The organism is Oceanobacillus sp. NCCP-135 (assembly GCF_059698015.1).
Genome location: NZ_BAAKSZ010000003.1, coordinates 115,343 through 213,124 on the forward strand (window position 1 = coordinate 115,343; position 97,782 = coordinate 213,124).

Annotated in this window: 93 protein-coding genes, 2 tRNA genes and 3 other annotated features (1 of these 98 running past the window's edge); of the genes, 86 read left to right on the forward strand and 9 right to left on the reverse strand. The window is 36.1% G+C overall.

The features are described 5' to 3' along the window. The 18 genes from pheS to uvrC form a co-directional block, all read left to right on the forward strand. Positions 1-687, forward strand: partial view of a phenylalanine--tRNA ligase subunit alpha gene (gene pheS / locus AC6HVZ_RS03385; protein WP_497556726.1) — the 3' portion only. The gene continues 348 nt to the left of window position 1, outside the view; 687 of the gene's 1,035 nt are visible here — the last part of the coding sequence; its start codon lies off the left edge, out of view; it ends in the stop codon at positions 685-687. Between the two features lie 29 nt (positions 688-716). Continuing rightward, on the forward strand, positions 717-3,143 hold the full coding sequence (gene pheT / locus AC6HVZ_RS03390; protein WP_497556727.1) for a phenylalanine--tRNA ligase subunit beta: 2,427 nt from the start codon (positions 717-719) through the stop codon (positions 3,141-3,143). Between the two features lie 554 nt (positions 3,144-3,697). Further along, complete coding sequence (locus AC6HVZ_RS03395; protein WP_497556728.1) at positions 3,698-4,036, forward strand: hypothetical protein; 339 nt, start codon at positions 3,698-3,700, stop codon at positions 4,034-4,036. 75 nt (positions 4,037-4,111) lie between these two features. Then, on the forward strand, positions 4,112-4,672 hold the full coding sequence (locus AC6HVZ_RS03400; protein ID WP_497556729.1) for a VanZ family protein: 561 nt from the start codon (positions 4,112-4,114) through the stop codon (positions 4,670-4,672). A gap of 34 nt (positions 4,673-4,706) precedes the next feature. Further along, on the forward strand, positions 4,707-5,369 hold the full coding sequence (locus AC6HVZ_RS03405) for an ABC transporter ATP-binding protein (protein ID WP_497556730.1): 663 nt from the start codon (positions 4,707-4,709) through the stop codon (positions 5,367-5,369). Next, a complete protein-coding gene (locus tag AC6HVZ_RS03410; protein WP_497556731.1) occupies positions 5,362-7,806 on the forward strand; it encodes an ABC transporter permease in 2,445 nt (814 codons plus the stop codon). The genes AC6HVZ_RS03405 and AC6HVZ_RS03410 overlap by 8 nt, the downstream gene beginning before the upstream one ends. Before the next feature lie 513 nt (positions 7,807-8,319). Further along, the gene (gene zapA, locus AC6HVZ_RS03415; RefSeq protein WP_497556732.1) at positions 8,320-8,583 is read left to right on the forward strand and encodes a cell division protein ZapA; all 264 of its coding nucleotides are present in this window, start codon (positions 8,320-8,322) and stop codon (positions 8,581-8,583) included. A 3-nt stretch (positions 8,584-8,586) separates the two neighbouring features. After that, a complete protein-coding gene (locus AC6HVZ_RS03420) occupies positions 8,587-9,141 on the forward strand; it encodes a CvpA family protein (RefSeq protein WP_497556733.1) in 555 nt (184 codons plus the stop codon). Positions 9,142-9,584: 443 nt separating this feature from the next. Further along, positions 9,585-11,303, forward strand: coding sequence for a DNA polymerase/3'-5' exonuclease PolX (polX, locus tag AC6HVZ_RS03425; RefSeq protein ID WP_497556734.1), 1,719 nt, complete (start codon positions 9,585-9,587; stop codon positions 11,301-11,303). A gap of 86 nt (positions 11,304-11,389) precedes the next feature. After that, complete coding sequence (locus AC6HVZ_RS03430; RefSeq protein WP_497556735.1) at positions 11,390-13,732, forward strand: endonuclease MutS2; 2,343 nt, start codon at positions 11,390-11,392, stop codon at positions 13,730-13,732. A gap of 28 nt (positions 13,733-13,760) precedes the next feature. Beyond that, the gene (locus AC6HVZ_RS03435) at positions 13,761-14,168 is read left to right on the forward strand and encodes a DUF350 domain-containing protein (protein ID WP_497556736.1); all 408 of its coding nucleotides are present in this window, start codon (positions 13,761-13,763) and stop codon (positions 14,166-14,168) included. 310 nt (positions 14,169-14,478) lie between these two features. Continuing rightward, positions 14,479-16,176 carry a long-chain-fatty-acid--CoA ligase gene (locus AC6HVZ_RS03440; RefSeq protein WP_497556737.1) on the forward strand — a complete coding sequence of 566 codons (1,698 nt, stop codon included), beginning with the start codon at positions 14,479-14,481 and terminating at the stop codon, positions 16,174-16,176. A gap of 127 nt (positions 16,177-16,303) precedes the next feature. Then, positions 16,304-16,888 (forward strand): fatty acid metabolism transcriptional regulator FadR, encoded by a 585-nt coding sequence (fadR, locus tag AC6HVZ_RS03445; protein ID WP_497556738.1) that lies wholly within the window; start codon positions 16,304-16,306, stop codon positions 16,886-16,888. A gap of 84 nt (positions 16,889-16,972) precedes the next feature. Beyond that, entirely contained in the window at positions 16,973-17,746 is a 774-nt protein-coding gene (locus tag AC6HVZ_RS03450) for an enoyl-CoA hydratase (RefSeq protein ID WP_497556739.1), read from the forward strand. 175 nt (positions 17,747-17,921) lie between these two features. Next, complete coding sequence (locus AC6HVZ_RS03455; RefSeq protein WP_497556740.1) at positions 17,922-18,695, forward strand: electron transfer flavoprotein subunit beta/FixA family protein; 774 nt, start codon at positions 17,922-17,924, stop codon at positions 18,693-18,695. Between the two features lie 27 nt (positions 18,696-18,722). Beyond that, positions 18,723-19,697 carry an electron transfer flavoprotein subunit alpha/FixB family protein gene (locus AC6HVZ_RS03460; protein ID WP_497556741.1) on the forward strand — a complete coding sequence of 325 codons (975 nt, stop codon included), beginning with the start codon at positions 18,723-18,725 and terminating at the stop codon, positions 19,695-19,697. Between the two features lie 302 nt (positions 19,698-19,999). Continuing rightward, the gene (gene trxA / locus AC6HVZ_RS03465) at positions 20,000-20,314 is read left to right on the forward strand and encodes a thioredoxin (RefSeq protein ID WP_497556742.1); all 315 of its coding nucleotides are present in this window, start codon (positions 20,000-20,002) and stop codon (positions 20,312-20,314) included. A gap of 88 nt (positions 20,315-20,402) precedes the next feature. Beyond that, entirely contained in the window at positions 20,403-22,187 is a 1,785-nt protein-coding gene (uvrC, locus tag AC6HVZ_RS03470; protein WP_497556743.1) for an excinuclease ABC subunit UvrC, read from the forward strand. Positions 22,188-22,234: 47 nt separating this feature from the next. On the opposite strand, the gene AC6HVZ_RS03475 is transcribed toward uvrC, so the two are convergent. Further along, positions 22,235-22,672: a YslB family protein gene (locus tag AC6HVZ_RS03475; protein ID WP_497556744.1), complete on the reverse strand. Its 438-nt coding sequence runs from the start codon at positions 22,670-22,672 to the stop codon at positions 22,235-22,237. Positions 22,673-22,989: 317 nt separating this feature from the next. On the opposite strand from AC6HVZ_RS03475, the gene AC6HVZ_RS03480 reads away from it, so the two are divergent. The 5 genes from AC6HVZ_RS03480 (at position 22,990) to AC6HVZ_RS03500 (ending at position 27,075) form a co-directional block, all read left to right on the forward strand. Beyond that, positions 22,990-23,610: a succinate dehydrogenase cytochrome b558 subunit gene (locus AC6HVZ_RS03480; protein ID WP_497556745.1), complete on the forward strand. Its 621-nt coding sequence runs from the start codon at positions 22,990-22,992 to the stop codon at positions 23,608-23,610. A 31-nt stretch (positions 23,611-23,641) separates the two neighbouring features. After that, the gene (gene sdhA / locus AC6HVZ_RS03485) at positions 23,642-25,393 is read left to right on the forward strand and encodes a succinate dehydrogenase flavoprotein subunit (RefSeq protein ID WP_497556746.1); all 1,752 of its coding nucleotides are present in this window, start codon (positions 23,642-23,644) and stop codon (positions 25,391-25,393) included. A gap of 17 nt (positions 25,394-25,410) precedes the next feature. Further along, complete coding sequence (gene sdhB / locus AC6HVZ_RS03490) at positions 25,411-26,175, forward strand: succinate dehydrogenase iron-sulfur subunit (RefSeq protein WP_497556747.1); 765 nt, start codon at positions 25,411-25,413, stop codon at positions 26,173-26,175. A gap of 83 nt (positions 26,176-26,258) precedes the next feature. Beyond that, complete coding sequence (locus tag AC6HVZ_RS03495; protein WP_497556748.1) at positions 26,259-26,702, forward strand: acyl-CoA thioesterase; 444 nt, start codon at positions 26,259-26,261, stop codon at positions 26,700-26,702. Between the two features lie 58 nt (positions 26,703-26,760). After that, positions 26,761-27,075, forward strand: coding sequence for a hypothetical protein (locus tag AC6HVZ_RS03500; RefSeq protein WP_497556749.1), 315 nt, complete (start codon positions 26,761-26,763; stop codon positions 27,073-27,075). A gap of 36 nt (positions 27,076-27,111) precedes the next feature. Here AC6HVZ_RS03500 and AC6HVZ_RS03505 read toward each other — a convergent pair whose 3' ends face one another. Next, complete coding sequence (locus AC6HVZ_RS03505) at positions 27,112-27,336, reverse strand: helix-turn-helix domain-containing protein (protein ID WP_497556750.1); 225 nt, start codon at positions 27,334-27,336, stop codon at positions 27,112-27,114. Between the two features lie 286 nt (positions 27,337-27,622). Here AC6HVZ_RS03505 and AC6HVZ_RS03510 point away from each other — a divergent pair, with 286 nt between their 5' ends. The 16 genes from AC6HVZ_RS03510 (at position 27,623) to AC6HVZ_RS03585 (ending at position 42,830) form a co-directional block, all read left to right on the forward strand. After that, positions 27,623-28,075: a MarR family winged helix-turn-helix transcriptional regulator gene (locus AC6HVZ_RS03510; protein ID WP_497556751.1), complete on the forward strand. Its 453-nt coding sequence runs from the start codon at positions 27,623-27,625 to the stop codon at positions 28,073-28,075. Beyond that, positions 28,065-28,919: a glutamate racemase gene (racE, locus tag AC6HVZ_RS03515; protein WP_497556752.1), complete on the forward strand. Its 855-nt coding sequence runs from the start codon at positions 28,065-28,067 to the stop codon at positions 28,917-28,919. Before AC6HVZ_RS03510 ends, racE begins: the two co-directional genes overlap by 11 nt. A 105-nt stretch (positions 28,920-29,024) precedes the next feature. Further along, positions 29,025-30,110, forward strand: coding sequence for a GerMN domain-containing protein (locus tag AC6HVZ_RS03520; RefSeq protein WP_497556753.1), 1,086 nt, complete (start codon positions 29,025-29,027; stop codon positions 30,108-30,110). A gap of 262 nt (positions 30,111-30,372) precedes the next feature. Beyond that, the gene (rph, locus tag AC6HVZ_RS03525) at positions 30,373-31,122 is read left to right on the forward strand and encodes a ribonuclease PH (RefSeq protein ID WP_497556754.1); all 750 of its coding nucleotides are present in this window, start codon (positions 30,373-30,375) and stop codon (positions 31,120-31,122) included. An 11-nt stretch (positions 31,123-31,133) separates the two neighbouring features. After that, the gene (locus AC6HVZ_RS03530) at positions 31,134-31,727 is read left to right on the forward strand and encodes an XTP/dITP diphosphatase (protein WP_497556755.1); all 594 of its coding nucleotides are present in this window, start codon (positions 31,134-31,136) and stop codon (positions 31,725-31,727) included. A 16-nt stretch (positions 31,728-31,743) separates the two neighbouring features. Next, positions 31,744-32,253 carry a metallophosphoesterase family protein gene (locus AC6HVZ_RS03535; RefSeq protein WP_497556756.1) on the forward strand — a complete coding sequence of 170 codons (510 nt, stop codon included), beginning with the start codon at positions 31,744-31,746 and terminating at the stop codon, positions 32,251-32,253. A gap of 226 nt (positions 32,254-32,479) precedes the next feature. After that, positions 32,480-32,553, forward strand: a tRNA-Gly gene (locus AC6HVZ_RS03540). Positions 32,554-32,561: 8 nt separating this feature from the next. After that, positions 32,562-32,635: transfer RNA gene (locus AC6HVZ_RS03545), tRNA-Arg, on the forward strand. 152 nt (positions 32,636-32,787) lie between these two features. After that, positions 32,788-33,768: a tetratricopeptide repeat protein gene (locus tag AC6HVZ_RS03550; RefSeq protein ID WP_497556757.1), complete on the forward strand. Its 981-nt coding sequence runs from the start codon at positions 32,788-32,790 to the stop codon at positions 33,766-33,768. A gap of 131 nt (positions 33,769-33,899) precedes the next feature. Then, the gene (gene tig / locus AC6HVZ_RS03555; protein ID WP_497556758.1) at positions 33,900-35,186 is read left to right on the forward strand and encodes a trigger factor; all 1,287 of its coding nucleotides are present in this window, start codon (positions 33,900-33,902) and stop codon (positions 35,184-35,186) included. 413 nt (positions 35,187-35,599) lie between these two features. Next, on the forward strand, positions 35,600-36,880 hold the full coding sequence (clpX, locus tag AC6HVZ_RS03560; protein ID WP_497556759.1) for an ATP-dependent protease ATP-binding subunit ClpX: 1,281 nt from the start codon (positions 35,600-35,602) through the stop codon (positions 36,878-36,880). Between the two features lie 231 nt (positions 36,881-37,111). Continuing rightward, a complete protein-coding gene (gene lon, locus AC6HVZ_RS03565; protein ID WP_497556760.1) occupies positions 37,112-39,442 on the forward strand; it encodes an endopeptidase La in 2,331 nt (776 codons plus the stop codon). Then, a complete protein-coding gene (gene yihA / locus AC6HVZ_RS03570) occupies positions 39,429-40,010 on the forward strand; it encodes a ribosome biogenesis GTP-binding protein YihA/YsxC (RefSeq protein ID WP_497556761.1) in 582 nt (193 codons plus the stop codon). Before lon ends, yihA begins: the two co-directional genes overlap by 14 nt. A 469-nt stretch (positions 40,011-40,479) precedes the next feature. After that, positions 40,480-41,301, forward strand: a complete 822-nt coding sequence (locus AC6HVZ_RS03575) for a transporter substrate-binding domain-containing protein (protein ID WP_497556762.1) — start codon at positions 40,480-40,482, stop codon at positions 41,299-41,301. Between the two features lie 33 nt (positions 41,302-41,334). Continuing rightward, positions 41,335-42,033, forward strand: a complete 699-nt coding sequence (locus AC6HVZ_RS03580) for an amino acid ABC transporter permease (protein ID WP_497556763.1) — start codon at positions 41,335-41,337, stop codon at positions 42,031-42,033. 56 nt (positions 42,034-42,089) lie between these two features. Further along, complete coding sequence (locus AC6HVZ_RS03585; protein WP_497556764.1) at positions 42,090-42,830, forward strand: amino acid ABC transporter ATP-binding protein; 741 nt, start codon at positions 42,090-42,092, stop codon at positions 42,828-42,830. A gap of 26 nt (positions 42,831-42,856) precedes the next feature. Here AC6HVZ_RS03585 and AC6HVZ_RS03590 read toward each other — a convergent pair whose 3' ends face one another. After that, positions 42,857-43,339, reverse strand: coding sequence for a LiaI-LiaF-like domain-containing protein (locus tag AC6HVZ_RS03590; protein ID WP_497556765.1), 483 nt, complete (start codon positions 43,337-43,339; stop codon positions 42,857-42,859). Between the two features lie 225 nt (positions 43,340-43,564). Here AC6HVZ_RS03590 and hemA point away from each other — a divergent pair, with 225 nt between their 5' ends. The 8 genes from hemA (at position 43,565) to AC6HVZ_RS03630 (ending at position 52,395) form a co-directional block, all read left to right on the forward strand. Continuing rightward, positions 43,565-44,938, forward strand: a complete 1,374-nt coding sequence (hemA, locus tag AC6HVZ_RS03595; RefSeq protein ID WP_497556766.1) for a glutamyl-tRNA reductase — start codon at positions 43,565-43,567, stop codon at positions 44,936-44,938. Positions 44,939-45,025: 87 nt separating this feature from the next. Continuing rightward, complete coding sequence (locus AC6HVZ_RS03600; protein ID WP_497556767.1) at positions 45,026-45,844, forward strand: cytochrome C assembly family protein; 819 nt, start codon at positions 45,026-45,028, stop codon at positions 45,842-45,844. A 12-nt stretch (positions 45,845-45,856) separates the two neighbouring features. Beyond that, positions 45,857-46,786, forward strand: a complete 930-nt coding sequence (gene hemC / locus AC6HVZ_RS03605) for a hydroxymethylbilane synthase (protein WP_497556768.1) — start codon at positions 45,857-45,859, stop codon at positions 46,784-46,786. Further along, positions 46,786-47,568, forward strand: coding sequence for a uroporphyrinogen-III synthase (locus AC6HVZ_RS03610; protein ID WP_497556769.1), 783 nt, complete (start codon positions 46,786-46,788; stop codon positions 47,566-47,568). The genes hemC and AC6HVZ_RS03610 overlap by 1 nt, the downstream gene beginning before the upstream one ends. Beyond that, positions 47,558-48,538, forward strand: coding sequence for a porphobilinogen synthase (gene hemB, locus AC6HVZ_RS03615; RefSeq protein WP_497556770.1), 981 nt, complete (start codon positions 47,558-47,560; stop codon positions 48,536-48,538). The genes AC6HVZ_RS03610 and hemB overlap by 11 nt, the downstream gene beginning before the upstream one ends. 22 nt (positions 48,539-48,560) lie before the next feature. Continuing rightward, positions 48,561-49,850, forward strand: coding sequence for a glutamate-1-semialdehyde 2,1-aminomutase (hemL, locus tag AC6HVZ_RS03620; protein WP_497556771.1), 1,290 nt, complete (start codon positions 48,561-48,563; stop codon positions 49,848-49,850). A gap of 431 nt (positions 49,851-50,281) precedes the next feature. Continuing rightward, positions 50,282-51,319 (forward strand): stage VI sporulation protein D, encoded by a 1,038-nt coding sequence (spoVID, locus tag AC6HVZ_RS03625; protein ID WP_497556772.1) that lies wholly within the window; start codon positions 50,282-50,284, stop codon positions 51,317-51,319. A gap of 62 nt (positions 51,320-51,381) precedes the next feature. Next, entirely contained in the window at positions 51,382-52,395 is a 1,014-nt protein-coding gene (locus tag AC6HVZ_RS03630) for a hypothetical protein (RefSeq protein ID WP_497556773.1), read from the forward strand. Here AC6HVZ_RS03630 and AC6HVZ_RS03635 read toward each other — a convergent pair. Then, positions 52,392-52,580: a YszA family small membrane protein gene (locus AC6HVZ_RS03635; protein ID WP_497556774.1), complete on the reverse strand. Its 189-nt coding sequence runs from the start codon at positions 52,578-52,580 to the stop codon at positions 52,392-52,394. The genes AC6HVZ_RS03630 and AC6HVZ_RS03635 overlap by 4 nt on opposite strands. A 146-nt stretch (positions 52,581-52,726) precedes the next feature. After that, positions 52,727-52,959, forward strand: a binding site (T-box leader). 241 nt (positions 52,960-53,200) lie between these two features. On the opposite strand from AC6HVZ_RS03635, the gene AC6HVZ_RS03640 reads away from it, so the two are divergent. Beyond that, positions 53,201-55,855 carry a valine--tRNA ligase gene (locus AC6HVZ_RS03640; protein ID WP_497556775.1) on the forward strand — a complete coding sequence of 885 codons (2,655 nt, stop codon included), beginning with the start codon at positions 53,201-53,203 and terminating at the stop codon, positions 55,853-55,855. A gap of 49 nt (positions 55,856-55,904) precedes the next feature. Here AC6HVZ_RS03640 and AC6HVZ_RS03645 read toward each other — a convergent pair whose 3' ends face one another. Both AC6HVZ_RS03645 and AC6HVZ_RS03650 read right to left on the reverse strand, forming a co-directional pair. After that, complete coding sequence (locus AC6HVZ_RS03645) at positions 55,905-56,774, reverse strand: ATP-grasp domain-containing protein (protein WP_497556776.1); 870 nt, start codon at positions 56,772-56,774, stop codon at positions 55,905-55,907. Next, positions 56,758-57,660, reverse strand: a complete 903-nt coding sequence (locus AC6HVZ_RS03650) for an ATP-grasp domain-containing protein (RefSeq protein WP_497556777.1) — start codon at positions 57,658-57,660, stop codon at positions 56,758-56,760. The genes AC6HVZ_RS03645 and AC6HVZ_RS03650 overlap by 17 nt, the downstream gene beginning before the upstream one ends. Positions 57,661-57,862: 202 nt before the next feature. On the opposite strand from AC6HVZ_RS03650, the gene AC6HVZ_RS03655 reads away from it, so the two are divergent. The 27 genes from AC6HVZ_RS03655 to yajC all read left to right on the forward strand — a co-directional run bounded on the left by AC6HVZ_RS03655 (position 57,863) and on the right by yajC (position 80,082). Further along, on the forward strand, positions 57,863-59,146 hold the full coding sequence (locus AC6HVZ_RS03655; RefSeq protein ID WP_497556778.1) for a bifunctional folylpolyglutamate synthase/dihydrofolate synthase: 1,284 nt from the start codon (positions 57,863-57,865) through the stop codon (positions 59,144-59,146). Positions 59,147-59,249: 103 nt separating this feature from the next. Then, complete coding sequence (locus AC6HVZ_RS03660; RefSeq protein ID WP_497556779.1) at positions 59,250-60,161, forward strand: hypothetical protein; 912 nt, start codon at positions 59,250-59,252, stop codon at positions 60,159-60,161. A 192-nt stretch (positions 60,162-60,353) separates the two neighbouring features. Further along, positions 60,354-61,043 carry a RadC family protein gene (gene radC, locus AC6HVZ_RS03665; RefSeq protein ID WP_497556780.1) on the forward strand — a complete coding sequence of 230 codons (690 nt, stop codon included), beginning with the start codon at positions 60,354-60,356 and terminating at the stop codon, positions 61,041-61,043. A 241-nt stretch (positions 61,044-61,284) separates the two neighbouring features. Then, positions 61,285-62,325 carry a rod shape-determining protein gene (locus AC6HVZ_RS03670; RefSeq protein ID WP_497556781.1) on the forward strand — a complete coding sequence of 347 codons (1,041 nt, stop codon included), beginning with the start codon at positions 61,285-61,287 and terminating at the stop codon, positions 62,323-62,325. A gap of 12 nt (positions 62,326-62,337) precedes the next feature. Beyond that, positions 62,338-63,222: a rod shape-determining protein MreC gene (gene mreC / locus AC6HVZ_RS03675; protein ID WP_497556782.1), complete on the forward strand. Its 885-nt coding sequence runs from the start codon at positions 62,338-62,340 to the stop codon at positions 63,220-63,222. Further along, a complete protein-coding gene (mreD, locus tag AC6HVZ_RS03680; protein WP_497556783.1) occupies positions 63,222-63,761 on the forward strand; it encodes a rod shape-determining protein MreD in 540 nt (179 codons plus the stop codon). Before mreC ends, mreD begins: the two co-directional genes overlap by 1 nt. A 34-nt stretch (positions 63,762-63,795) precedes the next feature. Beyond that, positions 63,796-64,482: a septum site-determining protein MinC gene (minC, locus tag AC6HVZ_RS03685; RefSeq protein ID WP_497556784.1), complete on the forward strand. Its 687-nt coding sequence runs from the start codon at positions 63,796-63,798 to the stop codon at positions 64,480-64,482. Beyond that, entirely contained in the window at positions 64,475-65,272 is a 798-nt protein-coding gene (gene minD, locus AC6HVZ_RS03690) for a septum site-determining protein MinD (RefSeq protein ID WP_497556785.1), read from the forward strand. The genes minC and minD overlap by 8 nt, the downstream gene beginning before the upstream one ends. Before the next feature lie 127 nt (positions 65,273-65,399). After that, on the forward strand, positions 65,400-66,167 hold the full coding sequence (locus tag AC6HVZ_RS03695; RefSeq protein WP_497556786.1) for a peptidoglycan DD-metalloendopeptidase family protein: 768 nt from the start codon (positions 65,400-65,402) through the stop codon (positions 66,165-66,167). Next, positions 66,154-67,017 (forward strand): M50 family metallopeptidase, encoded by an 864-nt coding sequence (locus tag AC6HVZ_RS03700; RefSeq protein ID WP_497556787.1) that lies wholly within the window; start codon positions 66,154-66,156, stop codon positions 67,015-67,017. Before AC6HVZ_RS03695 ends, AC6HVZ_RS03700 begins: the two co-directional genes overlap by 14 nt. A gap of 83 nt (positions 67,018-67,100) precedes the next feature. Next, positions 67,101-67,178, forward strand: a sequence feature (ribosomal protein L21 leader region). A gap of 14 nt (positions 67,179-67,192) precedes the next feature. Continuing rightward, the gene (rplU, locus tag AC6HVZ_RS03705; protein WP_497556788.1) at positions 67,193-67,501 is read left to right on the forward strand and encodes a 50S ribosomal protein L21; all 309 of its coding nucleotides are present in this window, start codon (positions 67,193-67,195) and stop codon (positions 67,499-67,501) included. A gap of 12 nt (positions 67,502-67,513) precedes the next feature. After that, a complete protein-coding gene (locus AC6HVZ_RS03710; RefSeq protein WP_497556789.1) occupies positions 67,514-67,858 on the forward strand; it encodes a ribosomal-processing cysteine protease Prp in 345 nt (114 codons plus the stop codon). Then, the gene (gene rpmA / locus AC6HVZ_RS03715) at positions 67,855-68,145 is read left to right on the forward strand and encodes a 50S ribosomal protein L27 (protein ID WP_497556790.1); all 291 of its coding nucleotides are present in this window, start codon (positions 67,855-67,857) and stop codon (positions 68,143-68,145) included. The genes AC6HVZ_RS03710 and rpmA overlap by 4 nt, the downstream gene beginning before the upstream one ends. Positions 68,146-68,268: 123 nt before the next feature. After that, the gene (locus tag AC6HVZ_RS03720; protein WP_497556791.1) at positions 68,269-68,748 is read left to right on the forward strand and encodes a Spo0B domain-containing protein; all 480 of its coding nucleotides are present in this window, start codon (positions 68,269-68,271) and stop codon (positions 68,746-68,748) included. Positions 68,749-68,802: 54 nt separating this feature from the next. After that, complete coding sequence (obgE, locus tag AC6HVZ_RS03725) at positions 68,803-70,083, forward strand: GTPase ObgE (RefSeq protein ID WP_497556792.1); 1,281 nt, start codon at positions 68,803-68,805, stop codon at positions 70,081-70,083. Positions 70,084-70,111: 28 nt separating this feature from the next. Continuing rightward, positions 70,112-70,966 (forward strand): prephenate dehydratase, encoded by an 855-nt coding sequence (gene pheA, locus AC6HVZ_RS03730; RefSeq protein ID WP_497556793.1) that lies wholly within the window; start codon positions 70,112-70,114, stop codon positions 70,964-70,966. A 571-nt stretch (positions 70,967-71,537) separates the two neighbouring features. After that, the gene (safA, locus tag AC6HVZ_RS03735; protein ID WP_497556794.1) at positions 71,538-72,500 is read left to right on the forward strand and encodes a SafA/ExsA family spore coat assembly protein; all 963 of its coding nucleotides are present in this window, start codon (positions 71,538-71,540) and stop codon (positions 72,498-72,500) included. Further along, entirely contained in the window at positions 72,493-73,452 is a 960-nt protein-coding gene (locus AC6HVZ_RS03740; RefSeq protein WP_497556795.1) for a phosphotransferase, read from the forward strand. Before safA ends, AC6HVZ_RS03740 begins: the two co-directional genes overlap by 8 nt. Before the next feature lie 31 nt (positions 73,453-73,483). After that, positions 73,484-74,227, forward strand: a complete 744-nt coding sequence (gene nadE, locus AC6HVZ_RS03745) for an NAD(+) synthase (RefSeq protein WP_497556796.1) — start codon at positions 73,484-73,486, stop codon at positions 74,225-74,227. 65 nt (positions 74,228-74,292) lie between these two features. Then, complete coding sequence (locus AC6HVZ_RS03750) at positions 74,293-74,844, forward strand: YhcN/YlaJ family sporulation lipoprotein (protein WP_497556797.1); 552 nt, start codon at positions 74,293-74,295, stop codon at positions 74,842-74,844. An 88-nt stretch (positions 74,845-74,932) separates the two neighbouring features. After that, a complete protein-coding gene (locus tag AC6HVZ_RS03755) occupies positions 74,933-75,661 on the forward strand; it encodes a YebC/PmpR family DNA-binding transcriptional regulator (RefSeq protein ID WP_497556798.1) in 729 nt (242 codons plus the stop codon). A 100-nt stretch (positions 75,662-75,761) separates the two neighbouring features. Then, positions 75,762-76,367 carry a Holliday junction branch migration protein RuvA gene (gene ruvA, locus AC6HVZ_RS03760; RefSeq protein WP_497556799.1) on the forward strand — a complete coding sequence of 202 codons (606 nt, stop codon included), beginning with the start codon at positions 75,762-75,764 and terminating at the stop codon, positions 76,365-76,367. Between the two features lie 15 nt (positions 76,368-76,382). Beyond that, on the forward strand, positions 76,383-77,387 hold the full coding sequence (gene ruvB, locus AC6HVZ_RS03765) for a Holliday junction branch migration DNA helicase RuvB (RefSeq protein WP_497556800.1): 1,005 nt from the start codon (positions 76,383-76,385) through the stop codon (positions 77,385-77,387). Next, complete coding sequence (locus AC6HVZ_RS03770) at positions 77,384-77,581, forward strand: DUF2905 domain-containing protein (protein ID WP_497556801.1); 198 nt, start codon at positions 77,384-77,386, stop codon at positions 77,579-77,581. The genes ruvB and AC6HVZ_RS03770 overlap by 4 nt, the downstream gene beginning before the upstream one ends. A gap of 22 nt (positions 77,582-77,603) precedes the next feature. Continuing rightward, a complete protein-coding gene (gene queA / locus AC6HVZ_RS03775; protein WP_497556802.1) occupies positions 77,604-78,632 on the forward strand; it encodes a tRNA preQ1(34) S-adenosylmethionine ribosyltransferase-isomerase QueA in 1,029 nt (342 codons plus the stop codon). 17 nt (positions 78,633-78,649) lie between these two features. Next, positions 78,650-79,789 carry a tRNA guanosine(34) transglycosylase Tgt gene (gene tgt, locus AC6HVZ_RS03780; protein ID WP_497556803.1) on the forward strand — a complete coding sequence of 380 codons (1,140 nt, stop codon included), beginning with the start codon at positions 78,650-78,652 and terminating at the stop codon, positions 79,787-79,789. A 32-nt stretch (positions 79,790-79,821) separates the two neighbouring features. Beyond that, a complete protein-coding gene (yajC, locus tag AC6HVZ_RS03785) occupies positions 79,822-80,082 on the forward strand; it encodes a preprotein translocase subunit YajC (protein ID WP_497556804.1) in 261 nt (86 codons plus the stop codon). 380 nt (positions 80,083-80,462) lie between these two features. Here yajC and AC6HVZ_RS03790 read toward each other — a convergent pair whose 3' ends face one another. Then, positions 80,463-80,843, reverse strand: coding sequence for a TIGR04086 family membrane protein (locus tag AC6HVZ_RS03790; RefSeq protein ID WP_497556805.1), 381 nt, complete (start codon positions 80,841-80,843; stop codon positions 80,463-80,465). Between the two features lie 128 nt (positions 80,844-80,971). Between AC6HVZ_RS03790 and AC6HVZ_RS03795 the strand changes: the two genes are divergently transcribed. Beyond that, positions 80,972-82,270 carry an ArsB/NhaD family transporter gene (locus AC6HVZ_RS03795; RefSeq protein WP_497556806.1) on the forward strand — a complete coding sequence of 433 codons (1,299 nt, stop codon included), beginning with the start codon at positions 80,972-80,974 and terminating at the stop codon, positions 82,268-82,270. Between the two features lie 31 nt (positions 82,271-82,301). On the opposite strand, the gene spoVB is transcribed toward AC6HVZ_RS03795, so the two are convergent. Continuing rightward, positions 82,302-83,852 carry a stage V sporulation protein B gene (gene spoVB, locus AC6HVZ_RS03800; RefSeq protein ID WP_497556807.1) on the reverse strand — a complete coding sequence of 517 codons (1,551 nt, stop codon included), beginning with the start codon at positions 83,850-83,852 and terminating at the stop codon, positions 82,302-82,304. A gap of 115 nt (positions 83,853-83,967) precedes the next feature. On the opposite strand from spoVB, the gene AC6HVZ_RS03805 reads away from it, so the two are divergent. The 7 genes from AC6HVZ_RS03805 to dtd all read left to right on the forward strand — a co-directional run bounded on the left by AC6HVZ_RS03805 (position 83,968) and on the right by dtd (position 92,958). After that, a complete protein-coding gene (locus tag AC6HVZ_RS03805; RefSeq protein WP_497556808.1) occupies positions 83,968-84,267 on the forward strand; it encodes a post-transcriptional regulator in 300 nt (99 codons plus the stop codon). 54 nt (positions 84,268-84,321) lie between these two features. Next, entirely contained in the window at positions 84,322-86,580 is a 2,259-nt protein-coding gene (secDF, locus tag AC6HVZ_RS03810) for a protein translocase subunit SecDF (protein WP_497556809.1), read from the forward strand. A gap of 111 nt (positions 86,581-86,691) precedes the next feature. After that, the gene (locus tag AC6HVZ_RS03815; RefSeq protein ID WP_497556810.1) at positions 86,692-87,027 is read left to right on the forward strand and encodes a LapA family protein; all 336 of its coding nucleotides are present in this window, start codon (positions 86,692-86,694) and stop codon (positions 87,025-87,027) included. Between the two features lie 63 nt (positions 87,028-87,090). Further along, positions 87,091-89,397 (forward strand): single-stranded-DNA-specific exonuclease RecJ, encoded by a 2,307-nt coding sequence (recJ, locus tag AC6HVZ_RS03820; RefSeq protein WP_497556811.1) that lies wholly within the window; start codon positions 87,091-87,093, stop codon positions 89,395-89,397. Positions 89,398-89,492: 95 nt separating this feature from the next. After that, entirely contained in the window at positions 89,493-90,005 is a 513-nt protein-coding gene (locus tag AC6HVZ_RS03825; protein ID WP_497556812.1) for an adenine phosphoribosyltransferase, read from the forward strand. Between the two features lie 255 nt (positions 90,006-90,260). Beyond that, positions 90,261-92,462: a RelA/SpoT family protein gene (locus AC6HVZ_RS03830; protein ID WP_497556813.1), complete on the forward strand. Its 2,202-nt coding sequence runs from the start codon at positions 90,261-90,263 to the stop codon at positions 92,460-92,462. Positions 92,463-92,511: 49 nt separating this feature from the next. Continuing rightward, positions 92,512-92,958, forward strand: a complete 447-nt coding sequence (dtd, locus tag AC6HVZ_RS03835) for a D-aminoacyl-tRNA deacylase (protein ID WP_497556814.1) — start codon at positions 92,512-92,514, stop codon at positions 92,956-92,958. Positions 92,959-92,983: 25 nt separating this feature from the next. On the opposite strand, the gene AC6HVZ_RS03840 is transcribed toward dtd, so the two are convergent. Further along, positions 92,984-94,018, reverse strand: coding sequence for an N-acetylmuramoyl-L-alanine amidase family protein (locus tag AC6HVZ_RS03840; RefSeq protein ID WP_497556815.1), 1,035 nt, complete (start codon positions 94,016-94,018; stop codon positions 92,984-92,986). Between the two features lie 99 nt (positions 94,019-94,117). Between AC6HVZ_RS03840 and AC6HVZ_RS03845 the strand changes: the two genes are divergently transcribed. From AC6HVZ_RS03845 to aspS, 3 genes are all read left to right on the forward strand, one after another. Further along, on the forward strand, positions 94,118-94,291 hold the full coding sequence (locus tag AC6HVZ_RS03845) for a hypothetical protein (RefSeq protein ID WP_497556816.1): 174 nt from the start codon (positions 94,118-94,120) through the stop codon (positions 94,289-94,291). Between the two features lie 63 nt (positions 94,292-94,354). Further along, positions 94,355-94,580 (forward strand) — a binding site (T-box leader). A 56-nt stretch (positions 94,581-94,636) separates the two neighbouring features. After that, positions 94,637-95,926, forward strand: a complete 1,290-nt coding sequence (gene hisS, locus AC6HVZ_RS03850; protein WP_497556817.1) for a histidine--tRNA ligase — start codon at positions 94,637-94,639, stop codon at positions 95,924-95,926. Next, positions 95,919-97,688: an aspartate--tRNA ligase gene (gene aspS / locus AC6HVZ_RS03855; RefSeq protein ID WP_497556818.1), complete on the forward strand. Its 1,770-nt coding sequence runs from the start codon at positions 95,919-95,921 to the stop codon at positions 97,686-97,688. The genes hisS and aspS overlap by 8 nt, the downstream gene beginning before the upstream one ends. The last annotated feature ends 94 nt before the right edge of the window (positions 97,689-97,782 follow it).

A 97,782-nucleotide genomic window follows, 5' to 3' on the forward strand; every position in this document is an offset into this window, starting at 1 on the left:
ATTGAAAATTTATTTATTGGGATGGGATTTGAAGTTCGCGAAGGTCCAGAAGTAGAAACAGATTACTTTAACTTTGAGGCTTTAAATTTACCAAAAGGTCATCCAGCAAGAGATATGCAGGATACATTTTACATTACCAATGAACTTCTAATGAGAACACATACTTCCCCGGTTCAGGCACGAACCATGAGGGAGTATAAGGGAGAAAAGCCGGTAAAAATGATTTGTCCTGGTAAAGTATACCGACGTGATACGGATGATGCGACTCACTCCCACCAATTCACACAAATTGAAGGACTTTTCGTGGATAAAAATGTTCGTATGAGTGATCTGAAAGGAATTCTTGATACATTTGCCAAAAAAATGTTTGGCCAGGAGCGTGAAATACGCTTACGTCCAAGCTATTTTCCATTCACCGAGCCTTCTGTTGAAATGGATATTTCCTGTAAAGTATGTAACGGCAGTGGTTGTTCGGTATGTAAGAGGACTGGCTGGATTGAAATTTTAGGTGCGGGCATGGTTCATCCAAATGTTCTGGAAATGGCCGGATACGATCCCGCTATTTACAATGGTTTTGCATTTGGGATGGGTCCAGATAGAATAGCCATGCTGAAATATGGTGTAAATGACATCAGACAATTTTACACAAATGATATACGGTTTTTAAAGCAATTCCATAATGCTTAAGGAATAGGAGTAAGGAGGGAACTTAAAAGATGTTAGTATCATTAAACTGGTTAAAAAATTATGTGGATATCGGAATGATCAGTCCCGAAGAACTCGCAGAAAAAATTACAAAATCTGGGATTGAAGTGGATGGCATTGAATATATCGCTGAAAAAAGTGAAAATGTTGTAGTCGGCTATGTGGAAGCCTGTGAAAAGCATCCAAATGCAGATAAATTAAATCTTTGTCAGGTAGATGTAGGTGAAGAGAAGCTGCAAATCATCTGTGGTGCACCAAATATTACCCAGGGTCAAAAAGTAGCTGTAGCAAAACCAGGTGCTGTATTACCTGGTAATTTTAAAATTAAAAAAGTTAAACTACGTGGTGTGGAATCAAATGGTATGATTTGTTCCTTACAGGAGTTAGGAATAGAGGAAAAATATGTACCAAAGGAAGCTGCAGATGGAATTTTTGTCTTCCCGGATAATGTAACAATCGGGGAAAATGTTGAGCTCTTGCTGAATTTAAACGATGCTGTACTGGAATTTGATTTAACTCCAAATCGAGCCGATGCTTTATCCATGCTTGGTGTTGCTTATGAGGTTGCAGCTATTTTAGATCAGCCAATCCAATTACCTGACGAGGGGGTAGAAATAAGCGATGAAGATGTAAATAATTATATTTCCGTAGAGGTAGAGGATAAGGATTTAAATCCTTATTATGGTGCATCTATTATTAAAGATCTTGAAATAAAACCATCTCCCTTATGGATGAGAAACTATTTAATGGCTGCTGGAATCCGTCCAATTAATAATGTAGTAGATATTACGAACTTCGTATTACTTGAATATGGTCAACCATTACATGCATTTGATTACGGGCGTCTGCAGTCTGATAAAATTGTTGTTCGCCGGGCCAAGCAAGGGGAGAAATTGATTACATTAGATGATCAGGAAAGAACGTTATCAGAAGATCATCTCGTCATCACAAATGGAAAAGAACCTGTTGCACTGGCAGGGGTTATGGGTGGAGCAGGTACAGAGGTAAATGAAAAGACGACGACTGTTCTGCTGGAAGCAGCATACTTTGCTCCATTATCTGTTCGGAAAACAGTAAAAGACACTGGTTTACGCAGTGAATCCAGTACACGATTTGAAAAGGGAATTGATCCAAATCGTGTGAAGAAGGCAGGACTTAGAGCATGTCAGCTTCTGCAGCAATATGCAGGTGGGAAAGTCCTTGCGAATGTGGTTGAATTTGATAAGTTAGATCGCTCAGAAAAAGTAGTTGAGATCAATACAACAGAGATTAATAAACGGCTTGGAACTGAAATTACAACAGACGAAATTGCTCACATCTTAAATAAGCTGCGATTTAATTTTGAGCAAAATAACGAAGATTTCACTGTATATGCCCCAACCCGACGTGGTGATATCACTATTTTTGAAGATATGCTTGAAGAAGTAGCACGGATTTATGGCTATGATAATCTCCCATTCACATTACCAGAGGGTGAAACACAAGCCGGAGCATTAACTGAAAGACAGCAATTAAAACGAGAAATTAAAAATTATTTGCAGAGCGCAGGATTAATGGAGACGATCACGTATTCACTTACCGATGAAGAAAATATCGGTAAGCTAATCAGTCCGGAGGTTCAAGAACAGAATCCGGAACCTGTAGAGCTGGCAATGCCAATGACGGAAGATCATAAATATTTACGATTAAGCTTATTGCCTGAGCTTTTGGAAACATTAGGCTATAACCAAGCAAGAAGCCAGCCCGATTTGGCCTATTATGAGCTCGGCAAGATATTTATGTCACATGAAAAAACGGTGACTAAGCAGCCTGATGAACGTTTACGTCTTGCAGGGGCGTTAACAGGAAAATGGTTGGAGCAGCCATGGCAGCAGGAGAAAAAAGAAGTAGATTTCTATCTGGTTAAAGGTATCATGGAAGGACTTTTTGATTTCTTAGAGCTCCCTGTTTCCTTTAAACAGGCTAAACTTCCAGATATGCATCCAGGTCGATGTGCTTCACTGGTACTCCATAATAAAGTTGTTGGATTTATTGGACAGCTGCATCCAAGGCTGGGGAAAAATATGGATCTGAAGGAAACATTTGTATTTGATGTAAACATAGAAGAGGTCTTTGCAGCCTACTCAAGTGTTCCGGCATATAGCCAAATCCCGAAATATCCATCTATTACACGTGACATTGCCTTTATTCTTGATGAGGAAATACTGGCAGGAGAAGTGAAAACAGCAATAGAAGAAGCTGGTGCACCACTTGTAAAGAATGTAGAAATTTTCGATGTATATCAAGGGGAAAATGTAGCTGAAGGCAAGAAGTCAATTGCCTACAGTCTGCTTTATCAGCACGCAGAAAAAACGTTAAAGGATGATGAAATAGAAGAATCCTTTAATGAAATAATTGAGATGGTGAATAAGAAGTTTAATTCATATGTGAGGTCATAAAGAACAAAATACGACCTATGCCTAATCCAATCCCAAGTGAGAATACTCACTTGGGATTTTGCTTACTTATAGTATAGTAATGCTATTATGTATTTTTACTTCTTTTCTTTTATTTAACCCACACTTACTTCACTGATACTAAGTTATGTCATGAAAAACCTCAGTCCAAACCTAACGATTGAGTAATACAATAATCACATTAGTATAATATGGATGATGAGCTGTTATCCAACTAGAATTAGGTAAAAAAGATTCGATGCAAAAAGCAATTTTAATAACATATGTGATGCTAGTATGAGTTTTATATTTTACTAACCTACGAAAATTAGGAATTTTTGTCTAAAATGGTAATTATTGTGAATTTTATGTTATAGTATAAAAGAAGGGGGGAATTGTGTCTGATAAATATTAACCATGAAGGTGAGATGCTAAATATACCTAAAGAATAGCCTCGCATAAAATGTTCGAATATTAGGGGGATTTAAAATGGTAACAAAAAGAAATTTGGAAAAAGGTTAATTATTTCGGCGCTTATTTTATTTCTGATCTTTCCATTGGTTGGGGCGGCTTATAGCAAGTCGTATGAGTTTGACATTTCACATGCAGTCACAGGTTCAACCAAACACGCTTTAGCGAATAAAAGTACAACTGCTACTGGTAGTGGTGACACTTATTGGGCAAGTGGCAAAATAAAACCAACTAAATCAACATTTAGAGTAGGCGTAACTAGATTTTTGAAAACCTATAGTTCTAGCAATATCAATGCAAATGGAAAAAGTTTCTCTAAAAGTTTAGGGAAAGTCACTAAAAATGATTACAAAGTGAAAGTAACTAAAATAAAAGCAGGAGACTATGGTGATCGAGTAATAGGTAGCGGGCACATTGAACAATAGTACAACTGACAGGCTCCCCAGAGGAGCTTGTCCCTTCCTTTACACTATAAATTACAAAAAGAGGAGTAAATTGAAATGACTTGGTTGCCTCAAGTTTTATTACTATTGGTATTACCTGCTTGGTCCTTATATGGAATTGCAAGATTACTATTTCTTAGAAAACGTAAAGTCCGTATTATGATAGAAGGACTTACATTGGGGTTCATTGCATATTTTATATGTTTACTTTATCTCGTTTGGGCTCCATCTCTAGTGTTAGAATATTTACCCATAAATTTAATTCCTTTCAAGACTATTTTTCAATATTTTAAAGATGTTTCTATCGGAACATTGTCTTTTTCTATCGCCTTCATAAATATTGTTGGTAATATTTTACTAACGGTTCCAGTTGGAATCTTAATCTATATGATATACAAGAGAGTAATATTCACCAAATTAATGTTGATTTCAGTAATTTTTCCTTTGATAATTGAATTAGGTCAATTGTTATTCCATGTTCTAAACATAAGCACAAGAATAATTGATATAGATGATCTTATTTTGAACACTATTGGTATATTCATTGGCTATTACTTAATTTATCTATCCCTATCACTAATACAGAAGAGAAAAGGTGAAAGAGAATTGACAGCATAAACATATAGATAGGAATTGATTAGGGGGAAGCAGATTGATTTTACAAGCAAGAAATATCAGCAAAATATACAACAATCATCCAGTAGTTAATCCGACAAATTTTTCAATCAGAGAGAGTTCCATTTATGTTATTGAAGGTAAAAGTGGTTCAGGAAAGTCTACTCTACTCAGCATTCTTGGTGGAATGGAAAATCCGAGTTCCGGAAAAGTTTTTGTAGAAAATGAATCTCTTTACGATATGGCTGATAAGGAACAATCAAGAATCCGCGGAGAACTGTTCGGTTTTGTTTTCCAGTCCTTTCAATTAATTTCTGAATTAACAGTAAGAGAGAATATAGTATTGCCGTTGAAATTTATTCAAAAGAAACCATGGTGGAATTTGAGTGACCTTGCAGGTGAATTAGGGATTGAAAAACACTTAGATAAAAAGCCTGGATTTCTTTCTGGTGGAGAACAACAACGTGTTGCAATAGCGAGAGCGTTGATCACCTCACCAAAAATAATTTTTGCAGACGAACCAACTGGAAATTTAGATACAGAGACTACGGGTATTATTGTCAGGTTGCTGACGAGTCTTACAAATACCCAACAGCTTTCTCTGGTAGTAGTTACTCATGAAAAGAAGTTAATACAGTCGCCACATAGTTTATTTTCGATTAAAGATGGCAATCTCAAGGTGGAATACGAAAATGCTTAAATTGAGTACTAAACTACTTGTGTCCAGAAGAAAATGGTTTTTAATCATGACTTGCTCTTTGGCATTAATGATTTCTGCTATTTCCTCTATACATACAGCTTCGGAATCAATCAAGCTTAGCTTAATTGAGAATGCTTACAGCCATTACGGAGAACATACGGGAGTGTTAATTGGTGTAGATGAAAGTTTAGAGACCCTCTCCGAAAAAACAAACAGAGCCGGTCAATACCATTTAGAAACAACAATCGATATAGAAGGAGATACAACAGCAACGGTCGGTTGGATGGATGCAACTGCAATTGATATGGGGAGAATAGAGTTTATTGAAGGATCCTATCCGGAAAATAGGAATGAAGTTGCTATAGAAGAAGCATATTTAAAACTTATTGATGAAAACTGGGAGATAGGAGAACAAAAGGCATTACGATTTGAGGATACAAAACAAGCAGTAACATTGACGGGGGTTATACAAAACTACTCCTCCAAATGGACCGTTCCTTTCGATGTTGAAAAAGGAATTAATGATTTTCCGAATGTTTTTATTCCCCAGGATAATACAGAATTGACTTCTGACAGTAATAATTTCCTTTTTTTATTTAAAGGAAGCAAAGAATCAGTTGAGGAAGATGCCTTCGAGCTAATTGGTCAATATGAAGACAACATTGGAATTTTTAATGATGGTTTATATTACAAAGGGCTTATAGACTATGAAACCATTTCAATGCTTTCAATTGTATTTCAGATTCTCTGTTTGGTTTCAGCAATTTTTTGTATCTTAAATTTACTTTCCTATTTTAATTTGGAACAAAAGAAAAAGTTTGCAGCTATGAAAGCAACTGGAGCAACAAATGCAGATCTCTATAAAATTTGCATTTACCAGTGCATAATTATCTTTCTGGTTGGGTTAACATTATCTATACCATTACAAGCCATTTTGCATAAGTCGATTATCAATAATACATATGAACAGGGGCTATTCAATTTAACAAGCTTATCTTTTGTTGGAATTTCTTTAGTAGTTATATTTGTAATTCTCTTTTTTAATTCAATTCTATCAATAAAACAAGTAAGACTTGAAAGTATTAACAATATTTTAAAAGGAGGTTCATCAAACGATAAAAACGATTGGGCATTTTATCAAAACATCAATCGTTTTACTTTAAAACAGTTCGCTATTCAAGTAACGGAACATCCGAAACAATTAATTTTTACAGTTGCGGTTTTATGTATATCTATCCTAACTCTTAACTTTTCAGTATTCCTGCAAAAGGAGTCTGCAGGAGTTTGGGACTCACAACAGGACTATTATTTAACCACACAGGAAGGCTTTACTTATGATGTTATAAACGGTTTAAATGTCTTAACTAAACAAGGAATGGCATTCAAACCAGAAAAAGTCGAAGAATTGGAAAAGTTAGACGGTATAAAGTATGTAGAAAAAGATCCATTCATGATGGATGTTCACCCTTCACTACATCCAGATCTCATCACTCCTAGTATTCAAGAATGGATAAACGAGTATGACCCTAAAGTAAGTACTTATAACGGAGACATTTTAATTCCAGGAGTGAACTATGTCTTGTTAGATAAACAAGAATTCGAATCTGTATATAGGGATTATAAATATGAAGATTTTGTTGGTAAGGTTATTATTCACAATCCCACCAGCATAAAAGGCAATAAAACAGAAGACGGTTTCGAAGGCGAAGAAATGAATTTCATTCGCAAATTTCGTGATTCCAGTAGTTTAGAAATAAAAGAATGGACATACGAAATTTTGGAGTTCAATAACCAACCCTACCGTATAAGAATCGATGATTTACTTTCAATAGAAGAAGAGAATGATCTAACTATCGTCCTTAGTGAAGAAACAGCAATCAGTGACAATCTTCTACCAGGATACAAGGACCTTTTTATATATTTGGAAGAAAATTTAAATGTAGATAAAATAAATAACATCGAATCGTTCCTTTATGGGACGACAGCAACTATCCCTGGTAGCATGTATCAGAATATATCAGATTTTATGGTTGATGATACGAAAATATCCAATTTAGTAGGCTATTATGGAAAGCTGGCTTTTGCAGTATCAGTAATTCTCTCTCTTATTACTTTAGTGGTTATTGTATTCAGTAAATACAAAACTCAGAAGAGAAGATGGGGAGTGTACCTATCATTGGGATGCACAAAAAAGAAGGTTTTACAGTCATTGCAATTTGAATTAATTGCATACATCATAATAGCAGCAATCATAGCGGCTGGAATTTATTTAATAACTCTATTGACTATAAATCATATCTACCCCACGTACGAATATCTTTATTATTATTTTATGTCAGCAATTGTATTGTTAGTATTATTTACATTGGGTTCTTTATGTTTAAAACCTTTAATAAAGGGTGAATCGATTTATTCCATGATTAGAGAAGAAGAGTAGAATATGTCCGCCTTATATCGGTAAATTATTGGTTATGTGTTTATTGTGGAAACATGCAGGTAAGGAGAATAAATGTTCTTAAAGTACAAGAGTTGAATAATATAATCAGAATTTGATTGAATTCTCTTTTTTGAAAAACTTTAAAAATAATATAAATAACAGTTTTCCACTTTGCTTATAAAAAATCACCTGCTACAGGAGGTGATTTTTTATCGTCTAGGAAATTATAAAATGTGTCACCTTTTTTTCTATTACCTTTGCAAAATAATGTTTTCGGAGGTATGAACATGCTGAAGGGCCTTGCGGCAGGTCTTTTCGTCTGTAAATAAGAACCTCCAGTTACTTCAGAAGCCCGTTTTGCGGCATAGAAATCACCCCAATACACATTTTTAGTACAATAACTATAGCAAAATAGCGGCAATAATGAAATGCCTCAAATAAAATACGTTTCCTAATTGTTTCAGTTCATGTTAAAATAATAAAGACAATTTTTACTGGCAGGAGGGACTTTATATGGCACAAAATGATAAACACCGCATAACTGTAGAAATACATAATAAATCCTATACAATAATTGGTAAAGAACCTGCCAGTCATGTTCGCTTGGTTGCAAGTCTGGTTGACCAAAAGATGAATGAAATACAAGATATGAACAAACACCTGGATACAACAAAAGTAGCAGTGCTTACAGCTGTGAATACAATGAATGATTATTTGAAATTAAAAGAGGACTACGCCTCGTTGCTTGGTTCATTAAAAAAGAAAGAGGATCAATAAAGTATGGTTGATTTTATTTTAATTTTAATATTAATTTTTGGTTTTTTAATTGGCTTAAAAAGAGGCTTTATCCTGCAATTATTTCATTTAGTTGGGTTTATTATAGCATTTATTGTGGCAACTATATATTATGATGAATTAGGACCCAGGCTTTCGCTTTGGATCCCTTATCCGGAAATATCAGATGAAAGTGCTTGGGCAGATTTTCTGGAAGCTTTACCACTGGAAAATGGCTTTTATAACGCCATTGCCTTTGTGGTAATCTTTTTTGCAGTGAAAATCATCTTGCAAATAATAGCTTCTATGCTTGATTTTGTTGCTTCTCTACCAATAATAAAATCAGTCAATAAAATTCTTGGAGCTATCTTAGGTTTTGTTGAAGTTTATCTATTAACCTTTATTATTTTATACATTTTAGCATTAACTCCGATTACAGGAATTCAGAACTGGATCAATGATTCATCCATTGCATTATTTATGATAGAGGACACACCATATCTATCAGGAAAAATAAGAGAACTGTGGTTTACACATATATCGGATATGTTTAATAGCTAATTTGACAAAAGGCTGATTCAAAGTGTTAGTGCTACTCATGTACGTCATGTACAATAGGTATAAACTAAAACGAATCAGTCTTTTTAATGCAATGAATGATAGGAAAGCACATTAGAAGGTTCTCATGGACATTTCAGGCATGGATTAGATCATTTTTGTTCATGAGAAACGTTCTCACGGACAGAACGGGCTTGGGTTTGGTCATTTTTGTCCTTGAGAGACGCACTCATGGACATTTCAGGCTTGGATTCGTTCAGTTTTGTCCATGAGCGGGACTCTCACAGACAGTTCGCACCGGATTTGCATAGGTTCGGGATTAGAGATGTCTGCTTAAATTAGTAAATCATTCTAACATGAAAAGTATAGACGAAAAATTCGTTAAAATAAAGCTCGGCGATAAGCCAGGTTCTATAAGAGGAAATTATACGGGGTGGGTTATCATAATGACTGTAAATAAAAAAGATGTTATTAAATTACTTGAGAATATTGCTGTATACTTAGAATTAAAAGGAGAAAATCCTTTTAAAACTTCTGCATACCGAAAAGCAGCTCAATCCCTTGAAACTGATCAAAGATCATTAACAGAGATAGAGGATTTTACAAAAATAAAAGGCATTGGAAAGGGAACGGGCACGGTTATTGTGGAATATGTAGAAAATGGCACATCCCAAACACTGCAGGAATTACAAAAAGAAGTGCCAGCGGGATTAATACCATTACTTGATTTACCGGGATTTGGTGGTAAAAAACTAGCAAAGCTTTACCAGGAACTTGGTGTCAAGAATGCAGAAACATTAAAAGAAGTATGTGAAAATGGACAAGTTGAAAAACTTTCAGGGTTTGGCAAGAAAACAGCGGAAAAAATACTTGTAGCATTAGAAGAATCCGGAAAACGTCCTGAACGGATACCAATTGCCATCATGCTGCCAATAGCAGAGAAAATTGAAGCATATGTTAAAGGAATTGCTGAAGTCAAAGACTTTTCCCGTGCAGGCAGCCTGCGCCGAATGCGTGAAACAGTAAGAGATATCGATTTTATTATTGCGACAGAACAACCTGAAACAGTGCGTGATTCTATATTAAAAATGGAAAATATTAAAGAAGTAATTGCAAAAGGAGATACAAAAGTTTCCGTAACACTTGATGATATATATGATATTAATGTTGATTTCAGGCTCGTAGCCGTAAATGAATTTGCCACAACACTCCATCATTTTACTGGATCCAAAGATCATAATGTAGTAATGAGGCAGCTTGCTAAATCCCGTGGAGAAAAAATTAATGAATATGGAATTGAAATCGAGAAATCAAGAGAGGTATTAACCTTCTCTTCAGAAAAAGAATTCTTCAGCCATTTTGGATTAACATATATTCCTCCAGAAGTAAGAGAAAATACTGGTGAGGTAGAGGCTTTTGAAACGGAGATAAAATTTATAGAAATGGATGACATTCGTGGTGATCTGCACATGCACACAACCTGGAGTGATGGGGCACAATCCTTGGAAGAAATGGTAAATCAGCTTCGCGCCAAACGGTATTCATTTATGGCTATTACCGATCACTCTAAATATTTACGAGTTGCCAATGGTTTAAATGAAACTAGATTAAGAAAACAACGGGAGGATATAGCTAAATTAAATGACAAGTATAGTGATATTCATATTTTCGCCGGTGTTGAAATGGATATTTTGCCAGATGGAACACTTGACTTTTCCGATGATTTTTTAAAGGAAATGGATTTCGTAATTGCTGCGATACATTCGAGCTTTAATCAGCCACAGGAAAAGATTATGAATCGTCTGTATGCAGCACTAGAAAATCCATATGTATCACTCATCGCCCATCCAACAGGTAGATTGATTGGCAGACGTGAAGGATATAAAGTGGATGTGGAAAAATTAATTGCACGGGCAAAAGAAACAAATACTGCATTGGAAATTAATGCAAATCCAAATCGCTTGGATTTATCATCCGAATGGGTAAGAAAAGCGCAAGAAGCTGGTGTGTCTATAGCAATAAATACAGATGCACATAATTATCAAATGCTTGATCATATGGAATATGGTGTTGGTGTGGCAAGAAAAGGCTGGATCCGTAAAGAATCCGTTATAAATACTTGGTCTAAAGAGAAACTTATTGATTACTTCAATCGTAATAAATAAAAAGAAAAGCTTAGGTTGTTTTAAACGATTTCAAAGGGATAAGCATTTGTCCTTGAAAAGTTATGTAGCTAAAGGAGCAAGCATAAATGAACGATAGAATTCTCCATGTACTTGAATTTAATAAAATAATTGAACAACTGAATCATCAGGCTGCTACATCCCTTGGGAAAGGTCTGGCTTTAAAATTGAAACCATCAACCGATGTGAATGAGGTTAGACAACTGCAGGAGGAGACAGATGAGGCAGTACAAATAGTTCGTTTGAATAAGGTTATCCCTTTAGGAGGAATAGCAGATATCCGGACAAGTCTTAAACGTAGTGCAATTGGTGGTGTTTTAACAACAAGTGAATGTTTGGATGTCGCTAATACGATTTATGGTGGACGGCAGGCAAAAAATTTCATTGAAACGCTGGAAGAAGACTTGTTTATTTTAAAAGGACTTGTCAACCGAATTACGCCACTTCGGGAATTGGAAACCCATATAAAAAACTGTATTGACGACCATGGATATGTGATGGATAGTGCGTCACAAAAGCTCAGAAGTGTCAGGTCTTCCATTCGTACATTTGAGAGCAGAGTTCGGGATAAGCTTGAGAGTTACACAAGATCAAACAGCACTATGTTGTCAGATGCAATTATAACGATTCGAAATGATCGATATGTGTTGCCGGTTAAACAAGAATACCGTGGGTCGATTGGTGGAATTGTTCATGATCAGTCCGCCTCAGGTCAAACATTATTTATGGAACCGAAAGCCGTTGTTGATTTAAACAATCAATTGCAAGAGGCAGTAATTAAGGAGAAGCAGGAAATAGAACGGATTTTACGTGAGTTAAGTGAACATATTGCAAGTCAGGAGATATTTTTAAATGAAAATATAACCGTGCTGGCAAAAGTTGATTTTATATTTGCCAAAGCTAAATATGGACAGCAAATGAAAGCAGCAATGCCGAAAATAAATGATCAAGGTATTATTAAAATGCAACAGGCACGCCATCCGTTAATTCCAATTGACGAAGTGGTTGCAAATGATGTAGAAATTGGTGAAACTTATACATCAATTGTAATTACAGGACCTAATACAGGTGGGAAAACTGTTACATTAAAAATGGTAGGTTTATGCACATTAATGGCACAATCAGGCTTGCAAATTCCAGCACTTGATGGCTGTGAAATGGCAGTTTTTGATCATGTGTTTGCAGATATTGGTGATGAACAATCGATCGAGCAGAACTTAAGTACATTTTCTTCCCATATGACTAATATAGTTAAAATAATTGAACAGGTTGATAATAATTCATTGGTTTTATTTGATGAGCTTGGATCAGGTACAGATCCACAGGAAGGGGCAGCACTTGCGATGTCCATCCTTGATGAAGTAGTCTCCAGAAGTGCACGTGTCATTGCAACAACTCATTACCCTGAATTAAAAGCATATGGTTATAATCGGGAAAATGTGATTAATGCATCTGTTGAATTTGATGTAAAAACGTTACAGCCAACATACCGTTTGTTAATCGGGGTTCCAGGTAGAAGTAATGCTTTCGATATTTCAAAACGCTTAGGGTTGAATAACCGAATTATTGAAAGGGCGAAAAGCCATATAGGTATCGACTCTAAAAGTGTAGAAAATATGATTGCCTCACTGGAAAAGTCTCAACTGGATGCAGAAAAAGACTATAATGAAGCACATCAAATTTTGCTAGATAGTGAGAAATTACAGGAAGATCTGGCAAAAGAATGGAAACAGTTTGAACAAAAAAGGGAATTATTATATAAAAAGGCAGAGGAAAAGGCAGAAAAGGCATTATCGAAAGCTCGTGAAGAAGCGGAAATAATCGTTGAGGAAATCCGGAAATTGAAAACGAACACCAACATGAAAGAGCATGAATGGATTGAAGCAAAGAAAATGCTGGAAGAGGCAAAACCGAACCTGTCTGCTAAACAGGAAAATAAAGGAACTGAATCAAGTCCTTCTCGTGAAGAATTACAACCAGGAGATGAAATTAAACTTTTGACTGTAAATCAAAAAGGTGAGGTATTGGAAAAAGTTAATGAAAATGAATACCTTGTACAGGTTGGCATTATGAAGGTTAAGGTGAAGAGGGAAGACCTTTTACTAATCGGTAAACAGAAGCAATTAATGGAGAAACCACTGGCGACAATTAAAGGGTCGAGTTATCATGTCAGTACGGAACTCGATTTACGTGGGGAACGATTTGAGGATGCATTATTAAAACTTGAAAAGTATATGGATGATACATTACTTGCAGGCTATCCCAAAGTATTCATTATTCATGGAAAGGGCACTGGAGCTCTGCGTAAAGGTGTCCAAGAATTTGTAAAAAAACACCCACGGATTGTATCATCCAGACCCGGATCAATGGGTGAAGGCGGTAGTGGCGTAACAGTTATCGAATTCCGCTAGGGTAGTATATGAAAAGAGGTGTTCACTCGTGAGTTGGTTTTGGGAAAATATAATAGTGGAAACCGCAGCCAGATATAGTGTTGTTATCTTATGTACAATTGTATTTTTAGCTATCTTTGAGCTCGTTACAAAATATAAAAATTGGACTGAAATTAAAAATGGGAACTTTGCAGTAGCAATGGCAACTGGCGGAAAGATTTTCGGAATAGCGACGATCTTCCGTTATTCCATCGAACATAATGATACATTGTTAGAAAGTATTGGCTGGGGGGCTTTTGGCTTTATTCTTTTATTATTTGGCTATTTTATTTTTGAATTTCTTACACCAAGTATTAAAGTTGACGAAGAGATCGGTAAAGGGAATAAAGCAGTTGGGTTTATTTCAATGATGATCTCAATAGGTTTATCTTTTGTTATCGGAGCAAGTATTGGATAGGGGGAGGCTTCATTGGTTTTAGAAAGACTAGCTAAAATCTTAATCGTTGTAGCAGTTATCTTTTTAATTGTTGGCATCGTATATATGCTGTAATCAATTTAATTATTTAAATAAAGGTCGTTCAGTTTTTTGCCATTAAGACTTACACTCCAGAGTATAAGGGATTTTAATAAAACAAAATACGCTTTATAAAATCCCTTTAACGATATGTAATAATAATTTATGTTTTCTAAAAAAATAACGTAAAATTTCAAAAAATAGAAATTAATCGGTATAATGATGATAAAATAGTATTAAAGGAGGAAAAATAATGAGTGAAGAAAAAGTGTGGCACGCCCATTATCCATCAGAAATACCAACAAGTATTACGTATGACGAGAAGCCCTTACATGCCTTTTTGGATGAAAGTTCTGAACGTTACGGTGAAAAGAAAGCGCTTTATTTTATGGGGAAAGAAATGAGTTTTAAAGAACTTGTGACAGAAGCAAGAAAATTGGCTAATTACATGCAGTCATTAGGGTTGGAAAAAGATGATAAAGTTGCGCTAATGCTACCGAATTGCCCACAAGGTGTAATCAGCTATTACGCTGCACTGATGGCTGGAGCAGTAGTTGTTCAAACGAATCCGTTGTACACAGAAAGAGAGCTGGAATATCAGCTTATTGATTCAGGGGCAACATTTATAGTATGTTTAGATATTCTTTTGCCTCGTGTTACAAGTGTACGTGGCAATACGTCATTAAGGCATACAATTGTAACAGGTATTAAAGATTATTTACCATTTCCCAAAAATCTTATCTATCCATTTATTCAAAAAAGGCAATATAACATGGTTGTAAAAGTGGAACAAAGTGATGAAACTCATGTATGGAATACGATTATTGAGCAAACTTCTGCTGACTATAAAAAAGTAGACGTCGATCCGGTAAAAGATTTAGCATTATTGCAATATACCGGTGGAACAACTGGTTATCCGAAAGGTGTTATGCTCACACATTATAATTTGGTAGCAAATGTACAAATGTGCGAAGCCTGGTTGTATAAAACAAAACATGGACAGGAAATCGTATTAGGAATTTTGCCATTCTTCCATGTTTATGGCATGACAACAGTAATGAATATGTCAATTATGCAAGGTTCAAAAATGATCTTATTACCTAAATTTGATGCAGCGGATGTGTTGAAAACAATTCAAAAACAAAAGCCAACTTTATTCCCAGGAGCACCAACTATATATGTCGGGTTATTAAACCACCCAGATCTTAAAAAGTACGATTTATCGTCCATCGAAGCATGCATTAGCGGTTCAGCTCCATTGCCAATTGAAGTTCAGGAGCAATTTGAAAAGATAACGGGCGGTAAATTAGTGGAAGGATATGGTTTGACAGAAACGTCCCCGGTTACACATGCAAATTTTGTTTGGACAAATAGGGTTAATGGCAGTATTGGTGTTCCTTGGCCTGATACGGATTGTAAAATATTCAGTATGGAAACAGAGGAAGAGGCTGATGTAGGTGAAGTGGGGGAAATTGCAGTTAAAGGTCCGCAGATTATGCAAGGCTATTGGAATAATCAGGAGGAAACAGACAATGTATTGAAAGATGGCTGGTTATTTACTGGAGACTTAGGCTACATGGATGAAAAGGGATATTTTTATATTGTAGATCGTAAAAAGGATATGATTATTGCAGGTGGTTATAATATCTACCCAAGAGAAGTAGAAGAAGTTCTTTATGAACATGAGAGTGTGCAGGAAGCAGTAGTTGCTGGTATTCCGGATGCATATCGTGGTGAGACAGTAAAAGCTTATCTCGTTTTAAAAGATGGATATGCGATTGATGAAGATGAATTAAACGCTTATTGTAGAAAACATCTTGCAGCATACAAAGTTCCTAGGTTATACGAATTCCGCAATGAGTTACCGAAAACAGCTGTAGGTAAGATCTTAAGAAGAAAGCTAGTAGATGAAGAAAAAGAAAATAAACAAGAAGATAGTAAAACTCTCTGAGCTACTTGCTCTTTTTTTCTAGCATAATTGTACAAGCAATATATTGACAGATTTAATTCATCCCGTTAGAATGAATATGAATGATTATTCATTCATTTGTGTCCATTGTTTAACTAAGGAGATTAATATGAAAAAGAATAGACCTAAATATAATCAAATCATTCAAGCGGCGGTTAAGGTCATTGCTGAAAATGGGTATCATTCATCACAGGTATCCAAGATTGCCCAAAGAGCTGGTGTGGCAGATGGAACCATCTATCTTTACTTCAAAAATAAAGAAGATATTCTAATCTCTGTTTTTGCAGAGAAAATGGGTCAATTTATTGAAAAGATAGCTAATAGTATTAATCAAAAGAAAGATGTGAATGAGAAATTACTAACATTAATTGAAATGCATTTCAGTCAGCTTTCAGAAGATCATCATCTGGCGATTGTAACTCAATTGGAGCTTAGACAATCAAATTCTATTTTAAGATTACAAATAAATGAAATTTTAAAGCCTTATTTAACCGTTATTGATGCTATTATCAAAGAAGGGATGGATGAGAAGGTATTTCGAGATGATTTGAACCTACTTCTTGTCCGTCAGATGATATTTGGGACTTTGGATGAAATTGTTACAAACTGGGTAATGAAGGATCATAAATATGATCTGGTAAAACAGGCTCCCCAAGTCCACACTTTATTAACAGAAGGTCTCACTGCCCGTTAAAGAAGCATACATCTACGAAGGAATAATAAATGAGTTTATAAAATCGATAGTATCATTTATAATGAAAAACAAGGGGGATTAATCATGGGAACAATAGTATATGAATTGAAAAACCATGTTGCTTACCTAACCATCCAAAGCCCGCCTGCAAACGCATTATCTAGTACACTATTAAATGATCTTGCTCAACAGTTAAATCAGATTGATGCGGATAATGACGTTAAAGCAATCGTATTAAAGGGTGAAGGAAAGTTTTTCTCGGCTGGTGCAGATATTAAAGAATTCACATCATTGCAAAATGCATCAGATTATCAATCATTATCCAAGAAAGGCCAAGAATTATTTGATCGCATCGAGCATTTTGAAGTTCCAGTGATTGCAGCAATTCATGGGGCAGCTTTAGGTGGAGGACTAGAACTAGCAATGGCATGTCATATTAGAATTGTCACAGAAAATGCTAAATTAGGTTTGCCTGAGCTTACATTGGGTATCATTCCGGGTTTTGCAGGTACACAGCGACTTCCTCACTATGTAGGTACTGCAAAAGCATATGAAATGATATTAACAGGTGAGGCGATCACTGGAAAGGAAGCAGCTGAGTTAGGACTTGCCAATAAATCGATCGCAGAAGAGGATTTTTTCAATGAAACTATAAAACTGGCAGAAAAAATAGCTGCAAAAAGCAAGCCTGCAATTAATCGGATAATGCATTTAATTCCATTTGCAAAGACAGAACAGTTTTTGGAAGGTTCTAAAGAAGAGGCTAAGGCATTTGGTGAAATATTTGGTTCTGAGGATGCAAAAGAAGGGGTGCAGGCTTTCCTTGAAAAGCGTCAACCCAGTTTCAAAGATAAATAGCTCAAATTATCGTGTTCAAAAGGAGGGAAAAATGACGTCGGCTTAAGTCCGAACGTCTTGTGGCTACGAATACTCACCCCAAATGAAAACCATTTGTTGCCACACCGACACTAGCTTTAACTATGCATCGAAAGTTCGAGATGGTGTAATATTTACTTTACGAGGAGGAATTCACATGAACATATATGTATTGTTAAAAAAGACGTTTGATACCGAGGAGAAAATCACTATATCTGGTGGTCGAATTGAAGATGATGGTGCAGAATTTATAATAAATCCATATGATGAGTATGCAGTGGAAGAAGCAATTAATCAACGCGATACACATGGTGGGGAAGTTACAGTTGTTACAGTTGGAGACGAAGATTCAGAAAAGCAACTGCGAACAGCATTAGCAATGGGAGCAGACAAAGCAGTATTAATTAATACAGAGGATGACCTTGAAGATGGAGATCAATATACAACTGCAAAAATTCTGCAGGGCTATTTTGAAGATAAAGAAGTTGATTTGATTCTTGCTGGAAATGTTGCTATTGATGAAGCTAGTGGTCAGGTCGGACCTAGGTTAGCCGAGTCTTTGGGAATCCCTTATGTAACAACAATTACTAGTTTAAAAATGGATGGGAAGACTGTTTCCATTGAGAAAGATGTTGAAGGAGATGTAGAAATAGTAGAAGCTAGTCTACCAATTCTTGTAACCTGTCAACAAGGACTTAACGATCCACGTTATCCCTCACTTCCGGGAATCATGAAAGCTAAAAAGAAACCTTTAGAAGAACTGGAAATTGATGATTTGGATTTAGATGAAGATGATGTAAAAGCAAAAACAAAAACCATCGAACTATTTTTGCCGCCTGAAAAAGAAGCGGGAAGAGTACTTCAAGGTGACATAGGAGATCAGGTTCAGGAATTAGTATCACTACTTAAAAACGAAGCAAAAGTACTGTAAATCAGCCAAACAGAAAGGAGAATTGACATGAGCGATAAAATTTTAGTAATTGGGGAAGTAAGAGATGGAGAATTACGAAACGTATCATTTGAAGCCATCGCAGCTGCGAAAAAGATAAAAGCTGATAGTAAAGTCGTTGGTGTTATTTGTAGTAATGATGACATGGAAAGTCACGCACAGGAAATGATTTATTATGGTGCGGACCGTGTTGTAACAATAAAACATGAAAATTTGAAAACGTATACATCAGAGGGGTATGGTCAGGCTTTAATGAGCGTAATTAATGAAGAATCACCATTTGGAATCGTTATGGGCCATACATCCATAGGTAAAGATTTAACACCAAAGCTGGCAAGTAAATTGGAAACAGGATTAGTTTCAGATGCAGTGGACATTGAGACGAATGGTGATCATATTCAATTTATTAGACCGATCTATTCTGGGAAAGCATTTGAAAAGAAAATTATTACAAGCGGATTGACATTTGTAACAATCAGACCAAATAATATACCAATGCTAGAGCGTGATGAATCACGCTCGGGTGATATTAGTCAAAAGGATGTTGATGTAACAGATATCCGCACAATTATTAAAGATGTTATCCGTAAAGCGTCAGAGGGTGTTGATTTATCAGAAGCGAATGTTATTATAGCTGGTGGACGTGGTGTGAAAAGTGCGGATGGCTTTAAACCATTATATGAACTGGCAGATGTGTTAGGTGGGGCAGTAGGTGCCTCACGAGGAGCATGTGATGCAGATTACTGTGACTACTCCCTGCAAATTGGCCAAACCGGAAAGGTAGTAACACCAGATTTATATATTGCTGTAGGGATATCCGGCGCAATCCAGCACCTTGCAGGAATGTCTAACTCAAAAGTTATTGTTGCAATTAATAAAGATGCAGAAGCAAATATATTTAATGTAGCGGATTATGGTATCGTTGGAGACTTATTCGAAGTAATCCCATTGCTGATTGAAGAAATCAAAAAGATGAAGCAATAACTGTATGTAACGAAACCTGATCCCATTACTGATCAGGTTTTTCTTAAGGCGTTTGAATCTTGTGTTGTCTTTTCGACCAACGTTGCAAATGAAGAAGTAATCAAAGTTATGAATGGAGCCTTTCTTTGTGTAGGCAGATAACGTTTGTTGCTGCTCAATTCTTATCCAGCATAGTTCAACATAACTACCAAGTAGCCATCGAAATAAATCCATGCTTAATTATAAGCAAACTATTCGCAAGTATATATTATCGATGATATACTCATCATAAGAATTAAAGCTCTATGAGGGAGGAAAAATAAATGGCAATTGTAAATGTTACTGATCAAAACTTTACTGAAGAAACTTCAAAAGGGCTAGTATTAGCTGACTTTTGGGCACCTTGGTGTGGTCCTTGTAAAATGATTGCTCCAGTACTTGAGGAAATCGATGGCGAAATGGAAGAGAAAGTTCAAATAGTAAAACTTGATGTAGATGAAAACCAGGAAACAGCCGGAAAATTTGGTGTTATGAGTATTCCGACATTATTATTATTTAAAGATGGTGATGTTGTAGATCAGGTTATCGGCTTCCAACCAAAGGAAGCACTTGTTGATTTAATTAACAAACATGCTTAATAGCCTGTGTAATAGTAAGTAAGAATGAAAATCCCTTGTTGCCATATGTAACAAGGGATTTTCTATCGAAAAGGAATGGAAACCGAATATGAATCAAATGATAAAAGAAAAATTAGCTGTACTTCCTGTGCAGCCAGGCTGTTATCTAATGAAGGATAAACATAATACGATTATTTATGTTGGCAAATCCAAATTGTTGAAAAATCGCGTAAGGTCTTATTTTACGGGAGCAAATGACCGTAAAACGCAGCGATTAGTACAAGAAATTGCGGACTTTGAATATGTTATTACGTCATCTGAGATTGAAGCACTCATATTAGAGATGAATTTAATTAAAAAATATGATCCTAAATACAATGTAATGTTAAAAGACGATAAATCCTATCCCTATTTAAAAATTACTTCTGAAAGACATCCGCAATTACTTATTACGAGGAAAGTAAAAAAAGATAAAGGAAAATATTTCGGCCCGTATCCTAATGTTATTGCAGCAAGGGAAACAAAAAAGCTGCTTGATCGCCTGTATCCTTTAAGGAAATGCAATAATCCGCCTGGTCGTCCCTGTCTTTATTATCATATGAACCAATGTCTGGCATGCAGCGACATACCACCACCACAGGAAACATACAAAGTAATTATACAAAGTATTACATCCTTTTTACATGGTGGGTATAAAGGGATTAAGAAAGAATTAAGTGATAAAATGCATAAAGCAAGTGAACAGCTTCATTTTGAACGAGCTAAAGAGCTGCGTGATCAGATCCAGCATATTGAAATAGTTATGGAACAGCAGAAAATGACCTTAAATGAACAATCAGATATTGATATATTTGGCTATAGCTACGATAAGGGATGGATGTGTATCCAAACATTTTTTATCAGACAAGGGAAATTGATGGAAAGGGATGTAGCGATCTTTCCTTTCTTTGATTCTCCGGAAGAGACCTATGTAAGTTACATCGGAAGATTTTATTTGCATCAGCATCATCCGAAACCAAAACAAATACTTGTACCAATTGGAACGAATGATGATTTAGTAAAAGAGCTGTTAGACGTTGATGTTCATACACCATATCGGGGTCGGAAGAAGGAACTCGTCGAATTGGCTTCTAAAAATGCAAAGATCGCTCTAAATGAAAAATTTTCATTAATAGAACGGGATGAAGAACGAACTATTGTAGCAGTTGAACAATTGGGAGAAGTATTGAACATTGAGGTTCCACATCGAATTGAAGCTTTTGATAATTCCAATATACAAGGAACTGATCCGGTTTCAGCAATGGTTGTTTTTATAGATGGGAAACCAAATAACAAGGAATACCGGAAATATAAAATAAGAGATGTAATCGGACCAGATGATTATGAAACAATGAGGGAAGTTATTCGGAGGCGATACACGAGGGTACTAAAAGAAAATTTACCACTTCCAGATTTAATTATTGTGGATGGTGGAAAAGGACAAATGAGTGCAGCATTGGATGTGTTGGAAAATGAGTTAGGTCTGGATATACCGTTAGCTGGTTTAGCAAAGGATGATAGACATAAGACGAGTGAATTATTATATGGTCTACCACCAATGGTAATTCGCCTATCAAGACAATCTCAGGAATTTTACCTTGTACAAAGAATTCAGGATGAGGTCCATAGATTTGCAATTACCTTTCATCGACAGCTGCGCAGCAAAGGTTTATTTCAATCGGAGCTGGATAAGATACCTGGTATTGGTGAGAAGCGAAGAAGATTATTGTTAACACATTTTAAATCGGTTGAGGATATCAGAAAAGCTTCATTGAAAGAAATAACCAAGCTTGGTATACCGAAGAACACTGCCGAAGGTATTATTAAGCATTTAAATATGCAGGAAAAAAAGTAGCATAAAGCAGCCGCAGTCCTAGTTTTTTCTGGAACTGCAGCTGCTTATTAATTTATAAGTGTAACCTTGAATTCTATTAGGTGTATTTTTTGATTAATCTCCTCCGTACACTCACAATCTATTTCTTTAATCATTTGCAGTGCTTCTGCAAGAAAGCCAGCTTCAAGGCGAAATTCTGTATCAAAGGATGCTTGTAGCCTTTCTGCAACTGAATCAGACATTAATTGAAAATTTAGTTCTTTTTTCTTTTCTTTGATAAGTTCCAATTGTCCCCAACCTAATTTATCAAAAATATAGCTGATATCTTCCATTGTGTTTATATCAAGCTTTCTGGCTAAATTTCTTCCCATAAAATATAAGAGCGTATCGGACTGTGCACCTAAAAGTTCCGGTAAACTTATATATCGCAGAACATCATAACCTGCTCCTGTTGTATGTAATTGTTCAAGTGCGGAAATGGGAAGTAGTGTATGCTTTTTAGACATTGATGTCATCCTTTCTTCGGTAACCAATCATCACGGCATTCATAATAGTTTACTACTAGTATTATCTATTTTATATACTGATTTCGCAAGTATCGTTTTCAATTTTTTATACATCAATAAATAGAATGTTAATTATTGCATAATAAAATTTTGATGTCTCCTTTTCTTGACGCTTTTTGTAGTTAGAAGTACAATAAACATGTCACAAATTGTACATTTCTAAATAATAATATGTATTCATCGGAAACGTGATACTGATTTAACAGAAAGCCTGTACAATGAAAAGAAAATATCAGACAAACTAAGGGGGGTAACACATGGCAGACCATCGTGAGTTTTTTAGCAGAAGATTACACTCACTATTAGGCGTGATTCCAATTGGAATATTTCTGGTTCAGCACTTAGTGGTGAATCATTTTGCTGTGTACGGTGAAGAAAGTTTTAATAAGGCAGCAGGGTTTATGGCAGGACTTCCATTTGTCATCGTTTTGGAAATCTTTGTAATTTATTTACCTATTTTATTTCATGCACTATTAGGGGTATATATCGTTTTCGTTGCAAAAAACAATACGAGAAGATATGGATATTTCCGTAATTGGATGTTCTACTTACAACGCGTAACAGGGATTATTACACTAGTATTTATCTCATGGCACGTTTGGGAGACACGTGTGCAAATAGGGCTTGGAAATGAAGAACTAAACTATAGTCTAATGGAAGGTATTTTAACAAACCCTGTTATGTTTTGGTTTTATGTTGTTGGTGTTTTATCAACAGTCTTCCATTTTGCTAATGGACTTTGGAGCTTTTTAGTTTCCTGGGGTATTACCCAATCTCCGAAATCTCAAAAAATCGCTACATACGCAACAGTGCTTATATTTTTAATTGTTAGCTTTATTGGTGTGAGAACACTAATTCAGTTTGCATACGGAGCTTAAGTTATAAGGAATAAGGGAGTGAGGTAGTAGTATGAGTAATCGTAAAATCGCTGTTGTCGGTGGAGGACTTGCCGGCTTGATGGCAACAATTAAGGCAGCTGAAGCAGGTGTTAATGTAGATCTTTTTTCTATTGTACCTGTTAAACGCTCTCACTCTGTGTGTGCCCAAGGTGGTATAAATGGTGCAGTTAATACAAAAGGGGAAGGGGATTCTCCTGACATCCACTTTGATGATACTGTATATGGTGGGGATTTCCTGGCAAATCAACCACCAGTAAAAGCAATGTGTGATGCAGCACCCAGTATTATAAATATGCTGGATCGAATGGGTGTTATGTTTAACCGTACTCCAGAAGGGTTACTTGATTTCCGACGTTTTGGCGGTACACAGCATCATCGTACAGCATACGCAGGGGCAACCACAGGACAGCAATTATTATATGCATTAGATGAGCAGGTTCGTCGATATGAAGTAGAAGGTTTAGTTACAAAATATGAAAGTTGGGAATTCGTTGAAGCAATTATCGATGAAGCTGGTGTTGGAAAAGGGATTGTGGCCCAGGATATTACCACACATGAAATAAAATCATTTCCTTCAGATGCAACCATTTTTGCAACCGGTGGTCCTGGAATTATCTTTGGCAAATCAACAAACTCAATGATTAATACAGGTTCAGCTGCTAGTATTTTGTATCAACAGGGTGCTAAATATGCCAATGGCGAATTTATTCAAATTCATCCAACAGCAATTCCTGGTGATGATAAATTACGTTTAATGAGTGAATCTGCCCGTGGTGAAGGTGGTCGGATTTGGACCTATAAAGACGGAGAACCATGGTACTTCCTGGAGGAAAAATATCCTGCTTATGGAAACCTTGTTCCTCGTGATATTGCCACACGTGAAATATTTGATGTGTGTGTAAACCAAAAACTTGGTATTAATGGAGAAAATATGGTTTACCTTGATCTGTCGCATAAGGATCCAAAAGAATTAGATGTTAAACTTGGTGGGATCATTGAAATTTACGAAAAATTCGTTGGTGAAGATCCGCGTAAAGTTCCAATGAAAATATTCCCGGCAGTCCACTATTCTATGGGTGGATTATGGGTGGATTATGATCAAATGACAAGTATTCCAGGCATATTTGCTGCCGGAGAATGTGATTATTCACAACATGGTGGTAACCGATTAGGCGCAAATTCATTGCTTTCTGCTATTTATGGCGGTTCGGTGGCTGGACCTAGTGCAATTAAATATATTGAAGGTTTAGATAAGCATGTAGAAGATATTTCTCCTGAACTATTTGAATCTAGAGAAAAAGAAGAACAAGAGAAATTTGAAGCACTTATGAAAATGGATGGCGGGGAAAATGCTTATCAAATTCATAAAGAGCTTGGTGAATGGATGACCGATAATGTTACCGTAGTGCGTAAGAATGAAAATCTATTGAAAACAGATGAGAAAATAAAAGAGCTTTTGGAACGATGGGAAAATATTAGTATTAATGATACATCTCGCTGGAGTAACCAAGGTGTAATGTTCACTCGACAATTAAAAAATATGCTCCATCTAGCACGTGTAATTACAATCGGTGCGTATAATCGTAATGAGAGTCGTGGGGCACATTACAAACCGGAATTTCCTGACCGTAATGATGAAGAATGGTTAAAAACTACAATAGCACAATTTGATCAAAAGACTGAATCACCGATGTTTTCATACGATGAAGTCGATGTATCATTGATTAAGCCTCGCGAACGAGATTATACAAAAAAACATTAAAGGGGGAGTGATGTATAATGGCTGAACAAAGTACTGTTACGTTTATTATAACTCGTCAAGACAGTCCGGAATCTGCTCCTTACGAGGAAACATTTCATGTTCCATACCGTAAAAATATGAATGTAATTTCCGGTCTGATGGAAATTCGCAAAAACCCCGTTAATGCAAACGGGGAAGAAACAACTCCAGTGTACTGGGATATGAGCTGTTTGGAGGAAGTTTGTGGAGCTTGTTCCATGGTAATTAATGGTACTGCTAGACAGTCCTGTGCTGCTCTTGTAGACCAATTAGAACAACCAATACGTTTAGAGCCCATGTCTACATTTCCTGTAGTACGTGATTTAATTGTGGATCGTGAACGGATGTTTGATGCTTTGAAACAGGTAAAGGCTTGGATTCCAATTGATGGCACGTATGATCTGGGACCTGGCCCTCGTATGCCAGAAAAGAAACGTCAGTGGGCGTATGAATTATCTAAATGCATGTCCTGTGGAGTTTGTCTGGAAGCTTGTCCCAATGTAAATGATAAATCAAACTTTATTGGACCAGCTGCCCTGTCACAGGTTCGACTATTTAATGCACATCCAACTGGCGAAATGAATGCAAGTGAGAGATTAAATGGTTTAATGGAAGATGGTGGAATTGATGGATGCAGTAATGCTCAAAACTGTGTTCAAGTATGCCCTAAAGGAATTCCATTAACAACTTCGATTGCAGCGATGAACCGTGCAACAAATATACAAGCATTTAAGAATTTCTTTGGCAGTGACAATGCACTTTAATTATTTGAGCTAATAAATGTGTAAAGACCCTCACCAGTTAATGGTTTGGGTCTCTTTTTCAAATAGAAGGGGAGTTCATTATATTGAGGAAAATTTCATACATCGAAAATATTGACGAATGGCGTTCGGGATTTTCATTTTCAATTCCAATTAAAATTAGATTTTCCGAAACAGACATGTTTGGTCATGTCAATAATGTATCACCATTTATATACTTTGAGGAAGCAAGAATTGAATTTCTGAAATCAGTTGGTCTATTTGGTAATTTGAATAGTGAAGAAGGTATTCCAATTGTTGCAGATCTGCAGTGTGATTATCTGAAGCAATTATTTTTTAATGAGAACCTGCAATTATTTGTAAAAGCGGAACACGTAGGTAACACATCGATTGACATCCATTATATGGCATTAAATGATAAAAAGGAAATTACCATTACTGGAAGAGGCAGATTGGTATATGTAGATTCGAAAACAGGGAAACCAATTAAACTAAGTGAATCTATGAAGGAAAAATTATTGAATAAATAAGCTCTCACATGCAATGGAGCTTTACAACTACCTGCGATTCCTAAGCTTTATAAAGCATTTGAAATACATACGAAAAAACAATTTTTTAAAGTACTTTGCATGTTATAATGAAGGATTCATTGGATTTAAAAAAGCTTATACACTTCCTCATCCTATCTCCCTTCTTCTTGGCTCAGTAGTTGTTTATTACTTCTTTGAACCATTAAGACAGGTGGTCCAACAAGTCAGGGAGCTTGCTCAATCACTTATAATCTTCATTATTACTAAAATAGCTCTATTAGTAAGGTATGGAGAATTAGAAGTAGGTGAACAGGAAATTGATCAACTTGAACAACAACTCAAGGAAATTGAACAATCTTTTAAGGAAAAATAATAAAACTGCCCTTCATAAATGAAAGGCAGTTTTATTTTAGAGCTTTAATACCCCCATGCGAAGGAGCTCTACTACTGCCTGTGATCGCCCCTTGACTCCAAGCTTTTGCATAGCATTTGAAATGTGGTTTCGGACAGTTTTCTCAGATATATACAATTCCTGGGCAATTTCCTTTGTTGTTTTGTCTTGTACTAGCAGTTCGAATACTTCTTTTTCACGTTTTGTTAGTAACTGCTTCGGTTTATACTCGTTGTCCTTCAAATGTTAACCCCTCCTTGCTGTCATAGAGCTGCAGATTGAAGGGAATTATTTAGTCTCTATAGTTTATGAAGGAAGATCAAATCGGTGAGTACAATTGGCATTTGTGAATAGAATTTAGGAGTTATAATTTCAAAAGCGGTTCTAATTCGTTATAATTATGATGGGTGCATGCAAAGTGTCAACAACAGATCCTAAAAGTTTAGAAAATGTGCGTGATTTTCCATGTAGCCAATTCGATTATGCAAAACTGATGTAAACATAGGAAAAATACGGGGGGGTAACACTTGTGAATAATGATGTACCATCAGATACAGTTAAAAAACTAGAAAAAAGAATGCGCTATATTTCAGGTATTATAAAACAAAACGGACGAAAGATTTTAAATAATTATCCAATTACATCTCCACAATTTGTAGCCTTACAGTGGTTATTGGAAGAAGGAGATTTAACTATTGGTGAATTATCAAATAAAATCAGCTTGGCTTTTAGTACAACAACAGATTTAATTGATCGTATGGAAAGAAATGAACTCGTAGAAAGGGTACGTGATTTAAAAGATCGCAGAGTTGTTCGTATACATGTCTTAGAGAAAGGAAAAACCATTATTCATGAAGTAATTGCGAAACGGCAGAAGTATCTGGAAGAAGTAATGGAAAACTTTACCGAAGAACAAAAAGAAACATTACATGAACTTTTAAATTTTTTACACGAGCAAATGCAAAGTGTAAATGAAAAATAACAGCGAAGAAGAGGCGGTCTTTTTGCAAGCAATTGGTGTCATTGATTCAGGTGTAGGTGGATTAACCGTGGCACATGAGCTTATGCGTCAATTACCGAAAGAAAAGTTAATCTATGTAGGTGATACAGCAAGATGTCCATATGGCTCAAGGTCACAAACAGAAGTAAAGAAATTCACATGGGAAATGGTCGAATTTTTATTGGATAAAAATATTAAAGTGCTTGTTATTGCCTGCAATACGGCAACTGCATTTACGTTAAAAGAACTGCAAAAAAAACTTGATATCCCTGTAATCGGTGTTATTCAACCCGGAGCGCGTGCTGCAATCAAGTTCACTAAAAATAATCAAGTGGGTGTAATAGGGACAGAGGGAACGATTAGAAGTGAAGCATATACAAATACATTAAAAAGTATAAAAGCTGAGATCAAAGTAAATGCATTAGCTTGTCCACTATTTGTCCCAATGGTTGAACAGGGGATTCTTGCTGGTAATCAAGCGAAGGAAGTTGTAGAAGATTCTTTAAAACCATTAAAACGTTTTGAACAAATGGATACATTAATTCTTGGGTGTACGCACTATCCACTTTTGAAGAATACGATACAGGCAGTAGTTGGTGAGCAGGTTATGCTAATTTCTTCCAGTGAAGAAACTGCTCGAGAGACGAGTACGGTATTGGATGTCTATCAAATCCAAAATAAAGAAGAGCTAATTCCAGTACATCAATTTTATACAACTGGTGAATTAGAAATTTTTATAGAAATATCAAACGTTATTTTCAAAGATGCAAATGCACAAATGGTTAGGATTAATAAAGCCAATATCGGAAAAAATCAGGAGGTTTGATTTATCAAATCTCCTGATTTTTTTATATCTAATTTACTTTGGCTGGTCTATTTTTACCGAAAGCTCGTATATATAATAGTACAAACCATCGTAGGAGGGAATCACATGCTTAAGCGAGGAATACTTTTGATAAGTTCGTTAACTTTAAGTCTTATACTTACAGGGTGTTTTCAAGGGGAGCAAACATTGGAAGATATGGATCCACCTCAAAATGCAGAAGAGGTAAATCATTTAGAAGATGCAACATCAGGAGAAGAATCAGATGCAATGGATGAAGAAGCAGAAAAGGATGAAGAAGAAACTACAGCTGAAACTGTCCCGAGAGAATTGTATTTAATTGATGCAAATGGAATGGTTGCATCACAAACATTGGAATTACCTCACCTTGAATCCAAGGAAGTAGCAACACAAGTATTGGAATACTTAGTGAAGGACGGCCCTGTAACAGCTATGCTACCGAATGGATTCCGAGCTGTACTGCCAGAAGGTACTGAAATTTTAGGTTTGGATCTACAGGAAGATGGAACGATGATTGTTGATGTATCAAACGAATTTGAAAACTATGAGGTCAGTGATGAATTAAAGATTCTTGAATCAATGACACACACACTGACTCAATTCGAAAATGTAAATAATATTGAGTTGTGGATAAACGGCCATCCACAAAGTGAAATGCCGGTAAATGGAACACCAATCGCAGAAGGATATTCTAGAGCAAATGGTATTAATATCACAGATACGGATACATTGGATTTGATAAAAAGTACCCCTGTAACCATGTACTATCCAGCTGAGCATAATGAAAATCGCTATTATGTACCAGTTACCCAATATGTGGAAGGTACAAATGAAGAGCTATATAGTTCGATTGTGCAGGCTTTGATTGAAGGTCCAGGATACAATACGAATGTAACACATGTTTTTAATTCACAGACGATGCTAAAAAATAATCCAACACTTACAAATGGAGTCCTGGAAATAGAATTTAGTCAAGATATCTTAAAAGACAGTGAACAATCGGTTATATCAGATGAAGTTATGGAAACATTAGTGAGAACGTTAACACAGCAGCCATCAGTGGAAGCAGTTAATGTAAAGGTTGAAAATGTTGATCAAATTGTTAATGAGAATGGGGAAGCCTATACGGAACCAGTGAATATCCAAGTATTTACACCAACCGAAAAGCTGTAATAAAAGGGCATAGCAACATAGCCCTTTTTTTCTTGTGCAGTAAAGAAATATATCCATATTTCTTTATTGCGTAAGTGCATAAGTAATGATTCGGAGCAAAATCAGGTCGCAGACGAAAAGTATTTTCCGCCTTGAACTAAGGCATCGCCTAGAGTATCGGCGAATGCCGAGTTTTCAAATATTCTTCAGAGCTGTGCATGAATATGTTTCTTTAGCGAAAAATATGTTAAGCTTATGATTGAAAAAAGGAGGAGTTTTTAACATGAGAAATGATCAACGTGAGAAAAATAGTTTACGTCCCATAAAAATTACTACAAATTACGTAAGTCACCCAGAAGGATCAGTTTTAATCGAAGTAGGCGGTACAAAAGTAATTTGTAATGCCAGTATAGAAGATAGAGTTCCTCCGTTCATGCGTGGTCAGGGTAAAGGGTGGGTAACAGCTGAATATGCTATGTTGCCACGTGCTACAGCCCAAAGAAATATTAGGGAATCATCAAAAGGTAAAGTTAGTGGAAGAACTATGGAAATCCAACGATTGATTGGCAGAGCGCTTCGTTCTGTTGTTGATTTAGACAAAATAGGTGAACGCACGGTATGGGTTGATTGTGATGTGATTCAGGCAGATGGTGGTACGAGAACTGCATCGATTACAGGTGCATTTATTGCTGTTGTTTTAGCCTTTGATAAACTATTGGAAAACCGTAAAATTAAAAAAATGCCTGTGATAGATTTTTTGGCAGCAACATCTGTTGGCGTTTTGCCTGATGGAACAGAAATTTTAGATTTAAATTATGACGAGGATTCACAGGCACTTGTTGATATGAATATTGTTATGACTGGTATTGGAGAGTTTGTGGAAATACAGGGAACAGGTGAGGAAGCAACATTTACAAACAATCAACTACAAATAATGCTGCAGCTTGCAAATGAAGGAATAGAGCAGCTTTTCGATTTGCAAAAAGAGACAATAGGAGCTTTGGCAGATCGTATTGGTGAAACGATTAAGTAGGGAGGAATTACATGCAGCAGATAGTCATAGCAACAAAAAATAATGGAAAATCCAAGGAGTTTAAAGAATTTTTTTCTAGCTACGGAGTAGAGGCAATCTCTTTATTGGATATGGATAAAAACATACCTGATGTGGAAGAGACAGGGTCAACATTTGAAGAAAATGCAGCACTGAAGGCAGAACAGATTGCTGTAATATTGGATGCACCGGTGCTGGCTGACGACTCTGGATTAATCATTGATGCACTGGATGGGAGACCGGGGATTTTTTCGGCAAGGTATGCAGGTGAACCGAAAAATGATCAAGCAAATATTGAAAAAGTATTATCTGAACTAAAGACAGTTCCTAAGGAGAAAAGAACTGCCAGATTTATATGTGTGTTGGCAATCGCTATTCCAGGTAAGAAGACTATCTTTAAAACCGGCTATTGTGAGGGAAACATTGGTTTTCATCAAGAAGGAGAAAATGGATTTGGTTATGATCCTATATTTATTCCAGAAGGCTACTCACATACAATTTCACAGATTTCTTCCAAGGAAAAAAATAGCATAAGTCACCGCAGGAATGCTATTATTCAATTGGAGAAATGGATAAAAGTGAAATAGGATTGGAGGGGATTACATGACGAAAGTATTAATCATCAGTGATAGTCATGGATCAACAGAGGAACTTGCTCAAATAAAGCAGCGATATCAACTAAAATATATGATTCATTGTGGAGATTCTGAGCTGGAGTTCGATGATCCACTAATAGATGATTTTTATAAAGTTGGTGGAAATTGTGATTTCGATCCAAGGTATCCTGATGACCAATTACTAAATATTGATGGTCTTACATTTCTCGTTGCACATGGACATCTACATAATGTGAAATCTAATTTAATGTCCATATCTTACCGGGCCACAGAAGTAAATGCTAACATTATATGTTTTGGACATACTCATATAGCTGGTGCTGAACAAGTTGATCATCAATTGTTTATTAATCCCGGAAGTGTTCGGCTGCCGAGGAATAGAAAAGAGAAGACGTATGCACTAATGGAATGGGATAGGACTACGGAGGTAAGCGTTACCTTTTATTCATTTGATGGTCAAGTAGTGGAGGATCTTACTGTAAACGCTTCTCTATAACTATCAATAACTATCAATAAAGCTTATCAACCTAGAATGTAAACGATGGATGATAAGCTTTTGTTGGTCGATTTCAATAAAAGTATTGACAAAAAATTACCTAATGCCTATAATAATTCTTGTCCGCTAAAAATATTGATACAAGCAAAACATCAATTATCTAAAATAATCTGGAAGTTATTTTGGGATGAAACTTTGATAAAACTTTAATACATCTTAATAAAATGCGGGTGTAGTTTAGTGGTAAAACCTCAGCCTTCCAAGCTGATGATGAGGGTTCGATTCCCTTCACCCGCTCCATATATTATGTCCCAGTAGCTCAGCTGGATAGAGCAACAGCCTTCTAAGCTGTGGGTCGCAGGTTCGAATCCTGCCTGGGACGTCTCATTAGAGGAACATATAGAGAAACCTAAAAATATAATTTAGGTTTCTCTTTTCTATTAATAAATGTTTTGGCATATACTTTTTTGGGTATGTATATTTATTATCAACATTTTTCATACTATAAAATACGTGACTGGAAGGAGGAAATATATGCAACACCAACCCGACAATGTAATTCTTTTTCCGAAGTGGAAGACTACATTAGAAAAAGAAAGCCTACACGCGCTCAAAGAAAAAAGGTATGAAGAAGCATTAGTAAAGCTAGATAAATTATTAAGCTATCATATCGACAATCATGAAGTAATCATTGGAAAATTGATTTGTTTAATGGAGTTAGGACGCTATGAGGAAGCACAGGATATTTGTGAAAATTTAATACAGTTCAAAAATGAAAACTACTACCAATATGTTCATATGTACTTGACAATTCTGTTTCAAACAAATCAATATGAACTTTTAATGGAACAAGTTGAGTATGAACTTGAAAATAACACCATTCCACTAACAATTAAAGAGCAATTTGAACAGCTTTATAGCATGAGTGAAAAAATGAAATTAGATGTAACCATTGAAAAATCCAGTACATATTTAGCTGACCTTCATTATGCTGTAAAATCTAAAAAATACAAAGAACAGTGGCGAATCATTGAAAACTTACGTAAAATAAAAACAGCGCCTACTGAAGAAGTTATTACACTACTAACAAATGATAGTGTTCACCCTGTAACAAAAACTGCTATATTTCATTGGCTTCAAGTAGTGAGTTTTTCACAATCTGTAGCTATACATAAATTTGATCTTTACCTGAATATTAGACCAACTGAAGTTGCAGAACTTAAATCACACGGATTAATAAAACAAACACTTTTATTAATTAATGAGCAAGAACAGAAGAATCCCACCTTATACCAATTGTTGGAAGTACTCTTATATAGATATGCATATGTACGATATCCCATATTGCCACCGAATGAGGATACGATCGAATTAGCAGCAGCTCTTTTAAGTATTGGAGAAGAATATTTACATATACATACGAACAGACAACAGGATTTAAGTGGTGTTTCATTACGTTATATGGAAGAAATCAAGCTATGTGAAACATTGTATTTAAGTGTTATCGAAGACTAATGAAGGAATAGTCACTATTGCTTGAAAGGCATAGTAATTATGTTATAATAAAATGGTTGTAAATTTGCTCATTGATAAATAATGAAAGTGAAAAAATGATGGGAAACAATAGATTTTGGAGGGAATTTTTTATGTCAGCAAAATGGGAAAAGCAAGAAGGAAATGAAGGCGTATTAACAATTGAAGTATCATCAGAAGAATTTGATAAAGCGTTAGATAAAGCATTCAAAAAGGTATCTAAAGATGTTCAAATTCCTGGTTTCCGTAAAGGGAAGATTCCTCGTAAAATATTTGAAAGCCGTTTTGGAGTAGAATCTTTATATCAGGATGCAGTCGATATTGTTCTTCCAGATGCATACGTAAAAGCGGTCGAAGAGACTGATATTGAGCCAATTGCACAGCCTGATATAGATATTGAAAAGATTAATCCAGGTGAAACACTGATCTTTACTGCTAAAGTTGAGGTTAAACCAGAAGTTACACTGGGTGAGTATAAAGGCTTGGAAGTAGAAGAGGAGTCTGTGGAAGTAACGGATGAAGATGTAGATCATGAAATAGAACATATGCGTGAACATCATGCAGAGTTGATCGTGAAGGAAGAAGGCGCTGTAGAGCAGGGAGACACTGTTGTCATGGACTTTGAGGGATTCCTTGATGGTGAGACGTTTGATGGTGGAAAAGGCGAAAATCATTCATTGGAAATTGGCTCAGGACAATTCATTCCTGGCTTTGAAGAGAAATTAGTTGGTAAAGAAACTGGAGAAGAAACAGAGATTGAAGTGACATTCCCTGAGGAATATCATGCCAAAGAGTTAGCAGGTAAAGAAGCTATATTCAAAGTAAAGATTCATGAAGTTAAATCGAAAGAATTACCTGAGCTTGATGATGAATTTGCCAAAGACGTTGATGAAGAAGTGGAAACACTTGATGAATTAAAGAAAAAGAAAAGAGAAGAACTTGAAACACAAAAGAAACAAAATGCTGATAACCAAAAACGCGAAACATTAATTGAAAAAGCATCTGAAAATGCTACAGTGGAAATTCCAGATGCAATGGTAGATACAGAACTTGATCAAATGGTGAAAGAATTGGAACAACAACTTCAAGCACAAGGAATGACAATGGAAATGTATTCTCAATTTGCAGGTCTGGATGAAAATGCGTTGAAAGAGCAAATGAAGGATGATGCAGCGAAGCGTGTTAAAACCAATCTTACCCTTGAGGCAATTGTAAATGCAGAAGATCTGGAAGCATCTGAAGAAGATGTTAATGCTGAACTGGAAAAAATGGCATCCATGTACGGATCTAATATTGAACAGATAAAACAAATATTAGGCGGAAATGCAAAAGCACTGTCGGGTGAGTTGAAAATGAGAAAAGCAATTGATTTGTTGGTGGAGCATAGTAAAATTGTATAATAAAACAGGGTTTAGTTTACTTTTTCTAAAATGAGGTAATGCTTAAACAAGGTGTGAAATGTTTCGCACCTTGTTTTCACTTTTTTAAGTTATGTGAAGGGTGTTTAACTAATATGTGTTAAAACGACTTAATTTACTAATAAGACATATATTATAAGTAGTATGATTTGACTTTTTTAATATTTTATCCATAATAAACACATGGATTATGAACGATATTCAATAGTTAATGAGTACTGGAGTTGAACATGGCTTGTAAGTAATAAAATATCATGTAATCATTAGATACCTTCATTAAGCGGTTAAAAGTATATTGTTTTGTTTTTTAATTTTGATCTGTTATGATGACTATAAATGTTAATCATAAACATAAGAAGATTTGGGGACGATTTATACATTTAGGGGTGAATAGAATGTTTAAATTTAATGAAGAAAAGGGACAATTAAAATGTTCGTTTTGTGGAAAAAGTCAGGATCAGGTTCGTAAGTTAGTTGCCGGTCCAGGCGTTTATATATGTGATGAATGTATTGAACTATGCACAGAAATTGTGGAAGAAGAGCTTGGTACAGAAGAAGAAACGGAATTAAAAGAAATACCAAAGCCAAAAGAAATATGCGAAACATTAGATGATTACGTTATCGGTCAGGATAAAGCTAAGAAAAACTTATCTGTAGCGGTTTATAATCATTATAAACGTATTAATTCGCCTAAGACTGCTTCTGATGATGTTGAACTGGCCAAAAGTAATATAGCGATGATTGGGCCAACAGGTAGTGGTAAAACATTACTCGCACAAACATTAGCTCGTATTATTAATGTACCATTTGCGATGGCTGATGCGACGTCGCTAACTGAAGCAGGTTATGTTGGTGAAGATGTAGAAAATATTCTCTTGAAATTAATTCAGGCTGCTGATTATGATGTTGAAAAAGCAGAAAAAGGGATTATTTACATCGATGAAATTGATAAAGTTGCTCGAAAATCAGAAAATCCATCAATTACCCGGGATGTCTCTGGTGAAGGGGTACAGCAAGCGCTTTTAAAAATTCTTGAAGGAACAGTAGCCAGCGTGCCTCCACAAGGTGGTCGTAAGCATCCACATCAGGAATTCATTCAAATCGATACAACGAATATATTATTTATTGTTGGCGGTGCATTTGATGGAATTGATCAGGTTATTAAACGTCGACTTGGTAAAAAAGTAATCGGTTTTGGTTCAAATGATAAGAAGCAAGATTTAGATACGGCTGAATTACTTACAAAAGTATTACCGGAAGATTTACTACGGTATGGTTTAATTCCTGAATTCATTGGTAGAATTCCGGTGATCGGAAGTTTAACCCCATTAGATGAGGATACATTAATTGAAATTTTAACAAAGCCGAAAAATGCGCTTGTTAAACAATATGAGAAACTCTTCCAAATGGATGATATTGAACTCGAATTCGAGGAGGATGCTTTGGTAGAGGTAGCTAAAAAGGCGATTGACAGAAAAACCGGTGCACGGGGCTTACGTTCCATTATTGAAGGTATCACGCTTGAGGTGATGTTTGAACTACCGTCACGTGATGATATAGAGAAATGCATTATTACAAAAGATACGGTAACAGAGGAAAATGGAACGCCAAAGCTTATTTTTAGAGATGGAACGATAAAAGAAAGTAATAAAAAGCATCCAAAAGAAAGTGCGTAACTGACATTAAAACATGCATAATAGAGGTTGACATAGCATTTTCACTCTCTGATCCTGAGAGTTATGCTCTTTGTCAGCCTCTTTATTTGTTTTTAGTATAATCACATCACGAAATACCAACGATAACAATAGTAGCAGATTATATAAATTTACAAATGAACAAGTTTTCTATAAACTTTAAAGATATATCGTATGATATTAATTATTACATATTAATTGGAGGTACATATAATGACAACAGAAACTATTGAGCTTCCCCTCCTTCCATTACGTGGCCTACTTGTATTTCCGTCAATGGTTCTTCATCTTGATGTAGGTAGAGATAAATCTGTTCAAGCATTGGAAAAAGCAATGATGGGTGATCATCTCATCTTTCTTGCGGCACAGAAACAGGTTAGTTTAAATGACCCGAAACCAAAGGATATTTACCAAATTGGAACAACGGCTAAGATAAAGCAAATGCTTAAGCTACCCAATGGTACAATCCGTGTACTTATAGAAGGAATTCACCGAGGGGAGATTATTCGTTTCGTCGATGAAGAAGAAGAGTTTGTTGTAGAAATTAATAAATTTGAAGATGTCCATGAAGATAAGCATGAAGAAGAGGCGTTAATGCGATCTTTATTAGCTCAATTTGAGCAATACATAAAGTTTTCTCGTAAAATTAATCATGAGACGTTTGCAACCGTCTCTGATATTGATGAACCTGGAAGGCTAGCGGATATCATAACATCTCACTTATCATTGAAAATAAAAGATAAGCAGGAGTTACTTGAACTGCAAAATGTCAAAAAGCGATTGCAGCATCTTATTAAAATAATCTCTAATGAGAAAAAGGTTCTGGATTTAGAGAGAAAAATTGGTCAGCGTGTAAAAACATCCATGGAAAAAACACAAAAAGAATATTATTTGCGTGAGCAATTAAAAGCGATTCAAAAAGAGCTTGGTGAAAAAGAGGGAAAAACTGGCGAAATTGGACAGTTCAAAGAAAAAATAGAGGAATCGGATATGCCTAAACATGTGATGGAAGTGGCATTGAAGGAATTGGATAGGTATGAAAAAGTACCGCAAAGCTCTGCGGAGAGTTCCGTAATTCGAAATTATTTAGAATGGCTTTTAGCGTTGCCATGGATTCAAAAAACAAAAGATACGATTGAAATCAACCAGGCAGAAAAAATACTTGATGCAGATCATTATGGGCTTGAAAAAGTAAAAGAACGTATTTTAGAATATTTGGCAGTACAGAAGCTGACCGAATCAATAAAAGGGCCAATTTTATGCCTTGTGGGACCTCCTGGAGTAGGGAAAACTTCCTTGGCTAAATCTATCGCTAGATCTATCAATAGAAACTTTGTAAGAATTTCACTTGGGGGCGTGCGGGATGAAGCAGAAATCAGAGGTCACAGACGGACGTATATTGGTGCAATGCCTGGTAGAATAATCCAGGGTATGAAAAAGGCAAAAACAATTAATCCTGTATTTTTATTGGATGAAATTGATAAGATGTCAAATGACTTCCGGGGTGATCCATCTTCAGCGATGCTGGAAGTTCTTGATCCGGAGCAAAACAGTAACTTCAGTGATCACTTTATCGAAGAATCATATGATTTATCCAATGTATTATTCGTAGCTACGGCGAATTACGTTACTAATATTCCTAGTCCATTATTAGACCGAATGGAGCTTATTTCCATCGCCGGATATACAGAGGTTGAAAAAACGCATATAGCAAAAGAACATCTTTTATCCAAACAATTAAAAGAAAATGGATTGAAGAAGAGTAATTTGCAAATTCGCGATGAAGCTTTATTAAAATTAATTCGGATGTATACACGTGAAGCTGGTGTAAGAAATTTAGAACGGCAATTAGCTACATTGTGCAGAAAAGCTGCAAAAATCATAATTTCTGAAGAAAAGAAACGTGTGATTGTTACAGAGAAAAGTTTAGAGGAGCTGCTTGGCAAGCCTGTTTACCGTTATGGCTTAATGGAACAGCAGGATCAGGTAGGAACAGCTACAGGTCTTGCTTATACTGCTGCTGGAGGGGATATTCTCTCCATTGAGGTTTCTCATTATCCTGGCAAAGGAAAACTTATTCTAACTGGAAAATTAGGTGAAGTCATGCAGGAATCAGCTCAGGCTGCATTCAGTTATATCCGCTCGCGTGCGAAAGGATTAAAGATAGATCCTAATTTCCATGAAACCTATGATATCCATATTCATGTACCAGAGGGGGCAATCCCTAAAGATGGCCCTTCTGCAGGTATAACAATGGCAACTGCACTTGTATCCTCCTTAACAGGAAGGGCAGTTAAAAAGGAAGTTGGTATGACTGGCGAAATAACTTTACGGGGCCGAGTACTTCCAATTGGTGGACTAAAAGAAAAATCATTAAGTGCACATCGGGCTGGGATTACAACGATTATTATACCTGAAGAAAACCAAAAGGATATTGATGATATTCCTGAAAGCGTTCGAGATGCACTGACATTTATAAAGGTAAGTCATTTGGATCAGGTATTAGAACATGCACTAGTGGAGGAGAAAAATGAAAGTAACTAATGCAGAAATGGTTATAAGTGCGGTTAGTAAAAAGCAATACCCTGGTGATCAGCTTCCTGAAATAGCTTTGGCAGGACGCTCCAATGTGGGGAAATCTTCTTTTATTAATAAGTTGATTAATCGAAAAAAATTAGCGAGAACATCATCTAAGCCCGGTAAAACACAGACATTAAACTTTTATAAAATCAATGATGCTTTTTATTTTGTGGATGTACCCGGTTATGGCTATGCAAAGGTATCCAAAAAAGAACGAGAAAAATGGGGAGGAATGATGGAAGAGTATTTTCAATCAAGGGATACATTAAAAGCTGTGTTGTTAATCACAGATATCCGTCATGAACCAACAAAAGATGATCATCAAATGTATAATTTTTTAAAGCATTTTGAGCTTCCTGTAATTGTTATTGCTACGAAGCTTGACAAAGTACCTAAAAGTAGAAGAACACAATATCTCAAGCGTACAAGAAATGCGCTTGAGATAGAGACTGAGGATTATCTTCTCCCATTCTCATCAGAAACAGGGGACGGCAAAGATGAGGCTTGGGCTCTATTAAAGAAATTTCTATAATCGTAAACGAACAGCTCCTTATTTAGATTTACAGTTAATAGGGAGTTTTTCTTATGTGCTAGGAAAGTATAGAATTTTTCTATTTATTAGGAAAAGGCTTAGATAAAGATATTGGTTATTTCACCGATTTCTTTTAATCCGACCTCTGATCTCTTGCCATAAGAAAGCTACAATAGCATTTCTTATCGTGAATCCATGTAATTTTCCCGTATTTGGAAAATTACATGGATTCACGAGTATATTTCAGTAATATTGGGTATATGTAAGTCAATACGAGTTATAGAGTTATAATTTATCCAAATGTACCTATAAGTCGTTAAACACGCAAATATTGAATTGGATAACCTAGGATATCATTGGTATAATTTTTTTATTGGTATGAATTCAAGTGGGGGTTATAGTTAAATATTTAAAGAGAGAACCTGTGCCGACAAATATCGTACTAAAAATTTGAAAGGATGAATACTTGATGAAAAAACTGAATATTTTATCATTTGTCGTTTTAACAATGCTATTTTTAGCGGCATGTGGAACTGCTGATGACGAAGCAGATAGTGAGAATTCACTAGACAACGGAGAATCTGAAAACTCCTATGATCTTATTGAAGCTGGGAAACTAATATTTGCTGCATCAGGAGAATTTAAACCATTTAGTTATATGGAAGGCAGTGAAATGATAGGTTATGATATTGCAGTTGCTGAAGCAATTGCCGAAAAGTTAGGACTGGAAGCGGTACAGGAGAAGGCGAAGTTTTCTGGGATTGTTACTGGCGTAAATCAAGGACGTTATGATATTGCAGTAGCGAGTCATACAATTACTGATGAACGGTTGGAAAAAGTGGATTTTTCTGAAGCCTATTATTATTCAGGACCAGTTATTTATACGAGATCTGATAGTGATATTGAGTCGGCTGAAGATCTAAACGGAAAAGAGATTTCCGTTTCAAGGGGATCAACATATGTGGAAATGGCAGAGGAATATACAGAAAATATACCACAGGTTGACAGTGATGTGGTGGCACTTCAATCACTTGCTAAAGGTCATCATGATGCAGTAATTACCGATGATATCACTGGATTGACAGCTATTGATAATGGTTTAGAGGTTGAAAACCGTGGGCAATTAGGTGTTAGTGAACAAGCCGTTGCAGTACAAAAAGGGAATGATAAATTATTGGAAGCTATCAACAAAGCATTACAGGAAATGAAAGAGAGTGGTGAATTAGCAGCACTTTCTAAAGAATGGATTGGTGTAGACATTACAGAGGAACCTGAAAATATAGCAGAATAGATCAATTGTTAATTATTCAAATGTGCGCATACCATGCGCACATTTGTCCCTTATGAGGAGTTGAAATCGTTGTCGTCATTATTACATTTTTTTGATGTATTTATCAGTAGCTTTGATGTTTTTATGGATGGGCTTTGGATTACATTTAAATTATCCGTAGCTTCATTACTAATCGCATTTATAATTGGTTTATTTTTTGCAATATTGAAGATATCTAATATAAAAATCTTAGAATGGATAGCAGATGCATATATATGGATCGTGCGTGGTACACCACTTATTGTACAAATCTTTATTCTTTTTTATGGGTTGACAGATATATTACTTATTCCAATGTTCTGGGCGGGAGTTGCTGGTCTTGCCTTCCATAGCGGTGCATATATTGCTGAAATTATTCGTGGTGCAATTCAGTCGATTGATAAAGGACAAAGGGAAGCTGGTAGCTCGCTTGGTATGAGTAAAAGCTTAACCATGCGGAGGATTATTTTACCACAAGCTTTCAGAAGAGCTGTTCCATCGCTTGGTAACCAATTTATTATTGGTATTAAAGACTCCTCGCTGGTCTCCTTTATTGGTATGCAGGATTTATTTGGGGTTGCTAGTACGATGGGATCAAACAGCTTTGATTACCTTCCGTACTTTTTCACTGTGGCAATTTATTATTTAATGATCGTATTAATTCTTACATTAATTGTGAATAAAATCGAGAAGAAATTAGCAGAGAGTGATTAATTAAAATCAAAGGTGACTATTGAGTGGTGAAAGCCGGTTTGTGGAGGAGGTTGAGTATGAGTGAAAAGCAAGAAATGATCAGAGTAGATAAATTAAATAAATCTTTTGGGGATTTACATGTTTTAAAGGATATTGATATAACAGTTGCAGAAAGTGATGTTGTTGTGTTGATTGGTGCAAGTGGATCTGGAAAAAGTACTTTATTACGCTGCTTGAACTTTCTGGAGATGAAGAACAGCGGAAAAATTATAATTGAGGGCGAACAGGTGGAAAAGAATACACATAATTTAAATGAAGTTCGTCAACGAGTCGGCATGGTGTTTCAGCATTTTAATTTATTTCCACATAAAACAGTCCTTGGCAATGTCATTGAAGCTCCTATACAGGTGAAGGGGATTAAAAAGGAACAAGCTATTTTGGAAGGAAAGAAATTACTGACTAAAGTTGGATTGGGCGATAAATATAATGTTTATCCTTCAACTTTGTCAGGCGGTCAGAAACAGCGTGTAGCCATTGCTCGAGCTTTGGCAATGAAACCGGATGTCATGTTGTTTGATGAGCCAACTTCTGCCTTGGATCCAGAATTGGTTGGAGAAGTGTTAACTACGATGAAGGAACTTGCTGAAGAAGGAATGACAATGGTTGTTGTTACACACGAAATGGGTTTTGCGCGTGAGGTGGGAGACTGGGTATTCTATATGCATGATGGAAAAATCGTTGAATACGGTGAACCAAATGACCTTTTCGATAATCCGAAAGAGGAGAGAACACAAGCATTTTTAAGTTCGATATTATAAGAAAATGAGGCTGTCCAAAGGCAGTCTCATTTTCTTTTCTTTAATAAATAAATACCAAAAATAATAATAGCAATGGGCCAAAATCTTTCCATAATATTAAAAATATCATAAATCCATTCAAACCATACAGGTACCTGTATAGAAAAAATCATAATTAATGATATGCCGATGAGCAGAATTCCTGGTAAGAGTCCATGCTTTGTTTGTAAATAACGGACGATAAATGCAATACCAACAATAAGCAGATATACAGCCCAATGATCTATCCAAAAGGAATAATGTTCCAATCCGTGAAAATGAATACCTAATGCAAGAATAACTGTCCCGCCAAATAAGTTTTGATAGTTTTTAGCAGTATAGCTATGGATAAGTAATGCTACACCAATAATAATTAACAACGTTGGCCAAGAATAAAAATCGGTAAAGATGGGAACCTTTAGCTGTCTTAATAGGAAGTAACCCCCAATTCCTATTAACACATATGCCGCTAACGCATTTTGTTTTTTCAAACGATCATCACCTCAGGTCATAATATATTGATTTCTTGCTTAATGGTTTCTGATATGATAAAGTACATTCGAGTTATAAGTGTAGAATATACTTAATACTATATACGTTTAATCCTAACATATTGTTTCATTATCTGTTCACATTTTAAGAAATAGTGAATGGATTTGCGTGTTATAATAGAAGGGAATATTTATTCTTGAGTGGATATTTGGGGGTAGAATAATTTGCATATACTAAAGGTTGGATTTAATTACAAAACAGCCCCTGTTGAGATTAGGGAAAAGCTTACATTTTCAGAGCAGTCTCTTCACGAAGCGATGACAGAATTGAAAGCTCGAAAAAGCATTTTGGAAAATGTAATTGTTTCTACTTGCAATCGTACTGAAATTTATGCTGTAGTAGATCAAGTCCATACAGGGCGTTTTTATATAAAACAATTTTTAGCTGATTGGTTCAACTTAGATAAAGAGGAATTCACTTCTTATTTACGAATCACGGAGGATGATGGTGCACTTGATCATTTATTTAGGGTATCAACAGGACTTGATTCCATGGTTCTGGGTGAAACACAAATACTTGGTCAAGTTAAACAGGCGTTTTTAACATCACAAAAAATGAAAGCCACTGGTACAATATTTAATGAGCTCTTTAAACAAGCAATTACATTAGGAAAACGTGCACAAAGTGATACTGCAATCGGCGAACATGCAGTCTCTGTTAGCTATGCAGCCGTAGAACTGGCAAAGAAGATATTTGGTGATTTGCAGAATAAACATGTTGTGATCTTCGGTGCAGGTAAAATGGGAGAATTAGCATTAAAAAATCTTCAAGGTTCAGGTGCTAGTAAAATTACAGTTTTAAATCGAACCCTTGAAAAAGCAAATGTGTTAGCTGAAAAGTTCCACGCTAAAGCGGAAACTATTGATAATTTGTCAGAGGTTATCTATGACGCAGATATATTAATCAGCTCAACGGCCTCGGATAATGTGGTTTTAACGAAAGAAATGTTGACACCTATTCAAAAGAAACGAAAAGGCAGAGCGCTATTCTTAGTGGATATTGCTGTACCAAGGGATATAGATCCAAAACTTGGAGAATTGGATAATATTTTCCTTTATGACATTGATGATCTTCAGCATATTGTTGATGAAAATCTGGAAGCAAGGAAAGCAGCTGCACAGCAAATTGAACTTATGCTTGAAGAAGAAATTGTTACATTTAAAGAATGGCTAAAAACGTTGGGGGTAGTTCCGGTTATCTCCGCTCTACGTCAAAAAGCACTTTCCATTCAAGCAGAAACAATGCAAAGTATTGAAAGGAAAATACCAGATTTAACAACCAGAGAGAAGAAGGTTATCAATAAGCACACAAAAAGTATCATCAATCAGTTATTAAAAGAACCGGTTACACAGGCAAAAGAGCTGGCTGCCCAAGATAATGCGGAGGAAGCACTCAGATTGTTCGTGGATATCTTTGGAATTGAAGCGGAAGTGAAAGATGAATTTGAAAAGCAAGTCCAAAAAAATGATGCAATCAAGAAACTAAAAAAAAATGAAAAGGTATCCTATCCAATAATTGATACAATAAAAACCATTTAGGCATAATGGCTGTTGCTAATTTTATTCTATAGTTATTGACTTTTTCCTTATTTTCTCCTGTCGTTAACTACCAGAAAGGATTCACATATGTTTGAATTAAAATGGCTGTATGAAATTACTTTAATGATTTATGGTTTAAGTTTGATTGGGTATTTTATTGATTTTATTCAACACAACCGGAGGGCTAATTATTTAGCATTCTGGTTACTTAGTATGGTTTGGATTTTTCAAACCTTTTTTTTGTTATATCAGGTATTGATCGAAAAAAACTTTCCAATACAGACATTAAACGATAGTTTATTTTTTTACTCCTGGATACTGATTACTTTTTCAGTAGCTATCAATAAACTTTTTCCTGTTCATTTTATTGTCTTTTTTACAAATTTATTTGGCTTTTTTATTTTTCTTTTATATATCTCTACGAATGCACAGGAAAATATGCAAAGCAGTGGTGTTCAATTTGTCAACGAAATACTGATTACACATATAACACTCGCAATTGTATCTTACGGCTTTTTCACTATTTCCTTTTTGCTTTCAATCTTGTATATTTTGCAATATCGTTTATTAAAAAATAAACAAGGGTTTAAGTGGATGTGGCGAATCGGTGACTTGAAGGGGCTGGATAATTACTCTTTTATAGCTGTTACAATTGGCGTTGGGTTATTGTTAATTGGTATAATATTAGGTGTAGTGTGGGCATATGTGGCTAATGCTGAATTTTATTGGTTTGATATGAAAACGGTAGGCTCACTTCTGGTTTTAGCTGTCTATATTGTTTATTTATTTTTACGTTTGATTAAAGGATATCAAGGAAAAACTATTTCCATTTATAATACCGCAGCGTTTTTAATTTTACTAATTAATTTCTTTTTGTTTAGTTCATTATCAAATTTTCATTTTTAGGAGGTTGTCTTCATGCGTAAAATTACTGTTGGTTCAAGAAAAAGTAATTTAGCTTTAACCCAAACAAATTGGGTGATAAATCAGTTGAAAGAGGCTGGCGTGAAAAATGAATTTGAAGTAAAGAAAGTTGTTACAAAAGGTGATCGGATTCTTGATGTTACCTTATCAAAAGTAGGAGGGAAAGGTCTGTTTGTGAAAGAAATTGAGCAAGCTATGTATGATGGGGAAATAGATTTTGCTGTACATAGTATGAAAGATATGCCATCCACTATGCCTGAAGGACTTATGATATCTTCTATTCCTATCCGTGAAGATCATCGAGATGCGTTTATATCAAAAAATAATGTATCACTTAATAAGTTAAAGGCGGGTGCCATTGTTGGTACAAGCAGTTTACGTCGTGCAGCGCAAATATTAGCCAAAAGACCCGATGTATCCATTAAGTGGATCCGTGGAAATATCGAGACACGTCTTAGAAAATTAAATGAAGCGGATTATGATGCGATTATTTTAGCTGTGTCAGGATTAAAACGTGTCGGTTTAAGTGAAGATCTGATAACAGAATACCTGGACGCGGAAGTTTGTGTACCGGCAGTTGGACAAGGAGCCTTAGCAATTGAATGTCGTGAAGATGATCAAGAGATTCGTGATTTATTAGCTAAAATAAATGATGATTATACAACCAAAACAGTTAGTGCAGAAAGAACATTTCTTCATCTACTTGAAGGTGGATGTCAGGTGCCTATCGGGGGCTATGCTTATTTAGAAAAAGAAGACATTATTCTAACTGCATTAGTTGGCACACCAGATGGTAAAACAATTCTTAAAGAAGTTGTTCGAGGAACTGATCCTGCGGCTGTTGGTAAAGAAGCAGCAGATAAGCTTATCGATCAAGGTGCAAAAGAAATAGTGGAGAGAGTGAAAGAGGAGCTTGACGAGTAATGTCAATTTCATTACATGGATCTAAAATTCTTATTACCAGAGAAGTGAACCAGGCAAAAGAATTTATGGAGCAGGTTGTACAGCATGGTGGCATACCAATTGAAGCCCCTCTTTTGAAAATTTCATGTATGGATCAGAATGATAGCAAGACTTATTTTCAAGATATAGATAACTATGGGTGGATATTTTTCACAAGTGCAAATGGAGTAACATGTTTTTTTCAGTTAGCTGAGAAATATAAAGTAGATATAGAACAGTTTCAACATATACATTTTGCGGTAATTGGGCATAAAACGGAAAATACATTGAAAAAATTCGGGTTAACTGCAGATTTTATCCCTTCTACCTATAATGCAGAGACAATGGCTGATGAATTTTTGAGTAAATACAAAGAAACAGATTCTATCCTGCTGGTGCGGGGCAGTCGATCTAGGGATGTCCTGCCAATCGAATTTTCAAAGCAGGAGCTTTCCTTTGATTCCATCGAAGTTTATGAGACAAACTATAATTTTGAAATAGCTGAAACCTTAAATAATATTTTACTACAAAGAAACTTGGATTTTATAACATTTACCAGTCCATCAACGGTAGATGCATTTGTTAAGTTGGCAAAGGTTGCGATTGATACTACGTGTGTATGTATTGGAACAACTACAGAAAATAGAGCACGTGAACTAGGCTTCACCTCCACTTTAGCACCTAAGGAATATACAATTGAAGGAATGTTGGAATGTATGCAACAGTACATTTCCTCAGAAAGGATAGATGATGATGACAATTAATAGTGAATTTAAACGGCATCGCAGATTAAGATCTTCAGCTTCCATCAGGTCATTAGTACGTGAAAATCACCTGCGAACAGATGACTTTATTTATCCGATGTTTGTTATTGAAGGGAATACCATTAAAAATGAAATAGCCTCAATGCCCGGAATTTATCAAATTTCTCTTGATCTTTTAGTTAAAGAGGTAAGAGAGGTAGCCGAACTTGGGATTAAAGCTATTATGTTGTTTGGCGTAATCCATGATAAGGATGAACAGGGAACGGGAGCTTTTATTGATCATGGAATTATACAGGAAGCAACACGAATGGTAAAAAGTGAATTTCCGGACATGTTAGTCATTGCGGATACATGTCTTTGTGAATATACATCACATGGTCATTGTGGCGTAATTCATCATCAGGATGTGGATAATGATGAATCACTGAAGCTGCTGGCAAAAACTGCTGTCTCACAGGCAAATGCAGGTGCAGATATTATAGCACCATCAAACATGATGGATGGATTTGTTGCTGTTATCCGCAAATCTTTGGACGAGGCAGGCTTCAAGAACATTCCGGTTATGTCCTATGCTGTGAAATATGCTTCGGCCTTTTATGGACCTTTCCGGGATGCTGCAGACAGTACACCACAATTCGGTGACCGCAAGACCTATCAGATGGATCCGGCAAATCGCCTGGAAGCTTTACGTGAAGCTAAATCTGATATTGAAGAAGGGGCAGATTTTCTAATTGTAAAACCTGCATTATCCTATCTTGATATTGTTCGCGAGGTAAGAAATAATTTTAATATACCTGTCGTTGCCTACAATGTTAGCGGAGAGTACTCGATGGTAAAAGCAGCTGCTTTAAATGGCTGGGTAAATGAAAAAGATATTGTACTCGAAAAACTAACTTCCATGAAACGGGCTGGAGCAGACCTTATCTTAACGTATTTTGCTAAAGATGCAGCTAGATGGCTGAACGAATAAATTTGTGGAGGAGTGGTTTTTTGTGAAAAGTTTTGATAACTCAGTGGATGCTTACAAGGAAGCTGTCGATTTGATGCCTGGTGGTGTGAACTCTCCTGTTCGTGCATTTAAATCAGTAGGTATGGCACCAATTTTTATGGAAAAAGGAAAAGGATCAAAAATCACTGATATTGATGGCAATGAGTATATTGATTATGTATTAAGCTGGGGGCCTTTAATTTTAGGACATGCAGATGATAATGTTGTTCGTAAATTAAAAGAAGCAGCCGAAAATGGAACTAGCTTTGGTGCGCCAACTGTTTTGGAAAATAAATTGGCAGAACTTGTGATAGAACGTGTCCCTTCCATTGAAATGCTGCGTATGGTCAATTCGGGAACGGAAGCAACAATGAGTGCACTCCGTGTAGCGAGAGGCTATACAGGAAGAGATAAAATCCTGAAATTTGAAGGGAATTACCATGGACATGGTGATTCATTGCTTATAAAAGCAGGATCTGGTGTTGCAACATTGGGACTGCCTGATAGCCCTGGTGTTCCAGAATCGATTGCAAAAAATACAATTACTGTACCGTATAACGATATGGAAAGCGTCCGGTATGCTTTTGAAAATTATGGTGATGACATTGCAGCAGTTATTGTTGAACCTGTTTCAGGAAATATGGGAGTTGTGGCACCAGTAGGTAATTTCTTACAGGAGTTAAGGGAAATTACCGAGGATAATGGTACGGTACTGATCTTTGATGAAGTAATGACAGGATTTCGTGTAGGATATAATTGTGCACAGGGTCATTTTGGTGTGACACCAGACTTAACTTGTTTGGGTAAAGTAATTGGTGGTGGCTTACCGGTTGGGGCATACGGTGGCAAACGTGTAATCATGGAAAATGTTGCACCGGCAGGAATGATATATCAAGCAGGAACTTTATCCGGTAACCCATTAGCAATGACGGCAGGCTTTGAAACATTACATGCATTGGATAGATTATCTTATGAGAAGATTAATAAAAAAGTAGAAAAATTAATGGATGGTTTTAAACAAGCTGCGAAAGACTTTGATATCCCACTCCATATTAATCGTGCTGGTTCGATGTTTGGTGTGTTCTTTACAAATGAGGAAGTTATAAACTTTGAAACTGCTCAAAAATCAAACCTAGATTATTTTGCCCAGTATTATCGTGCGATGATAGATGAGGGCATCTTTTTACCGCCATCTCAGTTTGAAGGATTATTCCTCTCAACTGCCCATACAGATGAAGACATTGGAAAAACAATTCAAGCAATACGTAATGCGTTTTCGAAAATTGAAAAGTAAATTGCTATTAAAAAGCTATTTCAGACTGGAGTAGCTTTTTTTATTACGCATTAATGGGCTGTAATACCCCCACCTCCAAGCGTGAGAAATCCCAAACGTGAAGGTGGGGAGGGCCTTGTGTCATACCCTTGTGGTAAAAACAGCCTGTAAATTTCCTGATTCTGATCAAGGGTCTTTAGGTCATATCATGAGGTACTAACATTCAGTGGGGGAGGAAGGGAAACCCCCACTGAATGAAGTTTCACTTTATTTGAGTTATTTGTAAGGTTGGTTTTAAAGAGAGTTGTTTTTTTTATACACAAGTAACCCCAGTCCCAAACATTCAGAATGAAGACTTTCATTTCATAAGCATAACCTCCATTTATCTCTCATATAGATAATTAAGACATATAAGCTTATGGAATATATATATGTTGAAGGGAGGAAATCATTTGTCAAATGATCAACCGGTGTTCAGTTTTGAATTAAACGAATCGCTTTATTTTGAAAAAGGACAGGAAGTTGCAGAAATGAGAGGGGTTTCCCTGGACCCGGAAATATCCATTCAAGCTTTTAATGAGTATATTTCGATAAGGGGTGTAATCGAATTAAGTGGGGAATATCTTAAGGTGGCATCAACAGAGGAAAATGACCAACCGATGGATTTTGAAGATTATCATTCAAAGCGTTTTGTAGAAACCGTTGTAGATTTGGAAGAAGGTAATGCAGCGTTTACCCATCGGTTTCCTGTTGAAATAACTGTACCAACATATAGAGTAAATGATATTAATGATGTAACGGTGTACATTGAATCATTTGATTATGAAATACCAGAACCAAGCCAGCTGAAATTGTATTCTACGATTGAGATTCATGGAATTAGTGATCCATCTGAAGAATCACCTGAAAACGTGGAAGCAAAGGAATCTCAAGCAGAAGCGCTCTCTATGGAGAGAGAAGCGAATGATTCATTTAATTTTGAAATAAAACAGGAAAAAGATACGGATGATGAACTTGAACCAACGATATTAAATCCATCAGATATTCCCACTTTAAAATCGGAAGAGGAAGAAGGAGATGATTCTACAGAAGAAGCCCGTTGGAAAATTAAACAACAGTCTCAATCATTGAAGGAATTTTTTGATGATTTATCTTCTAAGGAAAGTGCGCTTGATTCTTCTCCAGAGATCATTGATGATCCCTCGCCATCTTACAATGATTCAGACGAAGCACCAGATGCATATGAAGCTATGGAAAATCGAGCAGAAGAAATGGAAGATGTTCGTTATCTAGCAGATATGTTTAGAAGCTCAGAGGAAGAACAATACACACAAATGAGACTCTGTATTGTTCAGGAAAAAGATACGATTGAGACAATTGCTGAACGCTATAAAATAACAACATTACAATTGATAAAACAAAATAATTTAGCTGAAGCATATGAAGTTTCTGAAGGTCAATTACTTTATATTCCAAATAAGAAAAAGTAGAAATGTTACCCCTTGGTCTTATTCAAGGGGTATCCAATTTATTCCAGGTGGTGAAATAAACGATGGATAGAATAAAAAAAGTGCTGCAGGCCTATTCCATTTATCCGCTCACTATAATTAAAGTAACAGAACGTATTTATCGAATCAGTGATGGGCAACGGGAGTATGCTCTCAAACAAAGCTCCATGTCCGATGGTAGTGTAACAAATTGGGAATATGCCTACCAGCAGGCTTTTTCACATAATCTATCAAGTATTTTACCAGTTTATTTAACAAATGGTGGAAATTTATATATAGAAATAGAAAAAAGTATCTTTTATTTAACGCCATGGATAGATAATATGGAGATGAAGATAACTAAACAATCAATTGAGCAATTTTATCGCAATGTAGGAAAACTACACGTAACAACAAAACAAGAGCAGGTGGTTCAGACGGAAGTTTGGCAACATCATTTTCAAGCATATAAGAAGTTTTGTCAGGATACAGCAATAAATCTATTTGGTTTTGTAGAAAAATTTGAAAAGAATCAGTATATGTCACCATTAGAGTTACTTGTTTGTACACAATTTCGGGAATTGGAGTATGGATTTAAGGAAATAAATAAACGGATTGAACAATTTATTAATCTGGAAGCAGAAAAAACAACCTGGAATTATAGTTTATGTCACGGAAATTTAAGATTTTCTCATGTCTTAGCTGCAGGACAATTCTATATAATTAATTTTGAAAATGCTACATATGAAAATGCTGTTATCGATTTAGCTACATTTTATAAAAATGAAGTCGCTGATTATGATTCACAGACAGAATTACTGATTGATTTATTCTCTCTTTATATGGAAGTAAATAAATTAACCATAAATGAATTGCAGTTACTTGCCATTCATTTGTTAGATCCGACAGAATATTGTTCCATTGTTCAAGACTATGTGAATGGTAATAATCAACATTCAATCATTGAGAATGTTATTCAATTACAGCATGCCTATCGTAAAGTTTTATTCGGAATACAATTATCTAACCATATTGAGGATGAATATGAAACAATCTCACTTGATGATCTTGAAAGTTAAATCCATTCTAAATAGAAAGCAATAAACAGTCCGACTAACAGTCCCAGTAAAAATACATCAAGAGTAGTTGGAAAAAATAATGTACGCAGTAGTTGAAAAATCAGAATGGGTAAAGTAACCTTTTCAATAACAAAAATACAGTGTCTTGCCCATGGTGGTAGTCGATATCTATAATACCTCGCCACTTAAATCACCTCTTTCCAAAAAAATCACTTCCCTTTCTTCGTTTTATTTAATATGATATGTATAGAGATAGTTGTTTTGTGCAAAAACTGTGATAATAGTTGACGACAGATAAAGTTATCGATAGAATAAAAAGTAATCATTATAATTAAATGTGATGATCGGGAAGAGTACAAAATAGACACCTACAGAGAGGGGAATAAGAGCTGAAAATTTCCCAGGAAAAGCTATTTTGGAAGGTCGCCCATGAAGCAGCTTCTTTGAAACTGAAGTAGGAGAATGCCGGCAGCTCGCCGTTATCAATCAATTGAGTGTACAAGTGCTTTTATTCACTTGTAAACAAAGGTGGTACCACGGAAATAAACCCTTTTCGTCCTTTTATTAAGGATGAGAAGGGTTTTTTTGCGGTAAAGAAAATGTATTCATATTCCTTTCTGCATGAGTGCATAAGTAATACTTCGAAGCAAATTCAGGTCGTAGATGAAAAGTGCTTTTTCGCCTGAACGAAAGTCTACTTCAAAAAGCGGGCACTCGAGAGTATAAGAATTTCCAGGAAAGCAAAATTCGCTTTGAAGAATCTCTTTTGGACTGACAATTTTTTCAATATTAGGAGGTAGCTAACATGAACGAAAATAAGACAGCGTCACTGTCATCAAAATATAATCCACAGGCAGTGGAAAAAGATCGCTATCAATTTTGGTTACAGGGAAAATATTTTGAAGCAACTAAAGACAAGGAAAAGGAGCCGTATTCCATTGTCATCCCACCACCAAATATAACTGGCAGACTACATTTAGGTCATGCATGGGATACAACGATGCAGGATACGTTATCCCGAATGAAACGTATGCAGGGATATGATGTGTTATGGCTTCCAGGGATGGATCATGCTGGAATTGCAACACAGGCAAAGGTGGAAGCAAAACTGAAAGAACAAGGAACAAATCGTTATGAATTAGGGCGAGAAAAGTTTATTGAGACAGCATGGGAATGGAAAGAGGAATATGCTAACTTTATTCGATCTCAATGGGAAAAGCTTGGACTGGGACTTGATTATTCCAGAGAACGATTCACTTTGGACGATGGACTGTCTGATGCGGTAAAGGAAGTTTTTGTTAAGCTATATGAAAAGGGACTTATTTATCGTGGTGAATATATTATTAACTGGGATCCGCAAACAAAAACTGCACTCTCAGACATTGAAGTTATTTATGAGGAAGTTCAAGGAAAATTTTATCATATGCGCTATCCGATTAAGGATAGTGAAGAAACAATTGAAGTTGCTACAACACGTCCAGAAACGATGTTAGGTGATACAGCAGTAGCAGTGCATCCTAAAGATAAACGTTACAAGCACTTAATTGGTAAATCAGTTGTATTGCCAATTGTAGGGCGGGAAATTGAAATTGTTGCTGATGATTATGTAGATATGGAGCTTGGGTCAGGTGCTGTAAAAATTACTCCAGCACATGACCCAAATGATTTTGAAATTGGAAATCGTCATAATCTAAAGCGTGTGCTTGTAATGAATGAAGATGGATCTATGAATGAAAATACAGGAAAATATCAAGGCCTTGATCGTTTTGAATGCAGGAAGCAGATTGTGAACGATCTTCAGGATATTGGTGTATTATTTTATATTGAAGAAAGAGTCCATCAAGTTGGCCATTCAGAGCGCAGTGGAGCGGTTGTTGAACCCTATTTATCTACCCAGTGGTTTGTTGATATGCAGCCATTAGCAGATGCAGCAGTAGAACTGCAGCGTAGTGAACAAAAAGTGAATTTCGTTCCAGATCGCTTTGAGCATACGTATTTAAACTGGATGGACAACATCCGTGATTGGTGTATTTCACGTCAGCTTTGGTGGGGGCATCGAATTCCCGCATGGTATCATAAGGAAACGAAGGAAATTTATGTTGGTAAAGAAGCGCCAGCAGATAGTGAAAATTGGGAGCAGGATGAAGACGTATTGGATACATGGTTCTCTTCTGCATTATGGCCATTTTCAACCATGGGCTGGCCTAATACGGAGTCAGAGGATTTTAAACATTACTTCCCAACAAATGTACTCGTTACAGGATACGATATTATCTTCTTTTGGGTAGCAAGAATGATTTTCCAATCGAAACAATTCACCGGTGAAAAACCATTTAAAGATGTCCTTATTCACGGTTTAATTCGTGATGCGGAGGGGCGGAAAATGAGTAAATCACTTGGTAATGGTGTAGATCCGATGGATGTAATCGAAAAGTATGGTGCAGATTCTCTGAGGTATTTCTTGCTAACCGGATCTACTCCAGGGCAGGATTTACGCTTCCATTGGGAAAAAGTTGAGTCTACCTGGAATTTTGCCAATAAAGTATGGAATGCGTCTCGCTTTTCCTTGATGAATATGGAAAACTTCACTTATGAGGATATTGATTTATCCACTGAAAAATCGTTAGCAGATAAATGGATATTAACCCGATTAAATGAGACGATAGAACTTGTAACAAAAAATACAAATAAATATGAATTCGGTGAAGCAGGTCGCCATCTGCATAACTTTATTTGGGACGAATTATGTGATTGGTATATTGAAATGGCTAAACTTCCGTTATATGGTGAAGATGAGACTAAAAAGAAAACAACTCAATCTGTACTAGCATATGTTCTTGATCAAACGATGCGTATGCTTCATCCATATATGCCGTTTATTACAGAAGAAATCTGGCAACAGCTGCCACATCAAGGTGAATCGATCACCGTTGCTAAATGGCCACAAGTGCGAAATGAATTTCATGACGTGGCAGCATCTAAAGAAATGAAACGACTTGTTTCGATCATTAAATCTGTTCGTAATATACGGGCAGAAGTAGATACACCAATGTCTAAACAAATTAAACTTCTAATCCAGGCTGAAACTTCAGAAGTTGTAGCAGAGCTTGAGAATAATCGTGACTACTTGGAACGTTTTTGTAATCCTCGTGAATTGACGATTGCAACCAACGTTACTGTTCCTGAAAAAGCTATGTCAGCAGTTGTGACAGGGGCTGAAATTTACCTTCCACTTGAAGGGTTGATTGATTTTGAAAAAGAAATAGATCGCCTAAAAAAAGAATTGGATAAATGGACAAAAGAAGTAGAACGTGTACAGAAAAAATTATCTAATGAAGGTTTTGTTAAAAAAGCACCAGAGGCAGTCGTAAATGAAGAAAAACAAAAGGAAAAAGATTATCTCGATAAGCAAGCTAAAGTGAAAGTAAGATTGAATGAATTAAAACAATCAGCAGAATAAAATTTTTACTTGAAGCGGAATTTCATGAATCAATAGAAATTCCGCTTTGCTATATTTTTGATTTTATATGTGACACATATTTTCGAACAATATTTATATTACTAACAGCACTAAGTGTTCTAGAACCTACAACATCTTCTATTTCATTAAATAGAAGATCACCATTATAATCGATTAAAAAATCAATGCCCACCATGTCAAAATGAAAGTAATTGATTATTTTCCTGATAATTGCTAGCTCTTGCTCATTTAGCTTATACAACCTTGCAGAACCACCGAGCTTGAAATTAGCACGGAAATCATTATTGCTTTCTCTTAAAACTGCACCGATAATTTCTTTACCAACAATAAAAACACGCAAATCTTTTCCAAGCTTTACATTACTGGTTTGAATAATAAAATCATTTGAAAGCTTCCCAATTGAAACTTCCCAAGCTTGTCGATCATCAATAAAATATACTTGTTTACCTCCTCTGCCTGAAGATTCTTTCACAACAAAGGGAAAAGGGAATGGGATAGTTGTGGGGATATTATCTTTTTTAAAATATAATGTATCTACCATTGAGATCCCAAGATCATTTATATAATGATGGGTAAGTGCTTTATCATTACAGATACTTGAAATAATGGATGAATTGAAAACAGTGATATCACATGCTTCCAAATGCAGGCTTAACAATGGGTCTATTGTGCGAACAATGGCGAAATCAGGTTTAGAAATGGCTTTTCCATCCATGTTAATTATCCGCTCGTTACCAGTAATCCCAATCGTCACTTTTTCTCTTATGATAAGCTTGAGTGATAAATTTTGAAGTTGTGCCTCTTCAATAAACCAATCAATAAACGATTGATTAACAGCTACGTCTTCCTTCTTATAGATCAGCCAGCCGTGCGCCATCTTTTCACCTTCGTTCTTCATTTAAATGATCAAGTATGTAGTCCATAATAAAATCAGCTACATTAATTCCCGTACAATCATACATATTATGGATATGAGCATTTGAGTTTATCTCACAAATTAATGGATTATTATCCGGACCAAACAATAGATCAACTCCGGCAAAATCAGCTCCGATTGCTTTGGTTGCAGTAACTGCTAATGTCACTTCCTGCTCCGTAGGTAGATAAGCCTTCATCGTGCCACCTGCTGTCACGTTTGCCCTAAAGTCATTCGCTGACGTTCGTTCCATTGCTGCCACAACTTTATCACCTACAACATGTAAGCGTAAATCTCTTCCATAGCTTGATGCAATAAATTCCTGAAATATGAATGCTTTTCCTTGTAATTCGTTAATCTTTTTGATTAATTCCTCTTCTGTATGTATTAAATAAACCTGCTCACCAAAAGATCCAAAGGCTTCTTTTACAATCATAGGCCACCCTAGTTTTTGGATTGCTAGCTGTATGGTTTCATTATCAAGCATTCCATTGGAGAAAATTTTTGGAGCAATTATTGTTTTCGGTATAGGCAGCTTATTTTGTGCTAAATATTGATATGTAGCAATTTTGTCATCGCTTATATGAATGGACTCTGCCGAATTAAAAACAGGTACTCCCATTAATTCTAATTGCTTTGCGAGATAGATGTCTTTATCGGCGAAAACAACATAATCAGGTAATTGATTTTTTTCTTGCTGTAGAAATTCTAATGAATCAATTCCTAGGAAGGAAAGCAATTCATTGTTTTTATAAATAATTGTGGTACTATTTTTCTTAGCTGCAGCGGATTGTATCCACTCAGCAAAATCTAAAAATTTATTTCCTTGCAAATTTCCGTTGTATATAATCCATCCTTGTTTATTCAATTTATGATATCCTTTCTGCTATACTATTTATTAAAGACTTATTTCGTAATGATAGTTGCACTTTAAGTTCTTGGATGATATAAAATGTGACGTAATTTTAGGTTTATTCCAAAGCTTGTGCTGCCGGTGGGACGAGTAATTGCAGGCACAATATTTTAAAAAACAGTCAAATTAATGGATGTAAAGAAAGTGGTGTACATAAATGTTTGAAAACTTTAAACAGGTAGAGACGTTTTTTGAAACTCGAAAATCCCTTGGAATTAAGCCTGGTTTGGATAGAATTAAACGTTTACTAGGATTACTAAATAATCCTCAAGACAATATCCAAGCCATTCATATTGCAGGAACCAATGGCAAGGGTTCGACACTGCAGTTTATAAAGAATGCGCTTAAGAGTAATGGCTATAATGTAGGTGTGTTTACATCACCTAGTTTTTCTGGTTTAGCCGGCCATATAGGATTAAATGATACCATCATATCAAATGACTCATTTATAACTTTATGTAATGAAATGTATCCTGCGATTAAGCAGCTGGATCAAGAAAATATGTCTCCAACTGAATTTGAAATTATTACGGCACTGGCATTTTTGTATTTTTCAAAGCAGGTTGATTTTGCCCTAATTGAAGCAGGTATGGGTGGGCGTGAAGATACAACGAATTGCTTCCGACCCATTATGTCCATTATAACAAATATCGCAATGGATCATACTGATTTTTTAGGTAATACATTAGAAGAAATAGCATATCATAAAGCTGGCATTATAAAAGAGGACGCATCGGTTATTGTAGGTGAAATGGAGGAAGCCGCACAGGCAGTTATTGTAAAAGAAATTCAAAATAAAAAGACAAATAGTTACCATTTAGGACAAGACTTTACATATAAACATATCGATTATAACACAGCCTATGGGGTACAATATTTCTCATGGAATAGAAAAAAAGACCGGCATAGCCTGACTTTAAAGATGCTTGGAGAACATCAGGTGAAAAATGCTTCGATTGCCTTTATGGCAATTTTAGAACTTGTAGAAAAGGGTTATACAATAAATTTACAGACAACAAAAGAAGCTTTCAAACATACTATAGTGCCTGGAAGGTTTGAGATTGTGAAGGAAAACCCTCTAATCATTCTGGATAGTGCTCATAATCCAGCGGGAATTAACTCATTTTTACAAACAGTTACTACAAATTATAAAGATATGTCTAACCATCTTCTTTTTGCAGCATTTAAAGATAAAGATTTAGAAACTATGCTTCATCAACTAAGCGGTCATTTTGCATCTATTACAGTCACAACTTTTGATCATCCACGTGCTGCGAGTACAGTAAAATTATATCAACTAACAGAGGATGAAAATAAAAAGATTTGTGGAAATTGGAAAGCAGCTTTAAAAAATATGAACCAAATGGACAGCAATTACTTTGTTACCGGTTCTTTACATTTCATTGTTCAGGTAAGAGATTATTTAAATTTACATAAATAATTGTATTTTGTAGAATTATTTTTTAATCGTTTGACACTGTTCGTCTTACTTTTTAAATCCCTTATGCTAGAGTGAAACAAAACTAGTAGAGTGAGGGGATAGCATGGACAAGCAGAAAAAGACCGGAGTATTGAATAATAAAATCAAACTTAAAATAAAAGATCGTTCGAATACTTTTCGAAAAAGCAAAGAAGAACAGGCTGCGACATATCAAGATAATGGTGATGAATCAATTCCAACTTTTGCAAGACAGTATGACAGCAGTAATTCCAAAAAAAAATATGGTAAAAATGAAAGTAGATTCAAGCATTTTAAACCGGTTATTGTGACAACAATTGCCGCCATTGCTATTGGGTCAGTATTAGGCTTTGCGATGCTCAGAATGTTTGTAATCATTGATGGAGATCTTAGTGCGAACGGAAATAATAGTCTTCCGGTAATGACTGATGATACTGCTAAAGATCAGGATGAAAATAAAACAGTAGACACCTCATTAAAAATGCTTGATCCTATTCATGCATTTGTTATACAAGGAGGGGTCTTCTCAGAACAAGCTAACGCAGATGAATGGGCTGCCAAATATGAACATGCAGGCTTGCCTTCTACTATTTGGGAAATAGATAATCAATATTTTCTATTAACTGGTTTAGGGGAATCAATGGATCAAGTAAAACAGTCTGCAACGGAATTAAGTGAGTACGGTTTTGATGTTTTTGTCAAAGAGTGGACAACAGATGAGGTGGAGATAGAGCTTACGGAGGAAGAGCATACCTGGCTTACGTCTTTCCTTGAAGAGTGGCAGGCAGCTTTGACGTCGCTTACCAGTAATCAAGTGTTTTCAGTAACAGACTGGGAAGAATTAATGAATAATTATCCGGAAGGTACTGAAAAATTATCTGGTTTATCGACAATGATAGAAGAACTAGTTGGCGAAATGAGTACAACAGAAAATAGACAAGCACAACATATTCTTCTAAAATTATGGTTGCAATATGAAATAGTAACAAATAATTAGGTATTTTATGAAATAATACCAAATAGCTAATTTTCTATTTTACGTACTTGAGTACCTTTGATAATTTAATTTTCTTCCAGTGAATATTTCAAAAATTAGGCTGTAATCATGCTTCAAAATTGAATTTTACTGATTTGTCTCCATTGATATATCGTTTTAATATAAACGTATATATCGGAAGGAGGTTAATCAATGACAACATCAGCAATTATGATTAAGGATGTGCCTAAGGAGGATCGCCCCAGAGAGCGCATGTTAAAACTTGGTTCCAAGCATTTATCCAATCAGGAACTAATGGCAATTTTATTGGGGAGTGGTACAAGAGACGAATCCGTTATGGCGCTGTCCAATCGTGTTTTAATGCATTTTGAAGGTTTAAAGTTACTAAGCGATGCTACAATAGAAGAGCTTACAGCAATAAAAGGAATTGGTGCAGCGAAGGGAGTTTTAATACTTTCCGCAATTGAGCTGGGAAAAAGAATGAATCAATATAAACCAATTGATCGCTATGTTATCCGTTCTCCGGAGGATGGAGCAGATTACGTGATGGAAGAAATGCGAAGTTTGAATCAGGAGCATTTTGTTGTTCTTTTCCTAAACACTAAAAACCAGATCATCCATAGACAGACAATCTTCATCGGCAGTTTAAATGCTTCTATCGTGCACCCCAGAGAGGTCTTCCGCGAAGCAGTAAAACGATCAGCGGCATCGATAATTGTTGCACATAATCATCCCAGCGGAGATCCCTCTCCATCACAGGAAGACATTCATGTGACAAGGCGATTAGTTGAATCAGGTAAAATGATTGGCATAGAACTTTTGGATCATTTAATCATCGGTGATAGAAAATTTGTATCACTTAAAGAAAAAGGATACTTATAATACTATCTATTTTAGTAATTTTTTCGTATAATTATATAGACCAACTAATAAATCAGCGCCATTTTTCGATTTTTTATTGAAAGTGGCGCTTATTAAGATTGTTAGGTGCAATGTATAAGTTAACTTATTTGTAATGATTTGGCTTTTTTTAATGATTGAACTTTAATTTGTACATAATATTTAAAAGGATAGTAAAGCTACATATTTACAAATGAATTGCGATTTGGAGAGGGAGATTTTTTTGGGTAGATTTAGTTTTTCACAAGATTTAGGGATAGACTTGGGTACTGCAAATACACTTGTATTTGTGAAAGGAAAAGGGATTGTTGTCCGCGAACCTACTGTTGTAGCTAAAAATAACGAAACTGGAGAAGTAGAAGCTGTTGGTAGTTCTGCAAGAAATATGATAGGAAGAACACCGGGAAATATTACTGTAATTCGCCCAATGAAAGATGGGGTAATTGCAGACTATGATACAACTGCCATGATGATGAAATACTATATTAAAAAAGCGATGAGAAACAGATCCTTTTTTGCAAAAAAACCAAGTGTTATGGTCTGTGTTCCATCCGGAATTACCATGGTAGAAGAACGTGCGGTTATTGATGCGACAAAGCAAGCCGGAGCAAAAGATGCTTTTCCGATTGCTGAACCATTTGCAGCAGCTATTGGGGCTGGTTTACCAGTTTGGGAACCAACAGGCAGTATGGTTGTAGATATCGGTGGAGGAACTACGGAAGTGGCAGTTATTTCACTTGGAGGTATAGTTACCAGCCAGTCGATCAGAAAAGCTGGGGATAATTTAGATGAGGCTATTGTTACCTATATACGCAAGCAATATAGTTTAATGATTGGAGAGCGATCTGCTGAATCAATTAAACTGGATATTGGGACTGCTGGACAAGCTGCTGGAAATGAAGAGATGGATATACGAGGACGTGATTTATTAACTGGTTTGCCAAAGACTATAACGGTTACTTCCAAAGAAATAGCCGCATCATTAAATGATACGGTTGAATCAATCGTGGAGGCAGTTAAAAGTACTTTGGAAAAAACTCCGCCTGAACTGGCTGCTGATATTATGGATCGAGGTATTGTATTATCTGGAGGAGGAGCTCTCCTAAAAAATATTGACCAAGTTATTAGTGATGAGACGAAAATACCTGTTTTTGTGACAGAAAACCCACTTGAAAGTGTTGCAATTGGGACAGGTAAATCGATCGAGTACATTCAACATTTCCGTTCACATTCGAATGTATCATCTCGTCCAACTGTTGAGTAAGTAGGTGTTTTGATGCCGTTTTTTAGAAAAAAACGTTTGTTTATCATTTTAATTGGATTCATTATTCTTGTCGCATTAATTGGCTATTCTTTGACGGACAGGGATAAATTAACAACTGCAGAACAATTTGTAAATGATACTGTTGGATGGGCGCAAAGTGTTATACATGCCCCGGTCACTTTTATAACAGATATCTTTACAAATATTGACGATTTCAGGGATACGTATAATGAGAATCAGCTGTTGAAAGAAAAATTATCAGAATATAAAGGATTAATTTATGAAGTACAGGAGTTAACTGAGGAAAATGAAGAACTGAGAAACACATTGGAGGTAACGGATTCAATCAGAGATTTTGAACCTATCCAGGCAACCGTCATATCCCGTTCACCTGAAAGCTGGGTAGAGCAAGTTACGATTAATAAAGGGGAACAAGTCGGTGTGAAGTCCAATATGGCCGTTATAACTGCTGAGGGCATGGTAGGGAAAGTTCTGAGCACATCACAATTTACTTCGACTATCCAATTGATTACAGGTTTTGATCAGTTCAATCGTATATCTGCAACAATTTCCCGTGATGAAGGAAAGGATATTTTTGGTATGATTGAAGGGTTTGATAAGGAAAGTAGTTCCTTATTATTCAGGATTATCGAAGAGTCAGATAAAGATTTGGAAGAAGGAGAATTAATTGTTTCTTCCGGAATGGGTGGCGTATTTCCCGCTGGGCTAATGATTGGGTCAGTAAAAGAAGTTATTCCTGATCAATATGGGTTAACCCGAACAGCACTTATTGAGCCTGCCGCAGATATGTACGAAATAAATAATGTTATTGTTGTAGATCGAACACTAATAGAAGAGGCAGAAATTGAAAGCGAAGATGAGGAGGAGGAAGAGTAATGAAACGTTTGTATTTACCTCTCATCCTCTTTCTGTTTCTTATATTGGAAGGTGTAGCATTGGAACTGCTGCCAATCAATTTAATTATGAGCGACTTCTTCATCGTCCCACATTGGGTATTTGTATTTCTAGTATATCTTGCTATCTTTTATGATGGGGAGAACACATATTTTTCGGTAATGTATGCAATTGTTTTTGGCTTGTTAATTGACATTGTCTATACAGGAATACTGGGTGTCTATACGTTCTCATATGGATTGGTAATTTACATTGTTCATGGTATTAAAAAAATACTTCATGGAAACTTTTATGTAACCGTATTATTAGGTCTTGTTGGACTTGCTTTAACAGATATTTTTATTAATGGTATATTTATAGTAGTAGGTATGAGTGATATGCTATGGAAAGATTATTTTATGTATCGCCTTCTTCCTACGGTTATCTCGAATCTTGTATTTCTTCTGGTGTTATACCCGGTTATTGTAAAGTGCCTTATCCGATGGAGAAAAGAACAGTTATCTGGCAGAAATACTATTTAACTAAGCATGGTACTAGTAATGAGGTGAACTTATCGTGTCTGATAAGAAACAATTGATCACAATAAAAGGAACAAGAGAAGGGCTTTCACTATTTATAGATGATTCTTGCACGTTTGCTGATGCAATAGCTGAATTAAACGAAAAAATAGTTGCAAGTCACCTGAAAAATGATGAGCCAATCGTATCTGTAAAAGTAAAATTAGGTAATCGTTATTTAGATGAGGAGCAGAAGAAACAACTTAGTGAAATTATCAGTGACATAAATCGTTTCACAATTCATTCGTTTGAATCAAATGTCATTCAAAGAGAAGAAGCCCTTTCCTGGAAAGAAGATAGTGAAATAAAAGTTGTCAATCGAATTGTTAGATCTGGTCAAGTGTTGGAAGTAAAGGGGGATCTTTTATTAATAGGTGATGTGAATCCTGGGGGAAAAGTAATTTCAACAGGAAACATTTATATAATGGGAAATTTATATGGTATTGCTCATGCAGGTTCTGATGGTGACCGAAATGCATTGATAGCTGCTTCATTTATGAAGCCTAGTCAACTTCGTATAGCGGATTATATGAGCCGTGCTCCAGATTATGAAGCTGATGGTGTGTATATGGAATGTGGTCTTATAGATGAAGAGCAGGATAAGATAATCATTGATCGACTTCAAGTTCTTTCACATAAAAGGAAAGAAATAAGCGGACTCGAAAGGAGAATGCAAAATGGGTGAAGCAATTGTCGTTACATCTGGTAAAGGCGGAGTCGGCAAAACAACTTCTTCAGCTAATATAGGTACAGCATTAGCGTTAATGGAGAAAAAAGTATGTTTGATAGATACAGATATTGGCTTAAGGAACCTTGATGTTGTAATGGGACTGGAAAACAGAATTATTTATGATATTGTAGATGTGATTCAGGAACGCTGTAAATTGAAGCAAGCACTTATAAAAGACAAACGTTTTGACTATTTATCATTATTGCCAGCAGCTCAAACCAGTGACAAGTCTGCCGTTACAAGAGAGGGTATGAAAAGTATCGTTTCAGAGCTTAAACAAGAGTACGATTATATTTTAATTGACTGTCCAGCCGGCATTGAGCAGGGTTTCCAAAATGCCATTGTGGGAGCTGATAAGGCCATCGTTGTAACAACACCTGAAAAATCCAGTGTACGTGATGCGGATCGAATAATCGGTTTATTGGAAAAAGAAGAAATGGAGCCTCCAAAACTAGTAATCAATCGAATTCGTAATCATATGATGAAAAATGGAGATATGATAGAAATTGATGATATCGTACAAATTCTTTCCATCGACCTTATTGGTATTGTAATTGATGATGATGAAGTGATCAAGGCCGCTAATAATGGAGAGCCAGTTGCATTGCATCCAAATTCAAAAGCCTCTATTGCATATAGAAATATTGCAAGACGGATTTTAGGAGAAAGTGTTCCTCTGCAATCATTAGAGGATCAAAAAAGTGTGTTTCAAAAAATGAAACGATTTTTGGGAATGCGAGCTTAAACGTAAAAGATATGATGAAAGCTATGTCCTAATAAAGGGTATTTTTTCATCATATCTTTTTATTATTCATAACCAGTATTTTTGTTTCATACACTTGTACAAAAGTATGTGAAGGAATGTGAGGATAATGAATAATGGAGTAAAAAAAGTTCGTAAATCAATTGGTCAACGTAAAAAGGTACGAGGTTTGAACGTTAAAGATGGATCCAAAAAGCAATTATTTCCAGCATTTCCTCAAGAAGAAGAAAAGCATGGCTATTTCCCGATTTTTCCAGATAGTTCCATGCAAGGTAAAGATACAAATAAGATAGCAACCAGTTTTATGCTGAAGGGTGTTTTAGCGGCTTTGCTTTTCTTGGGTGCTGCCTTGTTGACTGAATCAGAAGCAAAGTTTCTTCAAAAGCCAAAAGAGTGGACGAGCAATGCTCTAACTGAAGAATTCCCGTTTGCCAAAGTTAATCGCTGGTATCAGGAAGCCTTTGGTAGTCCTTTAGCCATTACTCCGCAGCAAGACGAGACGGTAGCTAATGGAGAACCATTATTGCTCCCGGTAAGTGGAAATGTAATCGAAACATTTCAAGCTAACGGTAAAGGGATTATGATTGCACCAGAGGAAACTACAGATGTTTCCGCTTTACGGGATGGTGTTGTTATTTTTGCTGGAAATGACCGTAAGACAAATAAAACGGTAGAAGTACAGCATGCAGATGGAAGCATATCCACATACGGGTTCTTAAGTGATGTTGATGTACATTTATATCAATTTATTTCACGTAATCAACAAATAGGTAGGTTTCATCCAACTGCAGAAAGTGAAACAGTTTATTTTTCGATCGAGAAGGATAATGATTATTATGACCCGATTCAGGTGATAGAAGTTGATGATCTTCCTTAATTATTTACCTAAAATCCATATTCATCCCATACTGATGATATTTATTGGTATTTCATTAATTACAGGTACATTTATGGAACTAGTAATTATTTTAGCGATTGTCTTATTCCATGAGTTAGGCCATTATACAATGGCAAGGTTATTTAATTGGCGGATTAAAAGTATTATGCTTTGGGTCTTTGGTGGAGTTATGGAAACAGATGAACATGGAAATCGACCGTTAAGTGAAGAAGCATTGGTTACGATTGCTGGCCCGTTTCAACATATTGTTATTTATATGATTTTATACCTTTTATCCCATGCTGATATATTTCCAGCATCTGTAATGGAGTTGGTAGTTTATTATAATACTGCCATACTTGTTTTTAATTTATTGCCTGTTTGGCCATTAGATGGCGGAAAATTACTCTTTTTATATTTATCCGCCTATTTTCCATATAAGAAGGCTTATCATTCTGTCCTTATTTTTTCAATGATCACAAGTTTGTTGCTCGTGATCATACAGTTATTCCTCTTTCCATTTACATTAAGTGTATTTTTTATAATGATATTCTTGTTTATGGAGAACAGATCGGACTGGAAGCAGCGTTACTATGTGTTCATTCGTTTTTTATTAAAAAGGTATGAAGGTAACGCCTCCATTAAACATGTACAACCTGTTAACGTCCTGGCAGAAAACACTTTAATGGATGTGTTTGCTACATTTATGCGTGAAAAAAAACATTCCATCTATATTACATTTCCTGACAATAAACGTATGTTTATAGATGAAGCGGATTGTCTCAGAAGCTATTTTCATGATAAACATTATGATAAAACGGTTGGTGAAGTTGTGAATCTCTCTACTTAAATCCAAGATACAAAAAAAGTCCTTCCGATGCTTGACAAATACTTCGTTAACATGGTAACATCAATACGTTATTCATCGTAGCACCAGTGCTACAACCGCACAGATCAGGTTTAATTAAACTCTAAGGATAGAGTACCTGTATGGCGAGTCTGAGTTAATTAAGGAGGTGCAAGAAATGTATGCAATTATAGAAACAGGCGGTAAGCAAGTTAAAGTTGTTGAAGGTCAGGAAATCTACGTAGAAAAAGTTGCAGCAGAAGCAAATGATTCTGTTACTTTCGAAAAAGTTCTTTTTGTAGGTGGAGACGATGTTAAAGTTGGCGCACCATATGTTGATGGTGCAACTGTAACTGCTAAAGTTGAAAAACAAGGACGTCAGAAAAAGGTTGTTGTTTATAAATACAAACGCAGAAAAAACTATCATCGTACACAAGGTCATCGTCAGCCATATACAAAATTAGTAATTGACAAAATTAATCTGTAAGGATTTAATGATATGATTCATGTAACTGTTACCAGAATGAATAATCAAATCAAGGCATTTGAATTATCCGGCCATGCAATGAGTGGCCCTTATGGCTATGATTTAGTGTGTGCAGGTGTATCAGCTGTATCTATTGGTGCAGTTAATGCAGTTATGGAATTATGTGAAGCAGACTTGAAAATTAAACAGGGAGATGAAGGTGGTTATCTTCATGTCAGCCTGCCAGACTCAGGTAATAATGAGATGATGGATAAGGTACAGCTCCTGTTTGAAGGTATGCTAATTTCATTAAAATCAATTGAGAACGAATATAGTCAGTTTATCAAAATCAAACTAAATAAGGAGGTGCAGCAATGATTCGTCTAGATTTGCAATTTTTCTCTCAGAAAAAAGGTGCAGGTAGTACAAGAAACGGACGTGATTCCGAATCCAAACGCCTTGGTGCTAAACGTGCTGATGGTCAGTTTGTTACTGGAGGATCTATTCTATACCGACAACGGGGAACGAAGATTTATCCAGGTGAAAATGTAGGTCGTGGTGGTGACGATACACTTTTTTCTAAGATTGACGGCGTTGTGAAATTCGAACGTTATGGTCGCGATCGAAAAAAAGTAAGTGTCTACCCTGTTGCTCAAGAAGCTTAATTAATTAATCAATCATAAAGCTCCAGTCAATTTTTGGCTGGGGCTTTTTCATTCTTCAATTGTGAATGAGTATGCGTTTTATTGATTATCTGCTATACTTTTCATATTAATGGGGGGAGAATGGTGAAGGAAAAAGATGTCGTACATACTTTACAGCATTATCGGCATGATTTAATGAATGATTTGCAAATTGTTCAAGGATATTTGAGTATGGGGAAAACGGATAAAGCAGAAGCTAAAGTAAAAGAGTGTATGGAACGTTTCAATGAAGAACGGAAATTGATGAGTTTAAAAGCGCCATTGTTTATACTTTGGATAATACAATTTAATAGTAGATATGATAATTTTCGTTTGTCTTATACTATACATACAGAACATATAGATTTACAGAAAATTGATAAAGAATTAGTCGAACAATGCAATATTATTTTAGCAAATTTTATAGATATCAGTGATAATACAGAGTTATATAATTTAAAATTGACTTTAAGCCTGACAGAGAATTCATCGAAAATAAAGTTGAGGATTTTTCTGAATCATGATAAAGAAAATATAAATATAGAAAACATGGATAAAAATATAGAATTGGTGTTATTAAAGTGAAATAGGGTTTATTTATCAACTTTCTATTCCATGCAAATGATGAGGTGAGCAGTTATGTTTGTAGATCAGGTTAGTGTATATGTGAAGGCTGGAGATGGTGGTAATGGACTTGTCGCATATCGTCGGGAGAAGTATGTTCCAAAAGGTGGTCCGGCTGGCGGAGACGGTGGAAATGGCGGCGATATTGTTTTCGAGGTGGACGAGGGTCTGAATACATTAATGGATTTTCGTTACAACCGTCATTTTAAAGGAAAACAAGGAGAAAACGGTATGAGTAAAACCCAGCACGGCAAAAATTCAGCCCCCTTAATTGTTGCGGTTCCCCCTGGTACGACAGTTATTGATAGGGAAACCAATGAAGTTATAGCAGATTTAATAGCTCATAAACAGCAGGCGGTTATTGTTAAAGGTGGAAGAGGTGGGCGAGGAAATACACGATTTGCCACCCCAAGAAATCCTGCTCCAGACATGGCGGAAAATGGCGAGCCAGGACAGGAGCGAAATATAATGGTTGAGCTGAAATTAATCGCAGATGTTGGTCTTGTTGGTTTTCCTAGTGTTGGAAAATCGACATTTCTATCTGTAGTCAGTGCTGCTAAACCTAAAATTGCTGATTATCATTTTACTACATTAGCACCTAATTTAGGTGTTGTAGATACAGGTGATCAACGTAGCTTTGTCATGGCTGATTTACCTGGTTTAATTGAAGGAGCTCATGAGGGAATAGGGCTCGGTCATCAATTTCTGCGTCATGTAGAGCGTACAAGATTAATCGTTCACGTCATTGATATGGCAAGTACAGAAGGAAGAGATCCGTATGATGATTATCTGAAAATTAATCAGGAATTGAAAGAATATGATAGCAAACTGACGGAAAGACCACAAATAATTGCAGCAAATAAAATGGACATGCCTGGTGCTGAAGAAAATCTGCAGAAATTTAGGGAACAATTAGAAGGGGATATTCCTGTTTATAAAATATCTGCACTTACTAAAGATGGATTAAGGGAAATCCTATTTGCCATTGCAGATGCACTAGATGCTATTCCTAAGAATACTGAACAGCTGGAAGAAGTGGAAGAAAAAGTTGTTTACCGGTATCAAAAAGAAGATGATCCATTTGAAATTACACGTGATCCAGATGGCGCATTTGTATTATCAGGTATTAAAATTGAAAAACTGTTCAAGATGACTGATTTCAACAGAGATGAAGCAGTACAGCGTTTTTCACGCCAGATTCGTGGAATGGGTGTTGACGAAGCATTGAGAAAACGTGGTGCAAAAGATGGGGATACGATTCGATTACTGAGTTTTGAATTTGAATTTATAGAGTAAGGGAAGAATAATACAGGGGGAGATTTTATTGACAGTTTCAATAGGATATCTAGGTCCTAAAGGGACATTTACTAAACTGGCAGTGGATACTGCATTTAATGGAGAAAATAAACAGGCATTTGATACTATTCCTGAATGTATTGATGCAGTGGAACAGAATAAAACTGATATTGGAGTTGTCCCGCTTGAAAATGCAATTGAGGGGACAGTGCAATTAACAGTTGATTATCTTATACACCAGGTAAGGCTGCCAGTTGCAGCAGAAATTGTTGTTCCGATACAACAGCATTTGCTTGTACATCCAGATTTCACTGGTGAGCTGTCTGATATAAAGGAAGTGCACTCACATAGTCATGCAATTGCACAATGTCATCAATATATACATCAAAACTTAACTAATGCAAGTCTTTGTTTTACTACATCAACAGGCAAGGCTGCTGAAATGGTAGGGAAAAGCAGAGCACCTATAGCGGCAATTGGAAATAGACTCGCAGCAAGTGAATATGGTCTGCAAATCCTTAATGAGAATATCCATGATTATTCTAATAATCATACAAGATTTCTTGTTCTTTCAAAAAAGAAAGAATTAGTACATATTAAGCATGAAAGTCAATTAGATAAAACAACACTATTAATTACTTTGCCGAGTGATCAAGCTGGTGCACTGCATCAAGTACTTTCCGCATTTGCATGGCGTAAAATGAATCTTTCAAAAATCGAGTCAAGACCGATGAAGACAGGGTTAGGAAATTACTTTTTTATCATTGATGTGAATCAGCCCTATGATAATGTGCTATTTCCAGGTGTTAAAGGGGAACTCGAAGCATTGGGCTGTAATGTGACGATCTTAGGTACATATCCAGTTTATCATATGAATATATAGATCATTTCCGTAAATTTTGTTGCTCTTTAACATCGTAGCAGATAAAAATTGCGACGTAACTTTAGTGTGATTTTTTTACCCTTCTTTAGAAGATGGGTGCTAGTTCGGTGCTCCGGAAACACATTGGTAATGTACTTTCAACATTAAAAGGGATCTACCACTTGATTAAACCAAACAAGTGGCATCCTCCTTTGTGACGTGACGTTGTTTGGAGTGGAGAATCGTTGACTCCTGCCCAGAATAAAGGTTTTCGGTGGGGCGGGTAATCGCAGTCCGAGCACGTGTCTGAATACCTAAGCAGAGTGGATTTCTCGAGGAGGCTGAGGCCGCTAAAAAGCAACGGTCCGCAGTGGAAAACAACCTAGTGCATACGTCGCAATTTCTATCTTTTGTGTATCGTGTTGTCAGCCAAACTGTAAAAAAATAAGTTTATCTTTATTAAAACCGTCATTCTCAAATGAAAGAGAGGACGTTTTTTTATTTTTCATGGGTCAACTTTTATCATTTTCCTGCATATGTTGATATAGAGTAATTAGCCCAGTTTTAAGACATGAAAGGAGTTTGGTTCGTTTTGAAAATACACATCGTTAAAAAGGGAGATACACTTTGGGAAATATCCAAAAGCTATGGAGTAGATTTTGAACAGGTTAAACAGCTTAATTCACATTTATCAAGCCCAGATATGATCATGCCAGGAATGAAAATAAAGATACCTAGTTCTTCAAAAGCGGTCAAAAAAGAAAGTGTGGCGGTAAAGGAGACAAAGAAAGAAGCAGTGAAACAACCATATAAGGATACCTCTGTCAAGCCCTTACCTGTAATGAAGGAAGATGATAAAGAGAAGCCAAAACCAATAAAGCCACAAATGCCACAAATGCCACAAATGCCTGTGATCCAGCCACAGTCGCATATTCAAATGCCGGTCATGGAGCAGGAATTTCAAAATTATACAACAATAAACCTTCCACAAATGCCGCAGTATTCCGCTGAACCAACAAAAGAGCAGCCAAAAAAGGAAAAACAAGCAGTAAAACCAATGCCTGAACCACAGGCACCAAAAATGCCAATGCCCGCACCACCAACACAGCAAATGCCAATGCAAATGATGGTACCAATGTGCTGCCACATTGTACATCCTTGTTATCCGCCCGTAGAATTCCCAGTTATGGCTCACATGGCAGATGGCTACCCACCGGTGGCTCATCATATGTTACATCCACAATTTATTAGCCCTGGGCAATTTCATGGGGCAACATCCGGTGGACCTGCACAAATGACTGGTAAAAATGATTGCGGATGTGGAGGGCAGTCACCAAAAATGGACTATCCAATGCCTTCGTTTTCATCTGGTCGTCAGGATTTTCCAAGCCAACAGCCAGCCTTTAATCCACAACAAACACCGGCAAATAATTTATATCCACCACAATTCCAGAATACTACAATGAATCATTATTCTTATCCATCCCCTCCTTCATATCCAGATTTTTCTGGAAATGATCATCGGGAAAAAGAGGATGATTCAAAAGATGCGTAACAAAGATCAAAGAGACGAATTTTTATATCGTCTCTCTTCTTTTTTATATAAAGAAGGAGGACTTGTTGTAGAGAAACTGTCTTTTATCAAACCCTACGTTTTTTATTTAAAAACAGAATCTAAAGAAGAATTAATATTAAAAGGCCATAGCAAAAAAGAAATTATTAATCAGCAATGGGATTTTTTTGAAAGGATTGATCACTCTGGTGTAGTCTCTTTTAAACGGTTTCCAAATGGGCAAAAGATAATCGTAACGAATAATAATTATTTGACAATATCTTCATATATCAAAGGGAAAAAATTGAATTATCAGCTTGCGGAAGATAGAATAAAAGTTGTTAAAGCATTACAGGATTTTCATAAAAAGGCGAATAATATTTATGTTAAACAGCCTGTTAATAAAAATCAATTTATTGATAGGTGGTACCATAGACTACAAGCCTTTAAAAAAACAGAACATATCTTTATAAACCAAGGTTTTGAATGTTTATTTCAGGAAATAGTACAAACAATGGCTATCCATTTACGTCTACTCGAACAGTTTCCGTGGCATTCCTATGAAAAAGAGGCGAAGCAAAAGGGACAGTGGATTCATGGGGACGTTGCTTCACATAATTTTATTCAGAATAAATATACGTATATAATTGATTTTGATTTATTGCATTGTGCACCCCAGATTTATGATTATATTCAGCTGGGTCAGCGTTTTTTGCCATATATCAATTGGAGTATTGATAAACTTCTTACCTATAAAATGGTAACAGACTGCAGATTGAAAGCCTGGTTATATGCGATTATTACCCCTAGTGATTTATTACGTGAATGGATTTATTTTTTAAAGCAAGGTTCACCCATATCATCAATTGAGCAATATTTAAAGCAAATGGAAAAATCAATGATAAACAGGAGACTTTGTTTGAAAAATGCAAAATCAATGATAAAATCATTGTAGGAAGTTTTGCTTCTTGCGAGGAGGGAGAATTATGGAAAAACAAATCGAAGAAATTGTTCAATGGTTAACCTTACAAGTGAAAAATGCAGGGGTAAAAGGATTGGTGGTCGGAGTAAGCGGAGGACTTGATTCTGCAGTTGTTGCTCATTTAATTAAACGGGCATCGCCGAAAGAATCTTTGGGAGTAATGCTGCCGATCCAGACAAGTTCCCTAAACATGGAGCATGCTAACAGTGTGATAGCAAGCTGTGAAATTAATGCCATTACAGTTGATTTATCAGAGACACATAACAAAATGTATTCTCAAATAAAAGCTGAATTGAATAGAAAAAATGAATTCAATGTAGAGCATGATCAACTTGCTGGTGCTAACCTCAGAGCAAGGCTTCGTATGAGTACACTTTATGCACTGGCAACAAATTATAATTATTTAGTTGTTGGAACAGATAATGCATCTGAATGGTATACAGGCTATTTCACGAAATATGGAGATGGTGGAGCAGATATTCTTCCACTTGTAGACTTTACCAAACAGGAAGTAAGGGAAATGGCTGCATATTTAGGCGTCCCTGAGGAAGTTATAAGTAAACAGCCAAGTGCTGATTTATGGGAAGACCAAACAGATGAAGCTGAAATGGGAACAACCTACGACAAAATTGATGCATATGTACAAGGGGAAGAAATACCCGAAAAAGATAAAGAAATTATTGAGAATATGCATAAACGTACAGCACATAAACGTAATCCACTTCCACAATATAAAAGGAACAAGTAATTACCTGAAATTGACTGTGTAAAATAATCTCTCTTAAACAAACTAAGTGTAAGGGAGGTTATTTTATGTTAAAGATTATATTATTTACATTGCTTATCATCTTTATGGTTGGTTGTACCAATACGGATGATGATGCACAAACAACACAAGAAAAAAATAATATCCAGCCGATTAATTATGAAACGGAGAAGGAACGTAAGGATAGATTGAACATACGAGATAAAACAATTGGTGAAAAGGGAGGATATCCACAAAGTGATCAGGACGGTGTGAACGAAGGTGATAACAGGGCTGAGTACTCAGATACGTTTACCAATGAAGAATCAGTTAAGATTTCCAAGCAATTAAAAGAGAAAAAAGAAATTGTCCAAGCACAGGTTGCTTCAACGGATGATCGAATAATTGTTGCGGTTTTATTAAGTGAACAAACAGAGCCAGATGTAAAACAAATGATTGAATCTGAAGTAACGAAATTAGTGCCAGATAAACAAATTATTGTTTACACGGATGAAGTACACTGGGATCATATGAAAAAACTAGATGCCAGGTTGGGCTCTGAAAATAGCGAATATGACGTTGAAGACTATATAGATGATTTCTTTAAACGGAATGATTAACCTTTGTTTAAGCAAAGGTTTTTCTTTTCGTTGTTTCATTTTTTTGTTATAGTAAAAAAGTAAATTCCGGGGAGAGGAGAATGTGCAGGTGGCTGGTCATTCCAAGTGGAAGAATATACAGAGAAGAAAAAATGCACAGGATGCTAAAAAAGGAAAAATCTTTATGAGGCATGCTAAAGAAATTTACACTGCTGCAAAAAGTGGTGGGGATCTTGCAACAAACGCATCACTTCGTTTAGCGGTAGATAAGGCAAAAGCAGATAACATGCCCAACGATAATATCGATCGTGCAATAAAAAAGGCCACAGGAACACTTGATGGGGCGAGTTTTGAAGAAATCACTTATGAAGGATATGGTCCTGGTGGTGTTGCTATTATTGTACATGTTTTAACAGATAATAAAAACAGAACGGCTGCAGAGGTTAGGCATGCATTTAAGAAGAATGATGGCAATCTTGGGGAAAATGGCAGTGTATCTTTTATGTTTGACAGAAAAGGTTATATTGTTATAGCAAATGAGGATGGATCGATTGATGAAGATGAAATAACGCTTGAAGCACTTGAAGCAGGAGCAGAGGATATCGTAAAAGAAGATGGTGCATATGAAATCTTTACAACACCGGAGAGCTATCAAAGTGTTACTGATCATTTAACAAATAATGGTTATACCATTGCAGATGGAGAAGTTACACTTGTCCCGCAAAATTATAGTACGGTAGCGGAAGATGATGAGCATAAAATGTTAAGTCTGATAGAAATGCTGGAAGAAGAAGAGGATGTACAAGATATCTATCATAATTTAGAGGTCTCTGAATAGCTATAATAAACTTCTATTTCTTGATTTAAGAAATGGAAGTTTATTATTTATTGTACAGATATGGTAAAATGGGTTAAGCAATACAGGAGGAGAAGATTGAATGATTGCATATATAAAGGGGATTCTTACATATGTTCAAGATGATTCGGTTGTTGTAGATGTTCACGGAGTTGGATATGAATTAATCTGTGCCAATCCATTTGGGTTTCAATCCTCATTAAATACAGAAGTAAAGATTAATACATATCATCATGTCAGAGAAGATCTACAGCTACTGTATGGTTTTAAAAATCAAGATGAAAAATATCTGTTTATAAAACTGATATCAGTTTCCGGTATTGGTCCAAAAGGTGCCTTGGGAATCCTTGGATCCGTTGATATCCCTGCTTTTGTCGCTGCTATTGAAAAAGAAGATGATAAATTTTTAACAAGTTTTCCGGGGGTAGGCAAAAAAACAGCCAGACAAATTATTCTTGATTTAAAAGGCAAGCTGACAACTATGCTGCAGGTATCTAGTTCTGAGGATATTGCCATAGAAGGGAATCAGTTGACTACTAAAGGACTGCAGGAGGCTCAGCAGGCATTAAAAGCTTTAGGCTATACAGAACGAGAATTAAAGACTGTCATACCTAAACTACAAACTGAAAACTATAATCATACAGATGAAATTATTCGAAAGGCTTTAGCGTTATTAATGAAAAATTGATAAGGGGGGATAATGATGGAAGAACGAATGGTTACAGGTGAGCTCCAAAATGAAGATAATCCATTTGAGCTTAGTCTCAGACCGACTACGTTAAATCAGTACATAGGACAGCAAAAGGTAAAAGAAAATTTAAGTATTTTCATTCAAGCTGCAAAAATGCGGGAAGAAGCCCTTGATCATGTATTATTATACGGACCTCCAGGGCTTGGTAAAACCACGTTAGCAGCAATTATAGCAAATGAAATGGGCGTTCAATTTCGTTCGACATCAGGCCCTGCAATTGAAAGAGCTGGTGACTTAGCAGCAATTCTTTCCTCACTTGAACCTGGCGATGTACTTTTTATCGATGAAGTTCACCGGCTTCCACGCTCCGTTGAAGAGATCTTATACCCTGCTATGGAGGATTTTTTTCTTGATATTGTCATTGGTACTGGTCCAAGTGCGAGATCGGTTCGAATTGACTTACCACCATTTACTTTAGTTGGTGCTACAACGAGAGCAGGGCTTTTAACTGCCCCGCTTAGAGATCGATTTGGTGTGCTAAGTAGACTGGAATTTTATGAAACAAAAGATTTATGCTCCATTGTGGAACGAACGGCGGAGATTTTCCAAACATCGATTACCAAAGATGCTGCAGCTGAAGTTGCACGCAGATCGAGAGGTACACCACGTATTGCTAATAGATTATTAAAAAGAATTCGTGATATTTCCCAGGTTAAAGGGGAAAAGGAAATAACGATAGAAACAACAGATGTAGCTTTAAAAATGCTGCAGGTTGATGATGTTGGCCTAGATCATATTGATCACAAGCTCCTAAAAGGGATTATTGAAGGCTTTCAGGGTGGTCCTGTTGGGCTGGATACAATCGCTGCCACCATTGGGGAAGAATCACAAACGATTGAAGATGTGTATGAGCCCTATTTATTACAGATTGGATTTATTCAAAGATCACCAAGAGGAAGGGTGGTTACTGAAAAAGCATATAATCATTTTGGTTTGAAAGTGAATGATGAGGAATGAGTATTGGTAAGCTATTTATAATACTGGGTATTGCTTTTTTAATGATTGGAGTAATTTGGACATTTATCGGAAAATTGCCGGGAGATATTAGTTTTAAAAAAGGCAATGTTTCCTTCCATTTTCCAATTATGACATCGATTGTCGTAAGTATTATTTTGACACTAATCTTTTTCATTCTGGCAAGATTTCGCTAAGCTATATGTAAGGAGATTCATTATGAACATAGAAGATTTTGATTTTGATTTACCTGAGGAATTAATTGCACAAACTCCTTTGAAGGATCGAACTGCATCCAGGTTACTCGTTTTAAATCGAGATACAAAAGAGGTGCAACATAATCAATTCATCGATATTAAAGGTTACTTAAAAGAGGGTGACTGTCTTGTTTTAAATGATACCCGTGTACTTCCAGCAAGACTTTATGGGATAAAAAAGGATACAGGTGCAAAGATTGAGGTTTTATTACTCTCGCAGCAGGAAAAAGATACTTGGGAAGTGCTGACAAAGCCTGCTAAGAAAGTGAAAATAGGTACAGAACTTATTTTTGGGGATGGAAAGCTACGAGCAACCTGCACAGGGTATAAAGAGCATGGTGGAAGGATATTGGAATTTTCCTATGAGGGGATTTTTTATGAAATACTAGATCAATTAGGAGAAATGCCATTACCACCATATATAAAAGAACAACTACCGGAAAAAGAGCGTTATCAAACCGTTTTTGCAAGAGAAGAAGGTTCTGCAGCCGCTCCTACTGCCGGTTTACATTTCACTAATGAATTACTAGATGAGATTAAACAAATGGGGATAACGATTGTCTTCATTACACTACATGTAGGCATTGGTACTTTCAGACCGGTAAGTGTTGCTAACATTGACGAACATAAAATGCATGCTGAGTTTTATCATATGACAAAAGAAGCAGCTGAAACACTTACGAAGGTAAAAGAAGCGGGTGGCAGGGTTATTTCTGTAGGAACGACGTCAACGAGAACACTTGAGACAATAGCTAGAGATAATGATGGGGCATTTGTGGAATCGAGCGGATGGACAGACATTTTTATTTATCCACCGTATACTTTTAAAGCAATTGATGGATTACTTACGAATTTCCATCTGCCAAAATCAACGTTAATTATGCTTGTAAGTGCTCTGGTTGATAAAGAAACAATACTAAGAGCATACAAAGAGGCAGTTAATCAACGCTATCGATTTTTTAGCTTTGGCGATGCAATGCTAATAATTTAAAAGGGAACGAATATGAAATGACACCTATAACATATGAATTAATGAAGACATGTAACCAAACAGGAGCCAGACTGGGAAGAGTTCATACCCCACATGGATCGTTTGACACACCAACGTTTATGCCAGTTGGAACATTAGCGACCGTAAAGACAATGAGTCCGGAAGACTTAAAAGAAATGAATGCCAATATTATTCTTTCCAATACGTATCATTTATGGTTGAGACCTGGTGAAGACATCATGAAAGAAGCGGGTGGACTCCATAAATTTATGAACTGGGATGGAGCTATTTTAACGGATTCAGGTGGATTCCAAGTATTTAGCCTAAGTGATATGCGGCAAATTAAAGAAGAAGGGGTTCATTTTCGAAATCACTTAAGTGGAGAAAAATTATTCCTATCTCCAGAAAAAGCAATGCAAATTCAAAATGTACTAGGATCGGATATAATGATGGCATTTGATGAATGTCCACCATATCCAGCAACATATGATTACATGAAATCATCTGTAGAAAGAACGTCACGTTGGGCAGAAAGATGCTTAGAAGCACATGAACGGAAAGATACCCAGGGTTTATTCGGAATTATTCAAGGCGGGGAATATGAAGATTTAAGGAAGCAAAGTGCTGAAGATTTAGTTTCCTTGGATTTTCCTGGATATGCCATTGGAGGTTTGTCTGTAGGAGAACCTAAAGTTGTCATGAATAACGTTCTTGAATTTACAACTCCATTGATGCCTTCAAATAAACCTCGTTATTTAATGGGTGTCGGTTCACCGGACTCATTAATTGATGGTGCAATCAGGGGAATTGACATGTTTGATTGTGTGTTGCCAACAAGAATTGCTCGAAATGGGACATGCATGACATCAACCGGACGATTAGTAGTTAGAAATGCAAAATATGCCCGTGATTTTGGCCCGATTGATGAAAATTGTGGCTGTCATGTATGTGAAAATTATACGCGTGCATATATCCGTCATTTAATAAAATGTAATGAAACATTCGGATTCAGACTTACTACTTATCATAACCTATATTTTCTGTTAAAATTAATGGAGCAAGTACGAACTGCGATAAGCGAGGATCGTCTTGGTGACTTTAAAAATGCATTCTTTGAACAATATGGATTGAATCAACCGAATGCGAAAAACTTTTAAAGATGATGAAATTGTGAAAGGAGGGAAACGTAATGGAAATGTTAATATCATTATCACCGATTATTTTAATGTTTGTGATATTTTACTTCTTGCTTATTCGTCCACAGCAAAAACGTCAGAAGCAAGTAAGACAGATGCAATCAGATCTACAAAAAGGTGATCCGGTAGTAACAATTGGCGGATTACATGGAGTGATCCATGCAATTGATGAAAATACGATTATTATTCAATCAGGTGACGGTACTAAACTTACATATGACCGTTCGGCGATTCGCGAAGTAGTGCAAAGATAATTCGTTATCGTAGGTATAAGCAATAGGCTGGAGTCTGTTGCTTATAAACCTGAGTATATTTATCAATTAAAAATACATAAGGACAAAAAAAGAAGTTAATGGTGCAACCATTAACTTCTTTTTTGTCGTCTAGGAAATTATAAAATTTGTGGGCTGTGGATAACAAAACAACCGAATTAGCCACGTCTGGCTCCAGCGCTAAAGCCATAGTAGAATTCCTTCACCTCCGTACGATAAAGAAGACTTGCCGATTGGGAACCAGAGGCTTAGTCGCACTTATACCCTTGTGGCGAAAGTCAACATCGGCTTCCCCCGGTAGCCGTCTTCTGCGGCTCAGTCCAGTCCGTCGCTAAGCGGACGCTCTCGCGCTTTTGTGCTGTTTATTCGTTTACTTCTCCTGTGATATTCACTCCAATTACACCACCGAATAATGCAGCTAAAATAAATCCAATATGATGGATTGATTGCTCCAAGGAAAAAGCTTGCTGATATCCTAAATATTGCACTAAAAATGTAAATAATGTAAATCCTAAGCCTGTAATTCCTCCAATAATCCATCCCTTCGCTTTCCCTTTGACCCCTGCTACGACGCCACCAATAAACAAAGATATTAATCCGATAACTAACGCTATCCATGAGAGTGCAGGATCGCTAAATGTTGTAAAACGGAGCAGAAAAGCCAAAATTACACTTGCAATCAGGATTAAGCCAAGTACGACAATCCATCCATAAAGTAAGGCAATGAATTGATTTCCTTTCATGAGAACTCCCCTTTCATGTTTGTCCATTTACAATCATTCTATTCAAACATTTATAAAATAGACGAAATATATTATTTATTTCTACATATATTTTTCTAAAGGTATTTTTAAATGGAAGTGGGTGTGAAATGGATATTATTCTTGCAACAACTATTTTTATAATTAGCTATGTTTTTATCATGACTGAAAAAATTAACCGTGCAGTTGTTGCGCTTTCAGGTGGAGTTTTATTATTGCTTACAGGAATTTACTCTACCCAGGATGTTTTTATGCACTATATTGACTGGAATACGATTGCGTTATTGTTTTCCATGATGATCCTTATATCAATAACACAAAAGACAGGACTTTTTACCTTTATTGCGATTCGATTTGCGCAGAGTGTTCGTGGAGCACCAATCCCTCTTCTGATAGGATCTAGTATTTTGACTGCAATCGGATCTGCGCTGCTGGATAATGTCACGACGGTACTTATATTTGTTCCAATCATCCTAAATATAACGAAGCTTTTAAAGTTGCCTGCTTTTCCTTATTTATTAGTTATTATATTTAGTTCGAATATTGGAGGGGCAGCTACCTTGATTGGGGATCCGCCAAATATAATGATTGGTCAAGCAGTGGAACATTTGACATTTCTATCATTTATTATTCATTTGGCGCCATTGGCATTACTAATATTCTTTATAATGCTGGCAGTCATGGTATTTATTTTTCACCGTCAATTGACTCGTATTAAAACAGATAGAGAGGAACTATTAAAAATCAATGCAGCATCCCATTTGAATAAATCTCCAATGCTCTATCAGTCAATAACGGTTCTATTAATGACGATAACTGGCTTTCTTGTACATGTATTTGTCCATATAGAGTTAACTGTAATTGCTTTATCGGGTGCCTTATTGCTTTTATTGTTAACCGAAAAGGAGTTGGCTGCTGAACGTATTTTTGAAAAGGTCGAGTGGGTGACATTATTTTTCTTTATCGGACTGTTTACACTAGTAGGAGGGCTTCAGGAAGTTGGAATTATTGACGAGATGGCAAGAGCAATAGTAATGACTACAGATGGTGATTACGCATATACAACTTTATTAATTTTGTGGACAACAGGAATTTTTTCAGGGATTGTGGATAATATTCCTTTTGTTGCTGCCATGATTCCGGTGGTTCAGGAATTCGAAAGCTATGGCCTGGTATATTTAGATCCGATTTGGTGGGCATTGGCGTTAGGAGCCTGTTTAGGGGGAAATGGGACACTGATAGGCTCATCAGCTAATGTAGTTGTCGCAGGTCTTGCAGAGGGAGCCGGGGAAAAGCTTTCCTTTATTCGTTTCATGCTTTATGGTATTCCAGTCGTATTGTTATCCCTTATAATTTCTACCTTCTATATTTATTTCCGTTATTTACTGCCATATATCGGACAGGCATAAGAAAAGGCTATCTTCAATGACAGCCTTTTTCTTATAGCCATTTTTGTATAAAGGGAATTTGTTTTAATTCCTCCTTGGTGATAAATCTTAATAAAAAAAGCAATATACAATAGATAATTGTTAAAATGATTAAAAGGAAAAGAAAAAGAATAATATGTTGATTCATCGTCTCATAAATACTTTTCAGGAAATTCCCTGCTCCCCAGGTAAGGGTAATGAGCATAATCATTTTACTTAAATCCCTCAAAGGAATCCAGAATTGAATTGCTTTTCGTAGTGTTGCAAGATGGAGTAAAGTAACCAAGACAACGCCAACAGACATGGCAATCGCTACACCCATTATGCCAAATTTGGGATTGGAAGCTAATAGAACGAGTACAATAAATTTAAATGCTGCACCAATCAAACTATTCCACATGGCAGGCTTAGCCAAATCAAGTGCTTGTAATGTTGCTTGTAATGGTGCCTGAATATACAGTAGAATGAAAAAGGGAGCCATTAAGATTAAGAATTTGCTTGCATCAGCTGTTCCATACATATAACTTAAAATCGGTACCGAAAAGAGAGTTAATACAATTGTAGCAATCGCTCCAGATGCGAAAGATATTCGAATGGACTGATGAATCCGATAGTGAATTAATTTATTGTTAAGATTAGCTTCTGCCTCCGAAATGGAAGGGACTAATGCTATAGATAATGACTGGGTAATGAATGTAGGTAAAAATAAGAGTGGCATGACAAATCCGGTTAATTCTCCGTACTGCTTTGTTGCCAGTTGACTGGAGATACCCGCAATTGCCAGGCTGTTTGCTACCAATATCGGTTCGAGAAAATATGAAAAGGAACCAATCATCTTACTACCTGTACTGGGAATAGCAATCGAAAATAATTCCTTTAGTGTATCTTTACTCGATTTTAAATAGGCGAAAAATCGGGTGCGTATTTTTACTTTTTTCTTTCGTTTAAACATATGAATCATATATAATAATGATACAAACTCACCGAGAATAACGCTAAACATCGCACCGGCTGCTGCAAATTCAACACCATATGGAAGCAATAGTTTAACAAACAGTGCCACACAGGTAATCCGAACGATTTGTTCGATTACCTGAGAATAGCTTTGCGGCTTCATATTTTGTTTTCCTTGGAAATAGCCCCTTAGGATAGATGAAATTGCAACAATAGGAACAATTGGGCTTATTGCGAGTAATGGGTAGATCGTCCGGTCATCTGTTAGTAAGGTAGTAGCTATAAAAGGAGCTGCACTAATCATCCCGATTGTAAAAACAATACTGGAAATAGCAGTTACAATTAATGATACGATCAGAATTTGCTTGATTTTTTTCTGGTCATTTCTTGCTTCAGCTTCTGCAACACGTTTGGATATGGCAACAGGCAGGCCAAGCTGGGTCATTGTGATAACGAGAAATAAGGTAGGAAGGGCCATCATGTATAGCCCAATACCATCTTCACCCATCAATCGTGCTACAACCAAGCGATTGATAAAGCCAAGAAATCGTGTGATCATACCTGCCAGAATTAAAATTAACGTCCCTTGTAAAAATGTTTGTTTGGACATTATCGTAAACCCACCTTCTCAAAAAATAAAATTTCATATACAATGATATATATGCTTCTGAGTGGGCCAAGCATGACTAACGATATTTTATACTCCGGGAATAGGAGGAGGAAACATGGAAACAGTACATACGGTAAGTGAATGGAAAGAAATGATTAAACCAGCTTTGGATAGTAAAGTGGAAGAATTTCAATTAATGGGATATTCTCAGGCAACAGTTGATGATATTTGGAATTGCCTTGTACAAAAGGTGTGGAAAGGTGATCCGAAAAAACGTTTATATGAAGTGGTACAAGATGTTTTTCATCTTGGGGTAACTATTTATATGAGCTATTTAACTGTAAAAGCATATCAAAGTGATGACTTAAAAGCTTCAATAGCAGCATTAACAGGTATTAATGCAATCGAAGCTTAGGTGTAGTACATAATGTAATACCCGGTGGATAGTTGAAAGGGAGGCAAATTGTAAATGAAAAACAAAGGCAAAATTGTTGCCTTTTTTCTGATCGTAATCTTATTTGCTTTATTGATTGGAATAAAGGGTCCAGGAACCGCAAAAGATATTAATTTGGGACTTGATCTTCAGGGTGGTTTTGAAGTTTTATATAAAGTGGAACCAGTTGATGAAAATCAAGAAGTTACTAGGAGCCTTTTAGAAGGTACAGTACAAACGCTTAATGATCGGGTAAACCGTCTGGGGATTAGTGAAGCGGTTATCAACATTGAAGGAGAAGACAGAATTCGAGTTCAGCTGGCAGGAGTTGAAAATCAGTCAGAAGCCCGTGAGATGCTTGCAACTTCAGCAAGACTGTCCTTTCGTGATGTAAATGATAATGAATTATTAGATGGATCAGATGTAAAAGAAGGCAGTGCAAAACAGGACTTTGATCCAAATACAAATGCCCCAATTGTTACGTTACAACTAAAGGATGCTTCAAAATTTGGTGAAGTAACAACACAAATAAGTCAAATGGGAGCACCAAACAACCTTCTGGTTATTTGGATGGATTTTCAGGAAGAGGATTCATTTGAAGCGGAATCAGTAAAAGAAGATCCTAAGTATATTTCTGCAGCAAGTGTTAAGGATCCAATAAATAGCTCTAATGTAATGATTAGTGGGGGTAACTTTACAGTGGAATCAGCCCAGCAATTAGCTGATATTATCAATTCCGGTTCATTACCGGTAAATATGGAGGAATTATTTTCCACTTCAGTTGGAGCGCAATTTGGGGAGCAGGCACTAAATAAAACAGTCTTTGCAGCTTTTGTTGGAATTGGCTTAATCTTTTTATTTATGTTGGCATTCTACCGTTTCCCTGGAATGATAGCAGCTGTTAATTTGAGTATTTATATTTATTTGATTTTGCTTGTATTTGAATTATTAAATGGTGTTTTAACATTACCAGGTATAGCCGCATTAATATTAGGTGTTGGGATGGCTGTTGATGCAAACATAATTACTTTTGAAAGAATAAAAGAGGAACTGCGAGCTGGAAAATCAGTAATGGCTGCTTTCAAGGCTGGCTCGAAAAACTCAATTACTACTATTATAGATGCAAATATTACGACATTACTTGCAGCGTCTGTTCTCTTTATCTTTGGAACAAGCTCAGTAAAAGGGTTTGCGACAATGCTAATAATCAGTATATTGGTGAGTTTTCTAACAGCGGTTTTTGGCACCAGATTACTACTGGGACTTTGGGTGAAGAGTCGAGTTCTAAACAATCGAACAAGCTGGTTTGGTGTGAAAAAGGATGATATTAAAGATTTAGCTGCAAAAGAAGAAGAACCAAAATTATTTAATCGTCCTATTAATTTCGTTCAACACCGTAAGAAGTTTTTTATGTTTACAGCTTTATTGGTATTGATTGGTACATCCTCCTTGATTATTTTCAAATTAAATCCAGGAGTTGACTTTACTGCGGGTTCACGAATTGAAATTGTAAGTGACAGTAGTTTAAACACGGAAGAAATTAATGACGGCTTAGATGAACTAGGACTAGAAGCTAAATCAATCGTGCTTTCAGGTACAGATAACGAAATTGCTGTAACTAGATATGATACAGTGTTATCTGAAGAAAAAGTAGCCGAAGTACAATCATATTTCGATGAAAAATATGGAATTCAGCCGAGCGTCAGTGTTATATCTCCCATTGTAGGTCAGGAATTAGTAAAAAATGCAATTTACGCAATTTCGATTGCTGCTATTGGAATGATTATTTATGTGACATTACGATTTGAGTTTTTCTTTGCGCTAACTGCAATTATTGCCTTATTGCATGATGCATTTATCGTGTTAGCTATATTTAGTATTACAAGAATCGAATTTGATATAAATATAGTCGCGGCTATATTAACCATAATCGGTTATTCTATAAATAATACGATCGTCGTGTTCGACCGAATCAGGGAAGATATCCGCAAGCGGAAGAAACGTGTGAAATCATTATCCGAGCTTGCAAAAATTGTGAATGGCTCCTTAGTAAGAACGTTTACACGCAGTATAAATACGACGATATCAACCATGATTGCAGTATTGGCATTTCTCTTTTTAGGTGCACAGTCTATTGGTGGATTCGCAATCGCATTAACAGTTGGATTAATAGCAGGTACGTATTCATCGTTACTTCTTGCAAGTCAGGTGTGGCTGGTATGGCGTGGGAAAATGATCAAGAAAAAACCTGTGGACTTTACAAAGAAAAAACGGGTAGAAGGACCACAAGTATAATATTTACTTAACCCCTTGTTACTTAATAGTGACAAGGTTTTTAAGCTTAAATAGCTAGAAAAAGGGTAATTTAATTAAGTAGATATATATCTACTGCGAGGAGGAGCTTTAATGAAAGGTCAAACTTATGTGATTTTAGCCATTCTGTTTGTTATTATTGTAGCAGTATTTGCAGTGACAAATGTGGAAACTGTGGAAGTGAACTATTTATTTTGGAGTGGAGAATCTCCTTTAATATTAATTATCCTGTTTTCTGTATTAATGGGAGGAATTATTACAGGTGCTGTTGGTGCAGTGAAAATGTTCCGTCTCCAAAAAGAAATGAAAAAACTAATTGCTGATCATAGTGAAATGAGTAAAATACTTAAAAAAAATGGTCTTAGCTTAAATGAACATTCAGGTGAGACTGAAAATAAATCAGATAAAAATAATCATACAAATAAATGAAATAATATTCTAATTGCTCCCCTTGACTCTTTTTAGTATAATTGCTTAGTCAGGGGTGAAAATATGTTAGAGAGTAAGGCAAATTGGAAATTTACGAAGAAACAAGATGATACGGTGCAATGGATGGATGATTCAATTGATTTGTCTCCTGTTATAAAAGACCTTTTACTTCAAAGAGGAATTACAACAGAAGATGCTGCTTCTGAATTTTTAGCACCTGATATAAAAAATCTACATAACCCTAAAGGACTAGACTCGATTGATAAAGCTTCAGAACGTGTACATAAGGCAATTGAAGAGAAGGAGAAAATACTCATCTATGGGGATTATGATGCAGATGGTGTCAGTTCTACAACGGTTCTGCTAAAAACATTAATGGAACTAGGGGCTGAATGTAACTTTTATATACCGAACCGATTTACTGAAGGGTATGGTTTAAATGAAGAAGCATTCAAACAAGCTTTTGAAAATGGATTTCGTTTAATTATAACAGTAGATACCGGGATTACTTCTGTTCATGAAGCAGAAATAGCAAAACAACTTGGGATTGATTTAATTATCACCGATCATCATGAAGCACAGGAAAGCCTGCCTGATGCCTATGCAATTATTCATCCGAAATGTTCTGCAAATTATCCATTCAAGGAGCTTGCAGGGGTAGGTGTAGCTTTTAAGTTTGCCGAAAGCCTGTTAGGTTATTTCCCAAATCATCTGCTGGAGTTTGTGGCAATAGGTACCATTGCTGACCTGGTACCATTAGTAAGTGAAAATAGAATATTAGCATTCTATGGATTACATGCACTCACAATCTCAAAAAATCCTGGGATTAAAGCTTTAAAACGAGTATGTAATATTGAAGGAAACGTTACTGAAGAAGATGTTGGGTTTCTAATTGGCCCCAGAGTTAATGCAGTTGGCAGATTGCAGAATGCAGATTTAGCTGTCAGGCTTTTAATGACTACAGATGCGCATGAAGCAGATGAAATAGCTGGAGAAATTAATCGATTAAACCAGGAAAGACAACAAATCGTTAGTGGCATTGTTAAAGAAGCGGAAAAGATGGTTCAAAGCGGGGAAAAAAGCGGTGTAATTATCGTTGCAAAAGAAGGTTGGAACGAGGGTGTGCTGGGAATTGTAGCATCCAGGCTCGTCCGGACATTTGATCGACCGGCAATAGTTTTAGCAATTAAACCAGCAACATCTGAAGTGAAAGGATCAGCTCGAAGTATACCAGCTTTTGATCTTTTTAATAATTGCATGAAAATCAGAAACCTATTCACCCATTTTGGAGGACATTCTCAAGCTGCAGGCATGACTTTTCCATTGGAGAATGTAAAATTGATTCAAGAAAAACTTAATGACATTATTAGCACACAGCTAACGGAAAATGACTTTAAGCAAGTTATCGAAATAAATAATTCTATTTCTGTTACCGATATTAATGAAAAGTTAGTCAATGACATTAATAAACTAGCTCCATTTGGCATGGGAAATCCAAAGCCGGTATTTCGGATAAATGATATTCCGATCAGTGCACGACAAATCGGCAGTAATCAAAATCATCTTAAGCTACAATTTAAACAAGACAATGTCACGCTTGAAGGAATAGGTTTTGGAATGGGGGAATTATGCGCATACATATCTCCTGAAACCTCTATTTCAGTTGTGGGCGAGCTTGGAATTAATGAGTGGAACGGCAATCGAAAAGCACAAATCGTTATGCAGGATATGAAGATTGATGAGTGGCAGCTATTTGATCACAGAGGTAAAAAAAACCTGGATATCTCACCATTTATTAATCCTGAAAAAAGAAATGTCGTAATAAGCAATAATGAGATGGATCGCTCTGTTATGGTAGAACAAATTGTCTATGCTTCAGATATAAGTACTTTACGTGAAATTGATGAACTATTCATTGTTGATTTACCAACTGACCTAATGCATTTAAGAGAAATGCTCCAAGTGATGAAGCCAGTAAATATTTATGCATGTTACTATGTTGAAAACAGTCTTTACTTAAAAGCTTTTCCTTCGAGAGAAGAATTTAAATGGTTTTACGCTTTGCTACTGAAACGACAGGTATTGGATTTGAAAACGGAGATGCAGCGTATCATGCAAATGAAGGGTTGGAATAAAGATCGAATTATATTTATATCAAAGGTGTTTTTAGAATTAGGATTTGTTAAAATAGATAATGGAGTAGTTCATTTAATTCCTCAACCAGTTAAAAAGGATTTGGAGGAATCACCCTTATATCAAGCAAGATTATTGAGAGCTAATATTGAGAAAGTACTGTATTATTCAACCTACGATGAATTAAAAAAATGGTTTACAAATCAGATGGACTATTTGGCAGTTAAGCAAGTATAACATACTTGCTTACTGCATAAGTGCAACTAAGGCTGTCACCTAAGGGATTGGTGACAACTAAGTTTTCTAAGAAAGACCCAAGGAGGAGCTTACCTATGGACTATAAACAATATGTTAAAATAGTGGAAAACTGGCCAAAAGAAGGAATTAAATTTAAAGATATTACCCCACTAATGGAAAACGGAGTAGCCTATAAATCGGCAGTGGATGAAATGGTTGCATATGCACGCAAAAGGAAAGTTGATATTGTTGTAGGTCCTGAAGCTAGAGGATTTATTATCGGATGCCCGGTTTCTTATGCTTTGGAAGTTGGGTTTGCTCCTGTAAGAAAAGAAGGGAAACTGCCCAGAGAGGTTATTAAAGTAGATTATGGCTTAGAATATGGAACGAATGTTTTAACGATCCATAAGGATGCAATAAAACCTGGACAGCGGGTATTAATAACGGATGACTTACTTGCAACAGGCGGCACAATCGAGGCAACTATAAAATTGGTGGAAGATCTTGGTGGAATTGTAGTTGGTTGTGCATTTTTAATTGAACTGAGCTATCTTGATGGAATGGATAAGCTTGATGGTTATGATGTATTAACGTTAATGACCTACTAAAACGGGTTCAAAAAAGTGGATAAAAAAGGACCGAGGTCGGCTAAGTACGCAGGCGTCTTTTTGAATATCCATTACTGACGGTAGTGTTAAAGGTCTGATAGAGCTGAATTAGGCTGCTTATCAGACCTATTCTTATATAGGAATGTAATAATAAATGGACACTTGAAGCGGAAAAGCATATAATTATAATTATTTAACACTTTAAGAGCATCTGTTTTAATCAGAATTTTTCAAACAGTGAATGGGTGATTATATATGGCAAAAGATGACATTGTTACAATTGAAGACATAATAGATAATTCCGGTAAGTATCTTACAGAAGATGATACTGCTTTTATTCGTCATGCTTACGAATTCGCAGAACGTGCACATGCAGAACAATTTCGAAAATCGGGGGAGCCGTATATTATTCATCCTGTTCAAGTTGCTGGAATATTGGTGGATATGGAAATGGATTCTGAGACAATTGCAGGCGGCTTGTTACATGATGTTATTGAGGATACGGATGTTACACTGGAAGAGTTAGAAGAAGCATTTAATCATGAAGTTGCGATGCTGGTGGACGGGGTTACGAAGCTTGGTAAAATCAAATATAAATCAAAAGAAGCATTACAGGCAGAAAACCATCGAAAAATGTTTGTTGCAATGGCAAAGGATATTCGTGTCATTTTAATCAAACTAGCGGATCGACTGCATAATATGCGTACATTAAAGCATTTGCCATCTGAAAAGCAACGGAGAATATCGAATGAAACATTAGAAATCTTTGCGCCATTAGCTCACCGTTTAGGTATCTCAATGATTAAATGGGAGTTGGAGGATACAGCACTACGCTATTTAAATCCACAGCAATATTATCGTATCGTACAATTAATGAAACAAAAGAGAGATCAGCGTGAAACATACATCGAGGAAGTAATTGATGAGGTTGCGGATCAGCTTAAAGATGTGAATATTGAGGCTGAAATGTCCGGACGTCCAAAACATTTATATAGTATTTATCGAAAAATGGTAAAGCAAAATAAGCAGTTTAATGAAATCTATGACCTTTTAGCAGTCCGAATACTTCTAAGCAGTATAAAAGATTGCTATGCGGTATTAGGGATTATTCATACATGCTGGAAACCAATGCCAGGCCGTTTTAAAGATTATATTGCAATGCCAAAACCGAATCTGTATCAATCCTTGCATACTACAGTGATTGGTCCAAAAGGGGATCCTTTGGAGGTGCAAATCAGAACAAAGGAAATGCATGAAATTGCTGAATACGGTATTGCGGCACATTGGGCTTACAAAGAAGGGAAGCAGGTAAATAATAATAAAAAGTCATTTGAAGAAAAACTGACATGGTTTAGGGAAATTTTAGAGTGGCAAAACGACACACATGATGCTGAAGAGTTTATGGAATCACTCAAGGTAGATTTGTTTTCGGATATGGTTTATGTATTTACACCAAAAGGAGATGTTATCGAGCTGCCATCAGGTTCCATACCACTCGATTTCGCTTTTAAAATTCATACTGAAATTGGTAATAAGACAATTGGTGCTAAAATAAATGGAAAGATGGAGCCATTGGATTATAAATTAAAGAACGGGGATATCATTGAAGTAATGACATCCAAGCACTCTTATGGCCCGTCACAGGATTGGCTGAAAATCACCCAGACATCACAAGCGAAAAATAAAATCAGACAGTTTTTTAAAAAACAGCGAAGAGATGAAAATATATCTAAAGGTAAGGAAGCTGTTGACAAGGAAATACGGGCATTATCATTTGAGCCAAAAGAAGTATTAACAAACGACAATCTACAGCGAGTATACGAAAAATTTAATTTCTCAAGTGAGGATGATATGTTTGCAGCTGTTGGTTATCAAGGGATTACAGCAGCTTTAATCGTTACCAGACTTACAGATAAACTTCGTGCGACAAGACAAAAAGAGCAGGACCTTGCACAAACACTTGAAGAAGTAAAAACAGATACCAAAAGAAAAAAAACGCCTAAAGCTGATTTTGGAATAAAAGTGAAGGGTGTCGATAACTTACTCGTTCGATTGTCTAAATGCTGTAATCCGGTACCTGGGGATAAAATTATGGGGTATATAACAAAAGGTCGAGGTGTATCAGTCCACCGAGCTGATTGTCCTAATGTTCAAACAAATGAAGCGAAGGAACGTTACCTTCATGTGGAGTGGGAAGTTAATCAGATAGATCAAAAGCAATATCATGTTGATTTGGAAATATCCGGTTATGACCGAAGAGGTTTGTTAAATGAAGTACTACAAGCAGTAAATGAAACCAAAACAAATATTACACATGTCAATGGAAGGTCAGACCGAAATAAAATGGCTATTATTCAAATAACGATTTTGATTCACAATACAAATCATCTTCGGAGAATAGTGGAACGAATAAAGCAAATTAAAGACGTCTATACGGTAACCCGTACATTACAGTAGAAAGCTATAACTAAACTAGAGCTACATCATCTAAAGGAGTATTTTATAAATGAAAGCTATCATTCAACGAGCAAAGAATGCCAGTGTCACAGTCAATGGAAAAATTACGGGAGAAATTGACCATGGATTTGTAGTGCTACTCGGTGTTACTCATGAAGATTCAATCGAAGACGCAAAGTACCTTGTAAGTAAAATCATAAACTTACGTGTTTTTGAAGATGAAAATGAGAAAATGAATTTATCTTTAATTGATGTAAGTGGAAGTATTTTATCAATTTCGCAATTTACATTGTATGGTGATATCCGTAAAGGTAGAAGACCGAATTTCCTTCATGCAGCAAAACCTAAACAGGCAAAAGAGTTGTATGAGCAATTTAATCAATTGGCTAAAGAACAGGGTATTCCGGTTGAAACTGGTAAATTTGGTGAAATAATGGATGTGAAATTCACAAATGTTGGGCCAGTTACCTTAATACTGGACAGCAAAGAAAAATAACTAAAGGGGTATTAAACACCGTCCTTTAGTTATTGGCAAAATATTTTCCTAAACCATTTACAATTCCTGATACTAATTTTTTCTGATAGGCACTTGTTTGAAGTAGTGCTTCTTTTTCTTCATTGGATATAAATCCTAGCTCGACTAATACAGATGGTTTCAGGGTCTGCCTGATAACAAATAAGTCTCCATAAGTAGTACCCCGGTTTTTCGCATCTGTTTCTTTAATAATTTCTTTTTGAATGTAGTCTGCTAAGCCTTGGTTTTGTTCATGATAATAATAGGTTTCAATTCCGCTTACATTCGCAAGTCCAGGAACACTATTATAATGAATGCTTATAAAAACATCTGTATCCATTATATTTGCAAAGCTTACTCTGCTACCAAGCGAGATAAACTCATCTTCAGGTCTGGATAAAAGCACTTCAGCTCCAAGTATGGAAAGCTCCTGTGCTAGTTCATTTGCCGTGAGATAGGCAATGTTTTTTTCATACGATCCAGTGGCACCAATTGCACCAACATCACGACCACCATGGCCTGCATCAATAACGATGGTTTTATTAGTGAATCCGGTAGTAGATGAAGTTTTATCTTTCTCTGCAAGTTGTTTTAAAATAAAACCGGTAAAGTCATCTTTTGTAATCTCATACCAGTCACCCTTTTCGGAAATCACATTGTAGGTAGTGCCCTGATCAGCGAAATGAATAATATCATTGTCTGTTGAAGGACCACTGCGAATTTGGGTATTATCATGTTGTATCGTGATGGTTTTTTCAGTGAAGTCTTCTTTGAGTTCGGCTTTGACCGATATGTATTCTGTAGTAACCCAGCCTGCCTGATCACCATATTGTATTTCTACCCATTCGTCCTGTTGTTGAATAATTTGATATGAATCATCTGTGTTTGCCGATCCAATACTGTCATAATCTGTACCTGGACCGCTTCTAATATTTAAACCATCCACATTTATCACTGCCTGATCTGCATAGACTTGGTCTGAATAGAATACCAAACTAAAAAACAGGGCAATAATTATTAGGAAATTACTTTTTAATTTCAAATCTGTTTCCTCCTCATACAATCTGATGGTTCTATTTGTTAAGTATAATAAAAACTTCTCTTTAAGGCAAAACTAGTTACATCAAGGGAGGAAATTTAAATGCGATATCATGATAAACAATGGAACTCAGCAAATAATAAAGATATTTTTGGTGTTAATATCCATCATTTTATGGAAATGGAGGGACATTCAAATCATATGGAAATAGCCCAGGAATTAGGGATATCTATCGGAGAGGTTAAAAAATTAAAGAAAAAAATTAATCGTGCTTGACAATAATTCATCTACAGATTAATATAATAGTCATTCAAATAAATTTAAATATGATTATATAGATGAAAACCAGTGAAGGAAAGAGTAATTAGGTAATCAAATGAAAAGAGAAAAAGTGCCAATGGCTGAGAGCATTTTTACATTTTGGTCTAATGAATGACATTCCTAAGGATTTATATCGAAATCTTTTAGTAGGTATAAACGTCCCCATAGGCGTTAACTATGAAGAGCGGATGCGGGAGATATGCATCAACTAGGGTGGCAACGCGGGTAAACTCTCGTCCCTTATTATTATAGGGGATGAGGGTTTTTTTCTATTTTCATAAATATTAAGGGGGATTTCGGATGAATATGAAAGCACCACGAGGTACGGTTGATATTTTACCAAAGGATGCAAAGAAATGGCAATTTGTTGAAAATAAAATAAAGAACATTTGTGATCGATTTCATTTTGAAGAAATTCGTACACCACTATTTGAGCATACAGAGGTTTTTCAACGAGGAGTCGGTGATTCAACTGATATTGTTCAAAAGGAGATGTACACATTTGAAGATCGAGGTGGCAGGAGCTTGACACTTAGGCCGGAAGGAACCGCTTCTGTGGCACGAGCTTTTGTAGAAAATAAATTATTTGGTGATCCTAATCAGCCTGTTAAACTGTATTATTTTGCTCAGATGTTCCGTTATGAACGTCCGCAAAAGGGGAGAATGCGTCAATTAAATCAATTTGGTGTGGAAGTTTTAGGTAGTGCAAGTCCCGCTGTTGATGCCGAGGTTATTGATTTAGCAATGAGTTGCTACAGGGAATTAGGTTTAAAATCTTTAAAATTAGTTATTAATTCATTAGGTGATAATGAAAGTAGAATAAATCACCGTAGGGCGTTGGTAGAACACTTTACGCCACATAAGGATGAGCTTTGTAAAGATTGTCAAACACGACTTACTCAAAATCCTTTACGTATATTGGATTGTAAAATAGATAGTGATCATCCCGCAATGAAAACTGCACCTTCCATTTTGGAATATTTAAATGAAGGGTCAAAGAATTATTTTGATCAGGTGAAAGACTATTTAACAGTAATGGGGATCGACTATGTTGTTGATAAGAACCTGGTCCGGGGTCTTGATTATTATAATCACACAGCCTTTGAGATTATGAGTGAAGCGAAAGGATTTGGTGCTATTACCACATTGGCTGGTGGTGGCAGGTATAACGGCCTTGTTGAAGAACTTGGCGGACCAGCGACACCGGGAATCGGCTTTGCTATGGGGCTGGAACGATTACTTATGGCACTTGAAGCGGAAAACAGAGAAATCCCATTAAATGAAGCATTGGATTGCTTTTTGATTGCGGTTGGCGATGAAGCTGAGAAAGAAGCTATACGACTTGTTCATGAATTACGACAGAATGGTATTCAGGTAGATAAAGATTATCAGGGGCGTAAAATGAAAGCACAATTTAAATCAGCTGATCGGAACAAGGCTAAATATGTTTTGATATTAGGAGAAGATGAGCTCCAAAAACAAATAATTAATGTCAAGGAAATGGGAACAGGTGAACAAGTTGAAATCCCATTGTCACAGCTTGCTGTGAGCATGCAGGAAAAGCTTCAAGGAGGAAAAGAAAGTGAGTAAACGCATATTAGTTGGAACGTTACAAGAAAACAACATCGAACAAACAGTATTATTAAAAGGGTGGATACAAAAGCGAAGAGATTTGGGTGGTTTAATTTTTATTGATTTGCGTGATAAATCCGGGGTTGTCCAAGTAGTCTTTAATCCCGATCACTCCGCAGCAGCATTAGAAATTGCTGAATCGGTACGGAGCGAATACGTCGTTGAAATAAGTGGTATTGTTGCCGGAAGAGATGAAGCAACAATTAATTCTCTGATGGAGACCGGAAAGATTGAAGTAATGGCAACTGATATTAAGATCTTGAATAAGTCTAAAACACCTCCATTTGCGATTAAAGATAAAACAGATGTATCAGAAGATCTTCGCCTGAAATACCGTTATGTGGATTTGCGCAGAAGTCCGATGCAGGAAACATTTAAATTACGTCATCAAACGACACAGGTGGTTCGAAATTATTTGAATGATAATGGATTCCTGGAAATGGAAACACCTATTTTAACGAAAAGTACCCCAGAGGGTGCACGTGATTATTTAGTACCCAGTCGTGTGCATTCAGGTGAATTCTATGCATTACCACAATCTCCACAATTATTTAAACAGTTGATTATGATGAGTGGATTTGAAAAGTATTATCAGATTGCCCGGTGTTTCCGTGACGAAGACTTGCGTGCAGATCGCCAGCCGGAATTTACTCAAATTGATATTGAAACATCATTTATGACAAGTGATGAAATTATGGAAATGACGGAACAAATGATGCAAAAGATCATGAAGGAAATTAAAAATATCGATCTTGCGTTACCACTGAAGAGAATGCCGTATGATGAGGCAATGGAACGTTTTGGTTCAGATAAACCTGATACAAGATTTGGTATGGAACTGATCCACGTATCAGATATTCTGGCTGAATCCACTTTTAAAGTGTTTCAAGGTGCAATTTCAGCTGGTGGAAAGGTTTGTTTACTTAACGTGAAAGAACAAGCTGCAAATTATTCACGCAAAGATCTGGATAAACTGACTGATTATGTGAAGGTTTATGGAGCTAAAGGGTTAGCATGGCTTAAAGTGGAAGGTGAAGATCTAAAAGGGCCAATTGCCAAATTTCTGTCAGAGAATGAAAAGACGGAGCTTATTTCTCGTGCATCAGCCTATGATGGAGATTTATTATTATTTGGTTCGGACAAAGCGTCTGTGGTATACGACAGTTTAGGTGCTTTAAGGTTAAAGCTGGCTAAAGAATTAACATTAATTGATGAATCAAAATTCAATTTTTTATGGATAACTGATTGGCCGTTACTTGAATATGATGAAGACCTTGGAAGATACTTTGCTGCACACCATCCATTTACATCACCGGTAGAAAGTGATATTGATAAATTAACAGCAGATCCTGGAAGTGTCCGGGCAAATGCATATGACCTTGTGTTAAATGGTTATGAACTCGGTGGAGGTTCTATTAGAATTTATAAAAAAGAACTACAAGATCAAATGTTTAGTGTCCTAGGATTTACAGAAGAGGAAGCAAATGAGCAGTTTGGCTTTTTACTAGAAGCATTAGAATATGGTGCGCCACCACATGGAGGAGTCGCATTAGGACTTGATCGGATTATTATGCTTTTAGCAGGGAGATCCAATTTACGAGATACCATTCTTTTTCCAAAAACAGCATCTGCTTCAGATTTATTAACAAATGCACCGGGTGAAGTAAGTGAGGCGCAATTGGATGAATTAGCTATCCAATTTACGGACAAGGATGACTAGATTGGAATACTGTTAATAATATGTAAAACTTGACAGTAAAAAGTTCCTCGTAACGATAGAAAATAATATTTTACATATCAAACTAAACCTTGTT

Excerpts from the sequence above, each read along its gene's own strand:
- pheT (WP_497556727.1), top strand. The coding sequence starts at position 717 with ATGTTAGTATCATTAAACTGGTTAAAAAATTATGTGGATATCGGAATG.
- AC6HVZ_RS03400 (WP_497556729.1), top strand. The coding sequence starts at position 4,112 with ATGACTTGGTTGCCTCAAGTTTTATTACTATTGGTATTACCTGCTTGG.
- AC6HVZ_RS03410 (WP_497556731.1), top strand. The coding sequence starts at position 5,362 with ATGCTTAAATTGAGTACTAAACTACTTGTGTCCAGAAGAAAATGGTTT.
- zapA (WP_497556732.1), top strand. The coding sequence starts at position 8,320 with ATGGCACAAAATGATAAACACCGCATAACTGTAGAAATACATAATAAA.
- AC6HVZ_RS03420 (WP_497556733.1), top strand. The coding sequence starts at position 8,587 with ATGGTTGATTTTATTTTAATTTTAATATTAATTTTTGGTTTTTTAATT.
- polX (WP_497556734.1), top strand. The coding sequence starts at position 9,585 with ATGACTGTAAATAAAAAAGATGTTATTAAATTACTTGAGAATATTGCT.
- AC6HVZ_RS03430 (WP_497556735.1), top strand. The coding sequence starts at position 11,390 with ATGAACGATAGAATTCTCCATGTACTTGAATTTAATAAAATAATTGAA.
- AC6HVZ_RS03440 (WP_497556737.1), top strand. The coding sequence starts at position 14,479 with ATGAGTGAAGAAAAAGTGTGGCACGCCCATTATCCATCAGAAATACCA.
- fadR (WP_497556738.1), top strand. The coding sequence starts at position 16,304 with ATGAAAAAGAATAGACCTAAATATAATCAAATCATTCAAGCGGCGGTT.
- AC6HVZ_RS03450 (WP_497556739.1), top strand. The coding sequence starts at position 16,973 with ATGGGAACAATAGTATATGAATTGAAAAACCATGTTGCTTACCTAACC.
- AC6HVZ_RS03455 (WP_497556740.1), top strand. The coding sequence starts at position 17,922 with ATGAACATATATGTATTGTTAAAAAAGACGTTTGATACCGAGGAGAAA.
- AC6HVZ_RS03460 (WP_497556741.1), top strand. The coding sequence starts at position 18,723 with ATGAGCGATAAAATTTTAGTAATTGGGGAAGTAAGAGATGGAGAATTA.
- trxA (WP_497556742.1), top strand. The coding sequence starts at position 20,000 with ATGGCAATTGTAAATGTTACTGATCAAAACTTTACTGAAGAAACTTCA.
- uvrC (WP_497556743.1), top strand. The coding sequence starts at position 20,403 with ATGAATCAAATGATAAAAGAAAAATTAGCTGTACTTCCTGTGCAGCCA.
- AC6HVZ_RS03475 (WP_497556744.1), bottom strand. The coding sequence starts at position 22,672 with ATGTCTAAAAAGCATACACTACTTCCCATTTCCGCACTTGAACAATTA.
- AC6HVZ_RS03480 (WP_497556745.1), top strand. The coding sequence starts at position 22,990 with ATGGCAGACCATCGTGAGTTTTTTAGCAGAAGATTACACTCACTATTA.
- sdhA (WP_497556746.1), top strand. The coding sequence starts at position 23,642 with ATGAGTAATCGTAAAATCGCTGTTGTCGGTGGAGGACTTGCCGGCTTG.
- sdhB (WP_497556747.1), top strand. The coding sequence starts at position 25,411 with ATGGCTGAACAAAGTACTGTTACGTTTATTATAACTCGTCAAGACAGT.
- racE (WP_497556752.1), top strand. The coding sequence starts at position 28,065 with ATGAAAAATAACAGCGAAGAAGAGGCGGTCTTTTTGCAAGCAATTGGT.
- AC6HVZ_RS03520 (WP_497556753.1), top strand. The coding sequence starts at position 29,025 with ATGCTTAAGCGAGGAATACTTTTGATAAGTTCGTTAACTTTAAGTCTT.
- rph (WP_497556754.1), top strand. The coding sequence starts at position 30,373 with ATGAGAAATGATCAACGTGAGAAAAATAGTTTACGTCCCATAAAAATT.
- AC6HVZ_RS03530 (WP_497556755.1), top strand. The coding sequence starts at position 31,134 with ATGCAGCAGATAGTCATAGCAACAAAAAATAATGGAAAATCCAAGGAG.
- AC6HVZ_RS03535 (WP_497556756.1), top strand. The coding sequence starts at position 31,744 with ATGACGAAAGTATTAATCATCAGTGATAGTCATGGATCAACAGAGGAA.
- AC6HVZ_RS03550 (WP_497556757.1), top strand. The coding sequence starts at position 32,788 with ATGCAACACCAACCCGACAATGTAATTCTTTTTCCGAAGTGGAAGACT.
- tig (WP_497556758.1), top strand. The coding sequence starts at position 33,900 with ATGTCAGCAAAATGGGAAAAGCAAGAAGGAAATGAAGGCGTATTAACA.
- clpX (WP_497556759.1), top strand. The coding sequence starts at position 35,600 with ATGTTTAAATTTAATGAAGAAAAGGGACAATTAAAATGTTCGTTTTGT.
- lon (WP_497556760.1), top strand. The coding sequence starts at position 37,112 with ATGACAACAGAAACTATTGAGCTTCCCCTCCTTCCATTACGTGGCCTA.
- yihA (WP_497556761.1), top strand. The coding sequence starts at position 39,429 with ATGAAAGTAACTAATGCAGAAATGGTTATAAGTGCGGTTAGTAAAAAG.
- AC6HVZ_RS03575 (WP_497556762.1), top strand. The coding sequence starts at position 40,480 with ATGAAAAAACTGAATATTTTATCATTTGTCGTTTTAACAATGCTATTT.
- AC6HVZ_RS03580 (WP_497556763.1), top strand. The coding sequence starts at position 41,335 with ATGCGCACATTTGTCCCTTATGAGGAGTTGAAATCGTTGTCGTCATTA.
- AC6HVZ_RS03585 (WP_497556764.1), top strand. The coding sequence starts at position 42,090 with ATGAGTGAAAAGCAAGAAATGATCAGAGTAGATAAATTAAATAAATCT.
- AC6HVZ_RS03600 (WP_497556767.1), top strand. The coding sequence starts at position 45,026 with ATGTTTGAATTAAAATGGCTGTATGAAATTACTTTAATGATTTATGGT.
- hemC (WP_497556768.1), top strand. The coding sequence starts at position 45,857 with ATGCGTAAAATTACTGTTGGTTCAAGAAAAAGTAATTTAGCTTTAACC.
- AC6HVZ_RS03610 (WP_497556769.1), top strand. The coding sequence starts at position 46,786 with ATGTCAATTTCATTACATGGATCTAAAATTCTTATTACCAGAGAAGTG.
- hemB (WP_497556770.1), top strand. The coding sequence starts at position 47,558 with ATGACAATTAATAGTGAATTTAAACGGCATCGCAGATTAAGATCTTCA.
- AC6HVZ_RS03630 (WP_497556773.1), top strand. The coding sequence starts at position 51,382 with ATGGATAGAATAAAAAAAGTGCTGCAGGCCTATTCCATTTATCCGCTC.
- AC6HVZ_RS03640 (WP_497556775.1), top strand. The coding sequence starts at position 53,201 with ATGAACGAAAATAAGACAGCGTCACTGTCATCAAAATATAATCCACAG.
- AC6HVZ_RS03645 (WP_497556776.1), bottom strand. The coding sequence starts at position 56,774 with ATGAAGAACGAAGGTGAAAAGATGGCGCACGGCTGGCTGATCTATAAG.
- AC6HVZ_RS03655 (WP_497556778.1), top strand. The coding sequence starts at position 57,863 with ATGTTTGAAAACTTTAAACAGGTAGAGACGTTTTTTGAAACTCGAAAA.
- AC6HVZ_RS03660 (WP_497556779.1), top strand. The coding sequence starts at position 59,250 with ATGGACAAGCAGAAAAAGACCGGAGTATTGAATAATAAAATCAAACTT.
- radC (WP_497556780.1), top strand. The coding sequence starts at position 60,354 with ATGACAACATCAGCAATTATGATTAAGGATGTGCCTAAGGAGGATCGC.
- mreC (WP_497556782.1), top strand. The coding sequence starts at position 62,338 with ATGCCGTTTTTTAGAAAAAAACGTTTGTTTATCATTTTAATTGGATTC.
- mreD (WP_497556783.1), top strand. The coding sequence starts at position 63,222 with ATGAAACGTTTGTATTTACCTCTCATCCTCTTTCTGTTTCTTATATTG.
- minD (WP_497556785.1), top strand. The coding sequence starts at position 64,475 with ATGGGTGAAGCAATTGTCGTTACATCTGGTAAAGGCGGAGTCGGCAAA.
- AC6HVZ_RS03695 (WP_497556786.1), top strand. The coding sequence starts at position 65,400 with ATGAATAATGGAGTAAAAAAAGTTCGTAAATCAATTGGTCAACGTAAA.
- AC6HVZ_RS03700 (WP_497556787.1), top strand. The coding sequence starts at position 66,154 with ATGATCTTCCTTAATTATTTACCTAAAATCCATATTCATCCCATACTG.
- rplU (WP_497556788.1), top strand. The coding sequence starts at position 67,193 with ATGTATGCAATTATAGAAACAGGCGGTAAGCAAGTTAAAGTTGTTGAA.
- AC6HVZ_RS03710 (WP_497556789.1), top strand. The coding sequence starts at position 67,514 with ATGATTCATGTAACTGTTACCAGAATGAATAATCAAATCAAGGCATTT.
- rpmA (WP_497556790.1), top strand. The coding sequence starts at position 67,855 with ATGATTCGTCTAGATTTGCAATTTTTCTCTCAGAAAAAAGGTGCAGGT.
- obgE (WP_497556792.1), top strand. The coding sequence starts at position 68,803 with ATGTTTGTAGATCAGGTTAGTGTATATGTGAAGGCTGGAGATGGTGGT.
- AC6HVZ_RS03740 (WP_497556795.1), top strand. The coding sequence starts at position 72,493 with ATGCGTAACAAAGATCAAAGAGACGAATTTTTATATCGTCTCTCTTCT.
- nadE (WP_497556796.1), top strand. The coding sequence starts at position 73,484 with ATGGAAAAACAAATCGAAGAAATTGTTCAATGGTTAACCTTACAAGTG.
- AC6HVZ_RS03750 (WP_497556797.1), top strand. The coding sequence starts at position 74,293 with ATGTTAAAGATTATATTATTTACATTGCTTATCATCTTTATGGTTGGT.
- ruvA (WP_497556799.1), top strand. The coding sequence starts at position 75,762 with ATGATTGCATATATAAAGGGGATTCTTACATATGTTCAAGATGATTCG.
- ruvB (WP_497556800.1), top strand. The coding sequence starts at position 76,383 with ATGGAAGAACGAATGGTTACAGGTGAGCTCCAAAATGAAGATAATCCA.
- AC6HVZ_RS03770 (WP_497556801.1), top strand. The coding sequence starts at position 77,384 with ATGAGTATTGGTAAGCTATTTATAATACTGGGTATTGCTTTTTTAATG.
- queA (WP_497556802.1), top strand. The coding sequence starts at position 77,604 with ATGAACATAGAAGATTTTGATTTTGATTTACCTGAGGAATTAATTGCA.
- tgt (WP_497556803.1), top strand. The coding sequence starts at position 78,650 with ATGACACCTATAACATATGAATTAATGAAGACATGTAACCAAACAGGA.
- yajC (WP_497556804.1), top strand. The coding sequence starts at position 79,822 with ATGGAAATGTTAATATCATTATCACCGATTATTTTAATGTTTGTGATA.
- AC6HVZ_RS03790 (WP_497556805.1), bottom strand. The coding sequence starts at position 80,843 with ATGAAAGGAAATCAATTCATTGCCTTACTTTATGGATGGATTGTCGTA.
- AC6HVZ_RS03795 (WP_497556806.1), top strand. The coding sequence starts at position 80,972 with ATGGATATTATTCTTGCAACAACTATTTTTATAATTAGCTATGTTTTT.
- spoVB (WP_497556807.1), bottom strand. The coding sequence starts at position 83,852 with ATGTCCAAACAAACATTTTTACAAGGGACGTTAATTTTAATTCTGGCA.
- AC6HVZ_RS03805 (WP_497556808.1), top strand. The coding sequence starts at position 83,968 with ATGGAAACAGTACATACGGTAAGTGAATGGAAAGAAATGATTAAACCA.
- secDF (WP_497556809.1), top strand. The coding sequence starts at position 84,322 with ATGAAAAACAAAGGCAAAATTGTTGCCTTTTTTCTGATCGTAATCTTA.
- AC6HVZ_RS03815 (WP_497556810.1), top strand. The coding sequence starts at position 86,692 with ATGAAAGGTCAAACTTATGTGATTTTAGCCATTCTGTTTGTTATTATT.
- recJ (WP_497556811.1), top strand. The coding sequence starts at position 87,091 with ATGTTAGAGAGTAAGGCAAATTGGAAATTTACGAAGAAACAAGATGAT.
- AC6HVZ_RS03825 (WP_497556812.1), top strand. The coding sequence starts at position 89,493 with ATGGACTATAAACAATATGTTAAAATAGTGGAAAACTGGCCAAAAGAA.
- AC6HVZ_RS03830 (WP_497556813.1), top strand. The coding sequence starts at position 90,261 with ATGGCAAAAGATGACATTGTTACAATTGAAGACATAATAGATAATTCC.
- dtd (WP_497556814.1), top strand. The coding sequence starts at position 92,512 with ATGAAAGCTATCATTCAACGAGCAAAGAATGCCAGTGTCACAGTCAAT.
- AC6HVZ_RS03845 (WP_497556816.1), top strand. The coding sequence starts at position 94,118 with ATGCGATATCATGATAAACAATGGAACTCAGCAAATAATAAAGATATT.
- hisS (WP_497556817.1), top strand. The coding sequence starts at position 94,637 with ATGAATATGAAAGCACCACGAGGTACGGTTGATATTTTACCAAAGGAT.